This is a genomic window from Chitinimonas naiadis (assembly GCF_054780835.1).
In genome coordinates this window covers 226,843-340,224 of record NZ_BAAGVO010000002.1, presented here as the reverse complement: position 1 = coordinate 340,224, position 113,382 = coordinate 226,843, and the positions used below count along the sequence as shown (strand labels likewise).

Genomic DNA, 113,382 nt, shown 5'->3' with positions numbered 1-113,382 from the left:
GTCGTCAACATGGCCAGCCACATGACCGGTGCCTGCTCGCGCAACATGGCCCAGCGCTCACCGGGTTCACGCCCGAGCCGGCTGCTGAAGTAGTTGGTGCCGTAGTTTTCGGCCACGCCGACCAGGCTGGCGCCGAATACGATCGTGATCAGGTGCAGCCGCCCGAACAGCAGCACGCAGACCGATACCGCCGCCAGGAGGCCGATGGCAATGGACAGGGTCACCAGAATGCGCGGCCGGATGGCGCTGAAGGCAAACAGGGTCAGTACGATGATGCCCAGCAGCGAGCCCGCGCCGATGGTATGGACTTCGCGCTCGGCCTGGCTTGCTGCTGCGGCGGCATGCAGCGGTACACCCACGCTCAGTACAACGGCGCCGGGCACCGCCGATTGTGCCGCCCGCCTCGCAGCATCCAGCAGGGGAATCAGCGCCTGCTGGCTGGCGATGGAGAAGGCGGAGCCCTGCGGCTCCAGCATCAGCATGGCGTACTGCTGCTCCGGCGTGGACAGGGACAGGCGCCCCTCGGTCACCCGGACGCGGCTATCGGCAGCGCGGCTGGTCAGCCAGGTGCCATAGAGGTTGAGCGGGTCATCGCGCCATTCACCGAGGCGCGGCATGCCCATGGGGCGATACAGGGCTTCGACCGCCCTGGCAGCCAGTTGCGCCGGCGGCTGATCCTGCAGTTGCTGTCGCTGCTCGCGGGTCAGCAACTGCGTGCGGAAAGGTGCGAAAAAGCTCAGCCATTGATCGGCCATCGCATCGCCCACTTCGTAGCGCACGGTCACCGCCTGCTTGCCGGCTGCCAAGGTGGCGGCGTAGCTGTCGGCCGCCTTGCGAGCCCGTGGCCAATCCTGCGCGCCGATCATCACCACGATACGGCGTGAGGCGGAATCCGCCATCTGCCGGGTTGCATTCTGGACGGCAGGGTCGCGCTCATCCTGCGGCAGCATGGCCAGGATGTCAGTATCGAGCTGCAGGCGTCCGCCGGTCCACAGGTACAGATTGTGGCCGGTGATCGCCAGCACCAGCAGCAGCCAGAGCAAGGCCAGCCAGCGGGCAGCGCGGGATGGGCGCGACAGTTCAGTCAAAGCGGGCAGCCTCTTCCGTGCTCAACCGGGCAGGGTCGCTATCCTGGGCCGAGAACTTGATGGCGGTCTTATCACCATTGGTTTCATCGATCTGGATGGCACGCACATACTGGTCGCCCGCCAGCTCGACCCGCGCCATCATCTTGGCCAGCGCCGCCTGCCTGGGCAGCAGTACCAGCTTCCAGCTCTTGCCGCTGATCTCGCCATCGATCCTGAAGTGTTCGGCCAATCCGCTTACGTCGCCGTTGAGCAGGGAGAACAGCAGGCCGTTGATCACCCGGACCGAGGGCTCCTTGCTGGCGTCCAGCCGGAAGGCGACCTGGCCGCCCTGGGTCGCGACGATCTCGTCCCGTGTCAGCTTCAGTACGCCGGCGAAGGGCTGCTGGGTACGCCAAACCACGCCACGTTCGCGTGCCACCAGGAAATCCCCGTGCGAGACCAAGGGCTTCTTGAAGCCCGCCACCTGCTTGGTCTGCTCGAATGCCCCGCGCAGCACGGCCGGTTGCGCCAGCCGTTCCTTCACGCTGGCAGCAAGATCGGCCGCTTCGGCGGCCACCAGACCCAGACTCAGGCAGACAAGGGCGATCCAGCGGCTCATGCTGGCTCCAGACCGAGTTTTTCCCACAGTACCGGTGGGCAGACGTACAGCATCTCGCGGCTGGCGATCTCCACCGCCACCTGGATGGTGTAGGCCTTGTTGAGTCGTAGGCCGGTCTCGGCATCGGTGATCAGGTAGTCGATGCGCAGCCGGTTTTCCCATTCGGTGATCTCGGCCCGGATCTTCACCTTCTGGCCAAAGCTGATGGTGCGCACATACTTCAGGCGCATGTCGACGATGGGCCAGGCATAGCCCGAATCGCGCATCTGCGGGTAGTCGTAGTCGAACCGGCCGAGCAGCGCACTGCGCGCGATCTCGAGGTACTTCACATAGTTGCCATGCCAGACGATGTCCATCGGGTCCAGGTCATGGAACGCCGGGGTCAGCTCGATCTCATGGGACAGGTCAATCGGCATAGAGCCCCCAGGCTTCGGCACGGATCGCGGTCAGCAGGGTTTGCAGCTCGCCATCGAGCGCGCGGTCCTCGACGATCAGCGCAATGCGGTCTTCCAGATCGGCCTGCAGGGCCGCCAGGGGTTCGGTCAGCGTCAGTGTTTCTTCCTGCCGGCGGCGCAACGCCACACCTTGGCGCGCCGCGATCAGCATGGCCGCCACGACCTGTTCGCTCAGTTCCAGCACCCGCAGGCAATCGCGGGCGGCGATGGTACCCATGCTGACCTTGTCCTGGTTATGGCACTCGGTGGAGCGGCTGAACACGGAGGCCGGCATGGTCTGCTTGAGCGCCTCGGCGGTCCAGGCGGAAACGCTGATCTGCACGGCCTTGAGGCCATGGTTGATCGCCGCGCGCGGCCCCACCGCTGCCGACAGGTTGCTCGGCAGGCCATGGTTGAAGCGGGTGTCCACCAGCAGGGCCAACTGTCGGTCCAGCAGGTCGGCCACATTGGCGACGGCGTTCTTCAGGCCATCCATGGCAAAGGCGATATGGCCACCATAGAAGTGGCCACCGTGCAGCACGCGCTCGTTTTCCGCATCGATGATGGGATTGTCGTTGGCGCTATTGAGTTCGTTCTCGATCAGGGTGCGGAAGAACGGCAGGGTGTCTTCCAGCACGCCGATCACGTGCGGCGCACAACGCAGGGAGTAGCGATCCTGCAAGCGTTGCTCGTTGCGGCTCGGCCGGTCGCTGGCCAGGTCGGCACGGATACGTGCCGCTACCTTTTGCTGGCCGGCATGCGGCTTCACCGCGAACAGGGCCTCGTCGTAATGGTGGGCATTGCCCGCGCTCGCCAGCACGTTCATGGCGGTCAAGCGGGTCGCCAGCTTGCACAGGTAGTCGGCTCGCTGCCAGGCGAGGCAGGCGAGCGCAGTCATGACGGCCGTGCCGTTCATGATCGCCAGGCCCTCCTTGGGACGCAGCCGCAGCGGCGCGATCCCCAGCTCGGCCAGTACCTCGGCGGCAGGACGACGCACGCCGTGATGGAGCACTTCGCGCTCACCGCATAGCACGGCGGCGAGGTAGGACAAGGGTGTCAGGTCACCACTGGCACCGACCGAACCTTCGGCGGGGATCAGCGGCAGGATGTCATGCTTGAGCAGCGTCTCGATCTGCTGCAACAAGGCCACGCTGACGCCGGACATGCCCTGCGACAGCGATGCCAGTCGCGTCGCGAGGACGGCACGGGTTTCTTCCGGCGTCAGGAAACGCCCGGCACCAATGCCGTGGTAGGTGTAGAGATGGTGCGGCAGTTCGGCGACCAGTTCCGGCGGAATGGTGACCGTGCAGGAATCACCATAGCCGGTCGTCACCCCGTAGATGACGCCATCTTCCGCCAGCAGGCGGTCGAGGAAATCGGCACCACGGGCGATACGGCTACGGAAGCCGGTATCGGCCGACAGCAGCGCGGTACGGTCCTGGCGCGCAACGGCGACCACGTCTTCAATGGTCAGTCGGCTGCCGTCAAAGCAGACGGGATCAGTGTTTCGGTTTTGCATAAGCTTGATCCCAGAAGGGGAAAAAATTGAACCAGTCGTAAGGAGAACGCTTGAGCAGCACGGTCAGCGTCTCGGCATAACGGGCAGCGTAGTCCGCCATTGCCGCCTCGCGCCGGCCACGCGGTAGCACCACCTGCTCGGCAAGACGGCTGAAATGAATGGTGTAGCCGTCACCTTCGTGGATGCAGCCCAGCAGATAAAGCGGGCATTTGAGCAGGCTGGCCAAGACATACGGCCCGACGGGAAACTGCGCCGGGTGACCCAGGAAATCGGCATGGACGGTCTGGCTGGCAAACACCGGCACCCTGTCACCGGCGATCGCCACGAACTCGCCGGCCGCGACCTTCTCGGACAGCAGCACGGCGGTGGCCGGGTTCACTTCGGTCACCTCGATCAGGTTCAGGTCATTGTCGGGGTTGAGTCGTTTCAACACCCGGTTGAACTGCTCTGCGTGACGGGTATGGACCAGTACATTGAGCTTGATCGCGCGCTTCTGCTCAGCCAGCGCGCGGCATAGCTCGAGGCAACCGACGTGGGCAGTCACGATGACACCGCCCTGCCCCATGCTGGCTGCCGCATAGATCTGTTCGCGCCCTTCGCTGCGCACGCGTTCCAGCGGGAAAGCGCCGGATACCGCCAGCAGCTTGTCGAGCAGGGTTTCTGCAAATAGGGCGATATGGCGGATGCTGTCCCGCGCCGAGGGCTCGCGCCCCAGCGCACCGGTCGCCAGCTCCAGCCGAGAAAGGTACTGCAGGGAGGCGCTCCGCAAGGCGGGCCGGCTCAACCAGTGCACCAGCACGACCGGGTAGAGGCAAAGCCGGAACGGCCAGCGCCCGAACAGGCGATGCACCCAGAACAGCAGCCAGATGCCGAACACGAAGGTGCTCTCGCCCATCTCGGCCCAATGTGGCGACCTCATGCCGCCACCTTGCGCCACAACAGCATGGGCAAGCGCAGCAGCATGCCGAAGAACAGCTTGGCATGCATGCGCGATATCAATACGTTGTCGAGCCAGACCTTGAAATGGGATACGCCGTCGCTCGGATAATGGACGCGGGTCGGCAGGTTCACGACCTGCATGCCGCGCCAGTAGAGCCGTACCAGGATCTCGGTATCGAAATCCATCCTGCTGCCCAGGTTCACGCTATCGATCAGCGCGACCGTCGGTGCCAGCGGATAGACCCGGAACCCGCACATCGAATCACGGATTTCCAGCGACAGGGTGTTGATCCAGACCCAGACATGCGTCGCATAGCGGCCATACAGACGTCCCTTGGGCACGCTGTCGTCGTAGACCGGGCAACCGCAGATCAGCGTGTCGGGCGCACCGGCAGACCGGGCCAGGAAGGCGGGGATATCCGCGCTGTCATGCTGGCCATCGGCATCGATCTGCAGCGCATGGCTGTAGCCCATCCGGAAGGCGGTACGCAGGCCGGCCATCATGGCGCCGCCCTTGCCCTGGTTCTGGGCAAGACGGATCAGCTTGATGGCTTCGGGCTCGCTGGCGGCCAGTGCCTGCAGCACCGCCGCGCAACCCGGTTCGCTGCCATCGTCAACCAGCAGGCAAGGCAGGCCGTGCTGGCGTATGGCCGCCACGACGGCACCAATCGCCTCGCCATGGTTGTAGACGGGGATCACTGCACAGGTCTTCATTGCGTCGCTCCAAACACCAGACGGCCGCTCGCATGCTGACCTGCCACAGAACTGAACTTGAAACTCAGGGATTGCTTCTCGGCGTTGAAGCCAAGCTCCAGCTCGACCGCCATGCCCGGCGTGATGACCTGCTGGAACTTGATCGCCTCCATGCGCAGGAATACCGGCGCCACCGGGAACAACTCCCGGCCGAACAGCAGCGCGATCTCCAGCTGGGCCACCCCGGGCAGGATAGGCGCCACCGGAAAGTGGCCATCGAAATAAGGCAGGCTGGCCGCCACCTCGACCCGCAGCAGCGCCTGTGCCTCGGTATGCGACAGCAGGCGGGCAGCCGGACGGCGCACGTCAAACAAGGCCAGCAGCGCTGCCTCGGTCGTCTTGCCCTGCGGATTGACCGGCAGCGCCCAGATATAACGCCAGTGACGCGGCAAGACACTCGTCTCCACCACGGTGGCAAGCACCGTCCGCAGGCGCTGGTTGAGCGCCCGCTTGCCCGATTGTTCCAGCAGTGCCCAGCCGGCCTCGTTCGGCACACCCACGACCGCCAGCAGGCTGCGCGCACCGGCCTGTACCACCACGCGTGCATCCTGCAGCAGGCCACTGTCACGCAGGGCTGCCTCCATCGCGCTCAGGGATACCCGCTTTTCCTCGATCTTGACGATACGGTCAGCCCGACCCAGCAATTCGAAGCCAGCCTCGGTCAGACGGACGCGATCCGCCGTGGCATGCCAACCGGCATCCACCAGATGGGGCGAACGCACCTGCAAGGTATCGTCCCGTACCTGGGCCTCGACACCCGGCAGCAAGGCCCAGCCCAGCGCGGTATCAAGCGTGCGTTGACGCCAGGCGATACCGCCGGTTTCAGAGCTGCCATAGACCTCGACCGGTGCCTGCCCCAGCAAGGTGCGGCAATCCGGCAAGGCTTCCTGCGGCAGCGGGCCACCCGAGGAGAACAGCACGCGCAAGGCTGCACGGCCAGCATCCCAGGGCAGATTGTCAGGCAGGCGCTTCAGGTGTGCGGGGCTCGCCACCAGCGCACAGGGGCCGACCTGGGCCAGCGCGGCGGCAATGTCCTCGGGAAAAGCCAGCCGTTGCGCGGCGAACGGCCGGCCGGCGGCCATCGGCCAGAGCACACGGAACAGCAGGCCGTAGATATGCTGATGAGACACGGTCGCGAGGACCGTCAGGTCCCCCATGCGCGCGTCAAAGCATTGCGCCAGTGCGGTCACTTCGTCGAACAGTTGCGCCAGGCGCTTCGGTATGGCGCTGGGCTCACCGGTCGAACCCGAGGTGTAGACCACGAGCGCGACAGCCTGGCGATCCAGCGGCTGCCAGGCCGGAGGCTGGGCACCAGCGGCCACGACCCGAGGCACGTCGGCTGGCACGTCACCCGCAAAGCCATCGACCTCGTGACGCAGGCGGGACAAGGTAGCGGGTAGCACGTCGGCCGGCAGGTAAACACACTTGCCGGCATGCCAGGCGCCAAACAGCGCGGCGGCAAAGCTCGCGCTGTCGTTGAAATAGAGTGCGAAACGATGGCCGGGCTCTGCCGCAAAGGCGGCGTACCAGGCGGCAGCATCGGCCACGAAGGCGGCATGATCCAGCAATTGGCCATGGCGCGTAGCGAAAGGCCGGCTCGATAAGCGGTCTGCGCACAACAGTTGATCCAGCGCGACGAGGTCAGCCATGGGCCAGCCTCGCTTTCACCCGACGCCGTACCAGCCACTCTCCGGCGAACAGCGCGCCCATCAGGCCGTAGCTGATCAGGCCGTTGTAGAGTGCCCATGCGGCATCCGAGGCCCACAGCGCGGTATACAGGGCAATGCTGCCGTTGATCACGAAGAACCCGCACCAGACCTGGGTCACCCGCCGGGTGTAAGCGACACCCTCGGGCGGCAGATCGGGCTCGCGCAGGCGTGCCAGGCGTTCGATCACGCTGGGTGGGTAGAACAGGCTGGTCGCGAATACGACCAACAGCACGGTACTGACCAGTACCGGATAAAGCTTGAGCGGCAGGGCCTGGTTCCCCAGTGCGCTGGCCGCCGCCAGCAGCAGCGCACCCGCCGCCGCCGCCAGCCAGACCCGTTCGCGCGTCGCGTAGGCGCGCGCGAGCGCCACGCCAGCGAGCATCAAGGCCAGCCAACGCGGTTCGAAGTGTCCCAGCCCCAGGTAGACGAGCAGCGGGTACGCCAGCGTCAGGACGCTGATGATGACGGCGCGCATGCGCCTACGCTGCGGCGCTGGTGTCGTTCAACAGGCCGTAGAGTGCGTCCACCACGTCCTGCAGGGTGCGTACCGACTTGAAGGCGTCGGGCTGCAGGCGTTTGCCGGCGATAGGCTTGAGTTTGACGATAAGATCGACCGCGTCGATGCTATCGATATCGAGATCTTCGTACAGACGCGACTCAGGCTTGATGCGCTCGACGTCAATATCGAAGGTTTCCTGGAGGATCGCGCTGAGGCGATCGAACATATCCTGCTTGGTCATGGTATTCCCCTGGCTGCATGTCGACGGCGATGACGCCAACGCAACCGTTTATTTCCCAACCACATCAATCAGCTGTGGCGGCCTTTGGCCTGTTCTATGGTGCTACGCCAATTGAGGCGACTACTTGGTGCGACTTGCCGACACGAACTCTGCGAGGGCACGGACACTGGCGAAGTGCTTGCGCGTCTCTTCGGAATCCGCCGACATGCTGATGCCGTACTTCTTCTGCAGCGCCAGGCCCAGTTCCAGTGCATCGATGGAATCGAGGCCCAGGCCGTCCACGAACAGCGCGGCAGCCGGATCGATATCGTCCGGGCCAATGTCTTCCAGATTCAGTGACTCGATGACGAGCACCTTGATTTCCTGTTCAAGCACCTGCATGGGCTTGGTTCTCCCTCGAAAAATAATGATGTAGGTATTCAGTCAACTGCCGCGCGGCCAGCGCTGGCTCGTTGCCTGCCCGTTCCAAGAACGGCTGCACGGCGATATCGTCGTGCACTTCAATCGTAAAGACCGACGCCTGCGCCGGCACCCGCCACCAGGGCCGGCCCTTGTTCAGGCTGAGCGGCTCGCAGCGTATGGTCACCGGCGTGATGTCGCATGCGCCACGGATCGCGATGTTGGCGGCGCCGCGTTGCAGCTTCATCTGTCCATTCACCGGGGTACGGGTACCCTCGGGAAAGATGATCAGGTTGTGACCCGCCCGCACAGACCGTATGCAGTCCTCGACCAGGCCGGCGCCGGAGTCGTTGCAGATATAGTCCGTCGCCCGGACCGGTCCACGCGTGAACGGGTTGCGGGCCAAACTGGCCTTCACGACGCAATCGGCATCCGGCACGCGCGAGATCAGGAACACCACGTCGATCAGCGTGGGATGGTTGGCCAGTATCAGCAAACCTTTGCGGTGCAGGCGCTCGACGCCCTCGATCCGGTATTTCACCAAGCCCAGTACCCGCATCAGCTCGATGAACAGGCGAAACGCGTGATGCACCGCCAGCCGGGCCAGGCGAGCCTGACGGGCGCGGTGTCTGACCAGCAGCTGCAGCAGCGGGAAGTACACCAGCCGCAGCACCAAGCCACCGATACCGAAGGTGCTGAACGCGATAGCGGTGGCCAGCACCCGCCAGCCGCGATCCAGTCGTTCAAACATGACGCTGCCAATGCCACTGGCGCGCACCGGCCGTGTGCGTATGTGCATGGGCATCGGACAACAGAAATTGCAGTGCCGCGAGGTCTGCCGGCAAGACGACAGGCCGGACGTCAGAGGTTACCGAACCCGCAGACAGGCTTATCCCGCCCTGCGACACCCGCCGCAAACGGCAAGCCCAGGCACGTGGAAAGCTCAGCGACTCGGAAAAGGCCTCGAATAGCTCGGGGAGCGGCTCGTCGTAGTATACCAATAGCACGGTGTCGGCCCCATCAGCGAGCAAGCCCAGCGCCTCGGTAAATGCCGCTTCCACCGTCTCCGCACCGGCAGCCAGCGCGCTATAGCTGGTGGTATCGGCACGGGCGATGGAAAAGAGCGCACCGATCGCATTGTGTACCGACATGCTGAACGCCGTGGGTGACAGCCCTTCAGCCTGCGCGAGCTGGCGCAGCAGCTCGACCGAGCGGGTCACATCCCCATAGCGCGACGCAAACACCACGGGGCATGCCGGTTCGTCACCCAGCCCCCAGTAGGCAGCCTGCAGGGCAACCCGGCCCAGGCGTTCAACGCGGCGACGCATCATGGCCGGCATTTCGCCCAAGGCAGGCACGCCCTCCGCATCGATCGGGCAGGGAGCAGCGAGCCAGGCAAGCCAGGCTTCGGAGTCAGTGAGCCCGGGCGCCCAGGCGGCCCAGCGGTCTATGGAAAATTGAATATTCATGGTCGCGCATTAAACAAGTGTTGATTTCAGCGCGAAGTACGGGAACTTTTTGAATTACAAAGCGCATACGCCGATCAAGAGGCCGGCATTTCAGCAAAATGACAGACGATTGGCAAGCAAAGATGGCATGCAAGCGACGAAATACCAATTTCCAAGACTTGTTTTGCTTTTCAATAGCTTGGCAGCGCCTACCTCCCCCCGCCCAGCACCCCGAAACGTCCGTTTCGGAGAAAAAGGCCTCGGCAATTCCAGTCATTTGCACAAACTATGCCAACAAGCCTGTCGATAGCCAAAACGCTGATGGCGCATCATGCCCGGCTGCCATCGAGGAGCGGAATCCGTCCGCCAAACAAGATCAGCGGGGGATTCTGCTAAGCTCCGGCTCAACGCGGATTCCATCCATCATCCAGGCCGGCACCCCAGCGGATGCAGGCAGCAAGGAGGCTACATGACCAGGATTACTGTAAAACGCGCCCTGCTGGGCGCAACGCTTGCCCTGTCGCTGCTACCCACCCTGAGCCATGCCGATCAGGCGGTACGCGTCGGCTCCAAGATCGACACCGAGGGCTCGCTGCTGGGCAATATCATCGTGCAGGTCCTGGAGGCCAACCAGATCAAGACCGAGAACAAGCTGCAGCTCGGTGCGACGAAGATTGTCCGCAGCGCCATCATCGCCGGCAGCATCGATATCTACCCGGAATACACCGGTAATGGCGCGTTCTTCTTCTCAGACGAGAAGAACCCCGCCTGGAAGGACGCCAAGGCCGGCTACGCCAAGGTCAAGGCACTGGATCTGGCAAAAAACAAGCTGGTCTGGCTGAGCCCCGCTCCGGCCAACAATACCTGGGCCATCGCGATCCGCAAGGATGTCGCCGCCAGCAACAAGCTCAAGACCCTTTCGGACCTGGGTAAATGGCTGACTGCCGGGGGCAAGTTCAAGATCGCCGCCGCAGCGGAGTTCATCGAACGGCCCGACGCCCTGCCCGCCTTCGAGGCCGCCTACGGCTTCAAGCTCAAGCAGGAGCAGATCTTGACCCTGGCCGGCGGCGATACCGCCGTGACCATCAAGACGGCCGCCGAACAGACTTCCGGCGTCAACGCCGCCATGGCTTATGGCACGGACGGCCCCCTGGCCGCCCTGGGGCTGCAGGTGCTGGAAGACACCAAGGCGGTGCAGCCCATCTACGCCCCGACGCCAGTGATCCGCGCCGACGTATTGGCCAAGCACCCCAAGATCAAGGATTTGCTGACGCCGGTATTCAGCAGCCTCGATACCACCACGTTGCAGACCCTCAATGCCCGCATCGCACTCGAAGGGCAGGATGCGAAGCAGGTCGCCGCCAGCTATCTCAAGTCCAAGGGCTTTATCAAATAGGCGCCGCGTGGTCATGAGCCCTACGCGGGACCCGCTCCCTTGAGCGTCCGGATACAGAACCGGGTGTTGCTGGTATTGCTGCTGGCCGGCGCCCTGGCGACGGCCAGCATGGCTTTCCTGCTCCACGCCCCCAACCGCCTGGTCGGCGGCACGCCCCATAGCCTGCTGCACTACCTGGCAGGCTTGCGCTACGGCCTGCTGCTGCCTGTGCTTGGCCTGGCTTATGCCGTGCTGGCCCGGCAGACGGCTGCCATCCACTGCCTGGTCATTGCCTGCAGCGCACTCTGGATTGCCGCCCTGCTCTGGCTTGCCGGGGAGGCGGCCAGTGCGGCTGCGCTGGCCGGCAATGGCATCAACCGGACCGCCTTTGGTGGCGCGCTCTGGAGCAGCTTGCTGCTGAGCTGGCTGGCCGTGGGCGACGCCCTGCTGCGCCTGCGAGCCCTGGGGTGGCCGGCCGGCATGCGACGCTTGCTGGCCACGATGCCGCTGCTCGCGATACTCATTCCGCTGCAGAGCGGTCATCTGAACGATACTTCCCTGCTCAAGGAGTACCTGAACCGGCAGGATGTGTTCCAGGCTGCGCTGTGGCAACACTTGAACCTGGTGTTCATCACCTTGCTACCCAGTCTGTTGATCGGCCTGTCGCTGGGCGTGCTGCTGGCCCGGCGGCCACGCTGGCAACCGCCCACGCTGGCCGTACTGAACATCATCCAGACCATCCCGGCCATCGCCTTGTTCGGCCTGCTGATCGGCCCGCTCGCCGCCGCAGCCAATGCCTGGCCCTGGCTCGCAGCGTTGGGCCTGGCCGGCATCGGCACCGTACCGGCGGTGATCGCCCTGACGCTGTACGCCTTATTGCCAGTGACACAGGGCATCATCGCGGGGCTTGCCCAGGTACCGCCGCAGGCTGTCGATGCGGCGCGCGGCATGGGGCTGACACCGCGGCAGCTGCTCTGGCAGGTGCAACTGCCACTGGCCTTGCCGGTCTTTCTGGCCGCCCTGCGGTTGACCACCATCCAGCTGATCGGCCTGGCCATGCTGGCCGCGCTGATCGGGGCCGGCGGCTTTGGCGCCATCCTGTTCCAGGGCTTGCTGAGCAGCGCATTGGACCTGGTCCTGCTTGGCACCCTGCCGGTCATCGCCCTCACGCTGCTGGTCGACGCCCTGTTCAAATCCCTGCCCTCCCCGATGGCGAGTACCCGCGCATGATCGAATTCGACCAGGTAGGCAAATCCTTCGGTTCACGCATTGCGATCGACCATGTCTCCCTCTGCGTGAAGCAAGGCGAGTTTGTGGTCCTGCTGGGCCGCTCCGGCAGCGGCAAGTCCACCACGCTACGGCTGATCAACCGTCTGCTGGAAGCGGATACCGGCCAGATACGCCTTGCCGGTCAGGATATCCGCGAGCTCGACCCTCACGCGCTACGCCGCCGCATGGGCTACGCCATCCAGTCCGTGGGGCTGTTTCCACACTGGAGCGTGGCGCGCAATGTCGCCACCGTGCCGCAGCTGCTGGGCTGGCCCCAGGCCAGGATCGCGCAGCGGGTCGATGAGCTGCTCCACCTGCTGCATCTCGATCCCGCCATCTTCCGGGACCGCCTCCCCCACCAGTTGTCCGGCGGACAGCAGCAACGGGTCGGCGTCGCCCGGGCCTTGGCGGCGGACCCGGAAGTCCTGCTGATGGACGAGCCCTTCGGTGCACTGGACCCGCAGACACGGACCGCCTTGCAGGACGAGGTCGCACGTATCCATCGACAGGCGCGCACCACCATCATCATGGTGACCCACGATATCGACGAAGCCTTGCGGCTGGCTGACCGGATCATCCTGCTGGAACAGGGGCGCATCGCCCAGCAAGGCACCCCACGCGAACTGCTGACATCACCCGTCAGTGCGCCGGTGCTGGCCTTCCTGGGTGATGCAGACCTCGGCATCCAGCGACTGGCGCTGCATGGCGTGCTCGACTGCATGCGCCAGGGCGGGGCACCCAAAGGCCCGGTCATTGCCAGCACCGCGACCTTGCGCGAGGCCCTGTCGCTCATGCTCCATCATGGCGTGGACCAGTTGGCGGTACAGGGAAGCGGCGAGGTGCCGCTAGGCAGCCTGCATCTGGCCGACCTGGTCGGCTCGGGCAGGCAATGAGTACGGCCCTCACCCGCCACCTGCGTGATCCGCTGGCCTGGGCCTGTACGGCCTTGCTGCTGTTGATCTTTGGCATGGCGCACGCCAAGGGCGTATTCAGTGTGCTATTTCCCGAGCTCGACCGCCCGCTCTATGAGCAGGACAGTTTCGCCAGCCTCGCGCTTGCGCACCTGGGTCTGGTCGCACTGGCCAGCGCGCTGGCAACAGGCCTCGGCGTGCTGGCCGGCGTGTTCGCTACCCGCCCGGCCGGGCGTGAATTCCGGCCGATGCTGGAAAGCGTCGCCAGCATCGGCCAGACCATCCCGCCGGTCGCGGTACTGGCCATTGCCGCGCCCATCGTCGGCTTTGGCGAGGCACCCGCCCTGATTGCCCTGGCCCTCTACGGCCTGCTACCGATCCTGCACGCCACGCTCGCGGGGCTGGAATCCGTCCCGGCAGCGGAGCGGGAAGCCGCCATCGGTCTGGGCATGACGCGCGGGCAGGTGCTCTGGCGCCTGGAACTACCCCTGGCAGCCACGGTGATCATGGCGGGCGTCCGCACCTCGGTGGTGATCAATATCGGCACGGCGGCGATTGCCTCGACCGTGGGGGCGCGCAGCCTGGGCTCGCCGATCATCATCGGCCTCAGCGGCTACAACACCGCCTATATCATCCAGGGGGCGCTGATACTGGGTACGCTGGCGGTCGTGGTCGACCTCGCGCTGGCCCGTCTGGCGCAGCGCTGGGATCGCTGGCGACCGGCCGTTGCCACAAGCTAGTCCTTGATCTCTACACCCTTCCAGAAGGCCACGCGGCCGCGCACCTGCTGCGCAGCGTCCTTCGGATCGGGGTAGTACCAGACGGCATCCGGGTTCAGTTGGCCATGTACCTGCAATGTGTAATAGCTGGCCTCGCCCTTCCAGCTGCAGACGGTATGGGTATCGCTGGGCTGGATATAGCTGCGGTTGAGCGCAGTGATGGGAAAGTAGTGATTCCCCTCCACCACGACCGTATCGTCACTCTCGGCGATCACCTCGCCATTCCAGATAGCTCGCATCACAATCTCCCCGGCACGCTCAGCCAATGGACTGAAAACCCGTGCGCCGCATCGGTCCAGACCGCCTCCGGCTGGAAGCCGGCGTTGCGGGCCAGGGCCTGAAAGCCTGCCACGGTGTATTTGTAGGAATTCTCGGTATGCAGGCTATCGCCCTCGGCAAAGGGAATGCGCTCGCCGCAGATCCGTACCGACTGCCTGGCCGCACTGACCAGATGCATCTCGATCCGCTGCAACAAGGGGTTGTAGCAGGCGTAGTGATGGAAGGCATCCAGATCGAAATCCGCACCGAGCTCCCGGTTGGCACGTGCCAGCAGGTTCTTGTTGAACCGGGCCGTTACGCCGGCCGCATCGTTGTAGGCTGCATGCAGGATGGCCGGCGCCTTGACCAGGTCCACACCGATCAGCAAGCCGCCGCCCACCAGCTCCGCCGCCATGTATTGCAGTAATTGCAGTGCCTCGCGCGGTTCGAAGTTGCCAATCGAAGAACCGGGAAAGAAGCCGACCCGCCGACCGACTGCCGGCGGCAGATCCACGCCTTGGGTAAAATCCCCGACCAGGGGCTGCACCGTCAGCCCCGGGTAGTCACCCCGCAGGCGCTGCGCAGCTTCTTGCAGATGCTCACCGGAAATATCGACCGGCAGGAAGCGTTGTGGGTGGTCCAGGGCGTCGAGCAGCAGGCGTATTTTGCGGCTTGCCCCCGCACCAAACTCGACGATGTCGGCATTCGGCCCTATATGCTGGGCCATCTCCGCAGCATGCCGGGTCAGGATGGCCAGTTCGGTCCGGGTCGGATAGTACTCGGGCAGCTCGCAGATCAGCTCGAACAGGCCGGAACCGGCGGCATCGTAGAAATACTTGGGCGAGATGCGCCGGGGCCTCGCCTGCAGGCCTTGCAACAGATCGGCAGCGAATCCGCTGGTCACGTCCGGTGGCGCTGGGGTCCACGCAGTCGACTGGGGATGTGTCATACGCAGGTACTCCGAGGGGTGGAATCGCGTAGCAAGACAGCAAGCGGCGTTCCCGCCGACCATCCGGCCACGTCTGGCTTACAGGTCACGTGCGAGGCGAACCCCGCTGAACTGCCAGCGGGCAGCGGGCGGGAAGAAATTGCGGTAGCTGGCGCGGCCATGGCCGGCCGGCGTCGCACAACTGCCACCACGCAATACCAGCTGACCCACCATGAACTTGCCGTTGTATTCGCTGACGGCGCCGCTCAGGGGCCTGAAACGCGGGTACGGGTCATAGGACGAGCGCGTCCACTGCCAGACGGCGCCAAACAGCTGGGACAAGGGCTCGGACCCTACTGACGCCACTGCAACTCTGGGATGCGGGTCCAGCAGTACCTCGCTCAGCCCCCCAGGCTCAGCCACCTGCATGGCCGCAGCCGCCTCCCATTCGAATTCCGTCGGCAGGCGCGCACCTGCCCAGGTGGCGTAGGCGGCCGCCTCGTAGAAGCTCAGGTGGCAAACCGGCTCATGCGGGTCGAGTGGCTGCTCGCCGTAGAGGGTGAAGACACTGGGTGAGGCTTGATCGAGATACCAGTAGGCCGGCGCCTGCCAGCCCTGAGCCTGTACCGTGGCCCAACCTTCGCTCAGCCAGAGCTCGGGCCGGCGATAGCCACCGTCCTCGACAAAGGCCAGGTAGTCGGCATTGCTGACCAGTTGCCGCGCCAGGGCATAGGGTTGCAGATAGACACGATGGCGGGGCGTTTCGTTGTCGAAACTGAAGCCGGCCCCCTCATGCCCGACGGCCAGCTCCCCCCCTGTGTAGGCTTGCCAACCTGCCGGTGGTGCCATCGAGGCCGACGGCGACGGCGACGGTCGCCAGGCGGGCAGCAAGGGATTGAGCGAGAACGCATGCTTGATGTCGGTAAGCAGCAGCTCCTGGTGCTGCTGCTCATGGTTGAGACCCAGTTCGATCAGGCGCAGGCAAGGTGCCCAGCCGCCCTCGGGCGCCGCTCCCGCCAGCAGGGCCAGCATTGCCGTATCGACATGACGCCGGTAGCTGATGACCTCCTCCACCGAGGGTCGGGTCAGCATGCCGCGCTGCGGACGCGGATGCCGGGAGCCCAGGCTCTCGTAGTAGGAATTGAACAGATGGAAATAGCGATCGTCGCAGGGCCGGTAGTCCCGCGCATGGGCACGCAGCACGACCGCCTCGAAGAACCAGCTGGTATGGGCCAGATGCCATTTGCTGGGGCTGGCATCGGGCATGGACTGTATGCACTGGTCCTCAGGCGAGAGCGAGGCAGTCAATGCCAGGCTCAACGCCCGGACTTCTCGATAACGGCTGGCAAGCGCAGGGGGATCAGTGGGGAGTACTGATGCAGAACTGGGCACGGGGAGCCTTTGCGCGGTCTGATTCGAACTGACTAGACAGATTAGTCGTACAACGCTTCGGTTCCCTTACATTGGACGAAGATCGTCCGGATCGCCAGCCCGGAAGCACATAAAAAACGGGACGCCTGAGCGTCCCGTTCTTCCTGACTTGCCGGCATGGGGCAAAGCCCCCGACCGCCTGAATCAGGCAACCTGAGGAGGATTCCGCAGTTTGATGTGCAGATCGCGCAGCTGGCGCTCGTCCACCACGTTCGGCGCCTGGGTCAACAGACACTGCGCGCGCTGGGTCTTCGGGAAGGCGATCACGTCACGGATGGACTCGGCACCGGTCATCAGCGTGACCAGGCGATCCAGGCCGAAGGCCAGGCCGCCGTGCGGAGGCGCACCGTACTGCAGGTTTTCCAGCAGGAAGCCGAACTTGTTCTGGGCTTCTTCCGGGCCGATGTTCAGGGCTTCGAATACCGTCGACTGCATGTCGGCACGGTGGATACGCACCGAACCACCGCCCAGCTCCCAGCCGTTCAGCACCATGTCGTAGGCACGGGCCTTGCACTTGCTCGGGTCGGTCTTCAGGAACTCGATGTGCTCGACCTTCGGGCTGGTGAACGGGTGATGGCAAGCAACGTAGCGCTTGTTCTCGTCGTCGTATTCGAACATCGGGAAGTCCACGACCCACAGCGGCTTCCATTCACGGGTGAAGTAACCGCCCGCTTCGCCTTTCTCGTGGCCGATCTTCAGGCGCAGGGCACCGATGGCTTCGTTCACGATCTTGGCCTTGTCGGCACCGAAGAACACGATGTCACCGTTCTGGGCACCGGTACGCTCGATCACGGCAGCCAGGGATTCCGGAGTCAGGTTCTTGACGATGGGCGACTGCAGACCAGTCTCGTTCAACTGGGTCACATCGTTGACCTTGATGTAGGCCAGGCCACGCGCACCGTAGATGCCGACGAACTGGGTCCAGGCATCGATCTCCGAACGGGTGAAGGCTGCGCCGCCAGGAATACGCAGGCCGACGACACGGCCGCCTTCCATGTTGGCCGCACCGCTGAACACCTTGAACGGGACATCCTTCATCACGTCGGTCAGTTCGGTGAACTTCAGGGTCACGCGCATATCCGGCTTGTCGGAGCCGTAGTTGAACATGGCATCGTCGTACTGCATGCGCGGGAACTTGCCCAGGTCGACGCCGATGGCTTCCTGGAAGACATGGCGGGCCATTTCTTCGGTCACGTCCATGATCTCGTCCTCGGACAGGAACGAGGTCTCGATATCGATCTGGGTGAATTCCGGCTGGCGGTCAGCACGCAGGTCTTCGTCGCGGAAGCACTTGGTGATCTGGTAGTAGCGGTCGAAGCCCGCCACCATCAGAAGCTGCTTGAACAGCTGGGGCGATTGCGGCAGGGCAAAGAACTGGCCGTCGTGCACGCGGCTCGGCACCAGGTAGTCGCGGGCGCCTTCCGGGGTCGAACGGGTCAGCATCGGGGTTTCAACGTCGATGAAGCCGCGTGAATCGAGGAAGTTACGCACCAGCAGGGCCACCTTGTAGCGCAGGCGCAGGTTCTTCTGCATCTGCGGACGACGCAGGTCGATCACGCGGTGCTGCAGGCGGGTCAGCTCGCTCAGGTTTTCGTCGTCGATCTGGAACGGCGGGGTCACCGCGGCGTTCAGGATCACCAGCTGCTTGGCCAGAATTTCGATCTCGCCCGACACCAGGTTGGCGTTGGCGGTACCGGCGGGGCGCTCACGCACGATGCCGGTGATCTCGATCACGAACTCGGAACGGACGCTGTCGGCCAGGGCGAATGCTTCAGGGGTATCCGGATCGATCACGACCTGGACCAGGCCCTCGCGGTCACGCAGGTCGATGAAGATCACGCCGCCATGGTCGCGGCGGCGGTGTGCCCAACCCTTGACGGTAACGGTCTGGGTAAGAAAACGCTTGTCGATCAAACCACAATAGTCGGTGCGCATGGTACTGAATCCTGTACTAGCCCTCTTGGGGCATTTGAATAGCGGGGAGAGTGTGTATTGCTGAAAGATTTGACGGGTTAAGCAGGGTGGCTGCTTAACCCGGTAGATTCAAGTCGGTGCTGGCGACGGAGGCAGAACCGCAGGGGCCCTCGCCTTCGGCCAGTTTGGCGGACGGGGCGACGACGCCCATCGAGATCACGTATTTCAGCGCCTCATCCACGCTCATGTCGAGCTCGCGGGTCTCGGACTTCTTGACCACCATGAAATAACCCGAGGTCGGGTTGGGGGTGGTCGGCACGTAGACGGAGACGTGCTCACCCTCGAGCTGGCAGGCCAGCTCGGCCGCCGGCGCGCCGGTCAGGAAGGCCACCGTCCAGGCATCGGTATGCGGAAAGCGCACCAGCAGCGCCTTGCGAAAAGCGTTGCCAGAATCAGACAGTACGGTATCGGACACCTGCTTCACGCTGCCGTAGATGGATTTCACCACCGGGATGCGATTGAGGATGTCTTCCCAGAACCTGACCAGGCGCTGGCCAAGGATATTGGCGGTCAAGAGACCGGTACCCAGCAGGATGACCAGGACCAGGATCACGCCCAAACCAGGCACATGCACGCCCATCCAGTCACGCGGGCGGCTACCCTCGGGCAGCAGCAGCAACACGCTGTCCATCATGCCGACGAGGGTACTGATCACCCAGAGGGTGATGCCCAGTGGCACCCAGATCAGCAGGCCGGTGACGAAATAGCGCTTCATGCTTGGTTCTCGTGCTCTCTTGGTACAGGGTCAGTGACTGCAACCGGAACCGCAGGTATGCCCTGCTTCCGGCGCGGCCGCTTCGGTCTTGGCTGCGGGCTTGCCGCCACCCTTGAAATCGGTCGCATACCAGCCGGAACCATTGAGCTGGAAGCCCGGTGCCGACAGTTGCTTGGCGAAGGCCTCCTTGCCGCAGGCTGGACACTGGGTCAGCGCGGGGTCGGACAGCTTGCGCAGTACATCGGCACGGTGGCCGCATTCGGTGCATTGGTAATCGTAGATAGGCACGGTTGATTCTCCGTTACAAACTGGAAAAGCCCAATCAAAGCCGGGCATTATAACGCAGCGCAGCATCCGCTGTATGGTGGAAATGTGGGCAAGATAGGAGCGCTTCAAGACGACAATCCAGGCCATGCCAATGGCAATCCGGCGTCTGGCCCCCCCAGAAAATACGTAGTACGCTTGCCCCACCCTACAGAACCCATGCGCCAAGCACGCAGCCACGGAGACATTACATGAACCTTACCCGCCTTTTGTTACCGAGTCTGTTTGCCATTGCCGTGAACATGGCCCAGGCCGATACCAATAGCCCGGTAGGCAGTTGGAAGAACATCAGCGACAAGACCAAGAAGGTCGAGGCCGTCATCCAGATCTGGGAAGAAGGCGGTGAGCTCAAGGGCAAGCTGGTCAAGCTCTTCGACCCCAAGGAAAACATCTGCAGCGCCTGCAAGGGCGAGAAGAAGAACAAGCCGCTGGTCGGCCTCGAGATCATCTGGGGCGTGAAGAAGGACGGCGACGAATGGAATGGCGGCAAGATACTCGACCCGGACAGCGGGGATGTCTATAGCGTCAAGATGCAGATGGCGGAAGGCGGCCAGCAGTTGAAGGTACGCGGCTTCATGGGCTTTGCCCTGCTGGGCCGCACCCAGACCTGGTTGCGCGATCAATAGCAATACCGGCAACACCCCGGGTGGACCCGCCTGGCCTTAAGCCGGGCGACTACCCAGGGCGCACCTCAACACCAACCGTGCGCCCTTGTCCAGCGACTGACTACCATACCGCTATCGCGGTGGACGGATGAGGGCATCCGGTAGAATCGATACCATGACTGATACAAATACCGAACAGCCCAGGACCACTGGGCGCAAACTGCAGCGACGTGGGGAGGAATCCCGCCGCAAGATCCTGGACGCAACCCTGATACTGATTGCCAAGCGCGGCCTGCATGGCGTGACGCACCGCGCGATCGCGGCCGAAGCAGGCGTACCGCTGTCCCTGACCACCTATTTCTTCAGCGGCCTGAGCGATCTGATCGGCCAGGCCTTCGATCATTTCGTGGTCGTGGCGGCCAACGACAATATCGAGATCATGCACCAGCTGGCTGCCTATCTTGATACCTTCCCTTCCGAATCCATACAGAAGGACACCGTGCTGCGCGAGCAGGTGCACGCCATCGTGACCCGCAAGCTGGCGGAGTTCATCCGCCACCAGGCGACGACCCATTCGGTGGGTCTCGCGGTGGAACTGAACTTCCTCTACCTGTATCGTCTCGATCCGCCGATCCGCACCAAGGCACAGGCCTATCGCGCCCGACTCGTCGCCGGCATTGCCGAGCTGGCCGCCAAGGTCGGTTCGCGCCAACCGGAAACCGATGCTTCCCTGGTGCTGAGCGTGATCCACCGCCTGCAGTTCGAATGCATGAACCTGCCACCACCGTGGCCGGAAAGTCTGCTCGAGGGCGAGATTGGCCGCATGCTGGAGCTGGTGTTCCGCATGCCGGAAGATGAAATACCCATCAGTTCCTGATCCCTCACCTTCGTATCCTCCCTAGCGGTCCTCATGCTTGAAATCCTGTCCCTGGTACTCCTCTCCTTCACCGCCGGCCTGATCGACGCTGCTGTGGGGGGAGGCGGCCTGGTACAGGTACCCGGGCTGTTCGCCACCTTGCCGAACCACTCGCCGGCGACGCTGTTCGGCACCAACAAGTTCAGCTCGGTGTTCGGCACCGCGACCGCCGCCTGGCGCTATGCGCGCAAGATCGACATCGCCTGGAAGCTGGTGATCCCGGCGGCGTTGACGGCGTTCGTGTTCTCCTTCCTCGGGGCCATGGCGGTCGACGCCATTCCCAAGGACCTGATGCGACCGCTGGTGCTCGCGCTGCTGGTCTTCATGCTGGGCTACACGCTCAAGAAGAAGGACTTTGGCGCGCTGCACCGCCCCAGCCATATCGGCCGGCGGGAACTGCTGGTGGCGCTGGCGATCGGCGGGGCGATCGGCTTCTACGACGGTCTGTTCGGCCCGGGGACCGGCAGCTTCCTGATCTTCCTGTTCATCCGCTTCTTCGGCTTCGACTTCCTCAGCGCATCCAGCGCCGCCAAGGTGGTGAACGTGGCGACCAACCTGGCCGCACTCACCTTCTTCATCCCCACCGGCCATGTGCTCTATCAGTACGCGGTGCCGATGGCCGTGGCCAATATCGCCGGCGCGGTATTTGGCGCGCGCCTCGCCATGAAGGGCGGCACCAGCCTAATCCGCAAGCTGTTCATTGCCCTTGTCTCGGTGCTGATCGCCAAGCTGGCCTGGGATACGTTCCGCTGACACCACGCCGTCCGCACTGAGTCGCGTTGATTCCGGACAGTCGGCGCTTGACAAATGACCACCAGTCATCTCAAATACGACTCACAAATGACCGATGGTCATTTATTTTCAATCACGAAATGACCAGCGGTCACCTAACAAGGAATCACGACGATGCAAGACCTCAAGAACAAGTGGGCGCTGGTGACCGGCGCTTCCAGCGGCTTCGGCATGGATTTCGCCACTGCACTGGCCGAACGCGGCGCCAACCTCGTGCTGGCAGCGCGCCGGACCGAACCAATGGAAGCGCTGGCGCAAACGCTGCGCCAGCAACATGGCATCGAGGTCAAGGTCGAGGGTATCGACCTGGCGCATAGCGGCGTGGGTCAGGCACTGAAGCAGCGCCTGGACCAGCAGGGGGTGGCGATCGACATCCTGATCAACAACGCGGGCTACGGGGTGTACGGCGCCTTTGTCGAGCAACCGCTGGCCAAAACCCTCGATATGCTGCAGCTCAATATGCTGAGCCTGACCGAGCTGACCCATGTCTTCGCCAGCGATATGGTGCAACGTGGGGGCGGGCATATCCTGCTGGTTGCCAGCATCGGCGGCTACCAGGCTACGCCGACCTATGCCGCGTATTCGGCCAGCAAGGCCTACGTGCTGCTGTTTGGCGAGGCATTGAACACCGAGCTTGCGCCCCACAACGTCAAGGTAAGCGTGTTGTCGCCCGGCATCACCGCCACCAGCTTCCTCGCCGTATCCGGCCAGCGCACCACGCCATACCAGAAGCTCTTGATGATGCAATCGCGCCCCGTAGTGGATACCGGCCTCGCCGCCCTGTTCCGGGGCCAGCCCAGCGTGGTGCCGGGGATAGCGAACAAGCTCACCATCCTGAGCAACCGCCTGGCGCCGCGCAGCCTGCAGAGCAAGGTGGCTTATCAGTTGATGAAGAACTGAGATGGCTCACAGGCTTGGCGCCGTCGAGACATGCCGTGTGAATGTCAGTCGGGTATGTCTCGCGCTGGCAAGGCTCCCTCTCGGCGGCGACGGCCAGCGTGCTGGGTGGGCCTGTGAACATGGAACCTGTGCGTGCCGCGCTGGCGGGCTGTGGAATCAATCGACGGGGCATGCTGAAGATGGAACGACGGGTTAGCACCCGACCGTGCCGGGTGATGCTCAGGCATGTGGGCGTTACCTGCTCCGTTAAGCCAGCTTACAATCAGGGTCTATGACGCAAAGAGCCATCGCCGCCGCCGACAAGGCCGAGCGCCGCAACGATATATTGGCGGCCGCCCGCGCCTTGTTCCTGCAAGACACCCACCGCCTGCCCTCGGCCGCTCAGATCGCCGAGGCCTCAGGCCTGGCAAAGGGCACGGTCTATCTGTACTTCCGCACCAAGGAGGAGATCTTCATCGGCCTGTTGGCCGAGGATTTCCATGGCTTGTTCGATGTCGTGACCGCCGCCTTCGAGGGTGAAGCGGGCGACACCGCCAGCCGGCTGACCGCCTTCCTGGAACAGTACCTGGCCTATCTTGATCGCCACCCTGAGCTGTTACGGCTCGATGCCATGGCCTACAGCGTGCTGGAGCAGAACCTCAGCGACGAGCAGTTGCGCGCCTTCAAGCTCGAGCTCACGCTCAAGCTGGTGAAGGTTGGCGAGGTCGTGGACCGGGCCCTGCAACTGCCGGCGGGCCGCGGTACGACACTGCTGATGCGCACCTATGCGCTGACACGCGGCCTGTGGCAGTCGCTCGACCATTCCCAGTGCCTGCGCGTCCTGCTCGACGATCCGGTATTTGCGCCGATACGGCCGGATTTCCGGCCCGAACTGGCCGCCGCGCTGGGCGAATACTGGCGAGGGGCGCTCAGCAGCTAGGCCGGGATGGAGAACGTCCGTCATTTGAAACCCCAGCACCGTGATGCAACGAAGCCTCAGCCTTGCCAGAAATTGGGGTTTTCCGCGCCAAAGGCAGAGGTAGAATGACGGCCTTGTCTTCTTTCAACTCACTGCGCCCATGCTGAACAAACTGCTCGCCGGCCTTGCACTGGCTACCGCCCTGCTCACCCCGCTTGCCACCCAGGCCGCAGCAGCGTCCGCTGCCGAGCCCGGCAAGGGCGTGCTGGTGGTCTACCTCGGGGCGGAAGACTGCCGCTGGTGTACCTACTGGGAAAGCCGGCTGTCTGGCCAGGAGCGCAAGTTCAAGGCCACGCCGGAATTCAAGAAACTGCAGTACCGCGTGGTCAAGAACAACTATCTGGCCGAACCCTACCTCGCCCGCGACTTCCCCGACGACCTGAAGTGGGTCTATGAAGGTCTGGCCGAGCGCGACCGTCGTCCCCCACGCCCCACCTTCCTCGTTTACAACGATGGCAAGCTGGTCGGCAAGTATGCCGGCAGCGAGGGCTGGGACGAGAAGGGCTTCCCGGCTTTGAAGAAGCTGCTGGACAGTAGCAAGGACTAAGACCATGCCCCAGTACAAACGCCCCGAATCCGTGCTGGTGGTGGTCTACACCCCCGAGCTGAAAGCCCTGATCATCGAACGGACCGACTTCAAGGATGCCTGGCAGTCCGTCACCGGCAGCCTGGAAGAAGACGAGACCCCGCGCGAGACCGCCGTGCGCGAGCTGCGCGAAGAATTGGGCATCGACGCCGGCAAGTACGAGCTGCAGGACTGGGGCATCGTGAACGTGTGGGAGATCTTCGATATCTGGCGTCATCGCTATGCGCCGGACGTGACCGAGAACACCGAACATGTGTTCGGTCTTCTTGTACCGGAAATCTTCGAGCCCACCCTCGCCCCACGCGAGCATGTGGGCTGGCTATGGCGCGATTGCCATGTGGCGGCCGAGGCTGTGTTCTCGCCATCGAATGCCGAGGCCTTGCGACAGTTGCCGGAAATGGCGATCAAGTTTGGCGCGACGATGATTACGCAGGGTAATGCTTGATTCGAGACCGTTGAGTCAAGCGGCTGAGCAATCAGCCCGTGCCTTTGCCAAACCACCCTACTTGCCGGGCAGGGTCGCCGAGTTCAACGTAGCCAGCTACGTCGGCCCTGCCTTCTCAAGGCCGACGCATCAGCGCCAGGGTCTATACTTCTTTCGTCCATTCCGTATCTGCCTGCAACTATTTGCGTAGGCTGAGTCAGACCAGAACAGCCACAGCCGCTTTGAATCTCCCTGAGAACATGCAAGGCACTGATAGCAAAGAAAAATCGCTACGCATAGCGACCTACAACATCCACAAGGGCATGTCGGCCTTCAATCGCCGCCATGTCCTGCCGGCGCTCAAGCATGCGCTGGGTGGCCTAACAGCCGATCTGGTGTTCCTGCAGGAAGTGCAAGGAGAACACCGCGCACGGTCGCAACGGCATGCGGACTGGCCGCAGGCTTCGCAGCAGGCCTTCCTGGCTGACGAGCAGTTGCACCATGTCTACGGCCCGAATGCGGAGTACCACGCCGGCCACCATGGCAATGCGCTGCTGTCGCGCTTCCCTATCCTGGACTGGCACAACCAGGACGTAAGCCTGAGCCGCTTTGAGCGGCGCGGCCTGTTGCACAGCCGGGTGGACATACCGGAGTGGGACAAGCCGCTGCATGCGCTGTGCGTGCACCTGAACCTGCGGGCGTCCGACCGGCGCAAGCAGCTGGCGGCATTGGCCAACTATGCGCAGGCGCATATTCCGGCCAACGAACCCCTGATCGTCGCCGGCGACTTCAATGACTGGCAGCAGGATGCCTGCGGCTATCTGCGCGATGCACTGGATCTGCATGAGGCCTTCCACAGCCTGCATGGCCGTGTGGCGGCGAGCTTTCCGGCCCGGCTGCCGCTGCTGACGCTGGACCGCATCTACCTGCGTGGCCTGGTGGTGGAGCATGCACAGGCCCACGGTGGGCGTGACTGGGGCAAGCTCAGCGACCATGCGCCGCTGACCGCCACGGTGCGGAGAGCCTGATGCAGGACCAGCGTGGCCGGTTGGCGGAAACGCCGTTCGACTATGTCGCCTGCAAGAATGGCAGCGTACAACTGCGTTGCCGCCGACGTGTGGTCAAGACACTGGCAGGTGCCAGTGCCAGCCGCTTCCTGATCAAGGCGCAGGCACTCGACACACAGGGACTGCAGCATCTGCTGGCGAGAGAGACCGGGCAGTTCAAGATGGGCAACGAGAAAGCGGCCGATGAGCTGGCGCGACGGTAACCAGATCGAGCTATTGCGCAGCGGCGCGGACTACTTCCCTGCCCTGCTGGCGGCGATATCGGCAGCCCAGCATGAAATCTTCCTTGAGAGCTATCTGTACGAGATCGACGCCACCGGCCGGCAGGTATCGGCACGACTGATGCGCGCGGCACGGCGCGGCGTGAGGGTGCAGTTGCTGATCGATGGCTTCGGGGCACGACTGTTCCCTGATGCCCTGAAGGAGACGATGCTGCGTGCGGGTGTGCGATTGCTGTTCTTCCGGCCCGAGGTATCGAGCTATTCGCTGAACCGGCAGCGGCTGCGCCGAATGCATCGCAAGATGGCGGTGTTCGATGGCCAGTTGGGCTTTGTCGGCGGCATCAATATCCTCGACGATCTCGATGCACCCGATCTGCTACCTCGCTATGACTACGCCTTGCGCATCCACGGCCCGCTGGTGATCGATCTGCATCAGGCCGTGGCCGGGCAATGGGGACATACCTGCTGGTCGCAACTGAAGCACGAGTGGCGCAAATTGCCGCGACTGCCGCAGCCGCTCGCCTGCACCGAAGGCGTGACCGCCCAACTGGTGCGCCGGGACAATCTGCGACACCGGCGGGCGATCGAGACGGCCTATCTGGAGGCGATCGAATCCGCCCAGCAGGAGGTGGTGATCGCCAATGCCTACTTCCTGCCGGGGCTGAGCCTGCGGCATGCGATCCTGGCGGCGGCCAGACGCGGGGTGCGAGTGGTGATCCTGCTGCAGGGCCGTATCGACCATGCCCTGCTGCATTACGCTACCCGTGTGCTGTACCGACCGCTACTGTTGGCGGGTGTGGAAATACACGAATACACGGCGGGCTTCATGCACGCCAAGGTGGCGGTGGTGGACAAGAAATGGCTGACGGTGGGGTCGTCGAACATCGATCCCTTGAGCCTGTTGACCGCGCGCGAAGCCAATGTACTGGTGCGTGACATGACACTGGCGCAGACCTTGCGCGAGGATATCCAGCGGCATATCGAACGGGATGCGATTCAGATCACGACCAGCCACACCATGGCAGCGCCATGGTGGCGGCGCGCCCTGCCCTGGCTGGCCTACCAGCTGGTACGGGGCCTGCTGGGCCTGACCGGTTACGGCCGACGCGAATACCGCGAGTAGCCCCCCGCTCAGTCCTGTTGCGCCAGTACCGAGCTTGCCGCCTCGATGACCTCGGGCGGTCGCTGCACGATGGCGATGCCATTTCTGACCGCGACGATCTCCGCCAGGATGGCGATCGCGATTTCGCCCGGCGTACGGCTACCCAGATAGAGGCCGACCGGGCCATGCAGGCGGGCGATTTCATCAGCCGACAGATCGAACAGTGCCAGCCGTTCGCGGCGCTTGATCGTGTTGCGGCGTGAACCGAGCGCGCCTACATAGAACGCCGGCGACTTCAGCGCCTCCAGCAGGGCCATGTCGTCGAGCTTGGGGTCGTGCGTCAGCGCCACGATGGCGGTGTGGGCATCAGGCTCCATCGCCAGGACGACATCGTCCGGCATGCCTTCCTCGAACTGTACGCCCGCGACATCCCAATCTACCCGATACTCGGTGCGCGGGTCGCAGACGTGCACGGCAAAGCCCACGGCCTGGGCCATCTGCGCGGTGATGCGCGAGAGCTGGCCGGCGCCAATCAGCAACATGCGCCATTGCGGGCCGAAGATGCCGACAAAGCGCTCCCCCTGCAGACCGGGTTGATCACGACGTTGGGCCGATGCCAGACTGACTTCGCCGCTGGCAAGATCGACCGTTCGACTGACCAGCTCGTGCCGGCGGGTACGTAGCAGCAAGTCGTCCAGCCAGTCCAGCCGTATCAGCGGCTCCACCAGGAGGCGCAGGGTACCGCCGCAGGGCAGGCCGAAGCGGCTGGCTTCTTCCTTGCTCACGCCGTAGTTCACGATGCCGGCCTGGGTCGGCCGCTCGCCCTGGCTGACGCGGCGGACCAGATCGTCCTCCACGCAGCCGCCAGAGACCGAGCCTTCGACCGCGCCGTCGTCGCGCACCGCCAGCAGGGCGCCGACCGGCCTGGGGGCGGAGCCCCAGGTCTCGACGACGCTGACCAGCCATACCGCATGGCCAGCCAGTCGCCATTCGCGCGAGCGCGCCAGGACCTGCAGATCGAGCGCGTCCATCAGGCCAGCTTCAATGGCAGGGTGGAGAGGCGCTTGCCGGTCGCGGCGGCGATGGCGTTGGCCACCGCAGGGGCCAGCGGCGGCACACCGGGCTCGCCGACGCCGGTCGGCGCCTCGCCACTGCTGACGATATGCACTTCGACCTTGGGCATCTCGGGCAGGCGCAGCACCGGGTAATCGTGGAAGTTCGATTGTTCGGTCGCACCAGCCTTGAGCGTGATCGAACCATGCAGTGCGGCAGAGAGGCCGAAGCCGATGCCACCCTCCATCTGCGCCCGGATCACGTCCGGATTGATGGCGATGCCGCAATCGACCGCGCAGACGACCCGATCGACACTGAAGCTGCCGTCCTCGCGCACGGTGACTTCGGCGACTTCCGCGACATAGGAGTTGAAGGATTCCACCACGGCGATGCCGCGGCCGCGCTTCTCGCCCGCCTGACCCTTGGCCAGCGGCGTCCCCCAGCCGGCTTTCTCGGCAGCGAGCTTGAGCACGCCGGCATGGCGTGGGTGCGATTTCAGCAGATCAAGCCGGAAGGTCAGCGGATCAACCCGGGCGGACTCGGCCACCTGATCGATCATGGTCTCGACCGCGAAGCCGGTATGGGTGTGGCCGACCGAACGCCACCACAGCACCGGGACCGCCTTGCGCGGCGAGTGCAGGTCCACCAGCAGGTTGGGCACATGGTAAGGCAGGTTGGCGGCCCCCTCGACCGAGGTTGCATCCACGCCGTTCTTGACCATGAAGCCTTCGAAGGCCGTACCGGTGATGATGCTCTGGCCGACAATACGCTGACGCCATGCCACCAGCTCACCCTTGCCGTCCAGCGCGGCTTCGACCCGGTGCAGGTAGAGCGGCCGGTAGTAACCGCCCTTCATGTCATCCTCGCGCGTCCAGACCAGCTTGACCGGGTACTTGCCGTTAGTGGCCTTGACGATGCGCGCGCATTCGACCGGGAAATCTGCCGCCGGATTGGCGCGGCGGCCGAAGCTACCGCCGGCGTAGAGGGTGTTGATGCGGACCTGTTCGGCTTTTAGTCCCAGTACGCCGGCGACCGCCGCCTGGTCGATGGTATGGAACTGCTCGCCGTTCCACATTTCCGCGCCGTCCTTGTCCTTGCGAATGACGCAGTTCAGGGGTTCCATGGCGGCGTGCGCCAGGTAGGGGAACTGGTAGTCGGCGCGCAGCACGCTGCCGGCGGTGCGGAAGGCCTTGTCCACATCGCCATTGTTGCTGGCGACGGCACCGGGCTCATCAAGCAAGCGGCGATATTCAGCCACCAGTTCCTCGCTGCCTTGCGCCATGGCGGCCGATTCATCCCACTCCAACTTGAGCGCATCCCGGCCCTTCTTGGCGGCCCAGAAACCCTTGGCCAGCACCGCGACGCCAGTGTCGATGGTCACGACGTCCACGACACCACGGACCTTCTTGGCATCGCTCGCATCTACGGATTTCAGCTTGGCGCCGAAGCGTGGTGGATGCGCGACCACGGCGGTCAGCATGCCGGGCAGGCGCACATCCTGGGTGAAGATGGCGCGGCCGTTGGTCTTGTCGCTCGAATCCTTACGCGGCAGCTTCTGCTTACCGACCAGGGTGAAGGTCTTGGGGTCCTTGAGCTTGGCTTCCTTCGGTGCTTCGAGCGTGACTGCGGTAGCAACCAGCTCGCCAAAGCGGGCCTTCTTGCCGCTGGCGGCGTGGCTCACCACGCCTTGCTTGACGGTGATCTCGCCGGCCGGGACGTTCCACTGGCTGGCTGCAGCGGCGACCAGTTGGGCACGAGCGGTGGCGCCGGCCTGACGCAGCTGCATCCAGGAGTTGGCGATGGCGCTACTGCCCCCAGTGCCCTGCATGGGGCCAAAGGAGAGGTTGTTGTAGCGCGCGGCATCGGCCGGCGCGCCTTCGACCTTGACGGTGGTCCAGTCGGCGTCCAGCTCCTCCGCCAGGATGGTGGCGAGGCCGGTATAGGTACCCTGCCCCATCTCCAGGTGCTTGGACAGGACGGTCACGCTGTCGTCCGCCCCGATGCGGACAAAGGCATTCGGTATGACGGTACTGGCTGCGGCGGCTTCCGCCGCGTGGGCTCGGCCTGCGGGCGTGAAATGAAAGCCGACCAGCAAGGCGCCGGCGGCGCTGGCCTTGAGCATGTCGCGGCGGGAGAGTTCCACGGTGTCCATGGTCAGGCCTCCAGCTTTTCGGACGCCTTGCCGGCCATGATGGCGGAGGCCTCATGGATGGCCGCGCGGATGCGGTGATAGGTGGCGCAGCGGCAAACGTTACCCGCCATGGCGGCGTCGATATCGGCATCGGTCGGCTTGGCGTTCTGCGACAGCAGTGCCGTGGCCGACATGATCTGGCCGGACTGGCAGTAGCCGCACTGCACGACGTCCAGTTTGCGCCAGGCCGCCTGCACTGCGCGGGCCGGCGCACCCTTGACCCCTTCTATTGTCACCACCTTGCCCTTGCCGACCGCCGAGACCGGCAGGCTGCAGGAGCGGGTGGGCTGGCCGTTGAACCAGACGGTGCAGGCGCCGCATAGGGCCATGCCGCAGCCGTACTTGGTGCCGGTGTAGCCCAGTTCATCGCGCAGGACCCAGAGCAGGGGCGTGTCGGGATCGGCATCGACCTTGACGGTCTTGCCATTGATGTTCAATGTGGTCATGTACGGACTCCATGAGGCCATCTGACGTGGCTAGGTTGGGATCGGGGACCCATGGAGTATAGGAAACGGAAATCGCCAACGAGGCGTTAAAGACGGACGGCAGCGATATATTCCTCGGCCCTTGCCGGGGAGGTTGGCTATTCGCCGCGACCGGTCAGACCGTACTTCTTGACCTTGTCGTACAGGGTCTTGCGAGGCAGGCCCAGCGCCTCGCTGGCGGCGCTGACCTGACCGGCAGCGCGATCTAGGGCGTCGACGATCAGGCTTTTCTCGAACCGGTCCATCAGCGCCGGCAGGTTCAGCGGCGTCTGGCTGGCGGCGGGTTCCAAAAGACCCAGGACAAAGCGGTCTGCCACGTTGCGCAGTTCCCGGACATTGCCGGGCCAGGGCTGGGCCATGAGTTCGCGCAGGCGGCCCGCATCGAGCATGGGTGCGGGCCGGTTGTAGCGCAGCGCGGCCTGCAGCACGAAATGCTCGAACAGCAGCGGGATGTCCTCCCTGCGCTCGCGCAGCGGTGGCAGGGTCAGCGTGACGACATTGAGCCGATAGTAGAGGTCGGCCCGGAATTTCTGCTGATCGGCCAGGAGGCGCAGGTCTTCCTTGGTGGCGGCGACCACGCGGCAATCGACGGCGATGCTCTCGTTGCCGCCCAGGCGCTCCACCGTGCGCTCCTGCAGTACACGCAGCAGCTTGACCTGCAAGGTCAGCGGCATGCTTTCAAGCTCGTCGAGGAACAGTGTGCCGCCATGCGCGTGCTCGATCTTGCCGATACGGCGCTTGACCGCCCCGCTGAAGGCGCCGGCCTCGTGGCCGAAGATCTCGCTCTCGAACAGCTGTTCCGGCAAGGCACCGCAGTTGAGCGCGACAAAGGGTTTGCTGGCGCGACCGCTGTACTGGTGCAGGCAGCGGGCGACCAGCTCCTTGCCGGTACCGGTCTCGCCGAGGATCAGCACGTCGGCGCCGGCATCGGCCACGTTCTGGATCATGCGGCGCACGTTCTCCATGGCGTCGCTCTTGCCCAGCAAGGTGGCGCCGATGCCATCGCGTCGTTCCAGCTCACGCCGTAGCTGGCGGTTTTCCAGCACCAGTTGGCGTTTCTCCTGGGCGCGGCGGACTACCTCGACTAGTTGCTCGGACGAGAAGGGTTTCTCGATGAAGTCATAGGCGCCATCGCGGATGGCCTGCACCGCCATCGCCACATCGCCGTGGCCGGTGACGAGAACAATGGGCAGCTCGGGATCGAGCGTGACGATCTTGTCGAGGAGTTTCAGACCGTCGATGCCGGGCAGCTTGACGTCGCTGACCACGACACCGGCAAAATCCCGGTGCAGTAGCTTGAGCGCGGCTTCGGCCGTCTCGAAGGTGCTGACCTGGAGATCGGCCAGTTCCAGCGTCTGCTGGCTGGCGTGGCGGATCATGGCGTCGTCGTCGATGAACAGGACTTGCATGGGACTCTCTGAGGGTGCTGGCATGGCCCGGCTAGGCTTTCGGGAGTTCAATGGTAAAGCAGGCGCCGCCATCCGGGCGATTGGCTGCACTCAGGTTGCCGTGGCAATCCTTCAGTATGGAGAGCGAGATGGCCAACCCCAGGCCCAGGCCCTCCCCACCCTTGGTGGAGAAGAAGGGATCGAACAGGTGGTCCAGGGCTTCCGGTGCGATGCCGGGGCCGTTGTCGAGGACCGCGATCCAGACCCGCTCGGCATTGTCGCTCACCTGTACCTCGATGCGCGGTACGGCTTGTTTGCTGACGGCATCAAGCGCGTTGCGCAGCAGGTTGATCAGTACCTGTTCCAGCCGTACCTGATCGCCCAGCACCTGTATTTCCGGCTCGGACAGATCCCACACCAGCATGACCTGCTCTCGCCGCAGCCGGTCTTCCAGCAGCAGCCTGGCATTGGCGAGGGCCGTTGCCACGCTGACCGGCACGGCTGGCTGGCCGGCACTGCGCTTGCGGGCGAAGTTGCGCAGCTGGCTGGTGATCTTGCCCATGCGCTCCACCAGGCCGGCGATCATGCCCAGATTGCTGCGTACCTGCTCGGGCTTGTCCCTGTCCATGAAGGTCAGGGCGTTGTCGGCCAGGGTGCGCATGGCGGCCAGCGGCTGGTTCAGCTCATGGGTGACGCCCGCCGCCATCTGACCCAGCACGGCCAGCTTGCCGGCCTGTACCAGTTCTTCCTGTGCGTCGCGCAATTCGGTCTCGGTCCGCTTGCGCTCCTGTACCTCGCGTTGCAGTGCCTCGTTGGTCTCGATCAGGTCGCGGGTACGCTCGGCGACTTTGATCTCGAGCTGGTCGTAGGCGCTCTGCAACGCTTCGCGGGCAGCGAGGTTGTCGCGGATGCGGCGCTGCCGCTGGCGCCAGTAGAGCAGCAACAGCCAGAGCGCGATCAGGCCGAAGCCGGCGGCGACCAGGGTGTTGCGCACCACCTGGCGGACGGAAGCCAGATCGGACATCAGCATCACGCGCCAGCCCAGGTCGTCGAGCATCACCGTCTGGGCCAGCCAGGCGGCGCGGCTGCGGCCGCTGGGCAGGGCCACCACCTGGGTGCCGGTATCGAGCCGCGACATTTCCTGCAGGCCCAGGTCGGGAAAGCCGCTGCGATCGTACTGGAAGGTATGGCGGATATAGTTGAGCGCGTCAGGTGAGAGCGGGTCGAGCGTCTTGAGCTTCCAGGCGGGCTCGGCCGACAGGAAGACGATGCCGGCCTGGTCGGCCACCAGCACATGGTCCCCGGCGCGTTGCCAGCTGGTTTCGAGCGCGTCGAGGCTGACCTTGGCAATCACCGCGCCAACGACCTTCTGTCGTTCGAACACCGGCTGGGACAGGAAGTAGCCGGGCTGGCGCGTCGTGGCGCCGACACCGTAGAAGCGGCCCGGACGACCGGCATGGGCCTGCTGGTAGTAGGGCCGGAAGGCGTAGTTGTAGCCGACGTAGGTCTGAGGGGTGTTCCAGTTGCTGGCGGCGATGGCGGTGCCTGCTTCGTTCAGCAGATAGAGCGTGGAAGATTGCGCCTCGCGATTGATGGTCTCGAGGTAGCGGTTGACCCGATCACGGCGGACAGGATCGTCCGGATGGGCCAGGAGGCCGGCAATCTCGTTGTTGATCGAGAGCACGTAGGGCAGATAGGCGTATTTGTCGATCGCATTGCGCAGGCTGCCGACATAGACGTCCAGCCGGTGCGCGCCGGCCTGCCGGATACGGGTGAGCTCGCGTTCCTCGGCAATGCGGCCGGCCAGCCATAGCCCCGCCACGCTGATCAGCAGGGCCAGCAGCCACCAGGGCATCCAGCGGGAGTAACGACGAGCTTGCATGGGAGACCGTAGCTTGCGACACGACTGCGACAAAGTGCAAGCGCGGCGGGGTGGCGAATGTCCCGGATTCGCCACCCCGCCGCGCCCGCTATCCCGCTTGCCGATCAGGCCGGCGTACGGTATGACTTGCGGTCTGCCTGTTGACCTAGTCGGTCGTCAGGCCGGCCATTTCGACGGCTTCATGGCGTTGCTGTTCTTCCATCACGAGCAGGGAGAGCTCACGCTTGAGGGCGTTGAACTCGGCCGAGCTTGGATCACGCGGCCGCGGCATATCGACGATGACGTCGCGCTTGATGGTACCTGGCCGGTAGGTCAGCACCACGATGCGGTCGGCAAGGTAGATCGATTCCTCGATGGAGTGGGTCACGAACAGGATGGTCTTGCCGAACTCGTCCCAGATACGCAGCAGCTCGTCCTGCAGGCTGCGACGGGTCAGGGCATCGAGCGCGCCGAAGGGTTCGTCCATCAGCATGATGGGCGAATCCAGTGCCAGCACCCGGGCGATGGCAACGCGTTGGCGCATGCCGCCGGACAGGTCCTTGGGGAAACGGTCGCGGAATTCCTTCAGCTTGAGTTTCTCCAGCAGCACGCTGACCTTGGCTTCGATCTCTGCCGGGCTGACCTTCTTGACCTTGAGGCCGAAGGCGATGTTCTCGGCCACGGTCATCCAGGGGAACAACGCGTACTCCTGGAACACCATGCCGCGATCGGGACCGGGCTCGGTGATCAGCTTGTTCTCTACCGTGATCTGTCCGGCTGTCGGCAGCGAGAAGCCGGCGACGGCGTTGAGCAGCGTGGATTTGCCGCAACCGGACGGACCCAGCAGGCAGACGAACTGGCCGGCCGAAATCTCCAGGTTGATGTCGCGCAGGGCGATCACGTCGTCCCCGGGCGTCTTGAATACCTTCTGCACATTCTGAATGCTGATCTGGCTCATGACGGCCTCCTTATTGCTCAAGGCCGCGGTGCCAGCGCAGCAGGTGGTTGTTCAGGCGACTCATGGCGGTATCGATGGCGAGGCCGATGATGCCGATGCTGAACATGCCGGCGATGATCTTGTCGGACCAGAAATACTCGCGTGCTTCGAGGATGCGGAAGCCCAGGCCGTTGTTGACCGCGATCATCTCGGACACGATCACCACGATGAAGGCGGTGCCCATGCCGATGCGCGCACCCGACAGGATGTAGGGCGTGGCGGCCGGCAGCATGACGCGGGTGAACATGGTGAACTGGTCCACGCCAAGGTTGCGGGCCGCGCGGACGTAGATGGAATCCACCTGCCGCACACCTGCGATGGTGTTCATCAGGACCGGGAAGAAGGCACCGATGGCGATCAGGAAGATGGCCGGCGGGTTGCCCAGACCGAACCACAGGATGGACAGCGGGATGTAGGCGATCGGTGGGATGGGCCGCAGTACCTGCACCAGCGGGTTGAAGATGGCGTTGACCTTGTTGCTGGCTCCCATCAAAAGGCCCAAGGGCAGTGCAAGGCCGGCACCGATGGCGAAGCCGACCAGCACGCGGTACAGGCTGCCAATGGAGTCGGCAATCAGCTCGCCGGAGAACATCCACTTCACGTAGCTGGTCTGTGCCGGGTCGTAGGGCATCAGGGGGGTGGCGTACTCATACCACTTCTTCAGCACCGCCCAGGGGGATGGCAGGATCTGCGGGTTGATCCACTCGAGGTGGGCTGCCAGTTGCCATAGCAGCACAGCGACGAGCGGAACCACGGTGCCGACGAGGCCGGCACCCAGTTTCTTGAGGTTCATGATGGTGTGGTTCCGCTTGTGTTACTTCACGCCCAGCGACTGCTTGGCGGCATTCAACAGGTCCAGTTTGACCCAGTCCTTGGCGACGGGTGGCTTGGCCATCTTGCCCACGCCGTACTTCACCATCAGGTCAGTGGTGATCTGCATGTGCTCGGTGCTCAGCTCATAGGCGTAGGGGCTGTTGCCGATGGCGTCCTGGAAATCGTCCGCGGTGATCTGGTTCTTGAACATGGTGAAGCGGACGTAGTCTTCGGCCTTCTTCGGGTCATCCATGAAGGTCTTGGTAGCTTGCACGAAGCACTTCATGAATTTCTCGGCCAGCGGCTTGTTGGCGTACAGCTTCTCGGTCATCACCAGGGTGCGGATAGGCTCGCCCATCGGGGTGTCGTAGGGCTTTAGCAGCTCGATGCCCCAGTTCTTGTTGATGGCTTGCGAGGCTTGCGGCTCGGACTGGGCCATGGCGTCGATCTGCTTTTGCATCAGGGCCTGGTTCAGGTCGGCGAACGGCATGTAGACGATCTGCACGTCCTTGCCGGGCTGGTCCGACCAGGTCAGGTTGAACTTGGCGAGTTCCGCCATCAACAGCAGTTCCTGCGCACCACCACGAGCGACGCCGACCTTCTTGCCCTTGAACTGGGCGACCGACTTGATGCCGGAATCCTTGCCGATCACGATGCGGGCACCGCCCTTGGCAAAACCGGCTACGGCGTAGACCGGCACACCGGCGGCGCGGCCGGCGATGGCGGCATCGGCCGCGCTGGCTGCGACGTCGATCTCACCTGCAATGATGGCCGGCATGATGTCCAGGCCCTTGGCGAACATCCGTTCCTCCACCTTGATACCGCACTTGGGACCGAGTTCCTTGAGATAGGACACCGCACCGTAGTGAGCAAAGCGCAGGTTACCGAGACGAATGACATCGTCGGCAGCATGAACGGCGGTAAACGACATGGCGGCGGCGGCCGCCGTAAGAATGGCGAATAGTTTCATTGCAGCACTGTCTCCAGTTTTGGTTTTCGTTTGACCAGACAAGCAGGTGGATTCTGGTCGCAGCCTGTTTGTTAATGCAAGCAGCTTGCCAGCTCGCAGCCGGAATCAAAAAAAAGCCAAGGCAATGATTTACCTGGGGAAAAACTGAATACTTACTCTACACCCCAGCACCATTCGGCGGAATCTCGCACATCACCCCCATTTACTCGGCGGAAATCCGCGCAACTTATTCGCTATCGGGCTGCCGGGCGGGGTGGGTGGCGGCAAAGGCGGGTAGCTCGGCCAGGTGCGCGTCGATCGCCACAATGTGGGGGAAAGGCGTGAGATCGAGCTGGAAGCGCCGGGCGTTGAATACCTGCGGCACGAGGCAGAGATCCGCCAGGGATAGCTCACCTCCGTGGCAATAGTGCTTGCTGCCTGCGCGTGCCAGTTCGGTTTCCAGCGCGGTGAAGCCGATCCCCACCCAGTGTCGTATCCATTCGTCGACCACCTCCTGGGATTGGCCCAGCGTGCCTTTGAGGTATTTCAGTATCCGCAGGTTGTTGATGGGATGGATATCACTGCAGATGGCGTAGGCCAATGACCTGACCTGCGCGCGTGCCAGGGCATCGGCCGGCAGCAAGGGCGGCTCGGGGTAGCGCTCGTCCAGGTATTCGCAGATCGCCAGCGACTGGGTCAGGGCCGTGCCGTCGGTCACAAAGGTCGGAACCAGGCCATAGGGGTTCACGGACAGGTAGTCGGACTTGCGTTGCTCGCCCCCGTCGCGCAGTAGATGGACCGGCACGGCCTGGTAGTCGAGGCCTTTCCAGTGCAGGGCGATACGTACCCGCCAGGCGGCGGAGGAGCGGAAGTAGGTATAAAGCTTACGTTCGGACATGGCTTATCGCGTCAGGTAGCGGTTGTAGATACGGTCCAGCTCGCCGCTTTGCCGAAGTGAGAGGACGACGGCCGAGAGCCGCGCCAGCATGGCGGGATCGACCTGCTTGGCGACCACCAGTTGCTGCGCCTCCTCGCCAAAGACCGTCGGCAGCAGACGGACCTGCGACGCCACTTTCTGCTCCCGGATCAGCGTATTGAGTACCAGCTCATTGTGATAGAAGAAGCGTCCCCTGCCACCGATCAATTTGCGCAGGTTGACGCGGTTGTCGCTGGCGCCGTCGTCAACGGCGACACCATGCTGCCGAAGCATCTCGACAAATGAGATGCCTGCCGTGGCGATGACGGCCCCCTGCTGGGACTGCTGGGCCAGCGCGTCGAGATCGGCCACCTGCACGGTATCGTCGGCCCGCACGGCAACGCGGTGCCGTATGGTGTAGAGCGGTGTTTCGATGAAGGTCGCGAAACGCTCCCGGCGCGGTAGCTTCACCAGGCCGCAAAACACGTCGAAGCGGCCATTCTCCAGGCCGTGTTCGATCTGCGGTAGCGACCAGACAGTCCCCTCCCCCGCGAAGCGCAGACCAGGGTCCGCCTTCGTGATGGCGGCGAGAATATCGGGGCACAGACCGGTCGCCTTGCCATTGACCAGCTGATACTTGGGCACGGTGCTCTCCTGCCCTGCCGTCCGCAGGACGCGCAACTCCTCCGCCCAGGCCGTACCGAACAGCACGGTGAGAACCAGCCCACATACCGCCATGATGCGCATCATGCCGCCTCCTTGTTATGACCTCATTCTAACGAGGGCAAGGGAAAAGCGGACGACTCAATTTGGGTGCGGACCAACAGCCTGTGACCAGCGACCGTCACAGGCTGAATGGCCGCACCTGTTTGCGCTTTACCGAAGCACGACCGTCTGTTCGATGCTGCCGAAGATGGACTGGCCCTTGCTGTCCCACATGTCGATCTTGACGGTGTCGCCCTGCTTGAGGAAAGGCGTCTTGGCTGCGCCCTGCTCGATGGTCTCGATCATGCGTACCTCGGCCAGGCAGCAGGAGCCGCGGCTGCGATCCTTGTTCGAGATCGTGCCCGAACCCACGATGGAACCAGCACCCAGCTTGCGGGTGCGGGCCAGGTGGGCGATCAGGTCGGCGTGGCTGAAGGTCATTTCCTCGCCGGCGTTGGGCTCGCCAAACCATTCGCCATTGAGCCAGACCCGCAGCGGCAGGTGCAGGCGGTTGTCGTACCAATGGCCTTCCAGCTCGTCCGGCGTCACCGCCACCGGGCTGAAAGCGCTGGCCGGCTTGGACAGCACGAAGCCGAAACCCTTACCCAGCTCGTTGGGGATCAGGTTGCGCAGGCTGACGTCGTTGACCAGCATCACCAGCCGCACATGCTTGGCGGCGGCTTCGGCACTGGTGCCGACGGCGACGTCGTCGGTAATGACCGCGACCTCGGCTTCCAGATCGGTACCCCAGGCTTCGTCACTGATGGTGATGGGATCGCGGGCGCCCAGCATGTCGTCCGAGCCACCCTGGTACATCAGGGGATCGGTATAGAACGATGGCGGCATCTCGGCATTGCGGGCCTTGCGGACCAGCTCGACGTGATTGAGATAGGCCGAACCATCCACCCACTGGTAGGCGCGTGGCAGCGGCGCGGCGCAATCAGCCGGGTTGAACGGCAGGGCATCGCTGCGACGGCCGGCATTGAGGTCATCGCTGACCGCACGCAGGTGCAGGGCGGTATTGGCCCAGTCGTCGAGCGCGGCCTGCAGGGTTGCGGCAATCTGCGGTACGGCGACGTACTGGCTCAGGTCGCGGCTGACCACGACCAGGCGGCCATCGCGGCCATGTTTAAGGCTGGCAAGCTTCATAGTCGATCAGTCTTTCTTTACTTTCCAGCTATCGGCGTAGCCGGTCCACTCCACCCTGAAGGCGGCATCGGTCAGGTCCAGCGGATCGCGGGCGTCGATCATGACGGCGACTTCGTCGGTTTCCTTCTTGGCGTGCGTCGCACCGGCGGCGAAAGCCTTGGGGTGCGGACCATGCGTGAAACCACTGGGGTGGAAGCTAACCATGCCGGGATGGATGTTGTCGCGGCTGAAGAAGTTACCCTTGTGATAGAAGATGACTTCGTCGTAATCGTCGTTGTTATGGAAGAACGGCACCTTGAGCGCACCGGGATCGGACTCGATCGGGCGCGGGCAGAAAGTGGTAACGATGAAGCGGTCGGTCTGGAAGGTCGTATGGACCGACGGCGGCAGGTGGTAGCGATGCGACATCACCGGCCGGATATCGCGCCAGTTCAGTTTCACCGGCGTCAGGTCGCCATGCCAGCCCACCGCATCCAGCGGATTGAACGGATAGGTGATGGTGGTCAGCGCGCCGCGGCGCTTCACGATCACGCGGGTCTCGGTCTCGCCCTGCTGGGCGCGGAAGGCGTCGTCCATCAGGGGACGCGCCAGTACGGCCGGGTCGAAGATCGCGTGCGGTCCGAGCATGCCCTTTTCCGGCAGGCGGTAGGCCGCTTCGGTCGCCTCGATCATCAGGATCGCCAGCGGGGCGGTGACGTCGATACGCCACATGCAGCCACGCGGCAGCACCACGTAGTCACCCTCGCCGATGCTCAGGTGGCCCCAGTCGCAGAACAGCTCGCCCTCGCCATCGTGCACGAACAGCAGTTGGTCGCCATCGGAATTGCGGGCCAGGGCCGGCATGGATTCCGCCAGGCGCCACCAACGCACTTCGCAATGGGGGTTGTGCATCATCAGGCTGGCTTGCCAGGGGCTGCTCGCCTGCTGTTTGGCCTCGACAAAATCCAGCGCGCGCGGCTTGACCGGGCCGTCGAAGCTCGACCAGCCGGTAGGGGGATGCTTGTGGTGGAAGTGGGCGGCCGGGCCACCGAAGCCCTCCTTGCCGACTTCACGCTCGAAGGTGCCTTCCGGCAGGTCGGCGTGCGCCTGCTTCGAATGGAGGCCATCAGCCAGCGGCAGACGTATCCAATGCATTGCTTGTCTCTCCAGTACGGTTCTGCATGGCGGCGGGGCCCTGCCCCGCCGTCCTCAGTCGGTCTTAAGCCGAAACTTTTTCGTCGGCCTGGATCACGCCACGACGGACCTGATCCAGCTCGATCGATTCGAACAGGGCGCGGAAGTTACCCTCGCCAAAGCCTTCGTCACCCTTGCGCTGGATGATTTCGAAGAAGATCGGGCCGATGCAGGTCTCGGTGAAGATCTGCAGCAGCAGGCCGCCGCCAGGGGCACCGTCGAGCAGGATCTTGTTGGCCTTCAGACGCTCGATATCCTCGCCATGACCTGGCAGGCGCTTGTCCAGCAGTTCGTAGTAGGTATCCGGCGTGGTCAGGAAGTTCACGCCGCGCGCCTTGAGCTTCTCGATGGTTTCGTAGATGTTCTCGGTGGTCAGCGCGATGTGCTGGATGCCCTCGCCCTTGTACTCGCGCAGGTATTCCTCGATCTGGCTCTTGTCGTCGGACGACTCGTTGATCGGGATGCGGATCTTGGCGCAGGGGCTGGTCAGTGCGCGGCTCTTGAGGCCGGTCAGCTTGCCTTCGATATCGAAGTAGCGAATCTCGCGGAAGTTGAACAGGGTCTCGTAGAACGAGGCCCACTTGTCCATGGCGCCGCGATGCACGTTGTGGGTCAGATGGTCGATGACTTTCAGGCCACAGTCGTTCTTGGCCGGATCCGCCCCTTCGATGGGGATGAAGTCCATGTCATAGATCGAGGCCTTGCTGTTGCCTTCGTAACGGTCGACGAGATACAGCAGCGAATCGCCAATACCCTTGATCGCCGGAATATTCAGTTCCATGGCGTTCGGGCGGCTTTCCACACCCCAGGCACCCAGTTGCAGTGCGCGCTCATAGGCCTTGGCGGCGTCCTTGACGCGGAAGGCCATGGCACAGGCGGACTCGCCATGCTGCGAGGCAAAGCGCGAAGCAAAGCTGTGCGGTTGGGCGTTGACGATCAGGTTGATATCGCCCTGACGGTACAGGATGCAATCCTTGGAACGGTGACGGGCGATGGCGGTGAAGCCCATCAGCTCGAACAATTCGCCCAGGGCCTTGGTATCGGGACCGGTGAACTCGACGAACTCGAAGCCGTCGGTGCCCATGGGGTTGATAGGATCAATCATTGTTTATCTCCGGTTGGCCGTACGGCGATTTGCAAGCAAGCCATGGCTATACGCCCAGGCATAAAAGCTGTTTTCAAGTTGATCGAAGCTGTCGATCACGAAGAGTTCTTCCTGCATGTGCCAGATGTCGTAGGTCTTGTTGGCAATCACATCCAGGTCGAACGCGAGTTTCTTGGGGCCATCGGACAGGCTGTAGAGCACTTCCTTGGGCGAGGACAGGATGCCGGCGCCGTAGATGCGCAGGCCGGCCGGGTTGTGGATCAGGCCGTATTCGACCGTGTACCAGTAGATGCGCGGCAGCCAGTCGCGGGCAGCCGGATCGACCTGCGGGTTCTCGAAGGCGGCAACGCCGGCCTTGCCGAATTCCTCGAAGAAGGTGCAGAAGCGCGGATTGACCAGCAGGGGCGCATGGCCCAGCAGGTCATGGAACATGTCCGGACTGGGGGTGTATTCGATCTCGTCCGGCCGACGGATGAAGTCGGTCGACGGGAAGATGCGCTGGCTCAGGAGCTTGAAGAACTCGTAGTTCGGCACCAGGCCATCGACCCGGGTCAGGGTCCAGCCACTGTGCTGCTCGATATGGTCGCTGATCTCGGCGAGCGTCGGAATCCGCTTGGAAGGAAAGCCCACGGTCTCGAGCCCGGCCAGGAACTCATCGCAAGCCCGGCCTGGCAGCACCTTGTGCTGATTGGCGTACAGCTGCGCCCAGGTGTCGTGCTCGATGTCGGTATAGCTCGGTACTTCCACGATGTGGATGTCCCGATAGTCGGGGATGCAATCGTGCATGCCGCGCGGAGTGAGCACTGTATCCATGATGTAGCTCCAGACCCGTTTTGCCAGGTTCGTTTGATGGCGGAAGGATACGGAAGCCCATGCGCAATGTGCTTGCTTTATGTCGCGCAAAGCAGCGCAGCATTGGCATAAAATGCTAAAACCACCGCATCTAGAGCACAGAAATGATCGAACTCGACAAGATCGACCTGAAAATCCTGGCGGCCCTGCAGGAAAATGGCCGGCTCAGCAACCTGGAGCTGGCCGACGCCATCAACCTGTCCCCCTCCCCTACCCTGCGCCGGCTCAAGCGGCTGGAGCAGGAAGGTGTGGTGGCCCGCTACGTCGCCCTACTCGATCCATCCAAGGTTGGACTGGGTCTGGAGGCCTTCGTTCGGGTCATGCTGGACAAGCGGGAACGGCAATTCGCCGCCTTTGCCCAGGCAGTGCAAACCTGGCCGGAAGTCGTGGCCTGCCACGCGATGGCGGGGGAGATGGACTACCTGCTGCGCGTGGTATTCGAGGACTTGAGCCATTTCTCACGCTTCGTGATGGATACCTTGCTGCAGCATCCCGGCGTGGTAGATGTGAAGTCTAGCTTCGTACTGCAGGCAATCAAGCAGACGACGGCCCTGCCGCTAGAGCATCTGAACCGACGTGGAGGATAGACGGGAACCGGGACGGCATCTGCCCGGCACAAAGATTGGTGCCTGCGACCGATCGGAAATCGGTAGCGGTCAGTCAGCGCGGTAGCGCGGTACGGGTCGCCTGGGCGTGTCGCGCCAGTGCCAGTTGGCAAATGCACTCGCACAGGGCGGGGAAGTCGATGCCCACGGCGGCGGCCGACTGTGGCAGCAGGCTGGTTGCCGTCATGCCGGGCAGCGTGTTGACCTCCAGGCACCACAATTGTCCATCCGCATCCAGCCGGAAGTCGGCGCGGCTGTAGCCATCCAGTTTCAGTACGTGATGGGCCAGCACCGCCAGGCGCTGGGCTTCCTGTTCGATGGTGGGCGGGACATCGGCCGGGAAGACCTCGCGTACTGCACCGGCCTGATACTTGGTCCGGTAGTCGAATACCGGCTGCGTGCCGAGCAGGATTTCCCCCACCGCGAGCGCCTTGCCGTCCAGCACGCCGACCGTCAGCTCGCGGCCGGCGATGTAGCGTTCCAGCATGACCTCACCACCGTACTGGCCGGCAAGCCGGATCGCCGGCTCTAGCTCGGCCGGCTGGCGTACGATGGACAGCCCGACCGTCGATCCCTGGCTGTTGGGTTTGACGATCAGTGGAAAACCCAAGCCGCTGGCAACGGCGGCGGAACCGGCCGGTGCCATCATCCAGCTCGGCGTCGGAATATCGGCCGCGACAAATAGCCGCTTGGCCATGTCCTTGTCCATGGCGATCGCACTGCCAAGCTGGCCGCTACCGGTATACGCCACGCCGGCAAGATTCAGCATGGCCTGCAGGGTGCCGTCCTCTCCGGTGCCGCCATGCAGCGCCAGGAAGACCAGATCCACATCGGCCAGGTCCGCTGCCCGGAACAGCGCACCACCTTGCTGCCGCATCAGCGCAAGACTGTCGGCATCCGGCGGCAACACCGCCACCTTGCCGGACAGCAGCTGGGCCTCCCGCTCGCCGGTCAGAAGGCCTTGCGAGGTTTCCACCGTCAGGACTTCATGGCCTCGGCTGCGCAAGGCGGCGACAACCTGACCCCCGCTGGCGATCGACACGTCCCGCTCTTCGCTGGTGCCACCCATCAGCACCGCGATCTTCATTTTCGCTACGCTCATCGAACCGGTTCGCCTTGTGGATGTTCAAAGAACCGGGCTGCGACGCACCATGCCGGCACGACTTGGACGAGTGGCATGCTGGTAGGCGTTACCGGTGCGGGCTGCGGCAAGCTCCAGCTCGGTCGATTTCGCCAGGCAGTCTTCCAGCGTATGGCGGTAGACCTCGCTGGCGGGCAACCAGGGGAAATCACGCAACTGACCGTGGGCACGCATACCGAGCTTATCGAGCACCCGGCGGGAAGAAAGATTGTCGGGGCGTACCAGGGCATGGACCTCGCTGGCACCCAGTCGCTCACGCGCCACTTGCAGGGCAAAACGGCCAAGTTCGGTCGCGAGGCCCAAGCCCCAGGCCGAGGGCCGCAGGCGGTAGCCCAGATTGAGTCGCTGCTCGCCACCGTAGTCGCGCCAGGACAGCCCACCAACACCGATGACCTGCTCGGGGGCATCACGCAGCGCCACGATCCAGAGTCCGAAGCCATGCTGGGCCCAGTGAATATGCCAGCGCCAGACCAGATCGGCAGCGGCATCGCGGTCGCGCAGCGGGCCTGCGGGGTTGTGACGATTGGTCTCGGGATCGCCGAAGATCTCGTATACGGCATCGATATCGGCCTCGGTCGGCGCGCGCAGGAGCAGGCGGTCGGTCGTCAGTTCGGTCGGGATATCGATACGGCGCATCGTGGTCTCCGTGGCAGCGAGTTACTGCCCAATCAGCAATGACGCCATTCTGTAGCGCAACAGCACTAAGAGGAATACGATATCTCCTTATAGTTTTTATAAGTACGGCTTATGTCTCTGATGATCAGTGATCTGGAACTGCTGCTGGACGTGGCAGAGCGTGGCAGCTTCAGCCAGGCGGCGGCCGCCCGGGGCTGGTCACAGCCGCAGGTCAGCCAGCGCATTGCACAGCTGGAGGCCGGGCTTGGTACGCAGTTGTTCATGCGGCATCGGCGCGGCGCGGTGGCAACCGCCGCCTGCAACCGCTATCTCGAGTCCGTGCGGCGCGCGCTGGGAGAGCTCAATAGCGGCCGGCTGGCCATCCAGGGTGCACCCGCCCTGCCGGAGGCGCGGGTTGGCTGTCCGCCCTCGCTGGCCTCGCTCGTGTTCAGCCCGCTGGTGGCCGCGCTGGCGGAATCCGCCATTGAACTCTTTTGCCATACCGATCACTCCCCCGAATTGATGGAGCGGGTACTGAGCGGCCGCCTCAAGGTGGCCTTCGTCCTCAACCGTCCCACCATTACCGGCATCCAGCTCGAGATGCTCGCGCAGTCGCCCATCTTCGCCATGGTGGCGGCGGATCATCCGCTGGCCGACGCCGGACCACTGCCGCTGGCAGCCATCGCCGACGCGCGGATATCGCCACAATGGTGGGGACCGGATGCGGAGTCGCTGGTGCAGCTCTTGCGCCAGCACCGTCGCGCTCCCCTGCCCCTGCATACCAACCAGCCGGCGACGACCGCTTGCGAGCTGGCACTGGAACACGGCTTTATCGTGTTCATGCCGGCGATCGCCGCCCTGCGCGAACTGCAGTCAGGTCGCTTGCGTATCCTGGAGATTACCGACCTGCCGCGATGGGACTGGGAGGTCATGATGGCCTACCGGGCCGGTAAAAGACCGGACGAGAGCCGCGATACGGTGCTGGCTGCAGCACGCCAGCTGGGCACACGCTGGCGGCAGGCACTGGCTGAGCTGCAGGTCGCCACATGATGTCGGGTAAACCCGAGGCCTTGCTGGCCGGAGCAACAGGCAGGACCGGCGAAGCCTTGCTGAATGCCCTGCTGGCCTGCGGCCGCTACGACCGCATCCATCAGCTGACCAATCGCCCGCAGGGCAGCAGTACGCGGCACCTTACGTACTGGCAGCTGCCTGATCCGCTGACCGAGGATGCCTTGGCCCAGGCCACGGCGCCGGTAGTGCAGGATGTATTTGTGATGAGCTTTGCCGACAGGCTGCATTCGGTACGTGATCTGGCCATACACAGTGTGGCGTCGGAACTGGCCGAGACCGTGGCCATGACGGCCGCCAGGGCCGGTGCACAACGACTGTTCCTGGTCTGCCCGATTGCTGCGACCGAGCAGATGTCGGATTTCCGGCACTTCTACGCCGGCGCCGAGATGACCTTGCGACTGACCAGACTGCCTTACCGCAGTGTGGCAGTCCTACTGCCCACCGCCAATGAGCCATTGGCAGGCCCGGTCGGTTTCTGGCGCGGCCTGCTTCAGGGCTATTTGTCGCAATTTCGCCTCATGTTGCCGCAAGGTGTTGCCCCTTTCACACCGGGACGTTTTTGCGAAGCAGTGCTGCGCGTGGCCGCGCAGGACGAACAGGGTATACAGGTCTATGGTGCCCAGCAGTTGCATACGCTGCTGAAATCCCCCTCTCCGACCTGAATATCAACAGAGCAAGCGCTTGGTTTTTTGACGAAAACCCGTCTACTCCCGCATCATTAGACGGTTTTACTTCCCGCGGCGCACCCCGGCGCCGATAACAACAGCGAGGACACACCCCGTGGAACGCGAATTCATGGAATACGACGTGGTGATCGTCGGTGCAGGCCCCGCCGGGCTGAGCGCCGCGATTCGCCTCAAGCAACAGGCCGCCGAAAAGGGAACCGACATCAGCGTCTGTATCCTGGAGAAGGGCTCGGAAGTCGGTGCCCATATCCTGTCCGGTGCGGTGATCGACCCTATCGCCATGAACGAGCTGTTCCCGGACTGGAAGGAACGCGGTGCACCGCTCAACGTACCGGTGACCGAGGACAAGTTCCTGGTCCTGGAAGCGGACGAGAGCTATCGCATCCCGAACTTCCTGCTGCCGCCGCTGATGAACAACCACGGCAACTATATCGTCAGCCTGGGCAACGTCTGCCGCTGGCTGGCCACCCAGGCCGAAGCGCTGGGCGTGGAGATCTACCCCGGTTTTGCCGCCGCCGAAGTGCTCTACCATCCGGATGGCTCGGTCAAGGGCGTGGCAACCGGCGACATGGGTATTGCCAAGGATGGCAGCCACAAGCCGGAATACGCGCAAGGCATGGAGCTGCATGCCAAGTACACCTTGATCGCCGAAGGGGTGCGCGGCTCCCTGGCCAAGACACTGCAAGCCAAGTTTGACCTGCGCGACGGCGTGGACCCGCAGAAGTTCGGCATCGGCATCAAGGAGCTGTGGAAGGTTGACCCCAAGCAGCACAAACCCGGCCTTGTCATGCACTCGCAAGGCTGGCCGCTGGATGCCAACACCGGTGGCGGCTCCTTCCTGTACCACCTGGACGACAATCAGGTCGTGGTCGGTTTCGTGGTGCATCTCAACTACGAGAACCCCTACCTGAGCCCCTACGACGAATTCCAGCGCTTCAAGACCCACCCAGCCATTCGTGGCCTGTTCGAGGGTGGCAAGCGCATTGCCTACGGCGCACGGGCGATCAACGAAGGCGGCCTGCAGTCCATCCCCAAGCTGACCTTCCCCGGTGGCGCCCTGATCGGCTGTTCGGCCGGATTTGTGAACGTCCCGCGCATCAAGGGCAGCCACAACGCCATGAAGAGCGGCATGCTGGCCGCCGACGCCGCATTCGAGGCCATCAGCGCCGGCAGCCAGGGTCATGACGAGCTGGTCAGCTACCCGCAGAAGTTGCGCCAGTCCTGGGTCTGGGATGATCTGGACAAGGTCCGCAACGTCAAGCCGGCACTCAGCAAGTTCGGTCTGTGGGCCGGCACCGTCTACGGTGGCTTTGACATGTGGTGCCATTCGCTCGGCATCCGCCTGCCCTGGACCTTCCGTCACAAGAAGGGCGACCACGAATACCTCAAGCCGGCCGAGGAATGCACGCCCATCTCGTATCCCAAGCCGGATGGCAAGGTCAGCTTCGACAAGCTCAGCTCGGTGTTCATCTCGAGCACCAACCATGAGGAAGACCAGCCCAGCCACTTGAAGCTCAAGGATGCCAACGTACCGGTCAAGCTGAACTGGAACGTCTACGCAGGACCCGAGCAACGCTTCTGCCCGGCTGGCGTCTACGAGTTCGTCGGACAGGAAGAAAACCAGCCTCGTCTGCAGATCAACGCGCAGAACTGCGTGCACTGCAAGACCTGCGACATCAAGGACCCCAGCCAGAATATCAACTGGGTGGTGCCTGAAGGTGGCGGCGGTCCGAACTACCCCAATATGTAATAGCCCCTCCGGGTAAGGCCAAGGCCGCGATGCAGATCGCGGCCTTTGTTTTTTGGACTGGCGCGCTGCATTTTGGTTATGTTATAACATTATATGTTACGTTATATCGTAATAAACATACTGCAAACTGGGCTGACCTGAACAGGTGAGCCCGTCTTTCCTTATCCGGAGCCTTCCGATGTCCTCTCGCCATTCCCGCCACCCAGGCCTACGCCTGGGTACCCTCAGCGTTGCCGTCCTGCTGGCCCTGCCCGCGTTCGCCGACGACACTCCCGACCTGCAAGCCATCGTAGTCACTGCCAATCCACTGCGCAGCAGCGAGATCAGCACGCCGAGCAGCGTACTGACCGGCGACGCCCTGCTGCTACGCCAGGCCGGGAGCCTGGGGGCTGTCCTGGACGGGCTGCCTGGCGTGAGCGCCAGCGCGTTTGGCCCTGGTGCCAGCCGACCGATCATTCGCGGGCTGGATGGCGACCGTATACGCATACTGCAAAACGGTGTGACGGCACTGGACGCCTCCGCGCTCTCCTTCGATCACGCGGTGCCGCAGGACCCGTTTGCCGCCGAGCGCATTGAGGTGGTGCGTGGCCCGGCCGCCCTGCTCTATGGCGGCAGCGCCATTGGTGGTGTGATCAATACCCTGGACCAGCGCATACGGCGCAACCCGACTGAGGGTATCAGCGGCCAGGTGGATCTGAATGCCGGTGGTGCCGGTCATGAGCGAAATGCAGCGGTAGCGGTGGATGCGGGCAACGGCCAGTTTGCCCTCCATGCCGACGCTGCCTCCCGCGATGTCGGCCAGCTGCGCATACCTGGCTATGCCTGGACGCCGGCGCGACGCGCCTTGGCGGAAGGCGAGGAAGAACAAGCAGCCGCTGCCGCCCGCGACAGGCTGCCCAATAGCAATGGCCGCTCGGTCAGCGGCGCGGTAGGCACCAGCTGGACCTGGGCGGATGGTTACCTGGGGCTCTCCTATGCTGACTACCAGGCCAACTACGGCTCAGTGGCCGAAGCTGGCGTGCGCCTGGACATGCACCAGCAACACCTTGCTGTTGCCGGTGAGGTGCGCGCCCTGCCCGGGCTGTTCCAGTCCTTGAAGTTTGATTTCAGCGACACCGACTACGAGCACAAGGAGATTGAGGACGGCGAGGTAGGCACCCGCTTTACCCACAAGGGCTACGAAGCACGGCTGGATGGCCGCCACCGCAAGCTGGGTAGTTTTGATGGCGTGGTGGGTTGGCACGGCAGTGCCACCCGTTTTGCTGCCTTGGGGGAAGAAGCTTTTGTGCCACAGACCGACAGCGACAGTAATGCGCTCTTTGTGCTGGAAGAGACGCCACTGGCAAGCGGCCTGAAGCTGAGCCTGGGTGGACGACTTGAGCGCACCCGCCATACCCCGGATGGTCAGGGCAATGCGCGCTTTGATGGTGATCACGGACGCAGTTTCAATGCCGACAGCTTCTCCGCCGGCCTGCTGGCGAAACTGGGCAGCGGCTGGTCGCTGGCCGCGAATGCCGCCAGTACCGAGCGCGCTCCGACCTTCTACGAGCTGTATGCCAACGGCGAGCATGTGGCGACCGGCATTGTGGAGCGTGGCGACAACGCCGCCAGCAAGGAAAAGGCCCGCTCGCTGGACCTGGCTTTGCGGTACGCCAGCGCGACGACCCACGCCAGTATCGGCACCTACTACAGCCGCTTTGACAACTTCATCACCCTGATGCCGACCGGCCAGTTCTGCGCAGAAGATGCCTGCTCCACCGACGAAGCGGGTGGCATAGCGGAATACCGCTACCAGGGCGTACCCGCCAATCTGCACGGCGTGGAGTTCGAAGGTAATACCAAGCTGCTCAGGATCAGTGCCACTGGCGACTGGACGCTGGACTGGCGCGGCGACTATACCCGCGCCACTAACCGGTCGAGCGGCGAGCCCCTGCCCCGTATTACCCCGCTACGCGTGGCGCTGGGCCTGGGCTACGGCGCCGGCCCCTGGAGCGCTCACCTGGGCGTACAGCACGCTGCCTCGCAGAACCGCGTGCCCGTGGGGGAAAGCACGACGGAAGGCTATACCACGGTGGACCTGAGCCTGAGCTACCGCTTCAAGCTGGCCGCCAGCGAATGGCTGGCCTATGCGCGCGGTGACAATCTGGGCAACCAGGAGGTGCGCTACGCCAGCTCGCTGCTGCGCGACATAGCACCACAGGGTAGCCGGGCGTTGAAGGTGGGCTTGCGCGGCACATTCTGATCACCGATCAATGCCTGTGAATTGAAAAACAAAAGGCCCCACGGTGTGGGGCCTTTTGCATCGGCGCTATGCCTGATGATCAGTACGAACGAGCCGTGCTACCACCCGTCCCCACCGCCACGTAGACACCACCACCAGTGATCATGTCCTTGGGGTTGCCGGTCATGCCGGTGCTGCCCAGGGTCCAGGTACCGTCGCCCTTGCCGGTCAGCAAGGTGCCATTGTCGCCTACGATGACGAACTGGCCGACAGCAGAGACCGCCGTCAGGTTCTGGGTGGTGCCCGAGGCATTGGCGGTCCAGGTCATGGGACCATAAACGCTGGTATCCGTCGCGTCGCCCGGTTTGACACGGACACCAGTAATGCCACTAGTACTGGAGAGTACCGTGCCGTTATTGCCCACGGCGACAAAAGTGCTGCCGTTGTAATAGATACCGCGCAAATCGGCGGTCGTATTGCTGGTCTGAGCCGTCCAGGTCTTCGCGTCAAGACTGGTCAGGATCGTGCCGCCGGCGCCGACAGTAATAAAGCCGCCGGCCGTAAACAGACCACGATACAGATTCTTGGTAGTACCCGAGGTCTGTGCGGTCCAGGCCGAAATATCCGGTGGGCTGGTCAGGATCGTGCCGCCATCACCCACCGCCAGATAGACACCGGCACCAGCGGCGCTATTCAGATGGTTGATACGCTGGGTAGCGTTGGTAGGCACCGTCGAGGCTGTCCAAGTGTTGGCATCAGTGCTGGTCAGCAGCTTGCCATCCGTACCCAGCACCATGAACCTGACATTGTCGAAAAAGATCGTGGTCAGGTCGGCCGTGGTACCGGAAGTCAATGCGGTCCAGTCCTTGCCATTGGTGCTGCGCTGAATCGAACCACCGTTACCGACCGCCATGTAGTAACCACTGTAAGCAAGGCCGTTCAAGGTTGCAGTTCCGGCGTTGCTGCCAAGGGTCCACACACCACCAGCAGGGCGCGGCACAGCCGACAGGGAAGCGGTTGCCGGGCCGGCACCGCTGCCATTCTGGGTGGAGTTCATGATGAAGGAATAGGTCTTGCCGTTGGTCAAGCCACTGATCACCAGCGGTGAACGGGCCGGCCACAAAACACGTGCTTCCGGGAATTTCGCATAGTTCTCGGTCGTGACCGACGGGGCGGCGGCACCGAATACCCAATAGGTAATGGCTGGATCATCATCCCAGGTGATGGTTACCTGGCCTTCTCCGGCCTGGACGGCGAAATTCTTGGGGGCCTCGCCTGGCTTGGATTCGGAACCACAGGCGCCCAGCGCCAGCAGGGAAGCCAGCAGCGCAAGACGCCACCAGGACTTAAGTATGTTCAGGACCACTGCAATTATTCCTTTCAGGTGAAACAGCCGAATCCGGCACCAGCGCTAAGCCAGGCCTTGTGGCTACGGGCGATCCGCCTTGGTCAGGCGGCACGGCGACCAATGTAACGGTCGCCATGATAAGCAATTGGAGTGTTGCAAGATATTGCCAATGGTATCGAATGTCGACGATTCAGCGGGAGTTTCCCGCATGAAATTGGCGGGACAGGCTCCGAAAGCCACGACCGGCCCGGAGAAACACCGCGAATGTAGGCTCGGCGCCGCATACTACGTAGTAACCGCAGTTGAGTAATTGCTCAGATGAATCAGACACTTGTCGATATCGGCTTGCTTGCGATGCGACATATCGTTACGAGATCGGGATTTCCCGCTCGGCCGCGCCGCGCAGCCGGCCTATAATTGTCAGCTAACCTACCAAAGACGATGTCGGAGTTTGAGATGGATGAAGAACTGCGCAAGAGCGCACTCGAATATCACCAGTTTCCGAAACCGGGCAAGATTCAGGTCGCCCCGACCAAGCCGCTGGCCAGCCAGCGTGACCTTGCCCTGGCCTATTCCCCTGGTGTTGCCGCTGCCTGCGACGCCATCGTTGAAGACCCACTGAACGCCTTCAAGTACACCGCCCGTGGCAATCTGGTCGCGGTGATTTCCAACGGCACCGCCGTGCTGGGCCTCGGCGACATCGGCCCACTGGCCGGCAAGCCGGTGATGGAAGGCAAGGGCGTCCTGTTCAAGAAGTTCGCCGGCATCGACGTGTTCGACATCGAAGTCGACGAGAAAGACCCGGACAAGCTGGTCGATATCATCTGCGCGCTGGAGCCAACCTTCGGCGGCATCAACCTGGAAGACATCAAGGCGCCCGAGTGCTTCTACGTGGAGCAGAAGTGCCGCGAACGGATGAAGATTCCGGTCTTCCACGATGACCAGCACGGCACCGCCATCATCACCGCCGCCGCCGTACTGAACGGCCTGCGCGTGGTGGACAAGGACATCGGCCGGGTTCGCCTCGTGGTTTCGGGCGCCGGCGCTGCCGCCATCGCCTGTCTGAATCTGCTGGTCCAGCTGGGCGTCAATCCAGCCAATATCATCGCCTGCGATTCCAAGGGCGTGGTCCACACCGACCGCGAAGACTGGGACCGTCTCGATGAATCCAAGAAGCGCTACGCGCAGAAGACCGATTTCCGCACCCTCAAGGATGCGATGGTCGGCGCGGATATCTTCCTCGGCCTGTCCGGTCCCAAGCTGGTGAGCCAGGACATGGTACGCAGCATGGCCAGCCACCCGCTGATCCTGGCCCTGGCCAACCCGGAACCGGAAATCCTGCCACCGCTGGCGAAGGAAGCCCGCCCGGACGCCATCATCTGTACCGGTCGTTCGGACTTCCCAAACCAGGTCAACAACGTCCTGTGCTTCCCCTTCATTTTCCGTGGCGCACTCGATGTGGGCGCGACCACCATCAATGACGACATGAAGCTCGCTTGCGTACGCGCCATTGCTGATCTGGCGCTGGCCGAGCAAAGCGACGTGGTCGCCGACGCCTACACTGGCCAGTCGCTGACCTTCGGTCCAGACTACATCATTCCGAAGCCGTTCGACCCACGCCTGATCGTGAAGATCGCCCCGGCCGTGGCACAAGCCGCCATGGATTCCGGCGTCGCTACGCGCCCGATCGAGGACATGGTCGCCTACCACGAATCGCTGCTGCAGTTCGTGTACAAGTCCAACCTGTTCATGAAGCCGGTGTTCACCGCCGCCAAGAAGGCCAAGACCCGCGTGGTCTACGCCGAAGGCGAGGATGAGCGCGTGCTGCATGCGGTACAGGAGATCGTCGACCAGGGCCTGGCCCAACCTATCCTGATCGGCCGTCCGAGCGTGATCGACATGCGGATCGAGAAACTCGGCCTGCGTATCCGCCCGGGTGTCGATTTCGAACTCGTCAACAACGAGAATGACCCGCGCTACCGCGAGTACTGGAACGAGTACTACCAGCTGCGCAAGCGCAATGGCGTGAGCCAGGAATTCGCCAAACGCGAGGTGCGCCGCAAGACCACGCTGATCGGTGCGCTGATGATGCGCCGTGGCGAAGCCGACGCGATGATCTGCGGCACTTATGGCCACTATCAGGACCACCTCGACTTCGTCTGCCAGACCATAGGCCGCAAGCCCGATACGCATACCTATGCCGCCATGAACGCGCTGATCCTGCCACGCGGCAACGTGTTCATTACCGACACCTATGTGAACCGGGACCCGAACGCCGAGCAGATCGCCGAAATCGCGCTGATGGCCGCTCAGGCCGTGCGCAACTTCGGTATCGCGCCGAAGGTCGCCCTGCTCAGCCATTCCAGCTTTGGCTCCGTCGATTCGCCCACCTCGCTCAAGATGCGCGATGCGCTGGCCCTGATCCGGGAACGCGCGCCGGACCTGGAAGTCGACGGCGAAATGCATGGCGATGCCGCGCTCTCCAGCCTGATCCGCAATATGGTGATGCCGGATTCGACGCTCAAGGGTGAAGCGAACGTGCTGGTGATGCCAACGCTGGACGCCGCCAATATCTCCTTCAACCTGTTGAAGGTCAGTGCGGCAGACGGCGTGACCATCGGCCCTATCCTGCTCGGCGTGAACAAGCCAGTGCATATCCTGACCCCGACTGCCTCGGTACGCCGTATCGTCAACATGACGGCCCTGGCTGCAGTGGAAGCCGCCCAGCAGGCCTGATTTTCCGGCCTGCAGAAAAACGCCCCGCCAATGCGGGGCGTTTTTGCTTAGAATCTTCATCGCTTGCCCTGCCCTGTCACGGCCCGACCTCGCCCCTGTGGTCCCGGCGCCTAAGCCTTCAGCCCTACCGGCCCCCTTGCGCATGTCCACCCCGAAAATAGACCTACGTCGCCTGATCCTCCTGCTGGCCTTTGGCTCGGTGCTGCTGACACTGGCCAATACCTTCTACGCCAGCTATCGGGTACAGCGCGACCTGCTGATCAGCAACGCGCTGGAAGCCAACCGGGTCTATGCGGCTAAGCTGTCCGAATCCACCGAGAATTATCTGGCGGCGACCATCCAGCAGCTGGAATACAGCGCTCGGCTGCTTCCTGGCCTGCTCGACAAACCGGCGCAACTCTTGGCCGAGGCAGACCGGTTGCGACAGCAGACCCAGAGCTTCAATTCCGTCGCGGTCATCAATACCGAAGGCAGGGTCTTGGCCACCTCGCCCGGCACACTCAACCTCGTGGGTACCGTCGTTAGCACCAGTGGTGCACAGGCGGCGCTGAAGGCACGCCAACCTCTCATCAGCTCGCCCTATCGCTCGGCAACCGGCAGGCTGATCATTTTCATTTCCCACCCTGTCTTTGCCGACAATGGCGACTACCTGGGCTATGTCGGCGGCTCCATCTACCTGCATGAAAAGAACATCCTGCACACGCTGCTGGGTGAACATTTCTATCGCGATGGCTCCTACGTCTACGTGGTAGATCACGGTGGCAAGCTGATCTATCACAAGACAGCAGTAAGGATAGGCGAGCAGGTCAGTGACAACACGGTCGTCCAGGCGCTGATGCGCGGCGAGGCCGGTAGCCAGCGCGTGGTCAACACGCAAAAGCAGGACATGCTGGCGGGCTATGCCTATATGAAATCAACCGGCTGGGGCATCGTGGCGCAGCGGCCCACCGAAGTGACACTTGCCGACCTGCAGCACCTGATGTGGATCACCCTGCGCAACACCCTGCCCCTGTTGTGCCTGTCGCTGTTGTTCATCTGGTGGCTGTCGAAATTGATTGCGCGTCCACTCTGGCAACTGGCGCACAGCGCGCGACAAATGGATGAGCACGACACGGCGACCGAGATTGCCAATGTGCGATCCTGGTACTTTGAAGCCAGTCAGCTCAAGCGCGCCATGCTGCTTGGGCTGGCACTGATCAACCGCAAGATCCACCGCCTGAACCAGGAATCCCTGACCGACGCCCTGACCGGTCTGGCCAACCGTCGCGGCATGGATGCAGCGTTGGCCGACCTGCAGGCCAACGCTCAGGCCTTCGCCGTGATTGCTATCGATATCGACCATTTCAAGCGCGTCAACGACAAGTACGGTCATGATGTCGGTGACCAGGTGCTGCAGCAGTTGGCTGAGCTGATGCGCAAGGGATCTCGTGGTGGGGACGTACTGGCCCGACCAGGCGGCGAGGAGTTCATGATGCTGCTACCTCAGGCGAGCCAGGATGCCGCGTGCCAGGTGGCCGAACGGCTTCGGCAAGCCATGATGGCGAGTCCCAATGCGAGTAAGGAGACCATTACGATCTCGCTGGGCATCGCCCACTGGCCCGAGACCGATGCAGACCTGGCGACGGTGATCCGACGGGCAGATGCCGCCCTCTATACGGCAAAGCACAAAGGACGGAACTGCGTGGTGCGATCGGACGCAAACGATACCTGAAGCCTTGGCCGGAACACTTCAGGCGGCCAGCCGGAAACGCATTCGGTGCGGCAAGCAGCTTCTGCCAGCGTTGCCGGAGCCAGCGTGCCGACAGCAAGGTACAGACCAGCCAGACCAAGGTAACCGGTATGGGCACCAGCATCTGATCCACCAGCGCCCAGATGACGAAAAACAAGCCGGCCGCCGCCATCAGCCAGGCACAGGTAAACACCCCGCACTGGCGGGGCGTTTGAAAAGAGGCAACAGCAAAGGATCAGGCTTTGAACTGGACGTCCGGATCGTAGATACGTGCGTCGTCGCTCCAGTTACGCAAGCCCAGGATACGCTCCCCCAGTGCACTCAAGTCCGCACGGGGGTAACGGGTCTGCTCCCATTCGCGCGGGTCGCCAGGGAAGGCAAAGCCCTTGGCCGGTTCACGCCGGTACCAGGAGGCCACGCGCTCATCCCGCAGCGGGACATTGGTCTCGTCTGCCGGGGTAAAGCTGATGTACTGGGCCAGCCGGACGCCGTCGACCGACGTATTGGGCCGGATACCATGGGCCAGCAGGCTGTTGAAGATCAGGAAATCGCCTGCCTGCATAGGAATGAAGCGCAAGGGCCAGGGTACTTCCCCCGGGGTTTCGAGATTGGGTCGCCAGGGGTTGCGGTCCTTGGGAGCGGTACGTCGCCACTCGGCAAAATGCTCGAACAACTCGGGAATGCACTGAAACCCGCCTGACTCTTCACGGGTATCCGACAGGGCGAGCACCCCTTGCACATTGACCGGCAGCGGGTCCAGCGTGGTATCGGCATCCCAGTGGATAAAGCCACCGAATCGACGCGCGCCGCGGTTGGGCGTGTTAAGGTTGGCCCGATCTATGGTGACCCACAGCGACTCGGTGTCCCAGATATCGACGAATGCATCGTAGATACGCTGGGTCTGCCGGTTGTCCCAGAGCGTCTGGTTCTGGTAGGCCTCGACCATGCCCGAGCCGTTGAGCTCCTGCATTTCATGGCTACGCAGCTCCCGCTGATCCCAGGTCTCCGGCTTCTCCGGGTTGAGTTCCTGGAAGGCCCACAGGAAATCGGTCGTCCGTTTGACTTGTTCCACCGGCACGGCCTGCTTGACGATCACATAACCGTAGGTCTGCCAGTGCAGGAAATCCGCGTCGCTCAGCACTCGTAGCGGCAACTGCTTCTTGATGTCGCGCAGCTGCGGCCGCTCAGCATAGGCCACGGTAGGATTACCGGGGCGTTGGTCACCATAGCGATAGCGGTCATTCATGTCAGCCTCCATGTAGTTGGAATGTGCTGCCATTGTGCCCAGCCACCCGGCGCGCAATTACACGCAAGCTGCCGCTTATTGATACGATAGTGACGTTTTTAATCTGACATATCGTCGCCATGCGCCCCCAGTTCGAGCATGTCACCCTCCCCCCAGGCGCCTCCTGGGCGCTGCTGTGGCGGGAATTGCCGGAGATTCCATTTATCTGGCACTACCATCCCGAATTCGAACTGACCCTGACGCTCAATGCACGGGGACAGCGCTATGTCGGTGACCATCTGGCGGATTTCGAGCCGGGCGACCTGGTCCTGGTCGGCCCCAACCAACCTCATACCTGGGCGGCAACAGAGCGGGCCGATGCCGAGCAGCCCATGCTCGCGGTCGTGGTCTGGTTCAGTCAGGAGTGGCTGGAGCGGCTAGTCGGCGATCTGCCGGAACTGGCACCGCTACGGCGGCTGGCACAAGCAGCGGGCCGTAGCCTGGCCTTCTCCGGCGCGACGGCCCAGCTCGCCCAGGCTCTGCTGCTCGCACTGAAAACGCAAGACCCCGCCGCCAGGGTGCCCACGCTGCTGCAGGTGTTGCTTCTGTTGGCAAACGACGAAGCGGCCCAGGCGCTGGCCAGCACGCAACTCAGCGCGAGCCGGGATGTGGGCAAGGAGCGGCTCAACCGCATACTGGACCGCCTGCACCGGGACTTTACCGATCCGCCCTCCATCGCCATATTGGCCGAGCAGGCGGCCTTGTCGGTCGGTGCCTTTCACCGCTTCTTCAAGCGCCATACCGGCCAGACCGTGCTGAGCTACCTGACCCAGTTACGGATCGGCCACGCCTGCCAGTTGCTGATTGCTACCGACAAGCCCATTGGGGTGATCGCCAGCGAATCGGGCTATCAGAACCTGGCCCATTTCAATCGCCAGTTCCTTGCCAGCCGCCAACTGACACCGCGCGCGCTGCGAGCCCGCTACCGTTCTGCGGAAGCCCCCAGCTCGGCAGCGGGCCTGCCATAATGAGGGCTTGAACAGGAGCCACCATGAGCGACGCCAACAACCCTTTTGCCTTCTTCCAGCAGTTCTTCAAGCCCATGGAAGGGATGCAGCCTTTCATGCCCCCCATGACCGAAGAGGAGTGCGCCCGCAAGATCGCCGAGCTGCGCACGGTGGAGCAATGGCTGGGCATGCAGGTCGGTATGCTGCAGATGAGCATTCGGGCGCTGGAATTGCAGCAGGCCAGCCTCGCGGCACTCAAGCCACGTGAAAAGCCATCCGCAGACAGTGGCGGCTAGCTTCCCTCTTACGCTGACTTCATAAGGGGAATGCAGATCTCAGTCAGCAGGTCTTCCGGCGCGACCTCTCCCGGCATATTCAGATACTCCTCCCAGTCCGCCGTATGGCGCAGCTGCAAGCCGCAGGACGGTACCCAATCGCGGTAGATGGCCTGCCAGGTCTGCCAAAGCGTGTCGTAAGGCCCGCGGTGCAGGAAAACGGCGGCCGGCCCACCCTCGAAGAGATGGAAATCCAGATCGCAGTCCGGTGGCAGAACGATAGGTTCACGCAGGACCAAGGCAGCATGAAACGGTAGTTCGGGATCATTCGGGCCGATCGGTGCGCGACCACAAAAATCCAGGCTGCCGCAAACCAGCGCACGCCATTGCGCATTGGCCGCCACGGCAGCCTCAAGCCGTCCAAAGGCCTTGCGGGCGGCGATACCGGCATTGTTGTTGATCATGCCGTATTCGGTCGCGATCAATAGCGGACGATTGGGGAAATCTCGGAATTCTGGCTGCAGCATGGTCTTTCCTTTATCGGAATGCACAGGAGGGAAAGTCCGGAACGGATGGGGCAAGCCGCGGGCCATGGCCCGGCGCAAGGCCGTGGCGCTGAGGCCGGTACTGCGCCGCAGAGCCTTGCCCAGCGTATGCACACTCTCGAAACCACAATCCACGGCGATCGCCGTCACGCTGGCATCAGTCGCGAGCAGCTTGTCCACCGCGGTATGTAGCCGCCTGCGCTGCAGATACTCGACCGGAGACTCACCCTGCATCGCGACGAACATGCGCTGGAAGTGGTAACGCGACATCAGCGCCACCTCCGCCAGTTGTTCACCGTCGATGGATTCCGCCAGGTGAGTCTCGATATAGACGATCACCCGGTTGATCCGATCACGATAGGTCAGTTCGGTTTGTCTACGCATGGCGCTTCCGTTCCAGGACGGTCAGAGACTATTGCAAGCGAGTAAGGGCAGCTCTCCCGAAATTGCGCATTTCCCGGCCAACCGGGTCATTAACTAGTGCGCTACATCCGTCTTCAGACCCGTGCGGCCGACCATCCACCAGGACAACAGGCCCAGCACAGAGCAGGACAAGGCCCCCAGTGCCAGCATCCAAGGCGTCGGTGCCAGCCAGGGCGAGACCACGCCGGCCACCACCGAGCTGAACATCAATTGGATAAAGGCCTGCATGGACGAGGCCGTACCCCGCTCATGCGGGTACAGGTCCAGCACCAGCAGGGTCAGCGTCGGGAAGGCCAGCGAGATGCCAATACCGGTCAACATGACGGGTATCACCGCCCATGGCCAACTGATGCCAGGTGCCGCAAGGCAGTAGAGCACATTGCCGACACCGGCGAGCAACATGATGGTATAGGCCAGGCGGACATTGGATGCCGGCGTATGGCGGCCCGCACGGCGGCCCGACAGGTAGGCACCCGTCATCATGCCCAGGATGGTGGGCACGAAGAAGTAACCGAACTGCGTTGCCGTCAGCTTGAGGTGCGTCAGGACGAACACCGGCGCGGAGGCAATGAAGATGAACAAGGCCGAGAAGTTGAACGAGCCGGACAGGCACAGCCAGACATAAGCCGGGTTGCGCAGCATGTCGAGATAGCGACCAAACAGGGGGACCGGTGCCAGCGGTGAACGAGCAGACTTGGGATGGGTCTCCGGCAACCAGCGCCAGCAAGCGGCAAGCAGCAACACCGAGAACAGCGCCAGAAACCAGAAGATGGCCTCCCAGCCAAACTGGGTGCCGATCAGGCCACCGATGATGGGTGCGATGGCCGGCGCAACGCCAAATACCATCGTGATGCGCGACATGACCCGCTGTGCCTCGGCGCCATGGAAGCGATCACGAATGATGGCACGGCCGACTATCAGCCCGGAGCCTGCCGAAAAACCCTGAATAGCCCGAAAAACCAGCAACTGCCACAGGCTGGTAGAGAAAGCGCAGCCCACCGAGGCCAAGGCAAACACCACGACACCCGCCAGGATGACCACGCGCCGCCCGAGCGCATCGGACAAGGGGCCATGCAACAGTGACATCAGGCCATAGGCGAGCAGGTAGACGCTGATGGTCTGCTGCATTTCGACCGGGCCAATACCCAGCGCACGTTCCATCTGCGGGAACATGGGGAAGATGGTATCGATGGAGAATGGCCCGAACATGGCGAGACCCGCCAGCAGGAGAACAAAACCGGCGCGAGAAGGTTCGGTGTGGGTAGCAGACATGTAGAGGGGGGTGCCGCCGAACAGGGAAGCCCGTGAGTTTAGGCCAAGCCTGCCCGCTTGAACCGGCACAGTTTGCATCGCTTGTCCGGTGCGGTTCGACAAACCCCGTCACGCCACGATGGCACAACGGGGTTGGCGACGATCACCCCTTGATGCGTACGTTCCGGCCGCTGATATTGCGTTGGGCGGGGTTACCATAGACCGTGATATCACCCGAGCCCTGGGTACGGGCGGTGACCGACTGGCTGACGGCGACCGTGACATCACCCGAGCCGTAGCTGGCGAGTTCGGCGATCTCGGCATTCAGGCCGCCAAGGTTGGCATTACCCGAGCCATAGACATTGGCGCTGACGCTACGGACCGAGCCGGCAGCACGCAGGTTGCCGGAACCGCGTACATCAGCTTCCAGGCTCTCACCTTGCAACTGACCCAGCGACAGGCTGCCCGAACCGTTGAGGCTGGCCTTGGCACGGCTGATCTTCAGGTTGCCGGCTTCAATGCTGCCCGAGCCATTGGCGCGTGCTTCCAGCGTATTTACCTGACCGGAGAGCTGGATGGTACCCGAGCCATTGCTGTTCACGGCCAGCGTGTCGGCGCCGATACCCATTGCGCTGATACGGCCTGAGCCCGAAAGGCTGAGCTTGCCGATCTGGGGACCGGTGTAGCGGACGCGCAAGGGGCTGCTGCTCTTGATGCTGCCTTCCACCCAGACCCGCAAGGTGCCATTGCTGACTTCGGTATGCAGCAGCGGCAGCAGGTTGCTGTCCGCCTCGACCTCGAGCGCAACGACCGGACCCTGGCGCACGTCAGCGTAGATCGGGCCGTTGACTTCGAGTGTCTCCGCTTTTGCGATTGCACGGGTCTCGGTACGGATCTGGCCATCGCCCACCGTTTGCGAGCTACCGCTGGTATAGGAGTACACCTCTCCGTCACCGGGAACGACGACGATGGCGCAACCGCCAAGTGCAAACAGACAGGCTAGGGTAAGCAGGGAGCGGGTCATGATGATTTCCTCGATAGTGGGCGTGCCGACCGGCACCGCATGAAACATAGCATACCATTAAGTATGTTATATTCCACAAGCCTCCTTACACACCGTCGCGCCCTTACCACAGGCCGCTAGGGAACCAGGATGGTCGACCCGACAGTCTTCCTTGCGGCGAGGTCGACATGCGCACGGGCCGCCTCGGCGAGCGGATATCGCTGCGCGACACTGATGCGCACCGAACCCTCGGACACCACGGCAAACAGCGCAGCGGCGGCGGCTTCGAGTTCGGCGCGGGTCGCGATATAGCTGCCGAGGGTCGGTCGGGTCAGGAACAGGGAGCCCTTTTGTGACAACAGCAGGGGCGAGAACTCGGGCACCGGCCCCGAGGCATTGCCGTAGGTCACCATCAGCCCGCGTGGCGCCAGGCAGTCCAGCGAGCCAGCAAATGTATCCTTGCCCACACCGTCGTAGACGACCCTCACCCCCTGCCCGGACGTCGCTTCCCGGGTCGCTGCCACGAAATCCTCGTTGCGATAGTCGATCACCCTGTCAGCACCGAGCTGTCGAACCAGAGCGACCTTGTCCGGCCCACCGGCCGTCGCAATAACCACCGCACCTAGCGCCTTGGCCCATTGCACCGCAATCTGCCCTACCCCGCCTGCCGCGGCATGGATCAGGATGGTGTCCCCCGGCTGGACCGCATAGGTGCGCCGCAACAGGTATTCGGCCGTCAAGCCCTGCAGCATCATGGCGGCAGCCGTTTCGAAACTGATGCTGTCCGGCAGCTTGAGCAGCTTGTCGGCGAGGATCAGTCGTTCGCTCGCATAGGCGCCGAGCGGACCGCTGGCATAGGCGACACGATCACCGACTGCCAGGCCGGCCACACCCGACCCGATCGCTTCCACGACGCCGGCCGCCTCCGAGCCCAGGCCAGAGGGTAAAGGCTGCTTGTAGAGGCCGCTGCGGTAGTAGGTATCGATGAAGTTGACGCCTATGGCGTGGTGGCGAACCCGTACCTCCCCCGGTCCGGGGGCGCCAACCTCGGCCGACTCCAGTTGCAGGACCTCAGGACCACCGGTCTGGTGGAAGCGGACAATCTGGCTCATGGCTTTGCTCCATCAATGACAAAGGCCCGCCCCTACCGGGGCGGGCCCTGGTTGAAACAGGGAATCAGGTCTTGAAGTACGCGACCATCTCACGCAGATCGGCCGCCTGATCCGTCATGGCGGTCGCCGTGGCCGACAGCTCTTCTGCCGCGGCAGCATTGGATTGCATGGACAGGCTGATCTGGCTGACACCGGAATGGATCTGCTCGATCCCGCTGGTCTGGTCGGACGAAGCAGCGGAGATTTCCTGCACCAGGGAGGCCGTACGGCGGATGCTCGGTACCATGACATCGAACAGCTGGCCGGCCTGGTTGGCAAGACCGACGCTGGTACCCGCCAGTTCACCGATCTCACGCGCGGCGTTCTGGCTGCGCTCGGCCAGCTTGCGTACTTCCTGGGCCACCACAGCAAAGCCCTTGCCGTGAGGCCCAGCCCGAGCGGCTTCGATGGCGGCATTGAGCGCCAGCATATTGGTCTGGTAGGCGATCTCGTCGATCACGCCGATCTTCTGCGCGATCTGGTTCATGGCGATCACCGTCTGCCGGACGGCGTCGCCGCCCGCCTCGGCCTGCTCGACGTTCTGCATGGCGATCGCATCGGTGGCGCGCGCATTCTCGGTGTTTTGCGCGACCGAGGCCGTCACCTGCTCCATCGAGGCACTGGTTTCCTCCACGCTGGCAGCCTGGCTACTGCTGGAGGCCGACAGGGACATGGCAGCACCACTGATCTGCGCCGCCGCATCGCTCACCAGTTCAGTGGAATTACGCACCTTGCCGATCACGGCCGCCAGGGTCTCACTCATCAGATGGACGGCGACCGCCAGTTGGCCAATTTCATCCCTACAGGCCACGCCTGAATTTGTCTTGAGCCGCCCCTGGGCAATCTCGGCCAACGCACCGTTGACCTTGCGCAAGGGCAGGATCACAAAGCTGCGCATCGCCAGCGACAGCGCCAGGACGATGACGGCATCCAGGACCAGTATCTGGCCCAGGATGAAGATCAACCGGGACCGCAATTGCTCTTCGATGTCGGCATTGCTGGTGATGAGTTCGATCCGCCCCACCGTCCGCGCCGTGCCGTTGGCGGAATACCGCAGCTCGCGTGAGCGGCGTTCATCGCTCTCGGCCAACTGGGCCTGTCCCTGTACCACCTTGCCGGCAGCATCGCGCTGTATGGACAGGAAGACCTTGTCCTCGGCACTGACGGTAATGCCGCGCACAAAGCTGCGATTGATCTCGGAACGGACAATGCTTTCGACCTGGGTTGCGTCGAAATTCCAGACGGCGACCGGTAACGAGAGGGAAAGTCGATCCAGTATGCCCGCCAGGGTTGCCTGGCGCTGCAGCTGCAGATCTGCCTGGGTGCGGTAGTAGTTGTAGGCACCCGACGCCGCCAGCACCAGGGTGACCACGGCGACGAACAAAAGATTGAGCTTGAGGCTGATACTTTTGAAATTGAACACAATCCGCCCTTATCGGAACCGCGTAATCGCTTCATCCTAGCCTAACTGGCTAATGTGTCCCAAAAACAAAAAGGCCCGCCAATATGGCGGGCCCTTTACGCTACTTATCTATCAAGCACTTAAGCAGAAAATTCTGGTCGCTAACGAGCATCAGCGAGGCGCCCTCGCGGCGGCGAGGGCGGGGGGTGCGGGTTATAAAAAGCAAAAGACCCGTCGACACCCCACCACCGGTTAGCGCCCGGCTTTGCCGGGCGAATGATCTGCAGATCCAGTCAGAAGCCTCTGGCAGAGCCTCATCAAGCGTGTTCACCTTCGCCGCCGGCCATCAGCTTGACGTTACCGCCGACCGCTGCAGTATTGACCGTCACGGTGCGTTCGCAGGCAAACCGCAGCAGGTAGTGCGGGCCACCGGCCTTGAAGCCGGTACCGGACAGGCCTTCGCCGCCGAAAGGCTGCGAGCCGACCACGGCGCCGATCTGGTTACGGTTGATGTAGAGATTGCCTACCTTCGCGAGCTTGCGCACGGTGGCAACCGTGCTGTCCAGGCGGGTATGCACGCCCATGGTCAGGCCAAAGCCGAGCTTGTTGACTCGGTGCACCGCATCGGCCAACTGTTCGCCCTGGAAGCGTGCCACATGCAGCACCGGACCGAAGGTCTCGACCGTAGGCAACTGATCCAAGGAAACCTCGAACGCATGCGGCGCAAAGTAGCAACCGTCCGCCAGTTCAGCCGGTACCGGCGTCGTGGCGATCAGCTTCGCACCTGCCTTGAGCTTGTCGCAATAGGCCGCGAGATCGCGTTGCGACAGGGTGTCAATCGTAGGACCGACATCGGTCGACAGTTGCAGCGGATCGCCCAGACGCAGTTCCTGCATAGCCTGGCCAAGACGGGTGATCACGGCATCGGCAATGTCGTCCTGCACCAGCAGGATGCGCAGCGCAGAGCAACGCTGGCCCGCCGAGTTGAAGGCGCTCATCAGTACATCGATGATCAGTTGCTCCACATGGGCGGAGCTGTCGGCGATCATGGCGTTCAGGCCACCGGTCTCGGCGATCAGGCTGGCAATGGAGGAGTCGCGCGCCGCCAGGGTACGGTTGATCTTCCAGGCGGCACCGGTCGAACCGGTGAAGGCCACGCCGGCCACCCGGGCATCACCCAGCAGCTTGTCGGACAAGCCACCCGACTCACCCGGCAGGTAGTGCAGCACATCGCCGGGCACACCGGCATCCAGCAGCGCCTCGATAGCGCGCATGCCGATCAATGGCGTGCGGCGCGAAGGCTTGGCAACGACGGTATTACCGGCAGCAAGCGCCGCGGTGACCTGGCCCAGGAAGATGGCCAGCGGGAAGTTCCACGGTGCAATGGCGATGAAGGGACCACGGCCGGTCAGGCGCAGTTCGTTGGATTCACCGGTCACGCCTGGCAGGGGGATCGCGGAACCCATCAAGCGACGTGCCTCGTGGGCATAGAAGCGGCAATAATCGACTGCCTCGCGCAGCTCGCCCAGCGCATCCGGCAGGGTCTTGCCGGCTTCGCGGCTCAACAGCCAGAGGAATTCATCCTGGCGTGCTTCCAACAGGTCAGCTGCCTTGTCGAGCAGGGCGGCGCGATCCGCAGCGGGCTTGTCGGCCCAATCGTCCTGCGCTGCGTCGGCCAGGTTCAGGGCGCGCTCGACATTGGCGGCGTCGCTGGCGATCAAGGTGCCGATCTGGCGGCGCTGATCGATAGGACTGAAACGCGGCTGGGCATTTCCCGCCGGGCGTTCACCACCCACGATGGGGCTGGCGCTGAAGGTCTGGGTTTCGAGTGCGGCAAGGCGCTGGCGCAGGGGTTCCAGCGTAACGATATCGGTCATGGCAAATCCTTGGCTGTTGCGGCGGGGCGCGAAGACTTCGCTGGGGGCTTTGACGCCGGGCGTAACAGCCTGGCGGGCGACGGTCTGCGCCGGATTGTCGGCAATGCTTTCCAGCGGCACGCTGGTATCGGCCAACTGGTGGACAAAGGAGGAGTTGGCACCGTTTTCCAGCAGACGGCGCACCAGGTAAGGCAGCAAGGCATGGAAACGTCCCACCGGTGCATAGACACGGCTGGCAACGCCTTCGCGCTCATTGAGCTGGCTGTGCAGCGCCTCACCCATGCCGTGCAGGCGCTGGATTTCCAGCTGGCGTGGCGTGTTGCGGGTGGCCTCCATGATCCAGCTCAGGGTCTGGGCGTTGTGGCTGGCAAACTGCGGATAGAAGCGCTCCGGCCCATGATTGAGCAGCTTACGTGCACAGGCCAGGTAAGCCACATCGGTATGGTGCTTGCGGGTGTAGACCGGGTAACCGTCCAGGCCGTTTTGCTGGGCGCGCTTGATCTCGCTATCCCAGTAGGCGCCCTTGACGAGGCGGATGGGCAGCACGCGGCCGGTATCGGCGGCGAGGTCGGCCAGCCAGTCGATCACGAAAGGCGCACGCTTCTGGTAGGCCTGGACGACCAGCCCCAGACCACGCCAGTCCTTGAGACTGGGCTCGCGTACCAGGCGTTCGTACAGCCACAGCGAGGTCTCCAGGCGTTCGCTCTCCTCGGCATCGATGCTGAACACCAGATCGGCCTTGGCGGCAGCCTGGGCCAGGTCCAGCAGGCGGCCATACAGCTCGGTCTGCACCCGGTCCAACTGGGCGAACTCATAACGGGGATGGATGGCCGAAAGCTTGACCGAGATCGATTGACGGGCAAAGCCCTGGTTAGCATCGGGGCGTTTCCCGAGGGCGGCGATCGCCTCGTGGTAGGCCACGAAGTAGGCTTCGGCATCCGCCTCGGTCAGCGCGGCCTCACCCAGCATGTCGTAGGAGTAGCGCCAGCGCGGATCGGCATTGTTCAGCGCCTCCTCGATCGTCTCGCCTACCACGAAGTTGTTGGCCATGACCTTCATGCCCGCTTTCATGGCATTGCGCAGCACCGGCTCACCAAGCTTGCGCAACAGGCGGTCGAACCAGTGGCGTCCTTCGCTGGCGTCGATCCAGGTGTCGGTAAACAGCAAAGCGCGGCTGGCGGCGCTGACCAGCCAGGTCGCGGTCTGCGAGCGGCGCCAGTCACGGTTCTCCAGCAGGTCGCGGATCAGGATGTCCTGGGTGGGTACGTCCGGCACCCGCAGCAGCGCCTCAGCCAGCGCCATCAGCGCCACGCCCTCTTCACTACCCAGGCCATAGCTTTGCAGGAAGGCTTCGAAATGGTTCTTGCTGGCCGCGTGACGGACGCCTTGCGCCAGTGACAGGGTCCGGACATGGACCGCCTTTTCGGCATGCTCGTCCAGGCGCGCCAGGGGCAGGAGGCTGGCGATCGCCTCGGCCTCGTCGCGGAACAGGTTGTTACGGATACCGTCAAAGCTGGGCAAGCTCTGCGGTAGATCGGCATAGAGAGGAATCATGTGCATGGCCTAGAGGCTGTGATGCTCGTTAAAAACCCGCGCATCGGGATCTCGATGCGCGGGTCGATGCGGGCACGGGCCGGGGCGGGTAGCCCCGCGTTCTTGTGGATACGCTGCCTGTTCCCTGCCGCCACCCGCAGTGCTGGCGAATGGCAAGATGAACGGGGCGCATGCTACTGGGGCTCGCACCAAATGTGCCGCTATATTCACCGACCAAAACCGCATAAAATCCGGTCATATCCAAATTCACCGAATTAAAATCTAGTGAACACCCATATAGACCGGATAGACCGAAAAATCCTCAGGGAGCTGCAAGAGGACGGCCGTATAGCCAATGTAGACCTGGCCAAGCGAATTGGCCTGTCTGCCACCGCCTGCCTGGAACGCGTAAAGCGGCTGACGCGCGATGGCTATATCCTCGGCTATGGCGCACGCCTGAACCCCGAGCTGCTGGACGCGGGCCTGCTGGTCTTCGTGGAAGTCCTGCTGGACCGCACCACCCCCGAAGTCTTCGAGCGCTTCAAGCTCGCTGTCACCGACCGCCCCGAAGTCCAGGAATGCCACCTGGTCGCCGGCGGCTTCGACTACCTCGTCAAGGCTCGGGTCCGCGATATGAAGGCCTACCGCGACTTCCTCGGCAACACCCTGCTCTCCCTCCCCGGCGTACGCGAAACCCATACCTACGCTGTGATGGAAGAGGTCAAGCACGCTACCAGCATCCACATCCCCAACTGATCGCTCCAGGCCTGTTCAACGCTTAGATAGAAAAACGGCGGGTACCAACCGGTACCCGCCGTTTTTTGTGGCTGCACTCAACCAATGGGGCTTTACTCACTTCACTACGAAGCACGCTGCCCACGAGCACAGCGAGGTTCCCCCGCGGCGGCTGGGGCGGAGGGGGTGGGCGAGATAACACAAAGGCTCGCTCCCCCTCGACTGCCCCCAAAACACCCGGCTATGCCGGGTGCTTAGCTGCAGGTAGCACCACTGCTTTGCTAATTAAAACTCCGCCGAGAACTGAACACTGGCAAAGCGCGGCGCGCCAATGTCGTAGTTCGGCGCCGAACCGGTCACGCTCGGGTTCACCTGCGTACCAGGATCAATGATACGGATGTCGCTGGTGTTCAGCTTCTGCGCATTGATCTGGGTGCTAGGAATACCGGCCAGGTAGTTCTTGTTGAACAGGTTGGACACCGCCAGACGCAGGGTCGGGCGCTTCATGAATGAGGCGTTGTTGAAGCGATAGGCCGCGTTCAGATCCCACACCGTCACCGCAGCGACCTGCTCCTGGTTCATCAGGTCACCGTAGCGCTTGCCGGTGTACTTGGCGCCCAGACCGGTCGTAAACGGACCGTACTGGTAGTTCACGCCCGCACCCAGCAGGATCTTCGGGGTGTCGGTCATGGTCTTGCCCGTGGTCGGCAAGGCCACCAAAGCAGCACGCTCACCGGTGGTGGTATTGTTCTTCCCAACGTATTGCAGGAAGTCATCCTTCAGCTTTTCGCGAATGTAGCTGGCCGAACCGTACAAGGAGAAACCGGCGCGCTGGCTGGTACCGAACTCCAGTTCGAAACCACGCTTTTCGGTATCACCGACGTTGTAGTTTCGACGGGTGCCGTCAGCATCCAGTCGCTGGGCCTGACGGTCCTTGAAGTCCACAAAGAACACCGAACCGTTGAAGTTGAAGCTATCGCCTTGGTAGCGGTAGCCCACATCGACGTTGTTCGACTGCTCAGGCGCCAAGTCGCGGCTGTTGTACTGAGTATTAGTTTGATCCTGGATCAGCTCATAGAGGATGAAGTTGGCCGGGGTGCGGAAGTTCTTCGACAGCGCAACGAAAGCATGGCTGCGCTCATCGATGCTGTACTTGGCCTGCACGTTCGGCAAGACCTTGTTCCAGGTACGCGTCACCGTGACCGACTGAGCACCGGCGCCGCCACGTGTTTCCAGGAAGGCTTTTTGTGCATCTTCCGAACCAGCGCCGTAGGTCGTACCTTCGCGCTTGGTATGCGGCGTACGCACGCCGGCCAGAATGCTGATGCTGTCGCCGATCGGGAAGGCATCCTGCAGCGTGAACTGGGAGACCTTGGTGCGAGTTTCCCAGTTACGGTCCAGACCACCGGATTGGCCATTGTAGATGCTGCCGTCGTTACGCAGGATGACATCGTCAGCCCACATGTCGACCGGGTTGCCCTGATTATCAACGGCAACTTGCGGACGGGTCTGACGATGGCGGGCGTTTTCCAGCCAGACTGCGGCCATCAGCTTGTGATCGCCCAGTGTCCAGTTCAGGCGGGTGGTCACGCCAGGGCGATGAGTAACGGTCTTGGAAATGGCGTACACCAGCACTTTGTCCATTGCATCGCCGTCACCATTCAGATCGCGACCGTTCTTGGTGAAGGTCTTTTCGTCCAGCGTAGCACCACTGGAACCGCCGCCCTTGCCGTACCAGAAGTACGGCTCGACTTCGGCACTGACGCCCGGAGCCAGCTTGAAGCTGCCCTTGGCGCTGGCGACGTAGTTCTCGAACGGGTTCTGGGCGAGGGCGTAGTAGTTGGTCAGGCTGCTTTCGTCATCTGCCTTGCCTGCGGTGATCTTGCGGCCGGCAAAGACGGTGTCGTAGTCGTAGTAGCGGTTGGCTTGCCAGTCGCTCAGGCGGGCACGGCGCAGGAAGTTGATCTCGGCCTTGTTGTACATGATGCCGGCGCTGATCTGGTTGCCTTCGCCGAGGCTGAGGATGCTCTTGGCGTCGAAGTGCAGGCGATCGGCCTTGCCTTCGCCACGCCACTTGTCGGCTTCAGACTTGGAGACCGAGAAGTAGGATTTGAACGGGCCGGTGATGCCGGTATCTACACGGGCAAAGGTGCGGTACAGGTTGTTCTGGCCGAAGGTCTGGGCAAACTTGAAGCGGAACTTGTCGGTCGGCTTTTGCGAAACCAGACCCACGTTACCGCCGGTGGCGCCGATGTGCGGGGCGTCGTTGTCGGTGGTGCCCTGGGTGACGTAGATCTCTTCGAGGTTTTCTGCGTCAACGTATTCCTGCGGGTAGACGTCGTAACCACCCGAATCGTTGACCGGTGCACCGTCAACGGTGAAGCCCATCTGGCTGGAGGAGAAGCCGCGGATGGTCATGGTGCCGCCGAACAGGCCGGTGCCGTCTTGCGAGAAGGCGTTCACGCCGGGCAGCTTGTCGATCAGCTGGAAGGCGTTGGAGGTGGCGGTCTTTTCTTCGATGGCCTTCTTGGTGACGGTGGCGCGCGCACGGGCTGCCTCTTCGTACACCATCTTGCCGCCGGCAAAGACACCCTTGCCTTCGATCTTGATGTTCTGTTCTTCAGGCGCATCCGCACTGACGGGCTCTGCGGCCATCAGGCCGGCAGACAGGCTGGCCATGAGGATGGCCAGTGGGGTTTGTTTGAACTTCATGAGGAATACACTCCCTTTCGATATTCGTCCGCGCGACTGGCGTATGACCTTGGGCCGGCACCTCACAATGAGGACACGCGGCACACCACCCGGCATCGGTCCGTCTATTGATTGACGACTACGACACCCGGTAAAGGCGCGAAGACTAGAGAGGGAATGTGAAATCGCTGAAACCGTTTTGTTACGGTTACATAAAGACTTTGTTACAGACTGTGAATAACAGGCGATAGGCCCGTAGCTATTGGCCTATCGCCCATTCGGCATGGATCAGCCGACCTTTTTCGCCTTGACCTTTCTGTTGCGCAGGACACACAACATATCGGCCGCGATGTGCGCCGCCGCAAGCGCGGTAATCTCGCTCTGGTCAAACGGCGGCGACACCTCCACCACATCCATGCCGACCAGATTGACCGGCTCCAGCCCACGGACGATATGCAGGGCCTGGGCACTGCTGAGGCCTGCCGGCACCGGTGTGCCGGTACCCGGTGCAAAGGCCGGGTCCAGGCAATCGATATCGAAGGTCAGGTAGGTGGGATGATCCCCCACGATCTGCAGTATCTGGTCCAGCGTGGCCTGCGGCCCGTGGGCATGGACCCAGGGTGCATCCAGTATGTGCATGCCCATGAAATCATCGTTCCAGGTACGAATGCCGACCTGTACCGAACGCTTGGGATCGATCAGTCCTTCCTTGATGGCCTTGTAGAACATGGTGCCGTGGTTGAGGCTATCCGGACTGTCATCCGCCCAGGTATCGCAATGTGCATCGAAGTGGATCAGGCTTAGCGGCTGGCCAAAACGCTCGGCATGGGCCTTGAGCAAGGGATAGGTGACGTAATGGTCGCCACCGAAGGTCAGCATCGTGGCGCCGCCGGCCAGGATGGTCCTTGCATGCTCGATGATACTGGGCGTGATGCTCATGGGGTTGTGGGCATCGAACCAGCAATCGCCATAGTCGATGACGGCGAGGTCGTCGAAGGGATCGAATCCCCAGGGATAGGGCTTGAGTTCCGCTAGCTGCACGCTGGCGGCGCGGATGGCCGCGGGGCCAAGCCGGGCGCCGGGCCGGAAGGTGACGGCCAGATCCAGCGGGATACCGCTGATGACGACATCCGCACCGGTCAGATCGCGGCTGTACTTGCGGCGCATGAAGCTCAGGACGCCGGCGTAGGTATTTTCAATGCTGCTGCCGTACAGGCTGTCACGACGGATGGCACCGTCGCCGTAGAGGGTTTGGCTCATGTGGGACTGACTCCAGGAGGGGCAGGCAAGCCCGTGCGCTGGCGCTACAGGTGCCTTTGCTTGCCACCTTGCGCCCTGCCTTGCCGGCAGGACGGCTCCCGTCCATCTTTAGGCAGCCGACGCGTGGAGGCTGCTGCAGATCGGGAGGACATTGCCTCCCGAGAGTGCAGGGTGATCATACCTTGCCGGCGGGTGGTGTCGCTCGCGTGCTGCAAAGTCATACCCCCTTTGCAGCAAAGGCGCACCAGCAGCGCAAACGCCGGGCGTTGATACATAATGGGATGACACCACCTGACTATCCAAGTTGCATGCTCCGACGCGCATTGAATTACGGGTACCTGTACTGCCTGATCCTGGCTTCCTCGCTCGGATGGGGGGCAACCTGCCGCGCGTGGTGGTCATCGAGAGCTACCACGCCGGCTATATCTGGGATGCAGGCTATATCGCAGCCTTGCAGCAAGGGCTGGCGGGCAAGGTCAACCTCGATTTTTTCGAGATGGATACCAAGCGGCTACCGAAGGAAAAGCATGCGGAAATGGCCGATCGGGCCTGGACCTTCATCCAGGAGAAACAGGCCGATGCGGTCATACTGGGGGATGATGCCGCCTTGAAATTCCTGGGGCCTCGACTTGCCGGTACCGCAACCCCGGTAGTGTATCTCGGGATCAACGGCTCCCCCGCCACCTATCTGACCAAGCCCGCACCCAATATCACCGGCGTGCTCGAGCGCCCTTCGATCAGGCAGACGCTGCAACTGGCCAAGCAGTTGCAACCCGGGCTGAAGGAAGTCCTGGTCATGCTGGACAATGACCTTACCGGCCAGCAATTGCTGGACTACGCCTTTCAGGCCAAGCGACGACAGGTCGTGGCCGGCGTACAGATCGAGGTCGCGCTGATCGATACGCTGACGCAATGGCAGGACAAGGTCCGCGCCTTTGCCGGCCCGGACCGAGCGCTGCTGTTATTGGGCTATTTCTCGATCAAGCAGGACGGCAAGCCGGTAGACAATATCGCCGTGTTGCGCTGGACCGCCGAGCATGCCGACATGCCGATCTACTGCAACAACGACTACGCCATCGGCCTCGGCCTGGCGCTGGCCGGTTACATCAACATGGCGCGAACCCAGGGTGCCGCCACGGCAGAACTGCTGCTGAAGAAGCTGGCCCATCCACAACAGGCAATACCCCCTGCCATTCCCTCCACCTACCATCTCCTGGGCAGCCGCAGCGGCCTGGCACGGTTCGGCATGAACCCACCCGTCAAACTTGCGGAACAGATCGAGTGGGTCGACTAGGCCGGCTGGTTCAACCGCCGCACGGGATACGGCCCATGGGGAAATCGATCGCCCTGGTCTTGCCGTTGCGCGTGCCCTCGATACGGGCCAGCAGGCTGCCATCGGCCTGCTGCCGATAGCTGATGCGCTGCGGGAAATCATGCTGGGGGTTCTCGAACTGCATTTGCCCCGGCTCGGAGGACACCAGCCTAAAGCTCGCTTCAGGCTGACCGGAGGGCTTGGCGGTGAAGTAGAGCTGGCCATCCTGTTCATGGATACGCAGGAACTCATACTCCGCCATCTTGCCCTTGCGCACGGAACGGCTGACGCCCAGCATGGCGCCGCCGGCCGGTGCGAGCCAGTGTTCTTCCGAGCCCGGCTCCGCCCCGCTGGCTTGCCAGCAACCGGCCAGCCATTGCAGGTTCGGCCAGGCCGGCAGATCCGCGGCGGCAGCCGAAACAGACAGTGCCAGTATCGGTATCAACCGCATCAATGAGCGCAATGACATGTGACCTCCTTTGCGGGTGGCATCACGGGGTCTTGCCCGGTTTGCAGTCGCAGACATCCTCGCCCTTGTCGAATATCACCCGCCAGGTGCCGGGCGATTCGAGACGCCAGATGGAGTTGAATGTCGCTACCCGCTTGCCGGCCGGGTCGCGGACCGGGCCGGAACTGAGCGCCAGCGTGCCGGAGGGCAGTACTTCGACCGTCTCCGGCTCCCACGAGAACGGTGCCTTGGGTTGATCATAGAAGCGCTTCCAGCCATCGACCACGGCCTGTCGGCCATGTAAGGGCTTGGGTCCGGAGAAGAAGATGGCTTCTTCCGAGACAAAGCCGGCGAACGCCACGAAATTGCGATCCGCCATGGTCTTGGCAAAGGCCCGCTCGGCAGCCATGACCTGCGCCTGAAGGGTTTGCGTATCGTCTGCCTGCGCTGTCGCAAACAGCGCCCCGCCGAATGCAATCACTGCGGCGAATTGTCCAAATCGTCCGAACACGTCGTGAGCTCCCTTGTTATTGCTGGCGCGATGAGGCCAGCATTGTTTCTGCAACGATCAGCCTTGCTCGGCCGACCATTTCTCCATCCGTGTCTGCATTTCTTCCGGGGGGACATCCTCGATATGGGTGGCGATATGCCAGCTATGGCCAAAGGGGTCGGTCACGCTGCCTACCCGGTCGCCGTAGAACTGGTCAGCCACCGGCCGATCCAGCTTGCCGCCCGCGGCGACGGCACGGGTGACTACGGCATCGACATCCTCGACATAGAACATGAGCGTGCTGGTGCGGCCTTTCAGTGTCTTGGGACTGATCGCCCCCCATTCCGGCGCCTCGTCGGACAGCATCACAAAGGAGTCGCCCAGCTTGATCTCGGCATGCGCCATGCGCCCCTTGTCGTCCGGCATGGTCAGCACCACCGTTGCGCCGAACGCACGCTGGTAATAGTCCAGCGCAGCCTTGCCGTCGTGGACCGTGATGTAGGGCGTAATGCTGTGATAACCCTCGGGTATCGCTTTCACTGGCTTGGACATGATGCACTCCTCGAATGGGGATTCCACAGTGTAGACAGGCAGCATGTACTTTGCCGAGGCGTGCGATCAATGCAACGCACTGTAAATAATATTCAACATATGCTAGCGTCCACCCGATCATTCAGGGAGATCGTGCATGCTCAACTATCGCGACCAGGCTCATATCGAATCCTATTACGTGGCCAGTACGGGGAACATTCCCGACCACCCACGGCTGGAGGGCGATCTGGACTGCGATGTCTGCATCGTCGGCGGTGGCCTGGCCGGTATCTCGAGTGCGCTGAACCTGGCTGAACGCGGTTATTCGGTCGTCTTGCTCGAGGGATCGAAACTCGGCCACGGGGCATCCGGTCGCAACGGCGGGCAGGTGATTAATGGCTATGCCTGTGATATGGATACGATCCACAAGGCGGTGGGCGATACGGCGGCAAAGGCCATCTGGGATATGTCGCTGGAAGCGATCGATATCATCGACGAGCGGATCAAACGTCATCATATCGATTGCGACTGGCAACGCGGACACACGATGGCGGCAGTCAAGCCGGCCAAGTTCAAGGAACTGGCAGACTGGCAGGAAACGGCGGCCAAGCGATACGGTTATCAGCACTACAGCCTGTGGGACCAGCAGGCCCTGCGCGGCCACCTCGACAGCCCCCGCTACGCCGGGGGTCTCTACGATGCCCAGGGTGGGCATCTGCACCCACTGAAGTATGCACTCGGCCTCGCCCGCGCGGCCCAGGCGGCAGGGGCGCGATTGTTTGAGCACAGCCCGGTAGACCACATAGAACAAGGCAGCCATCCCAAGGTAACTACCGCGACCGGCAGCGTTCGCTGCCGGCAATTGATCCTGGCGACCAATGTGTCGGGCGGGGAGCTCGTTCCCGCGCTGGGCAAGCGCATCATGCCGGTAGGCACCTATGTGATCACCACCGAACCCTTGGGCAAGGTGCGTGCGGAAGCACTGATCAACCCCAATTTCGCGGTAGCCGATACGCAGTTCGTACTCGACTACTATCGACTGACGGCCGACCATCGCCTGCTGTTCGGCGGCAAGGTCAGCTACTCGGGCCTGCCACCACCCAATCTGGCCGGCGCCATGCGCAGCGACATGCTGCGCGTCTTCCCGCAACTGGCCGATGTACGTATCGACCATGCCTGGGGCGGCTTTGTGGATATCACCATGAACCGGGCGCCGGACTGGGGCCGCCTCAGTGACAACATCTATTTCTGCCAGGGCTTCTCGGGCCACGGCGTGGCGGTGACGGGCCTTGCTGGCAAGCTGATTGCCGAGGCCATTGCCGGCCAGAACGAGCGGCTCGACCTGTTCAGCCGCATCAAGCATCTGCCCTTCCCCGGCGGCAAGCTGTTCCGCACGCCCAGCCTAGTGTTAGGCATGGCCTGGTATCGCCTGCGCGACTATCTGTAGCCTCCCTGCCCCACCCGGGCATGCCCTAAGCAGGCTTGATTCGCCGGCGGCCGGCGCGACGGCTATCATCGGCCGCTTTGCCCGATACTGTGCGGAGATCGCCATGAAGTTGATCCGGATCCTGTTGGCTGCCTCGCTGGCGGCCGGCACGTTTGCCGAACCCATTACCGTGGCCAGCTGGAATTTTGGCTGGCTGCGCAACGAGCCGGTGCCCGAGGCCCTGTGGCCGACCTGCCAGGCGCTGCCGCAAGGCCGCGATGAACGGGAGCAGGCCATGGCCTCGCTCTGTGACAAGACCTATCCCTCGGACAAGACCGCGCGCGAGCAGTGCATGACCCAGCACCCCTGCCGCTGGACGCCACGACGGGCAGAGGCCTACAAGATACTTGGCGAGATCAGTGGCGTGATCAATGCCGATGTGATCGCGGTGCAGGAAGTGGAAGGTACGGCCGCGCTGGAGAAGGTCTTCCCTGGCTACAAGGTGTTCGTGGCGGGTGACGACTGGTTGCAGAAGGTCGGCTTCGCGGTGCGCGCGGACAAGTTCAAGGAAGTGAGCTTCAAGGATTACGAGGGCCTCGCCAAGGCCATGGGGGACCGTCGGGGTCGCGGTGGCGAACTGACGGTGGTGGACAAGGCCGGCAAGACCATCAAGTTCTTCAACGTCCATTTGAAATCCGGCTGCTTCGACAAACCGCTGGGCCGCGATGAAGAGGTCAGCACGGACATCGCCAAGGGCATCAGCAAGGAGCGGTTCAACGACGATGGCAGCATGAAGGCCAAGCCGCGCAGTGAGGATACGGCCAGTTGCAATATCCTGGCCCGTCAGGTCAAGCCACTGGAGCAGTGGATCGATGGTGCGGCCGCATCGGGGATACCCTACGTGCTGCTCGGTGACTTCAATCGCCGATTTGACAGCGCACTGGAAGTCAACGCGCCGGCGCGGACCGAGCAGGGCAACCAATTGACGATCTGGAAGGAGATCAATGACAGCGAGCCGCCGGAATCCACGCTGACCCGGATCAACGAGCGGCGCCGTACGGTCGATGCCTGTTCGCACAAGGGCCGTTACCCGGTCATGATCGACCACATTATCGTCAGCAAGTCGCTGGCGGCGGGGGTACAGGCCAATAGCTTCCGCCAGTGGCCGGTGAATATCGAGGACCCGGAACTCAGCGATCACTGCCCGATTTCGGCCGTACTGGACTGGAACCGTCCAAACCCCTAGAAGCCTTTGCTTATAAGGGTTTGCGGGGTGTGCTTATTACCGACGCCGCGACTGACCATAAGGCTGGCGCAGCGTTTTCCATGCTTGTAGCATGCCAGCCATCAGTCACCCTTTGGGCACACGCAATGAAAACGACCCTCTCTACCCTTCCCCTGCTAGCGCTGTTGGCACTGGCGGGGTGTAACAAGCAAAGCGGGATCGAGACGGGTAATGCCGGCGGGATCGTCACCGGGGCGGCCGGACAGAACGGCAGCCAGGGCGAGACACGCAAGATCGAGAAGTGTGCCAAGCCGATCGCGACGCTGGGCGTGATCGAGAACCCCAATGGCTATACCTATGCCAACGCCCGCGGGTTGCCGGAATCGCCCGTGCCACTGGTGCGGATGATGCTGCAGCAAAGTGGTTGCTTCCGCATCGTCGACCGCAACCTGGGGCTCAAGGGTAGCAAGCAGGAGCTGGAACTGCAGGAGAGCGGCCTGACCCGCAAGGACAGCACGGTCAACGTGCGCGGCAACGTGCTGGAGGCGCAGTATGTGCTGACGCCCACGCTGGTGTTCTCCGAACATAATGCAGGCGGTGGCCTGGAAGGCATCCTCGCCCGGATTCCGGTCATCGGCCAGTATGCGGGCCTGGCCGACAAGGTGACGTTCAAGGAGGCGCAGGTCGTGCTGATGCTGACCGATGCGCAGACCACCGAGCAGCTGGTATCAGCCGAAGGATCGGCCAAGGCGACCGACCTTGGCGCCGCCGGACTGATCATCGGTGTCGCCGGCGGTGGTGGCATGGCAGGCTGGACCAATACCAACGAAGGCAAGGTCATCTCGGCGGCCTTCCTGGATTCGGTCAACAAGCTGATCCCAAATGTGCGCGAGCTAGAAGCGAAGGACATGCCGGAGCGGGTGGCGACCAAGAAAGCAAGTTGAGTTACCTTACTCAACCATGAAAAAAGGCGAGCCCCATGGCTCGCCTTTTTTCATGGGTTCCCGATCAACTCCGTGACTTCGCCCAGGCGACACGCGCCTCGCTGGCCCGGTTAAAGCGACCGGCCAGGCCTTCTGCATCCTGTGCTTCCAGCAAGGCGATGGTGTCGTCCAGCTGTGCACGGTAGGCCTGTAGATCACGTAGCAAGCCATCGCGGTTGGCGAGCGCAATATCGCGCCACATCTCCGGGTGGCTGCCGGCGATACGGGTGAAATCCCGGAAGCCGCTGGCGGCCAAGGCCAGGCAGGTCTTGGCATCCGGCCGCTCCAGCACCGCATTCATATAAGCAAAGGCCAACAGATGCGGCAGGTGGCTAACCGCTGCGAATACGGCGTCGTGCTCTTCGGGCGAGAGCGCCAGCACATTGGCGCCGCATTGCTGCCACAGCCGAGTAATATGTTCGGCCGCGTCCGGGTCGGTTTCCGGCAGGGGGCAAAGCACCACATTGCGCTGTTCGAACAGGCTGTAGCGGGCGGCAGCGGCACCGGACAGATCCGAGCCAGCAATGGGGTGAGCCGGTACGCAGCGATCCAGGCTCTCACCCAGGTACTGACGATACAAGGCCGCCACGTCACGCTTGGTACTACCGCCATCGCTTACCAGGGCATGCCGCGGCAAGGTGGCGACGATGCTGGCAAGCACCGGCCCCATCTGCCCGACCGGTGTGGCCAGCAGGACCAGATCGGCATCCTTTACCGCATCGGCCGCGTCTTGGCTGATCTGATCCACCACCCCCAGTTGCAGGGCGCGTTCGAGATTCTCGAGCGAGCGCCCTACCCCGACGACCTGGCGCACCAGCCCTGCGCGCTTGAGATCGAGCGCGAAGGAGCCGCCGATCAGGCCCACGCCAATTACCACCAGTTTGTTCAACATCCCTGCCTTCTCCTCGCGGAAGCCGCCCTGCTACTGGTCTCTGATTTGCGGTTCCAGGTGATATTCGGCCACATAACGGTACTGCAAGGCTACCGTCCGCTTGCCGACGTTGCGCCAGGAGAGGCAATAGTCGCGCTGTTTTTCTGCCACAAAGCGCTGTGGCAGCAAGGACTTGAGGCTGACTTCGGGCACAGGTGACAAGACCTTATCCCCCTCCCGATAGTAAAGCCTGAAAGTCAGCGGCGCGCTCGACTCATAGGCGTAACGCAAACCTTCGCCCGCCTGGAAGGCAAAACATTCCTCGTAACCGGCTCCCGGCTTGATGCTGGTCTGCTTCGGAACGAAGTCTGCATGCTGGTACTTGGCCATGCAGGTTGCGCAAGCGAGGGCAAGCAGCGCGCTCATTACAGGGTCCGGCCGATAGCTTGGGCGATCAGGCGCAACGAGGCCATCAGGTCGATCAGTTCCTGTGGGGTAAGGGCCTGGTCGGCATCACACCAGGCATCGCACGGGTTGGGGTGCATCTCGACCAGCAAGCCGTCGGCACCGGCTGCGATGGCGGCACGGGCGAGTGCCGGCACCATCCAGGCCTTGCCGCCGGCATGGCTCGGGTCGATCAGCACCGGCAGGTGGGTCTCTTTCTTGAGCACCGGCACGGCAGTGACGTCCAGCACGTTGCGGTAGGCGGTCTCGAAGGTGCGGATGCCGCGCTCGCACAGGATGATGTTGTTGTTACCGCCAGCGGCGATGTATTCGGCCGCCATCAGCCATTCGGAGATAGTGGCGGAGAGGCCGCGCTTGAGGATGACGGGCTTGTTGACGCGACCGACTTCCTTGAGCAGATCGAAGTTCTGCATGTTGCGGGCGCCGATCTGGATCACGTCCACATCGTGCTTGAGGAAGGTTTCCAGCATGCGTACGTCCATCAGCTCGGTGACGATGGGCATCTGGTATTCCCGTGCGGCCTCCTGGAAGAATTCCAGGCCCTGCACGCCCAGACCCTGGAAGGCGTAGGGGCTGGTACGCGGCTTGAACGCGCCACCACGCATCATGCGGCAACCGGCGGCGTGTACACCGGCGGCGGCCTGGTGCATCTGTTCCTGGGTCTCTACCGAGCATGGGCCGGAGATGACCTGGATCTGGTTGCCGCCAAGCTTGATACCGCGGATGTCGATCACGCTGCCGGAAGGACGGGCTTCACGCGAGACCAGCTTGTAGGGCTTGACGATATGGATGGCCCGTTCCACTCCGTGCATCTGCTCGATGCTCTGGGCATTGAGCGGGCGTTCGTCGCCGATGGCGCCGACCAGGGTACGCTCGCTGCCGCGGGAGACGTGCTCGGTCAGGCCGGCATCGCGGATACGGGCGATAACCTGATCAAGATCGGCCTGGGAGGACTCGGGGGACATAACGATGATCATGGTGTTTTCCTTGCTGTGCATTTTGAAAAAGACAAAGAAAAAGGCGGGCCTGTTTAGGCCCGCCTTTTTGAATTCGTTGGTTTCTTAAGGGTGAAACCGGCTAGCCCGCGTCAACTTGTGGTCGGGAAGTAATAAAACGAAAAAAAGTTGACGGTCTGGCGCATGGTGGTTTGCTTTGGTGCGGTAATTTCTGTGAAGTTGACTCAGCTTAACCGAAAAAATTGCTGCGTGTATAGCCGTTTGGTAGAAAAGTTACGTAGTTGTTTTCCCTAGTCCACGGACTTGTCAGGCATCTCCCCGAGCCGGCATTGCAAAGGCATATTCAGCGCTTGCGTCGAGCGGCCAGGTACTTGCGCCAGCGTTGCAGGCGGCGGGTAAATCCGCCGCCACCAGCCCGCCAGGCGGCAAAGCGCGCCCGTATTGCCACCATGCCCTGATGGGCTGTCTGCCACCACCACATGGCATGCAGGCGGGTAAATATCCGCTCCCGCCAGTAGAGGAAAAACGCGTAGCCGCGTGCAAACCAAGGCACGGTCAGCAGCGTGGGCTTGAGCAGCATGAACAGCCGGGCGGCGATAGCGGTGCCGCCGATCTTGGCGGCAAGGATGACCTGTAACCCCAGCACCACGTGGTGATGCCCGATCAACCAGAGCGCAGCGAGCTTGATCGGAAATAGCAGCACCATGGGGACCAGAAACATTGGCAAGGCTGCCCAGGCCGGCAAGCCGGCCACCCAGCGTTCCAGCCTGGCCCAGAATGGCAGCCGGGCCAGCAGGCCGAACAGATTGGCCAGTTGATCCCAGAGAAACTCCTCCAGGAAGATCAGCAGCGCCGCGAGCAGGACCAGCGGTGCAGTCGCCCAGCGTTTCAGGCGCTGCCCGGACCGCACCGGTTGGGTCATGCCTTACGCTCGACAATCACATAATGCTTGGTCATCGCCTCGATGACTTCAAACGTGCCCCGAAAGCCCGCCGGTATCACCAGTGATTCGCCCGGTCCGGCTTCGGCAGCCTTGCCAGTCTCGTCCGTGATGCGACAGCGGCCTGCCGTGACGAAGAAGAACTCGTCTTCCTTCTCGCCAAATTCAATACGCCAGCTACCGACCTCACACGACCAGACGCCGGCATGGACTTCGCCGGTCGGGTTGCTGAAATGGTTCCAGGTGGTGCGCAGCGGATTACCGACCAGACGCCGGCTTTCGCGCGGATGGTCATGCTCGGGGGCGGTGGTCTGCTGGCTGAAGGCGATGATGGCGGGCACGGTAGGGTCCTGGTCGATAACGTTGCGAGCCATTGTAACCAGCCCGCAGCTCGCAACAAGTACCTCGCCGCCGTTATTCGGGCAGGCTGGCGATATCGGGCGCCAGGAATTGACGCCGGGCGGCGTCGGTCTCGATCAGGGCGACGCTGTAATACGGCGCCAGCGCGGTCTTGCTCGATGTCAGCAGGTGGCCGGCGCGCTGTTCAAAACGGCGCCATTGCGCCTGCCAATGCGTATTGGGGGGGATGTCATCCGGTAGTTGCAGCGCCACCAGCCTGATCAGCGCCTCGGTGATGGTGACGTGGTATTTGTCAGCCGCATTCAGGTGCTCGCAATAGCGACGCAGCGCTTGCCGGAAACGCGCTGCGCCATGCTCAACACCATGGCGCTGCATGGCCGACCAGGCGGCGAACACATGGCCGCGATGATCGAAGGCATAGGCCGGCAGCTCACCGCTCTCTAACTCGGCCAGGATGTCGGGCAGTGCTTTGGGTTCGGCCGGCCGCAACTGGATCGCGGTTTCGTAGGGAATGGTCATCGTGTCAGAACGCCTGTACTGCGGCGGGACTACGTCCCTTGGCAACCGCCTCCAGGAATTCGTCCCCCAGCCTGGCTGTCTCGGCGGTTACCTGGCGCCAGTATTTCTGGCGGGTCGCGTCGTCAAAGCGGGTGAAGTCGCTCCGGTCCGGAATCTTGCCGTAGGGCAGGCGGGATACCCACTCCGGCGAGGGAGAGACCAGCAGGACGTTATCCAGGCGGGCCGGCTTGGGGCGACGCCAGGGCAGACGCTTGTCGAACCAGCCCGGCACGATGTGCGGGTAGAAATGCGGGTACAGGACCAGGCCCGACTGCTGCGGATACGGGAGGTCCAGGTGATAGTCGATAAGCCCACCGTCGCGATAGCGGCCCAGCGGTGCGTGCAAGGGATTGCTGACCCCCTCCACTACCAACGGGATGGCCGCGGTGGCGTGCAGGGCGGACATCAGGTTGTCGGCCCGCAAGGGTGCGATGTGGGTGGGGAAATCCCCGGCCAGGGGCGGTGCCGGATGGCGGGGATCGGCAAACCAGACCCGCCGCCAGCTTTGCGTATAGAGCCGCCGGGACAGGACATTGGCGGAAGCTGCCGCCAGCACGCCGGCCAGCTGCGCCATGGGGCGTTCCGACGCCAGCCAGCCACGGGCACGCACGGTGGTCAGCGTCAGGGCATAGTCAGGATGCTGCAGCAGGCTGGCGGGATCAGCCTGGAACAGGTCGTTCAGCATCAGCTTGAGCGCCTGGGCGACCTCGGCCGGGGTCACGCCCTTGGCGTAGCGCTCCGCCGTATAGCGCTCGGCCAGGTTGGCCAGGGCGCGGGCAGGATCGGCCTGCATGGCGCAGACAAAGCGCCAGCCACCGATGGAACTGCCGATCAGGTGCCGCAAACGCGGTGCGCGCGACAGCCAATCGGCAAAGATGGCCTGGTCGAGCCCAGTCAGCGCCAGCGCCTTGGGGCCGCCGGCCGCACCGGGGATCAAGGCGATGTCGGCAGGATCCAGCCCTTGCTGCGCCAGATGGCCAAGCGCGCGCCGGCCTGCACGCCAGACCAGTGCAGGGCCATGGGAAACCTTAATCGCGGGAGCTTGGGACATGATGTTTTGCGGCGTTGCAGCAATGGCCCATTCTACTGGTAGCACAGTGCCGCAAGCGGCAATTCACTGCTTGAAACAGGATATATTATCCAGCTAGGCTGGCGCAGGCCTGGCTACAGAAAGCGCGAGCGCATATCGACAAATAGCCGGCGCTTGCGCCTGGCGGCGCGAATATGGCGTACCAGCAACAGTACGAGGGGTAGCAGCAGGAGCAGGAGCCAGTAGGCGGACATCAGCTACGGTCAGGAATGATCGGGCGCCTATGCTAGCGAAATACGCGACTTCTCTCATCCTCCAAACGGAGGATGTCTCGCAACGCGGTAAAATGGCGACATATTTCCACCGGAATCCACCATGCAGCCCGAACTCTCGCCGCTGGGCAAGACCAGCGCCTATATCGAGCAATACGACCCCAGCCTGCTCTTCCCCATCCCCCGGCTCGTCAAGCGGGAGGAAATCGGCGTGCCGGCCAGGCTGCCGTTCCTGGGCGCCGATATCTGGAACGCCTATGAGCTGTCGTGGCTCAATGCCCGTGGCAAACCGCAGATTGCGCTGGCCAACTTCAATGTGCCGGCAGACAGCCCCAATATCATCGAATCCAAGAGCTTCAAGCTCTACCTCAATAGCTATAACCAGACCCGGCTGGAAAGTGCCGACGAACTGAAGCAGCGGCTGGTCGCCGATCTCAGTGCCGCAGCCGGCGGCAACGTCAGCGTCCGCCTGATCCTGCCGGACGCCTTCGGCAGCGAGCGGGTTTCTGAGCTCGAAGGCTATTGCATCGACAACCTCGATATAGAAGTCGACCAGTACCAGCCGACCCCCGGTCTGCTGCGTACGCTGGACGAGCCGGAGGTCGAAGAGATCCTGGTCTCCAACCTGCTGAAATCCAATTGTCTGGTGACCGGCCAGCCTGACTGGGGCAGCGTGCAGATCCGCTATCGTGGCGCGCCGATCGATCGCGAGAGCCTGTTGAAGTACCTGATCTCGTTCCGGCAGCACAACGAGTTCCATGAGCAATGCGTGGAACGCATCTTCATGGACATCAGCCGCCAGTGCCGACCGGCCGCGCTCGCCGTCTATGCCCGCTACACGCGGCGCGGTGGACTGGACATCAATCCGTTCCGCACCAGCTATACCCTGCCCGCCCCCGGCAATCTGCGTACCGCCCGGCAATGATCCCGGCAACGCTGGCGATCATCGCTGGCTTGGCAATCCCGGGGGGGATGCATCTAGACTGAGAGTTGCACCCACCCGTGGAGTCGTCATGGCTGTCCAGCTGACCGAGGTAGAAGCCGCCAAACTGCTGAAGAGCCTGACGCTGCCTCCATTACCGCAGGTGATGGTGGAGATGCGGGCAGCGCAGGAACGGGGCGAGGATCATGAAACCCTGGCCGGTATCGTCGGCCAGGACCTCAGCCTCTCGGCCGCCGTACTGAAGACCGCCAATTCGCCGGCCTTTGCCGGACGGCAGCTCGATAGCCTGCAGGATGCCATCCTGTTCCTGGGCGTGAGCAATCTGGAGGCGGTCGTCACCAGCGTCGCCCTCAAGCGCAGCATTCCGCTTCCGCCGATACTCGGCATGTTCTGGGATGAGGCCACCCGTATCGCCGCCATCGCCAGCATGCTGGCGCGACACTGGAAGCTCGCACGGCCGGAGCAGGCCTACCTGTTCTGCCTGTTTCGCGATAGTGGCATCCCGGTGCTGGCGCAACGCTTCCCCAGCTATATCAGCACCCTGGCCCGCGCCATGGCCCACGCCGCCCAGTTCGTGGAGATCGAGCTAAAAAGCCGCACCTGCTCGCACGTGGTCGTGGGCTATCTGCTGGCGCGCAGCTGGTACCTGCCGGATGCACTGAATCTCGCCATCCTGCACCATCACGACTTTGCCGATCTGCAGGACACGACGCTGATCAGCCCCGAGTCTGCCCGCCTCGTCGCCCTGGCACGCATGGCCGAATACCTGCTACATACCCACCAGACCGGCGAGCGGGATGAGCACTGGCACGAGATCGAAGGCGGCATCCTTGCGACCCTCGGCCTCAATGCGAGCGCCCTGCAGGAAGTCGAGGCGTTGATCGACGCCATGCCCTAGGGCGCCCTGCCCTTGACTGAGGCGGGCCTTTCCGAGTTTGCTTTGGGAAAAAAACGGCGACCTTACGGTCGCCGCTTTCCTGCCTGCCCTGCCGGAGCGCAAGGCCCGGCTTTACTTGCCCAGTTCAGTCGGCGCGGGCGGTGCGGCCTTGAGCTCGACCGGCTTATAGCTTTGCAGGCGCTGCATCACCGAGGTGATGGCCGCATCAAGCTGGCTATCGCGCCCCTGGTTCACACCGACCGGTTCCAGTTCGACATCGATATCCGGCGCCACGCCTTCGTTCTCGACGCGCCACTCATTGTCCGGCGTGAAGAAGCGGAAGTACGGCACGACCAGATTACCGCCGTCGATCAGGTTGGGGTTGGTGGAGATGCCAATCAGGCCACCCCAGGTCCGCTTGCCGACCAGTGGTCCCAGGCCCAGCCGCTTGAAGGCGTAGGGCAGGAAGTCGCCGCCCGAGCCTGCGTCCTGGTCGATCAGCATGGCCTTGGGGCCGTAGATAGCGCCGCCGGGCGTGCTGAAGATCAGGCCATCGCGGTCCTTCCAGCCGGCCAGGTATTTGCGGCTCAGCACGTCGGTGACATAGTTGGCCGCCTGACCACCACCATTGCGGCGGTCGTCGATGATGACCCCCGCCTTGTCGGTCTGGGCGAAGAACATGCGGTTGAAGTACTGGAAGCCTTCATCCGCCGTGTTCGGAAGGTAGACATAGGCCACCTTGCCACCGCTTTGCTTATCGACATACTGGCGGTTCGCCTCGATCCAGTGCCACTGCCGCAAACCCGCTTCGTTGGCGATCGGTTCCACCACGATATTGCGGCGCTCCTTGGCTGTGGGTTCGCTGGCAACGGTCAACGTCACCTGTTTGCCGACGGTGTTTTCCAGCAAGGCGTACAGGTTCTGCCTGGCATCCAGCGCGCGACCATTGACCGCCAGCAGGTAGTCACCTTCCTTCACACCCAGTCCGGGTACCGCCAGCGGTGCCGGCAGGAAGGGATTCCAGCGATCGCCACGGTAGATCGTCTTGATCCGGTAGTGACCCTTGTCGACCACATAATCGGCCCCCAGCAGGCCCACGCCGGCAGGACGTTCCTGGTAGACATCGCCACCACCCACGCGGTTGTGGCCTACTTGCAGCTCGCCGATCATTTCGACCAGCAGGTCGTTCAGGTCCTCGCGTCGCTGCACTTGCTGCAGCAGCGGCTGGTAGCGGGCATGGATGGCGTTCCAGTCGATGCCGTGCAGCTTGGCGTCATAGAAGTACTCCTTCTCCATCCACCAGGTCTCGTCGAAGATCTGCTGCCATTCCTGGCGCGGGTCCACCAGCATGCGCACCTGGCTCAGGTCGACCGATTTGCTGTCCAGCTTCTCACCGGCATCGGCCACTTCCAGCCGACCCTTGGCGTACTGCAGCAGCAGTTTCTTGCCATCGGCACTCAGGCTGTAGCCGGCAATACCCTGGCGGAGCGACTTGGCTTTGCGGTCTTCGAAATTGAACCGGTACAGCTCGGCGTTGTTGGCTTCCTCTACGTCCGGCGGCTCGGTGCTGCTGCCTGCCTGCTTGCGCTCCAGGTAGAACAGGGCACCATCGGACGCAACGGTCAGGTTATCGTAGTTACGCTCAGCCACCGGCAGCGCGATGATGCGGTTCTGCAGGCCATCGAAATCAATCCGGGTCGGCTTGATCGCCTTGTCGGCCTTGTCCTTGTCCGACTTGTCGCCCTCCTTGCCGTCCTTCTCCTTGTCCCCGTCCTTGCCCTCGGCCGGCTTGGCCTTGGCGTCGTCCTTCTTGCCCTCCTCATCACCGCTCTTGGGGGCGAGTGGCGACTTGCCATCGGCTGCCAATATGGCCACATACAGACCCCGACGTACGGCCCGCTCTTGGGTGGACATATCCAGCCCGACCTGAGCCGGCCCGGTGTTGATGGAAGCCGTAAAGTACAGATAGCCATTGGCCGAGAACACCGGGTCGGTGGCGTGACTCATGCCATCGGTCAGCGTGGCGTTCTTGCCGGTGCTGAAGTCGTGCAGCCTGATCTGGCTGAAATGGTTCTCACCGGCAACCGTATAGGCGAGCCAGCGGCTGTCGGTCGAGAACGAGACATTGAAGGGATCGCGACGCTGCGTGCTGTCGATGCGGCTGATGGTGCTCTTGTCCAGGCTGATCGCATACAGGTTGAGGTGGTTGTCCTGATAGACAACTATCTTGCTGTTGGGGGACCAGGCCAGCAACGTGAAGTAGCCCTCCTTGCCCAGGGGGAAGCGCTGCGCGGCTTCCATGCCGGCCTGGTCGCGAAGCACCAGTTCGTGCTGAGGCTGAGTAGCACTGCCCGCGCCCGCGATATAGGCAATGCGCTTGCCGTCGGGACTCCAAAGCGCATCCTTCTCCCTGACGCCCGAGGTCTGGGTCAGGTTACGGGTCGAACCGTCCTTGACCGGTACGGTGAACACATCACCCCGTGCGCTGACCACGATACGCTTGCCACTCGGCGAGAGCTGGGCGGAGGTGATGGTCTTGCTGGCGTCCTTCCACTGTGGCCGCAGTTGCATGGCCTGCGCATTGATGCTGATGGGAATGGCCTTGCTGGCGCCGGTACTGGTATCCAGCTCCTTCAACTGCCCGCCCACCTCGTAGACCACGCTATTGCCGTAGGCGCTGGCATTGCGGACATCCCAGACCTTCTCGCGCGTCAGTTGCCGCAGCTGCTTGCTCTGGGTGTCGTAGGCGTAGAGGTTGGCCGCGCCGTCATTGCGATCGGAGATGAACACCACCTCCTTGCCGACCCACAGCGGGTTGATATCACTCGCGTTCACATGCGGTATCTTTTCCAGCTGATTCTTTGCCGGGTCGATGATCCAGATAGGCGGGGTGGTGCCGCCACGATGCTGGCGCCAGCCGGAGGTGCCAAAGTAGGCGGCACGGAACGGCCGGTAGGCCAGACGCTGGCCACTCTGGTCCCAGGTGCCTTCATAGGCGATGGCTTCCATCACCTTCTGCTCGAAACCGCCTTCAACGGCGACTTCATACAGCTGGTTGCTGCGGCTGTTGGCCACCTCGCGCGACGAGGAGAACAGCACGCGCTTGCCATCGGCACTCCAGCCGTTGACCACGTCAAAGCCCGGGTGCCAGGTAAGCCGGCGCGGCTGGCCGCCTTCGACCGGGATGACGTAGACATCGGTGTTGTTGTCGTAGCTGGCCGAGAAGGCGATCCATTTGCCGTCGGGCGAGAAATGCGGAGCCGATTCGGCCGCCGGGTGCGAGGTCAACCGGACGGGATTGCGGCCCGCGCGATCGCTGACCCAGATATCGCCCGCGTAGACGAAGGCGATATGGTCACGCGATACGCTGGGTTGCCGCAGCAATAGCGTCTGCGGGCCCTCCGCCGCCTGGGTGAACAATCCCGTGGCCATCAGGGCCGCGCTCAATGCCAAGGTCGACAGTACCTTGTTGCTCATGCCTTGCTCCTTTGTAAGGGGCAGAACCGGGCCGCGAATCGGTTGTTCGCCTAGCCGTTTTGCCAAACCGCATACAAGAGCACAGGCCCGTCTATATATCCACTTCCGACGCCGAATTGCAGCGGCTGGCGAGGTGAAAACAACAAGCCCGTCACAAGGACGGGCGTGTCACGGGCCGTTGACGGTCAGGCTGCCAGCTTGGCGGCAGCGTCACGCAGGGCGGTACGCAACCCTTCTTCGATCACCGGGTGGTAGAACGGCATATCCAGCATCTGGTTGATCGTCATGCCCTGCTGATGGCTCCAGGCAAGCAGATGGGCAATGTGTTCGGCACTCGGCCCCATCCATTCGGCGCCAAGGAAGCGACCCGTCGCGCGATCGGCATAGACATGCATCAGCCCTTTGTTGCGCAGCATGACGCGGCTACGACCCTGGTCCTCGAAGCTGACTTCACCGGTGACAAAACTACCGGGGGCGATATCAGCATGGCGCTGGCCGACCATGGCCAGTTGCGGATCGCTGAAGACCACGGCCAGGGTGGAGCGACGCAGACCCGGTGCGACGTGCGGGTAGCTCGCGGCGTTCTGGCCCGCCGTTTTGCCTTCATCCGCCGCCTCGTGCAGTAGCGGCAGGATATTGTTGGCGTCACCGGCGATGAAGATCGGCGACTTGCCACACTGCAGGGTTTGCGGGTCGAACAGCGGCACCCCCTGGGCATCGAGTTCGAGGCCAGTGTTCTGCAGGTCGAGGTTGGCGACATTGGGTCTGCGACCGGTCGCGGCCAGCACGTAGTCAACGCGTTCGGTCACTGTCTCGCCGGCCAGGTTGCGGTAGCGGAGTACTACCTCGTCGCCGTCGCGCTCCATGCTCTCGATGGTGGCGTCGGGATCAAGATAGAACTCTTCCTGGAAGGCGGTACGGGCGTAGTCCCGGATAACCGGATCGCTGAACGGCCCCACGCTCTTGCCTTTGCCAAAGACCCGGGTGATCACACCCAGACGCGAGAGGGCCTGACCGAGTTCGAGGCCGATGACCCCGGGACCGAACACCGCCACACGACGCGGCAGGGCCTCCCAGTTGAAGACATCGTCGTTGACGATCAAGCGGTCGCCGAGACCCTTGAATGGGGCGGGAATGGCCGGACTGGAACCGGTCGCAATCACGATGCTATGGGCTTGCACGGTGGTGTGACCGTCGACGCTCAAGAGGTTGTTGTCGATAAAGCGGGCAAAACCACGCAAGCGATCTTCTGCCGGGATGCCCTCGACACTCTTGACCACGAAGCCGACAAAGCGGTCCCGCTCACGGCGAACACGGCTCATGACCTCCCGGCCATCGATGCGCAGCGTGCCTTCGACATGCACGCCGAAACCGGCAGCATGGCGCAGACCGTGGGCGGCTTCTGCTGCAGCGATCAGCAGCTTGGACGGCATGCAGCCGACACGGGCGCAGGTGGTGCCGTAAGGGCCGCCTTCGATCAGCACGGCACGCTGGCCGGCAGCGCGGGCAGCACGGTAGGCGGCGAGGCCGGCGGTACCGGCGCCGATCACGGCAACATCAGTCTGGATGAGCTGGCTCATGGGTTTTCCTTGTGAGAGAGGCACTGCGGATACAATCGGCGTGCCCGGCCGCACTGCCGGATGACAGTGCGGTCGGACCCGGCGACTGATGGGCAGTGGTTAACTGCCCGACAAGACGATCAGGCTGCGGCGAAGTGGGCTTCGAGCGCTTCGGCACCGCCAATGAGGCGGCCGTTGATGAAGACCTGCGGGGCGGTCATGCTGCCGCTGATGGCTCCGAGCACCTTGCCGCGCACGCGGTGGTCCAACGGCAGGTCGATGTAGTCCAGACCCTTGTCGCTCAGCAGTTGCTTGGCCTTGGCGCAGAAGGAGCAGCCTTCCTTGGAGAACACCACGATCTGGTCGGGCGCCTTCGCGGTCGGGGCGAGGTAGTTCAGCATGGTGTCGGCGTCCGATACTTCAAACGGATCGCCTTCTTTTTCCGGCTCGATGAACATCTTGTCGACCACGCCATCCTTGACCAGCATGGAGTAGCGCCAGCTGCGCTTGCCAAAGCCCAGGTCAGCCTTGTCGACCAGCATGCCCATGCCTTCGGTGAACTCGCCGTTACCATCGGGGATCATGACGATGTTGGCGGATTCCTGATCCTTGGCCCATTCGTTCATCACGAAGGTGTCGTTGACCGATACACACAGGATGGCATCGACGCCATGCTTGGCGAATACGGGTGCCAGTTCGTTGTAGCGTGGCAGGTGGGTGCTGGAGCAGGTGGGGGTAAACGCACCAGGCAGGGAGAACAGGGCGATGGTCTTGCCCTTGAACAGTTCGTCGGTGGTCACGCTCTTCCACTCGTTGTTCTGGCGGATGCGGAAAGTTACCTGGGGAACGGCCTGGCCTTCACGATTCTGCAGCATGGGATGATTCCTTCTTCGCGGATAAGGCTGCTGGTGCAGCGACGAAGCGAAGTATCCCGGCCAGGTGAGGATCAATCCAATTTATTGTTATTAACTTACCGATATGAAATTACTATCAACGAAATAAAGCACCTTCCAAATGCGACAACGCCGCCCCAAGGACGGCGTTGCCGATCATGCCGTACAAGGTGGGCTTAACCTTTCTTGCCGCCCGCCACCAGCAGCACCACGCCAACCACGATGGCACCGATGCCCGCCCACTTGGGGATGTCGACCTGCTCCTTTTCCTTGTACGACAGCTCAATGGGACCCAGCTTGGCGGCCTGGCTCTCCTTGGTATAGCTGAAGCCGCCCAGGCTCAGGGCCAGGGTCCCGGCGATGATCAGTACGATGGCGATGATGCGCAGTGCATTCATTTTTGTCTCTCCTCAGTGATGGTTCAGGTCCGCCTGCTGCGGGCGGCCGACGGGTTGATGGATCGTACGGTTACTGACCATAGCCCGCGATCGGCAAGGCGGGCAGGCTGCTGCCGGCAACGGCCAGGGCAAGTGCGGTATCGGCTTCTACCGTATCCATGCCCTGCTCCTCATACCAGGCTGGGTTGTAATAGCTATGGGCATAACGCTCGCCGCTGTCGCACAGGATGGTGACAATGGCCCCCTGCTCCCCACCGGCCCGCATGGCTTGCGCCGCCTGCAGCACACCGATGAAATTGGTCCCGGTGGAACCGCCTACCCGCCTGCCCAGCCGCGCGCTGACATAGCGCATGGCCGCCAGGCTCAGGGCATCCGGCACCTTGAGCATGCTGTCCACGCAGGTGGGGATAAAGCTCGCTTCCACCCGGGGCCGACCTATGCCCTCGATGCCGGAACCGCGTGGCAAGGTCAGATCAGCACGCGGCGTGCCTGCGAGGGCACTCACGTAGTAATCGAAGAACACCGAGTGCTCAGGATCGGCGCAGAGAATCCGCGTCGGATGCTGGCGATAGCGTACATAGCGTCCCAGGGTGGCGCTGGTGCCGCCGGTGCCGGGGCCGCAGACGATCCAGCTCGGGATGGGATGCGGCTCGGCGGCCATCTGCTTGAAGATGGATTCGGCAATATTGTTGTTGGCGCGCCAGTCGGTAGCCCGTTCGGCATAGGTGAACTGGTCCATGAAATGACCGCCGGTCTCCCGCGCCAGCCGTGCCGATTCGGTATTGATTGCACTCGGGTCAGCCACCAGATGGCATCGGCCACCGTAGAACTCGATGGCCGCGATCTTGTCCGGCGAGGTTGACTCCGGCATTACCGCGATAAAGGGCACGCCCAGCAGCCGCGCGAAGTAGGCTTCGGACACCGCCGTCGAGCCGCTCGACGCCTCGATGACGGTACCGCCCTCTCTGAGCCAGCCGTTGGCCAGCGCATACAGGAACAGGGAGCGCGCCAGCCGGTGCTTGAGGCTGCCGGTCGGATGGCTGGACTCATCCTTGAAGTAAAGATCAATGCCCGGATAGCCCGGCAGATCAAGCGGGATCAGATGGGTATCGGCCGAGCGATTGAAGTCGGCCTCGATCTTGTGGATGGCACTGGCCACCCAGTCACGTTGGGGCATGGCGGTCTGTCTGGAAAAGCATAAAGACTGATCTTAGCATCGCCAGGCTGAACGGCAGCCAGACCAGCCCCTCGTGCTATCGAAGTGACAGGGCCCAGTCACGGGTGCGCGCCACAACCCAATGTGCGGCACGGGCCTGCGCCTTGCCCACATCAACACCGGCGCCCACCAGGGTCAGACAGTGGGTGAATCGCCGTGCCAGTTGGGGCCGCACGGCGTCAGCAATATCGCCGGACAAGAGCACCGCCGGCACTTGCTGCTCGGCCGCCAACCCGGCCAGTTGCCAGGGCAGCTTGCCCAGCGGAGTTTGCAGGTCCGACCGGCCTTCCCCGGTGATCAGGTAATCGGCGTTGATCAGCGAGTTTTCCAGCCCCTGCAGGTTCGCAATCACCCCGGCTCCCGGCTCACAACGTGCCCCCAGGAGCCGCAGCGCCCAGCCCAGGCCCCCGGCGGCGCCGCTACCCGGCAGGTCGCGCAGCGGCTTGCCATGCGCAGCATCGCCCAGTGCCCCCAGGCGCGCCAGCCAGGCATCGAAACGTGCCATATCCTCGGCCTGCACGCCCTTTTGCGGTCCGAAGGTAAACGTCGCGCCAGCGGGGCCGGCCAGCGGGCTGGCGACATCGGCCAGGATCAGCAATTCGGTATTGGCCAGGCGCGGGTCCAACCCCGCAAGAGAAAGGCTGGCCAGTTGCGCCAGGCCGGCAAGGTCGGGCGAGATGGCGTCACTTTGATGATCCAGCAGGCGCGCGCCGAGCGCAGCCAGCAGGCCGGCGCCACCGTCGTTGCTACCGGTGCCGCCCAGGCCTATCAGGATGCGTCGGCACCCCGCGGCCAGCGCCGCCTGCAATAGCACCCCAAGCCCATGGGAACTTCGCTGCGCTATCCGGCTATCACCCACCAGGCCCAGACCGACGACGGTGGCGGACTCCAGCACGGCGGTGCCGTCCGCCAGCAGCAACCACGGCACCGTACGGGCCATGCCGGCCAGATCTTGTACCTGCGCCTGCTGCCAGGTCGCCGGCACCGCAGCGGCCATGGCATCCAGCGTGCCTTCGCCACCATCCGCCATCGGGTGTAGTGCGAGTTCGACGTCAGGCCATACCTGTCGCAAGCCCGTAGCCATAGCCTCTGCCACCCCGATCGCGCTCAGGGTGCCCTTGAATGAATCCGGTGCGATAACGATCTTCATGCCAGCAAGGATAAAGCCAACCGGCCGGTCTTGCCGACCTCGATGCGCATCGCCGCCGGATGCGATCCCGACCGACGGTGCTTGACACTCACATCACTCATTTATATCTTACGATATGTTTTAAGATGTATTTTACGATACAAGGAGTTCACCATGCGCCATCATCACCGCGGTAACCACGATCAGCATGAGCATGGCCGCCCATTGCTGAAGCGACTCTCCGAGCACTTTGTCCGGCACGCCATGGGCCGGCACGGGCATGGCCATGGGGGACACGGCGGACACGGCGGACCGGGTGGCTTCGACGGCGACGGCGAAGGCCTGACCCGCGGCCGCAAGTTCAGCTCGGACGATCTGCAACTGTTGCTGCTTGCCCTGCTCGCCGACAAACCCAGCCATGGCTATGAACTGATCAAGGCGCTGGAAACCCAATCGAAGGGCGTCTACAGCCCCAGCCCCGGCATGGTCTACCCGGCCCTCACCTACCTGGAAGAACTGGGCTACGCCACCGTGGAAGTTGTCAGCAACAAGAAGTGCTACCAGCTGGCAGACGCCGGCCGGGAATACCTGGATGCGCAACGGGAACGGCTGGCGCTGATCCAGGACAAACTCAAGCACCTGGCCCACAAGATGGAATGGCTGCGGCGCGCCATGTCAGGCGAGGAAGATGGCGAGAGCGGTAGCAGCTGGCTACCGGAATTTGTGGAAGCACGCCGTGCGCTCAAGCGCGCGCTGATGCAGCGCAGCGACGTCTCCGCCGACGAACAACGCCGTATCGCCGCCATCCTGGCTCGCGCCACCCAGGACATCATCAACCCCGGGAGCAGCCAAGGCTGAACCGGGATCGGACAAGGACACCCCATGACTGCAACCGACCTGACCGTACAACGCGTACGTCACCCTCTGACGTTCCGCCTGCTGCAGGTAAGCCGTACCCGGCAGATCAGCCCGCAACTGGTGCGCATCACCTTTACCGGCGAGGACCTGCAGGATTTTGTCTCCGCCTCTTTCGACGACCATGTGAAGCTGTTCTTCCCCGCACCCGGCGCCGACAAGCCGCTGTTGCCCGAAGCCGGCCCGACCGGCCCGGTCTTTCCCGAAGGCCAGCCCCGCCCTACCGCGCGCGACTACACCCCGCGCAGCTACGACCCGGTCGCACAGGAGCTGGATATCGAGTTCGTATTGCACGGCGACGGCCCTGCCACCACCTGGGCCGCACAGGCAAAGGTCGGCCAGTACCTGGGCATCGGCGGCCCGCGCGGCTCCTTCGTCATCCCCACCGGTTTTGACTGGCATGTGCTGATCGGCGACGAAAGCGCCCTGCCCGCCATCGCCCGCCGGCTGGAAGAGTTGCCGACCGAGGCCATGGCGCTGGTCGTGGTGGAAGTTGAGAACGAGGCCGCACGCCTGGAGTTCCACAGCGCAGCCCGGCAGGAAGTGCACTGGGTCTACCGCCAGGACCGCTACCCCGGCGACCCGGCCAGCCTGGAAGAGGCCGTACGCGACCTGATCTTGCCTGCCGGTGAAGGTTATATCTGGGCCGCCGGCGAATTGACCGCCATCCAGGCCGTTCGCAAGCACTTGGTGGAAGACCGCGCGATTGCCAAGTCGCGCATCCGGGCATCCAGCTACTGGAAGCATGGCGCCATTGCGACGCATGAGACGCTGGATGATTGAGCTTGCTGTGCAGTGAGGACCCCAGGCAACGCTGCGTTCCGTAGCGTTGCTCCTTACGTTCTCGAACAGCCTGGCCTGGCAAGCTTCGATCCAAGCCAGAAAATCAGCAGCATGCCACTTATGAATTTTGGTGAACGAACGTTCTCCAAAGAGATAGAATGGGGACATGAGTGACGCCATCCATGGCCGCGGTACCGGCCTTAATCCCAACAACCGCTATGCGAGCCAGGCTCGGGTCGCGGTCGATGATGGCTGGCAGGAAGGACGGGAGGAAGCCGATCGGCCCAAGACGGTTATCACGCTGCACCAGGCCAAGTCCATCATCAGCCGCAACCAGTCGCCCGACCTGCGTTTCTCGCAATCCATCAATCCTTATCAGGGCTGCGAGCATGGTTGCATTTACTGCTTTGCGCGGCCCAGCCATGCCTATCTGGGCTTCTCACCGGGGCTGGATTTCGAGACGCAGATTGTGGCCAAGCCCAACGCGCCTGAACTGTTGCGCAGGGAGTTGAGCAAGCCTGGCTATACGGTGGCGCCGATCTGTATTGGCAGCAATACCGATTGCTACCAGCCCATAGAACGAGACCTGAAGCTGACCCGCGGCATACTGGAAGTGCTGCTGGAAACCCGCCATCCCACCATGCTGCTAACCAAGAATGCCTTGATCGAGCGGGATATCGACCTGCTGGGCGAGATGGCCAGCAAGCGGCTGGTGCAGGTGATGGTCAGCGTCACGACATTGGACCGGGAGCTGGCGCGCAAGATGGAGCCGCGGGCCAGCCAGCCTTTGCGCAGGCTGCAGACTATCGAAAAACTGGCCAAGGCCGGCATACCGGTCGGCGTGCTGGCGGCGCCGATGATCCCGGCGCTCAACGACCATGAGCTGGAAAGGATACTGACCCAGAGCCGGGAGGCCGGCGCGATCATGGCCGGCTATGTACTGCTGCGCCTGCCGCTGGAGTTGGCTCAGCTGTTCGAGGATTGGCTGCAGGCGCACTACCCGCTCAAGCGCGACCATGTCTTGAGCGTGCTGAAGCAAACCCGTAACGGCAAGCACTACGATGCCACCTTCGGCCAGCGCATGCGCGGCGTGGGTGTGTTTGCCGAACTCCTGTCCAAACGCTACCGGCTGGCGACACAACGCCTGGGGCTCAACGGCCGCTGGGAAGGGCTGGACTGCTCGCAGTTCAGGCCACCTTCCAGCAATGGTCAACTGGATCTGTTTGGCGATTAGCCTGCAAGCCCACCGTCACGAGCGAGCGGGGCATGATTACTCCCATTTTTTCTCGCGAATATTAGCCATTTAGCTCACCGCTCATCGGCAAATATACAAAGCCTGTCCTAAACGCACCTATCATTTGGCAGCCGGTGAATTTCCCAATCCCGGCAGGTAGCACCATCAAAAGACAGGCAGCCCACGCAGGCTGCTAGCAGGGTTACGGGAGGAGACATCATGACCAAGGCTTGGTCCTTGCGCCGTTGCGGCGTGTCCTGTCACCAGCATCCTGCACCCCTGCCCTGCCTGCCCTCACCCGATCATGGCGGCGAGTTGCCAGCCTGCGCGTTTACAACTGAACGCAGGGGGGTGCGATGAGCGAGTTTTTCTTCAGCTATGCCCGCGATAACCACGACAATTACCTTGAGCGCTTTTTTGACGATCTGGACAAGGCGGTACGTGACCGTGGTGGCAACGGCGGTTTCCGCGATGTATCGGCCATCCAGCCTGGTGAAAACTGGGCGGATGAACTGGCCGACGAGCTGAGGACCGCGCCGGTATTCATTGCCATCCTCTCCCCGGCGTACACCAATAGCGAATACTGCGGCAAGGAATGGACCGCGTTCTCCCAACGTTGCAACGAATGGCTGGAGAGTAATCCAGGACAACCTCGCGCAGCGCTGATCCCCATCTTGTGGATACCACCGCGTGAAGACAGACCGCTGCCAGGGTTCGTGACGGCGCTGCAATATCCTGTCGACAGCCTGGGCAACGACCTGGCGCAGGAGGGCCTACAGTATGTCTGCAAGCGCCTGGGCAAATACCGTAACCGCTACACCGATTATGTGGACGATCTGGCCAAGGCCATCATCAGCAAGAGCCGGCAGTTACCGATACGTACCACCGCCCTTTCATCGCTGCATGACTTGCCGAGCGCCTGGGATATGGTCGCACCGCCTCCGGTGAACACGGCGAGCGGCCCCAATATGGTCCACCTGGTCTACGCTGCGGCCCACCCGGATGAGTTGGCCGCCAACAATCCCCAGTTGCATCGTGAACGCTACCTTGAAAAAGGCGGACGGGACTGGAAGCCGTACTTTCCCGTGACCAGCACCATACGCATGATCGCCCGTCAGACGGCCATCGCGGATGGCATCGAACTCGACAGCGACGAGCTGGCTTTCGGTGCCGAGTTGCTGGCGGACATGCGCAAGGCCCAGGCAGCCCGCCAACCGGTCGTCATGTTCGTCGACGGCTGGTCTGCCCAGTTGCCGACATTCAGGCAGAAGTTGCAGCAGATCGACGCCGAACAGTTCGATAACTGCTCGGTGATCGTACCCCGCAATGAAGAGGACAGCGAGGAGCTGGAGCAGACGGTTGCGCAGGTCTTTGCCAACCATATTGGTCATCGCAACGCGGTGTTCTTTCGCAACCGGGTCGGCAGCGAAGCGGAGCTGCGCAAGCAACTGGGTGACGTACTGACCCGGCTGCGCGCCGAGATCATCAACAAGAGCGCCCCGACCTTACCCATCCCCGGCGGCGGCACCCGCCCGATTATCAGTGCGACGGGAGCCTGAGGTGATGAACTCGTCCAAGCTTGGGCACATCTACACCTATTACTCCTACAAGGGTGGCACGGGTCGCTCCATGGCCCTGGCCAACAGCGCCTGGCTGCTGGCCAGCTCGGGCTACGACGTGGCCATGTTGGACTGGGACCTGGAAGCACCTGGCCTGCATCGCTACTTTGCGCCCTTCCTGATTGATCCACAGCTGGCATCGTCGGACGGCATCATCGACTGCGTGGTGAACTATGCGGCTGCTGCCGTGCGCCCCAGCGAGCAGGGTAATGGCTCGGATAACACCACCCCTTCAACCGACTGGTACAAGGAATATGCCCGCCTGGCCGACTACGCGATCTCGATCGAGTGGGATTTTCCGGAAGTAGAGGGCCGCCAGGGCAGCCTGTCCCTGATTCCCTCCGGTCGACAAGGTGGCAGCTATTCCGCCAAGGTCAATTCCTTCAACTGGCAGAACCTGTATGACCGCCTGGGCGGCCATCCCTTTTTCGAGGCAGTAAAGGACAACCTGCGCCAGGAGTTCGATTTCATCCTGATCGACAGCCGTACCGGCGTGAGCGATACGGCCGGCATCTGCACCGTGCAGCTACCCGAGAGCATGGTGGTGTTCTTCACCCTCAACAACCAGAGTATCGAGGGCTCGGCCGGCGTTGCACGCTCCATCCTCACCCAGCGCAAGGACAGCGGATTTCGTGTGTTTCCGGTTGCAACGCGCATCGACAATAGCGAGAAGGACAAGCTCACTGCCCGCTGGCAATTGGCCAAGCAGCGCTACGAGGGCATCCCCGCGGGTCTGTCGGAACGCGAATCAGCCAGTTACTGGGACGAAGTTGCGCTGCCCTACGTGCCCAATTTCGCTTTCGAGGAGGTATTGGCCGCCTTTGCCAACCAGCCGGACGACCCGCTGGCGTTGAACCTGCAGCCACGGGTCGAAGCACTGGTGCGGCACCTGACAGGCATCGAAGCCTGCAGCGGCGTCATCAGCCCGGAATCACGCCGCCTGGTACTGGATGCCTACGCCGGCCGTGAAGTCTTGATGACCCCGGCGCAAAAGCAGCGGGCCGAGGCGGAAGCCCAAGCCCTCGCCATTGCCGAGGCGGCTTCTGCGCGTGAACGGGAGGCCGCATCGGCGCGGGACATTGAACAGCGCACGCGGCAGACGGTGGAGGAAGAATACGCAGCCACCCTCAAGAAGCTGCAAGAAGGCCGCGCTCGGCGCGTAAAAATGGCGTCTATCGCCCTGCTGCTGGTCATACTCGGCGCCTTTACCTATAACCGCTACCTCGCCAACACCGAAGCCCAGCGCCAGACGCTGGTGACGAACACGCTGGAGATTGCCAGCAGCTATATCAAGCAAGGTAGCTACCGAGAGGCGGATGCCTTGCTGGTCAAACTCCTCGTGACCGCACCCGACTCTGCCGAGGCCTACGCCCTGCTGGCCAAAACCAAGCTGGGACAGCAAAACCCCGCTGCTGCGTGGCAGGCGATCAACACCGCCGTCAGTATCAGCATGGCGCCCGACAAGACCGAGCTATGGTCGCAACGCGCCGATATTGCCAGCCAGACCCATCACTTTGATGTGGCGGTCGAGGATCTGACCAAGCTATCCGCCGCGCGTCCGCAGGAAACCGGCATCCTGCTGCGACTGGCCGACGCCCAGCAGCAGACTGGTCAGCAATCCGCCGCCGTGCAGACCCTGGGGCAGGCGCTGCAACTTGAGCCAGACAACGTGAAGGCGCTGGTACAGCGCGGGCAGCAGACTATCGACAGTTCACCAAAGGACGCGATCAAGGATTTCCAGAAGGTCATCGAGCTCAGCCCGGCGTCGACCGAGGCCACCTTTGCCCAGGCCAAGCTGACCGCACTGGGGGTCGCATCACCAACGACTCCGATCAACGCAGTGCCCAAGCAGGTGGTCTTCATCCAGTACGCCAGCAAGAACGACGATGCACTGGTTGAGTCGCTCAGGATAGCCCTGGCCAACGACGGCGTGAAGGTCCCGGCCGCGCAGATGATAGGGCCGCGATCCAGCGGGGACGTCCGCTACTTCTATCCGGAAGACCTGCCAACGGCTGCCAAGGTCAAGACCGATACCGAGCAACTGCTGGCCCGTAATGGCTATCTGCAGACGCTCAAGCTGCTGCAGATCAACCCCAGGGACCTGCCGAAAAATACCGATGCGGCAACGCTCCGGGGCCAGATCGAAGTATGGCTGCCGGTACTGGCGTCACCCAGTACTGCGGGCGGCGACTATCGCAAATATGCGGTCGATGTGTTTTATTGCGGCGGTGAGCAATCCCCCAACCGGCAATTGGCCGACAGTGCTGCTGCCCAGGCCGACTCACCGAACCGTTGGCGGGTAAGGCCGCTGCCGGATGCTACCAATGCCCAACCCGGCTACGGCATCAAGTCCGATCTCGTGCGCTTTAACCCCAGCGAGCGTGAGGCGGGGGAGCAGCTACGGCTGAGGGTGCAGCAAACGCTCGGCCAAGACATCGCTGCACAGGAAATCGCATACGACACACCGAACTATCTGAGCGTCTTCATCTGCAAGGAGCGTGGCCTGCGGCAAGCAAATACGCCGGCGGTCAACACGAAGCAAGTGACGCGTTTCCTTCCCCTGGAGAAAACGCCCGTGATGACGGAACAAGAGGCTGCGCTGATGAAGAAGATGCCCAACACGCAGAAAAACTAAGTACGAGGCAGTCACACCTGCACGGAAGACGGTAACGCTTCGGCCTCACCCTGGCGCTGCCATCGACTACGGCGATCAACCGTCTTTCCCCTGCTTTAAGCAGTGGCGTCAACCGACCGGGACAGGTCGGCATGCCGGAGAAGCTGCCCAGTCTCGGCCAACCACGGTACTGGCTTGACGCGCTCACGATGGGCAGTCCGGCCGCCACCTGACAAGGAGTACATCATGAGCAAACGTGCAATCTGCATCGGCATCAATGACTATCCCGGCACCCAGAATGACCTGTCCGGCTGTGTCAATGACGCCAACGACTGGGCAAGCGAACTGGGTACCAGAGGTTTTGGCGTGACCAAGCTGTTGGATAGCAATGCCAGCAAGGCCGCCTTGGTCGGCGCTATCGGTGATGTGATCGGCAACGCGGCACGCAACGATACGGTCGTCATCACCTACTCCGGCCACGGCACCTGGGTACCGGACCAGAATGGCGACGAGACCGATGGCAGGGATGAAGCCTTGTGCCCCTGGGATATCGGTTCGGGCCAGGTACTACTGGATGATGAAATCCAGCGACTTTTCTCCTTACGGGCACCCGGTGTGCGTGTACTGCTGATCTCCGACAGTTGCCACTCCGGTAGCGTAACGCGCGGTGATGATAGCGACCTTGCTCCAGGTCTGCCGCGCGCACGCTTCCTGCCGCCTCAAGTGTGGATGAAGTTGGCACCCTCTGCGCTGAAGCCCCATGCCGCGCTCCAGCCGCCGCCCCTGGCAGGTGGATTGACCCGTATCGGCGGTGATCTCCTGCTCGCAGGCTGTACGGATACCCAGTACAGCTGGGATACTCAGTTCGGCGGGAAGGCCAATGGCGCATTCACCTACTATGCGCTCAAGGCACTGAAGACCCTGCCCGCCGGTGCCAGCTATGAGGATTGGTTCAAGCAGATCTCGCCTCGCTACCTGCCAACCAACCGGCTACCGCAGAACCCGCAATTGTTCGGCACCAAAACCGCAAGACAATGGAAAGTACTCGCCTGATCCTGCGCCAGCCCTGAGCCCTTGCGCCTCCGCCCCAGGGGGAGGCGCAGCCTAGACCGCCACGCCATAGAGCCTGCCATGTCCAAGCCCGCCATCCGCCTCCCGCTCGCCAGCCCTGCACAGCAATCGGGCACCCTGCCCGCAGCACTGGGTACGACCAACCAGCGCTCCGCCACCACCACCGCTGCGAGCAAGTCCTTGCTCAGCGGCGTCAGGGCGGGGCGAAGCTGGACGCTGGCGTCGGCCAGCCGCAGTGATGCGGCGCCGCAGTCGGATACCCTGCCGACCGACCGCACTCTGCTGGCTTTGGAGGCCAGCGATGGCAGCACCGTTTACATACGTGCCGACGCGCTGGCCGAGCAACTGAGCCGCAGTCGCCCCGATCTGCTCGATGCGAATGGCAATATTGACCTGGCCGGCTTTCGTGAGCGCAGCGGAGATGGTGCCAGTCGCGGTGTCGGCGAGTGGATCTGGCAGAAGGTGACGGAGCTGGTCCTGGACAAGGACGATGTCACCGAGTTGATGCTGAAGGAAGCCAGGAAGGCGCTGGGTGACAAGGTGGAGGACCTGACGTTGGCGGGTGCCTCCTGGGTGGGCGCCCAAGCCCTGATGTGGGCGATCGAAAGCTGGAAGCGCAGCACGCCCTTTGGCCTCTACCAATGGGACGGCAGTGCCTTGCAGAACGACCGCTGGATCAACTCTGATCAGCACAGTCTGCTGGTGGGTCTCGGCGACAAACCGGGACTGCTGTTCATCCACGGTACGGCATCCCATACCCTCGGCGGCTTTGGCAACCTGCCGGGCAGCGAGGCCTGGCCGCAACTTCGCAAACAGTTTGAAGATCGCATATTCGGCTTTGAACACCCTACCTTCTCGCAAAGCCCGATCCAGAACGCCATCGACCTGGTAAGCGTGCTGCCCAAGGGGGCAAGGCTCTCACTGGTCAGCCATTCACGCGGCGGGCTGGTGGCCGACCTGCTGTGTCTGGATGTCCAGACCGCGACCAGCGCCAGCCTGGACGCCCTGATTTCGGACTACCGTCGCCAGCCTCGCCCCGATGAGATCGAGGCCGAGCAGGCCGACCCGAGCCTCAAGGCCGTGCGCGAACAGTTTGCCAACCAGGAGCAGGCGTTGCTGCGTGAACTGGTCAGACTGCTGCAGGACAAGTCCCTGAAAATCGAGCGCTATGTCCGGGTAGCCTGCCCGGCGCGGGGTACCGCCTTGCTGTCGGACAATCTGGATGTATTCCTGTCCGGCTTATTGACCGTGATACGCCGCTTTGGTGCATGGTCCGCCGGAGCGGCAGTCGGTGCCGCCTTCAGTCCCATAGCCGGCAAGGCCGCCCAGGCAGTGGCGGACGAGGCCTTGTCCCGCGCCAGCCGCCTTGTGCTGGAGATTGCCGACAAGCGATTGCAGCCGCAGGTCGTGCCCGGCATCGAAGCCATGCTGCCCGAGGCACCGATGAGTGCCTTCCTCGGCCGGGCCAACAGTCTGCCCAACCTCAAGATGGCGGTGATCGCCGGGGATATCGAGGGCGGCAATCTGCTGAAACGCATCGGCGTAATGTTTACCGACTGGATGTTCTTTGATCGGGCCGACAACGACCTGGTCGTCGATACCGACTCGATGTATGGCGGGTTGGCCTGGCAAGCAAAGGCCAGGGCCATCTTCGTGCAAGGCCCTAACGTCAATCACTTCCGCTACTTCACCGATAGCACGACGACCCAGGGCCGCCCCCTGCCGCTCGCCCTGAGTAACTGGCTGATCAGCACGGACACCGACAAGCTCATGGAATGGCCGAGCATGACGGAGCAGCCACTCATGCCCGTCGCCACGCGGGCAGCGACAGGTCCCGCACCGACCGAAGTCGTGGTCTACTTGCCCGGCATCATGGGGACGGCGCTGAAGTCCGATGGTGACACGATCTGGCTCAATCCCGTCAGGCTGGCCATGGGCGGACTGGGCAAGATCGGTTACGCCGAGCAGTCTGTCGACACGCTGGACCTGCTGGATCACTACTACGGCAAGCTGGCCCGGCACCTGGGGCGCTCGCATATCGTGGTACGACATGGCTATGACTGGCGCCAACCCATACAGGCGCTGGGCATACAGCTGGCAGACAAGCTACGGCAGGTGCTGGATGCACACCCTGGTCAGCCGGTTCGTATCCTCGCCCACAGCATGGGCGGCCTGGTCGTGCGGGCGGCGTTTGCCGCCCATCCCAAGCTGTGGGAAGAAATCGTGGCACGTGACGGACGCCTGGTCATGCTCGGGACCCCCAACCACGGTTCACACCTGTTCGTGCAGACCCTGCTGGGACTCTCAGACACCATACGCATGCTGGCGCGGCTGGATCTGCGCCACGACATGCAGGAGGTGCTCGACATCGTCGCCGGCTTCCCTGGCGCCCTCCACCTGCTGCCCGCTCCGGGTTTTGTCGATACCGGCGGCGTCGCCGAAGTCGACTATTACCAGGAGGAAGCCTGGCGCCAGCTCAAGGCCATCAATCACGATTTCTGGTTTGGCAAATCACTGTGCGGCGTGCCTGCCAAGGCGCTGCTGCAGCAGGCGCAGGATTTCTGGGCGGCCGTGGGCGATACCAGCTGGGTGCGCCAGCACCCAGAGCACATCGCCTATGTCTATGGCAAGGCGGAGAACACGCCCTGCGGCTTACGGCAATCGACCACTGGCGGCGGCAAGCCGCCACAGCTGGAACTCCTCGGCACGCCGGACGGCGATGGCTCCGTCAGCTGGGCATCCGGCAAGTTGCCAGACCTGCCGGCGGATCGCCAGTGGCTCATGCAGGCAGATCATTCGGGCCTGACAGGTACCGAGGCCCACTTCGACGACATTCTCCTGCTGCTGACACGCGGCGTACCCGCCAAGCTTGCCAGTTTGCCGCAGAGCCGAGGGGTGAGTGCCGGTACGGTGCACAGCTACCGGGCCGGACCACCGGAAGGCTACATGACAGAACCGGAGGTACTGGCCAAGCTGTTCGGCGCCAAACCGGCCGCCCGCAAGACGGCCCCCGCCAGCAACACCCTGCAGGTCTCGGTACTTGCCATGGATTTGCGCTTTACCCAGGTACCGATACTGTGCGGTCACTATCGTGGCGACCCGATCTCCGGTGCCGAGGCACTGATTGACCAATTCCTGGTGGATGGCGCATTGCGCAAGCGGCAGTTGCTGGGTATCCATGCCGGCCAGCAAGGCAGCGCGACCGTAGTGCTGATGCCGCGTAGCGCGCAGGAACGCAACAGGCAGGCCGGCAAGGGTGCCGTCGTGGTGGGGCTGGGCGAGATGGGCAATCTCTCGGCCGACGGCGTGACCGAATCGGTACGGGCCGGTGTTCTGCGCTATCTGATGCACGCTGCCGATCGCTACGGCGACGAACGAAAGCAGGATGCCGGTGCGCCGGGAGAAAGATCTCAAGCAACCTTGAAGTTAAGGCTTGCCAGCGTTCTGCTGGGATCCAACTCTGCGGCACAGCTCGATCCGGCGGACTCTGTCCGGGCCATCGTACTGGGGGTACTGAAGGCCAATCGGGAGTTCGCCAAGACTAACCTGAACCTGACCGAGGACGGACAAGTACGCGCCCAGGTCACCGAGCTGGAACTGGTCGAGGTCTACCGCGATGCCGCCATCAGCGCAGCCTATGCGGTTCGTGACCTGGGCAAGGTACTGGAACGGGAGCTGCAAGGGCTGGGGGCCGAGCTGCAGACGGCGAGCGAACTACGCTATGGCGACGGTTGCCGTGATCGGCTATGCACCAGCATGACCAGCAACAACTACTGGCCAAGGCTGATTGTCTGCGATGCGGACAGGCAGGAATCCCGCTGCGGGCCCGAGTGCTACAGCCTACGCGTCCAGAACCCCATACCTGCGGCCAACCTGAGACAGATCCTGACCATGTACGGTTGCGCCGACAAGGCATTGGGTAGCACGATGCCCATCGCCACCGGTCTCGATGCCGCACCGGTCGTCCAGTACGCAGAACGCTTCAAGTTCCTGTTCCTCGGTGAGAAAGCCCGCGCAGAAACCCTGGTGATGCAACGCCAGCCCGGCCTGGTGGAAAGCCTCGCCAGCACGGCCATCCACGGCCCCAGCCCGACCAGCTATACCCCGGGTGGATTTGGCAACACCCTGTTCCAGCTGCTGGTGCCGCAGGAATTCAAATCGGTGGCGCGCAAGACGGATAACCTGATCCTGGCGGTGGACGAAGCCACCGCCAACCTGCCCTGGGAGCTGATGGAAGCCGACGGCGAACCGCTGATCAGGCAGATGCGCATGGTCCGGCAGTTCATTACGCCGCGTTTCCGGCTTGATGTGATACGGACCGACCAGTTGTCAGCCTGTGTCATTGCCAACCCCAGCACCGAAGGCTTCTTCAACCAGTTTGGTGACGCCAGTTGGCACCAGCGCCAGGCTCAAGGGGAGAAGGACCTGCCCACTCGCCTCGTCAGCCTGCAAGGTGCGGAGCGTGAGGGGGACGCGGTCGCCAGCGCACTGGAATCCGGTGGCTACCAGGTCACGGTGGCGCCGGGGGATTCCAGCGCCGATGAAGTCTTCACCCGCTTGTTCGCCACGCCGTACAAGGTACTGGCCATTGCGGCCCACGGTATTTATGGATTGCGGGCCGCAGACGGCAGCTATCGCAGCGGCGTGGTGCTCTCCGATGGCCTGTTACTCTCGGCGGCAGAGATCGGCCTGCTGGAGAACGTACCGGACCTGGTCTTCCTGAGTTGCTGCAATCTGGGGCAGATTGGCGAGGAGTACGGCCGGGACAGCAATCGGCTCGCCTACAGCCTGGCCCGCGAACTGATCGAGATGGGTACCCGTTGCGTCGTGGCGGCGGGATGGGAGGTCGATGACAGTGCGGCGCAGACCTTTGCCAGCGCCTTCTTCGAGCTGATGGCCGTCAAGGGTGCCAGCTTTGGCGAGGCCATCACCGTGGCCCGCCGTACCACCTATGAACTACACCCGAGCTGCAATACCTGGGGTGCCTACCATGCCTATGGCGACCCCAACTTCCAGCTCAAGCGGGACATGCAGACCAGGGATGAACTGCCCGCCCTGGTCGCCCCAGAGGAGTTGCTCGACTGGATCAACCAGCAGCGGCTGCAAGCACTGAGCAAGGATGGCAAACCGGTCGCGACCGATTTCCACGCCATGAGCAAACGGATCACGCAGCGCAACCAGGCCGTGCCGGTGAGCTGGCTGGAGCGCGGCGACATCCAGCAGGCGCTGGGCCGGCTATATAGCGAATACGGCATGGCAGGGTTTGCCCAGGCACGGCTCGCCTACCTGCGTGCCATCGGCGTAGATGGCGGGGCCGGGCCGGCCAGCGCGCGTACCGTCGAGCAATTGGCCAATATCGAGGCACGCATGGCCGTCGCACTGATCGAGGCCGGATTGGCGGCGCCCGGCGAGCAAGCACCTGGCCAGACAGAACTGAAGCAGACCTACGCCGCCGCCAACAAACTGATCGACGACGCCATACGACGCCTCAGCGCCTTGCTGGAGATCAGCGAAACAGACGGCCGGGATGGCAGCCAGGAACGATTGGCCCTGCTCGGCAGCGCGTTCAAGCGCAAGGCAGCGATCCTGATGGCACAGAAGGCCGGCTGGCCCAAGGTACGGGCCGCCCTGATCAAGTCTCGTGATCGCTACGCCCAGGCAGAAGGCAAGCCAACGACGGCGAACTGGAACCCCTACCCCCGGTTGAACCGCTTGCAGCTCGACGCCCTGATCGGCGAGGCACCTGACGATGGCCCCGATGCCGCCGTCTGTGCCGAGGCAGCCGAAGCCCGGCTACTGCATAACAGTGATTTCTTTGATGCGGTGATGGTGGCGGACGCCGCCCTGGTGGATTGGCTCAATCATGCCGGCAAGCCGAGCAGCGATCTGCTGGGCTCCGCCGCCAAATTGCTCGGGCATTACCTTGAGGCCAGCAGGAAGGTATTGGGGACGCAGCGGCAACGCGAGTCGGTCGTGCAGCAGTTGCTTTTGCTGGCGCGGTTCATTGCGTATCGGGATGGCAGCAAGGCTAGCGCCATGGCAGGAATATTGAAGGATATGGCCGCCAGCTACGCCAGCATTACCGACCGGGCGGCTGGTGGCTGATGACCAGGACCGCCATCGTGGCGTCGGTCAGCCTGCGCGGGCCAAAGGTATAGGCCAGGACTCAGCTCGTGGTAAGCGGCCGGTCGTCCGTACGACGTGCCTCGCGCCATTCGCGCGGCCGCTGCTGCGGCTGGCTGGTTGCATCGCTACCGACGTGCGGCGGCAAAGCGCCGTCAAGACTCGCACCCGGTGTTTGCAGCACATTAGCCAGTGTCGCGCTGACACCCAGGATCAGTGCGCTACCGAGCACCGTCGCAGCACCAAGTTGAACCAGTGAAAACAGGGTGGGTGGCGCCGACGGATTGCTAGCCTGGCTCGGTTCCTGTCCCGACGGGACGGCGCGGCTCGAAGCAGAAGTGAACATGATCAGGCCTGCGCCATGACTGACTGGACCTGGGCCACCTGCCTAGCCGATGCAGCCCCGGTTTCAGTCTTGCCAGCGATGCCGATATCACTCAGCAGGGCCAGGCCAAACAGGGCGCCGGTGGCGAGGACCAGGACCGGCTCCAGCAGTGCATCAAATCGGGTGTTCATAATCGGGCTCCTTCTCGTTCCAGTACCTGGATGGGTCTGCGCCTTAGTGGCGGCTTTACATGACCTGCATCCTGCGCCCCCGCGGCGTCCAGTGCGATCAGCTTGCGATCAATTGCCGGTTTGGCGGCGCCAACTGCGCTGATCGACGACGAGTAACCGGGAGAGGAAGGCAACCGGTCGGTCGCGACGGGCCTGCACTTTGCGAGACTGAACAATCCGAACATGGTGATCCTCCATCTTCTCAACAATCGGCCGAGTTCAAAGCTCGCCCTTAACCACGCGGAAATTGAGACGGGCATAGCGGGCAAGGCCGATGGCCAGCCATTTACTGAGCCAGGCGTTGACCATCGTCCAGACCACACCGCAGCACAGCACACCCACGCCGGCCAGGGTCATGCCCAGGGGCTCGGTCATCTCAACCCCGGCGATATCCACCGTGACGAATTCGCCGATACCCATGCCGGGTATGCCGGCGAGCACCAGCCCGGCCCCCGCCACAATCAACAGGAAGGCCGCGATGAACAGGGCGATCACCGTCATGACCAGGCCAAACAGCAGTGGCAAGACCATCATGTTGATCAACCCCAGGCCGGCGACGGCCAGGAACATGCGGGCGAAGTTGCTGGGCGAGCGTTTTTCTTCCCAATCCTTGATACGGGCCTCGGCCCGGAGCTCACGCGCCAGTTGCCGAGGGGTCCCCAGCGAACGGGCGACATCTTCCTCGCTGCGGCCGTCCGCCAGGGCATCGCGGAAGTATTCGTCATAGTCGGCGACGATCTCGTCCCGCTCCGTAGGCGCCATATAGCGCAATTCATTGCGCAGCGTTTTCAGAAACTGTTCGCGGTTCATCATCGTCATCCCTGCAAGATCTTGTTCACTTCTTCGAGAAACCCACCCCACTCCTGCTTCATCTCGGCCAGGGCGCCTACACCCTTGGCCTCCAGCCGGTAGTACTTGCGGGGTGGCCCGGAGTCCGACTCGACCAGGTAGGTGCTGACCAGCCCTTCGTTCTGCAGCCGGCGCATCAACGGGTAGATCGTGCCTTCGCTCATCTCCACGCTATCGGCGAGGGTTGAGACAATTTCGTAGGCGTAGCTGTCATGCCGCTCGAGCTGTGCCAACACGCACATTTCCAGCACACCTTTTTTCAGTTGGGTCTTCATCGTTCCTACCCTCTGCCGGCACCCTGGGGTGCGTTTGTCCATTCCCAGATTCAATGTATAGCATGGTACCTTTTATTGCAAGGTACCTTGTTATGAATCACATAGATGCTATGCAAGATAGCAACAGACGCGGCAAGCGGATTTGCCACAAATTGTATAAATATCAATAATTTATAAAATATTACGGGGATAGCAGGGCGCATGCTGGCGACGGCCGGTCAGCTGTGCAGCGATCCTTGGTCATCTGAACGACCCAGAATCAAGCAAGCAATTGCTCGAATTTGTAAGATGGATTTATGATGCCCCATCCACACTTGAGGAGTCTGCGATGGAAACCTTCCGTCATGCGGTAGAAGTGCGCTGGGCCGATTGCGATGCCAACCAGCATGTGCGCCATAGCGCCTACGCCGATTTCTGTACCCATGGCCGCATCGAATGGTTGCGCGTGCATGGCTTCGGCTTTGACCAGTTCCAGCAGCACGCCTTCGGGCCAGTCATCTTCAAGGAGTGGACCGAGTACTTCAAGGAAGTGAAGATGAGCGAACGGCTGACCGTCGAGGTCAAGATCGCCGCGCTTTCAGCTGACGGCAGCCGCTTTGCCATCCGGCATGAGATCTTCAAGGAAGATGGTCGCCTAGCTGCCCGCCATGAGGTCAACGGTGCCTGGCTGGATTTGCGGCAGCGCAAGCTGACCCTGCCACCGGATGCGCTGCAAGCTATTTTCAATAATCTCGATCGTACCGACGACTTTGCCGAGATTCCGCTGAAATCCAGCTAGCCCGGAAGACGGCCCCGGTTATCCGGGACCGTCTTCCGCCCTGCCCTAGTGCATCAGCCAGCGCCACAGAAAGAACATCACCAGGGCCCCGCAGATGGCGGCCAGCAGGTGCTTGTAGCGCCAGGCGATCACCCCGCTGGTCAGCGCGCCGACCAGCCATTCGTTGCGCCAGTCCAGTTGCCAATGCTGGCCATCCGGCAGCAGGACCATGGGCACGGTGATCGCGGTCAGGACCGCCACCGGCACATAGTGCAGAGCCCGCTTGATCAGCGGAGGGAAGCGCACATGCTCCCCGAGCGCAAAGAAGGAATAGCGGATCAAGAAGGTGACGGCCGTCATCCCGAGGACGATGGCGATTTCATACTGGCTCATTCGTTTCCTCCGGTTGCAGCTCACGCTTCGCTTGCAGTCTTTCCAGGCAGACCCCTACCACCACCCCCGCCACCGCGGCTAGCATCAGGCCCAGCTTGTAGGGTAATCCCCGAGCAAGCAGCGCCACGGCGGCCGCTGCCAACGCCGCCGCCAATGTGGGACGGTTCTTCAGCATGGGAACGACAATGCCGGTGAAGGTCGCGGCCATCGCGAACTCCAGCCCCAGCTGATCCAGACCGTCGACCGAGCGGCCCAGCAGCACGCCCGCCAGCGTCCAGACAAACCAGTTGCCATACATGGCGATGCTCGAACCCAGGTGGTACCAGTGCTTGTTCGGCGAGGCATCGTCCTGCCCGTAGCGGTGCTGCACGACGGCAAAGGTCTCATCCGTCAGCCAGAACGCCAACGGGATGCGCCAGCGCTGGCCCAGCCGGGAAACATGCGGCAGCAGGGTGGCCGAGTACAGCGCATGGCGCAGGTTGACCACCAGCGTGGTCAATACGATGACGGCCAGCCCTGCACCGCTGGCCAGCAGCGTCAGGGCGATAAACTGGGATGAGCCGGCGAACACGAATAGCGACATGCCGAGCGTGCCTGGCAAGGATAAGCCGCTCGGTGCCGCCAGGGTGCCAAAGATCAGGCCGAACGGTGCGGCGCCCACCAGCATGGGCAGGGAATCCCGGGCGCCATGCCATAGCTCGGCGCGACGGGTGGGGTGGGACAGGGACATGCGTGCTACCTCCTGCCACTTACCTT

General features: G+C 62.9%; 104 protein-coding genes (1 of these 104 only partly in view). 38 read left to right on the top strand and 66 right to left on the bottom strand.

Translation table 11 applies throughout. The features are described 5' to 3' along the window. From ACYVHK_RS03900 to ACYVHK_RS03845, 12 genes are all read right to left on the bottom strand, one after another. Positions 1-1,088 carry the beginning of an MMPL family transporter gene (locus ACYVHK_RS03900; protein ID WP_460527802.1) on the bottom strand. 1,270 nt of this gene lie to the left of the window's left edge, so only the first 1,088 of its 2,358 coding nucleotides appear in the window; the start codon lies at positions 1,086-1,088; its stop codon lies beyond the left edge, outside the window. Further along, complete coding sequence (locus tag ACYVHK_RS03895; RefSeq protein ID WP_460527800.1) at positions 1,081-1,686, bottom strand: outer membrane lipoprotein carrier protein LolA; 606 nt, start codon at positions 1,684-1,686, stop codon at positions 1,081-1,083. The genes ACYVHK_RS03900 and ACYVHK_RS03895 overlap by 8 nt, the downstream gene beginning before the upstream one ends. Then, positions 1,683-2,102 carry an acyl-CoA thioesterase gene (locus ACYVHK_RS03890; RefSeq protein WP_460527798.1) on the bottom strand — a complete coding sequence of 140 codons (420 nt, stop codon included), beginning with the start codon at positions 2,100-2,102 and terminating at the stop codon, positions 1,683-1,685. The genes ACYVHK_RS03895 and ACYVHK_RS03890 overlap by 4 nt, the downstream gene beginning before the upstream one ends. Next, on the bottom strand, positions 2,092-3,639 hold the full coding sequence (locus ACYVHK_RS03885) for an HAL/PAL/TAL family ammonia-lyase (RefSeq protein ID WP_460527796.1): 1,548 nt from the start codon (positions 3,637-3,639) through the stop codon (positions 2,092-2,094). Before ACYVHK_RS03885 ends, ACYVHK_RS03890 begins: the two co-directional genes overlap by 11 nt. Beyond that, the gene (locus tag ACYVHK_RS03880; protein WP_460527794.1) at positions 3,620-4,558 is read right to left on the bottom strand and encodes an LpxL/LpxP family acyltransferase; all 939 of its coding nucleotides are present in this window, start codon (positions 4,556-4,558) and stop codon (positions 3,620-3,622) included. The genes ACYVHK_RS03885 and ACYVHK_RS03880 overlap by 20 nt, the downstream gene beginning before the upstream one ends. After that, positions 4,555-5,292, bottom strand: coding sequence for a glycosyltransferase family 2 protein (locus ACYVHK_RS03875; RefSeq protein WP_460527792.1), 738 nt, complete (start codon positions 5,290-5,292; stop codon positions 4,555-4,557). The genes ACYVHK_RS03880 and ACYVHK_RS03875 overlap by 4 nt, the downstream gene beginning before the upstream one ends. Further along, entirely contained in the window at positions 5,289-6,980 is a 1,692-nt protein-coding gene (locus tag ACYVHK_RS03870; RefSeq protein ID WP_460527790.1) for an AMP-binding protein, read from the bottom strand. The genes ACYVHK_RS03875 and ACYVHK_RS03870 overlap by 4 nt, the downstream gene beginning before the upstream one ends. Beyond that, entirely contained in the window at positions 6,973-7,515 is a 543-nt protein-coding gene (locus tag ACYVHK_RS03865; protein WP_460527788.1) for a COG4648 family protein, read from the bottom strand. The genes ACYVHK_RS03870 and ACYVHK_RS03865 overlap by 8 nt, the downstream gene beginning before the upstream one ends. Positions 7,516-7,519: 4 nt before the next feature. Beyond that, entirely contained in the window at positions 7,520-7,780 is a 261-nt protein-coding gene (locus tag ACYVHK_RS03860) for an acyl carrier protein (protein WP_460527786.1), read from the bottom strand. 120 nt (positions 7,781-7,900) lie between these two features. Continuing rightward, positions 7,901-8,161: an acyl carrier protein gene (locus ACYVHK_RS03855; RefSeq protein ID WP_460527784.1), complete on the bottom strand. Its 261-nt coding sequence runs from the start codon at positions 8,159-8,161 to the stop codon at positions 7,901-7,903. Beyond that, positions 8,148-8,930, bottom strand: a complete 783-nt coding sequence (locus ACYVHK_RS03850) for a lysophospholipid acyltransferase family protein (RefSeq protein WP_460527782.1) — start codon at positions 8,928-8,930, stop codon at positions 8,148-8,150. The genes ACYVHK_RS03855 and ACYVHK_RS03850 overlap by 14 nt, the downstream gene beginning before the upstream one ends. Further along, positions 8,923-9,648 carry a beta-ketoacyl synthase chain length factor gene (locus ACYVHK_RS03845; RefSeq protein WP_460527780.1) on the bottom strand — a complete coding sequence of 242 codons (726 nt, stop codon included), beginning with the start codon at positions 9,646-9,648 and terminating at the stop codon, positions 8,923-8,925. The genes ACYVHK_RS03850 and ACYVHK_RS03845 overlap by 8 nt, the downstream gene beginning before the upstream one ends. A gap of 448 nt (positions 9,649-10,096) precedes the next feature. On the opposite strand from ACYVHK_RS03845, the gene osmF reads away from it, so the two are divergent. The 4 genes from osmF to ACYVHK_RS03825 are packed head-to-tail and all read left to right on the top strand — an operon-like array spanning position 10,097 to position 13,922. After that, positions 10,097-11,023, top strand: coding sequence for an ABC transporter substrate-binding protein (gene osmF, locus ACYVHK_RS03840; protein ID WP_460527778.1), 927 nt, complete (start codon positions 10,097-10,099; stop codon positions 11,021-11,023). 39 nt (positions 11,024-11,062) lie between these two features. Continuing rightward, positions 11,063-12,232 carry an ABC transporter permease gene (locus tag ACYVHK_RS03835; protein ID WP_460527776.1) on the top strand — a complete coding sequence of 390 codons (1,170 nt, stop codon included), beginning with the start codon at positions 11,063-11,065 and terminating at the stop codon, positions 12,230-12,232. Continuing rightward, positions 12,229-13,164 (top strand): ABC transporter ATP-binding protein, encoded by a 936-nt coding sequence (locus ACYVHK_RS03830; RefSeq protein WP_460527774.1) that lies wholly within the window; start codon positions 12,229-12,231, stop codon positions 13,162-13,164. The genes ACYVHK_RS03835 and ACYVHK_RS03830 overlap by 4 nt, the downstream gene beginning before the upstream one ends. Beyond that, positions 13,161-13,922, top strand: coding sequence for an ABC transporter permease (locus ACYVHK_RS03825; protein ID WP_460527772.1), 762 nt, complete (start codon positions 13,161-13,163; stop codon positions 13,920-13,922). Before ACYVHK_RS03830 ends, ACYVHK_RS03825 begins: the two co-directional genes overlap by 4 nt. On the opposite strand, the gene ACYVHK_RS03820 is transcribed toward ACYVHK_RS03825, so the two are convergent. The 6 genes from ACYVHK_RS03820 to ACYVHK_RS03795 all read right to left on the bottom strand — a co-directional run bounded on the left by ACYVHK_RS03820 (position 13,919) and on the right by ACYVHK_RS03795 (position 19,555). Further along, a complete protein-coding gene (locus tag ACYVHK_RS03820; RefSeq protein WP_460527770.1) occupies positions 13,919-14,200 on the bottom strand; it encodes a DUF427 domain-containing protein in 282 nt (93 codons plus the stop codon). The two genes, ACYVHK_RS03825 and ACYVHK_RS03820, sit on opposite strands and share 4 nt — an antisense overlap. Further along, positions 14,200-15,168 (bottom strand): L-histidine N(alpha)-methyltransferase, encoded by a 969-nt coding sequence (egtD, locus tag ACYVHK_RS03815; protein ID WP_460527768.1) that lies wholly within the window; start codon positions 15,166-15,168, stop codon positions 14,200-14,202. Before egtD ends, ACYVHK_RS03820 begins: the two co-directional genes overlap by 1 nt. 78 nt (positions 15,169-15,246) lie before the next feature. Further along, on the bottom strand, positions 15,247-16,539 hold the full coding sequence (egtB, locus tag ACYVHK_RS03810) for an ergothioneine biosynthesis protein EgtB (protein WP_460527766.1): 1,293 nt from the start codon (positions 16,537-16,539) through the stop codon (positions 15,247-15,249). Between the two features lie 183 nt (positions 16,540-16,722). Next, entirely contained in the window at positions 16,723-18,513 is a 1,791-nt protein-coding gene (aspS, locus tag ACYVHK_RS03805) for an aspartate--tRNA ligase family protein (RefSeq protein ID WP_460527764.1), read from the bottom strand. A 94-nt stretch (positions 18,514-18,607) separates the two neighbouring features. Then, the gene (locus ACYVHK_RS03800) at positions 18,608-19,267 is read right to left on the bottom strand and encodes a DUF502 domain-containing protein (RefSeq protein WP_460527762.1); all 660 of its coding nucleotides are present in this window, start codon (positions 19,265-19,267) and stop codon (positions 18,608-18,610) included. 30 nt (positions 19,268-19,297) lie between these two features. Then, the gene (locus ACYVHK_RS03795; protein ID WP_460527760.1) at positions 19,298-19,555 is read right to left on the bottom strand and encodes an FmdB family zinc ribbon protein; all 258 of its coding nucleotides are present in this window, start codon (positions 19,553-19,555) and stop codon (positions 19,298-19,300) included. Positions 19,556-19,782: 227 nt separating this feature from the next. Between ACYVHK_RS03795 and ACYVHK_RS03790 the strand changes: the two genes are divergently transcribed. The 10 genes from ACYVHK_RS03790 (at position 19,783) to clsB (ending at position 27,183) form a co-directional block, all read left to right on the top strand. Beyond that, positions 19,783-20,217 (top strand): DUF2147 domain-containing protein, encoded by a 435-nt coding sequence (locus ACYVHK_RS03790; protein WP_460527758.1) that lies wholly within the window; start codon positions 19,783-19,785, stop codon positions 20,215-20,217. Positions 20,218-20,371: 154 nt separating this feature from the next. Then, positions 20,372-21,073 (top strand): TetR/AcrR family transcriptional regulator, encoded by a 702-nt coding sequence (locus ACYVHK_RS03785; protein ID WP_460527756.1) that lies wholly within the window; start codon positions 20,372-20,374, stop codon positions 21,071-21,073. Between the two features lie 33 nt (positions 21,074-21,106). Next, positions 21,107-21,865, top strand: coding sequence for a sulfite exporter TauE/SafE family protein (locus tag ACYVHK_RS03780; RefSeq protein WP_460527754.1), 759 nt, complete (start codon positions 21,107-21,109; stop codon positions 21,863-21,865). A gap of 153 nt (positions 21,866-22,018) precedes the next feature. Further along, on the top strand, positions 22,019-22,804 hold the full coding sequence (locus tag ACYVHK_RS03775) for an SDR family NAD(P)-dependent oxidoreductase (RefSeq protein WP_460527752.1): 786 nt from the start codon (positions 22,019-22,021) through the stop codon (positions 22,802-22,804). A gap of 271 nt (positions 22,805-23,075) precedes the next feature. Beyond that, positions 23,076-23,723 (top strand): TetR family transcriptional regulator, encoded by a 648-nt coding sequence (locus tag ACYVHK_RS03770; RefSeq protein ID WP_460527750.1) that lies wholly within the window; start codon positions 23,076-23,078, stop codon positions 23,721-23,723. 139 nt (positions 23,724-23,862) lie between these two features. Continuing rightward, the gene (locus ACYVHK_RS03765; protein WP_460527748.1) at positions 23,863-24,309 is read left to right on the top strand and encodes a hypothetical protein; all 447 of its coding nucleotides are present in this window, start codon (positions 23,863-23,865) and stop codon (positions 24,307-24,309) included. Positions 24,310-24,313: 4 nt separating this feature from the next. After that, positions 24,314-24,793, top strand: coding sequence for a dihydroneopterin triphosphate diphosphatase (nudB, locus tag ACYVHK_RS03760; RefSeq protein WP_460527746.1), 480 nt, complete (start codon positions 24,314-24,316; stop codon positions 24,791-24,793). Between the two features lie 239 nt (positions 24,794-25,032). Further along, positions 25,033-25,800, top strand: coding sequence for an endonuclease/exonuclease/phosphatase family protein (locus ACYVHK_RS03755; protein WP_460527744.1), 768 nt, complete (start codon positions 25,033-25,035; stop codon positions 25,798-25,800). Further along, a complete protein-coding gene (locus ACYVHK_RS03750) occupies positions 25,800-26,042 on the top strand; it encodes a hypothetical protein (RefSeq protein WP_460527742.1) in 243 nt (80 codons plus the stop codon). The genes ACYVHK_RS03755 and ACYVHK_RS03750 overlap by 1 nt, the downstream gene beginning before the upstream one ends. Further along, on the top strand, positions 26,023-27,183 hold the full coding sequence (gene clsB, locus ACYVHK_RS03745; RefSeq protein ID WP_460527740.1) for a cardiolipin synthase ClsB: 1,161 nt from the start codon (positions 26,023-26,025) through the stop codon (positions 27,181-27,183). Before ACYVHK_RS03750 ends, clsB begins: the two co-directional genes overlap by 20 nt. 8 nt (positions 27,184-27,191) lie before the next feature. Here clsB and ACYVHK_RS03740 read toward each other — a convergent pair whose 3' ends face one another. The 14 genes from ACYVHK_RS03740 to ACYVHK_RS03675 all read right to left on the bottom strand — a co-directional run bounded on the left by ACYVHK_RS03740 (position 27,192) and on the right by ACYVHK_RS03675 (position 42,760). Continuing rightward, a complete protein-coding gene (locus ACYVHK_RS03740) occupies positions 27,192-28,193 on the bottom strand; it encodes an XdhC family protein (protein WP_460527738.1) in 1,002 nt (333 codons plus the stop codon). Next, positions 28,193-30,367 (bottom strand): xanthine dehydrogenase family protein molybdopterin-binding subunit, encoded by a 2,175-nt coding sequence (locus ACYVHK_RS03735; RefSeq protein ID WP_460527736.1) that lies wholly within the window; start codon positions 30,365-30,367, stop codon positions 28,193-28,195. The genes ACYVHK_RS03740 and ACYVHK_RS03735 overlap by 1 nt, the downstream gene beginning before the upstream one ends. 2 nt (positions 30,368-30,369) lie before the next feature. After that, complete coding sequence (locus ACYVHK_RS03730) at positions 30,370-30,852, bottom strand: (2Fe-2S)-binding protein (protein ID WP_460527734.1); 483 nt, start codon at positions 30,850-30,852, stop codon at positions 30,370-30,372. Between the two features lie 137 nt (positions 30,853-30,989). Then, positions 30,990-32,300, bottom strand: coding sequence for a sigma-54-dependent transcriptional regulator (locus ACYVHK_RS03725; RefSeq protein WP_460527732.1), 1,311 nt, complete (start codon positions 32,298-32,300; stop codon positions 30,990-30,992). Positions 32,301-32,331: 31 nt separating this feature from the next. Beyond that, positions 32,332-34,161: an ATP-binding protein gene (locus ACYVHK_RS03720; protein WP_460527730.1), complete on the bottom strand. Its 1,830-nt coding sequence runs from the start codon at positions 34,159-34,161 to the stop codon at positions 32,332-32,334. A gap of 145 nt (positions 34,162-34,306) precedes the next feature. Then, on the bottom strand, positions 34,307-35,098 hold the full coding sequence (locus tag ACYVHK_RS03715) for an ABC transporter ATP-binding protein (RefSeq protein WP_460527728.1): 792 nt from the start codon (positions 35,096-35,098) through the stop codon (positions 34,307-34,309). Positions 35,099-35,108: 10 nt separating this feature from the next. Then, on the bottom strand, positions 35,109-35,930 hold the full coding sequence (locus ACYVHK_RS03710) for an ABC transporter permease (protein ID WP_460527726.1): 822 nt from the start codon (positions 35,928-35,930) through the stop codon (positions 35,109-35,111). Between the two features lie 21 nt (positions 35,931-35,951). Next, positions 35,952-36,920: an ABC transporter substrate-binding protein gene (locus ACYVHK_RS03705; protein ID WP_460527724.1), complete on the bottom strand. Its 969-nt coding sequence runs from the start codon at positions 36,918-36,920 to the stop codon at positions 35,952-35,954. 226 nt (positions 36,921-37,146) lie between these two features. Next, complete coding sequence (gene maiA / locus ACYVHK_RS03700; protein ID WP_460527722.1) at positions 37,147-37,797, bottom strand: maleylacetoacetate isomerase family protein; 651 nt, start codon at positions 37,795-37,797, stop codon at positions 37,147-37,149. A 3-nt stretch (positions 37,798-37,800) separates the two neighbouring features. Continuing rightward, positions 37,801-38,565 (bottom strand): substrate-binding periplasmic protein, encoded by a 765-nt coding sequence (locus ACYVHK_RS03695; RefSeq protein WP_460527720.1) that lies wholly within the window; start codon positions 38,563-38,565, stop codon positions 37,801-37,803. Between the two features lie 126 nt (positions 38,566-38,691). Continuing rightward, positions 38,692-39,669 carry a fumarylacetoacetate hydrolase family protein gene (locus ACYVHK_RS03690; protein ID WP_460527718.1) on the bottom strand — a complete coding sequence of 326 codons (978 nt, stop codon included), beginning with the start codon at positions 39,667-39,669 and terminating at the stop codon, positions 38,692-38,694. Positions 39,670-39,675: 6 nt separating this feature from the next. Continuing rightward, on the bottom strand, positions 39,676-40,803 hold the full coding sequence (locus tag ACYVHK_RS03685) for a homogentisate 1,2-dioxygenase (protein WP_460527716.1): 1,128 nt from the start codon (positions 40,801-40,803) through the stop codon (positions 39,676-39,678). Between the two features lie 64 nt (positions 40,804-40,867). Then, entirely contained in the window at positions 40,868-41,947 is a 1,080-nt protein-coding gene (gene hppD / locus ACYVHK_RS03680; RefSeq protein WP_460527714.1) for a 4-hydroxyphenylpyruvate dioxygenase family protein, read from the bottom strand. Positions 41,948-41,950: 3 nt separating this feature from the next. Beyond that, positions 41,951-42,760 (bottom strand): phenylalanine 4-monooxygenase, encoded by an 810-nt coding sequence (locus tag ACYVHK_RS03675; protein ID WP_460527712.1) that lies wholly within the window; start codon positions 42,758-42,760, stop codon positions 41,951-41,953. Between the two features lie 143 nt (positions 42,761-42,903). On the opposite strand from ACYVHK_RS03675, the gene ACYVHK_RS03670 reads away from it, so the two are divergent. Next, positions 42,904-43,386 carry an Lrp/AsnC family transcriptional regulator gene (locus ACYVHK_RS03670; RefSeq protein ID WP_460527710.1) on the top strand — a complete coding sequence of 161 codons (483 nt, stop codon included), beginning with the start codon at positions 42,904-42,906 and terminating at the stop codon, positions 43,384-43,386. A gap of 73 nt (positions 43,387-43,459) precedes the next feature. Here the strand turns inward: ACYVHK_RS03670 and ACYVHK_RS03665 are convergent, their stop codons facing one another. Both ACYVHK_RS03665 and ACYVHK_RS03660 read right to left on the bottom strand, forming a co-directional pair. Further along, positions 43,460-44,506, bottom strand: coding sequence for a D-alanine--D-alanine ligase (locus ACYVHK_RS03665; RefSeq protein ID WP_460527708.1), 1,047 nt, complete (start codon positions 44,504-44,506; stop codon positions 43,460-43,462). Positions 44,507-44,530: 24 nt separating this feature from the next. Continuing rightward, positions 44,531-45,181: a GNAT family N-acetyltransferase gene (locus ACYVHK_RS03660; RefSeq protein ID WP_460527706.1), complete on the bottom strand. Its 651-nt coding sequence runs from the start codon at positions 45,179-45,181 to the stop codon at positions 44,531-44,533. A 111-nt stretch (positions 45,182-45,292) separates the two neighbouring features. Between ACYVHK_RS03660 and ACYVHK_RS03655 the strand changes: the two genes are divergently transcribed. The 4 genes from ACYVHK_RS03655 to ACYVHK_RS03640 all read left to right on the top strand — a co-directional run bounded on the left by ACYVHK_RS03655 (position 45,293) and on the right by ACYVHK_RS03640 (position 50,909). Next, positions 45,293-46,210, top strand: a complete 918-nt coding sequence (locus ACYVHK_RS03655; protein ID WP_460527704.1) for a LysR family transcriptional regulator — start codon at positions 45,293-45,295, stop codon at positions 46,208-46,210. Next, positions 46,207-46,893, top strand: coding sequence for a Rossmann-fold NAD(P)-binding domain-containing protein (locus ACYVHK_RS03650; RefSeq protein ID WP_460527702.1), 687 nt, complete (start codon positions 46,207-46,209; stop codon positions 46,891-46,893). Before ACYVHK_RS03655 ends, ACYVHK_RS03650 begins: the two co-directional genes overlap by 4 nt. 133 nt (positions 46,894-47,026) lie before the next feature. Further along, positions 47,027-48,667, top strand: a complete 1,641-nt coding sequence (locus tag ACYVHK_RS03645) for an electron transfer flavoprotein-ubiquinone oxidoreductase (RefSeq protein WP_460528349.1) — start codon at positions 47,027-47,029, stop codon at positions 48,665-48,667. A gap of 178 nt (positions 48,668-48,845) precedes the next feature. After that, positions 48,846-50,909 carry a TonB-dependent receptor gene (locus ACYVHK_RS03640; protein ID WP_460527700.1) on the top strand — a complete coding sequence of 688 codons (2,064 nt, stop codon included), beginning with the start codon at positions 48,846-48,848 and terminating at the stop codon, positions 50,907-50,909. A 79-nt stretch (positions 50,910-50,988) separates the two neighbouring features. Here the strand turns inward: ACYVHK_RS03640 and ACYVHK_RS03635 are convergent, their stop codons facing one another. Next, the gene (locus ACYVHK_RS03635; protein ID WP_460527698.1) at positions 50,989-52,254 is read right to left on the bottom strand and encodes a WD40/YVTN/BNR-like repeat-containing protein; all 1,266 of its coding nucleotides are present in this window, start codon (positions 52,252-52,254) and stop codon (positions 50,989-50,991) included. Positions 52,255-52,692: 438 nt separating this feature from the next. Between ACYVHK_RS03635 and ACYVHK_RS03630 the strand changes: the two genes are divergently transcribed. Next, positions 52,693-54,972 carry an NADP-dependent malic enzyme gene (locus tag ACYVHK_RS03630; RefSeq protein ID WP_460527696.1) on the top strand — a complete coding sequence of 760 codons (2,280 nt, stop codon included), beginning with the start codon at positions 52,693-52,695 and terminating at the stop codon, positions 54,970-54,972. 142 nt (positions 54,973-55,114) lie between these two features. Continuing rightward, entirely contained in the window at positions 55,115-56,683 is a 1,569-nt protein-coding gene (locus ACYVHK_RS03625; protein WP_460527694.1) for a sensor domain-containing diguanylate cyclase, read from the top strand. Between the two features lie 253 nt (positions 56,684-56,936). Here the strand turns inward: ACYVHK_RS03625 and ACYVHK_RS03620 are convergent, their stop codons facing one another. Then, complete coding sequence (locus ACYVHK_RS03620) at positions 56,937-57,947, bottom strand: phytanoyl-CoA dioxygenase family protein (protein WP_460527692.1); 1,011 nt, start codon at positions 57,945-57,947, stop codon at positions 56,937-56,939. A 119-nt stretch (positions 57,948-58,066) separates the two neighbouring features. Here ACYVHK_RS03620 and ACYVHK_RS03615 point away from each other — a divergent pair, with 119 nt between their 5' ends. Together ACYVHK_RS03615 and ACYVHK_RS03610 are read left to right on the top strand one after the other, a co-directional pair. Next, positions 58,067-58,954 (top strand): AraC family transcriptional regulator, encoded by an 888-nt coding sequence (locus ACYVHK_RS03615; RefSeq protein WP_460527690.1) that lies wholly within the window; start codon positions 58,067-58,069, stop codon positions 58,952-58,954. 23 nt (positions 58,955-58,977) lie between these two features. Continuing rightward, a complete protein-coding gene (locus ACYVHK_RS03610; protein WP_460527688.1) occupies positions 58,978-59,229 on the top strand; it encodes a PhaM family polyhydroxyalkanoate granule multifunctional regulatory protein in 252 nt (83 codons plus the stop codon). An 8-nt stretch (positions 59,230-59,237) separates the two neighbouring features. On the opposite strand, the gene ACYVHK_RS03605 is transcribed toward ACYVHK_RS03610, so the two are convergent. From ACYVHK_RS03605 to putA, 6 genes are all read right to left on the bottom strand, one after another. Further along, positions 59,238-60,137, bottom strand: a complete 900-nt coding sequence (locus ACYVHK_RS03605; RefSeq protein WP_460527686.1) for an AraC family transcriptional regulator — start codon at positions 60,135-60,137, stop codon at positions 59,238-59,240. 93 nt (positions 60,138-60,230) lie between these two features. Beyond that, a complete protein-coding gene (locus ACYVHK_RS03600; RefSeq protein ID WP_460527684.1) occupies positions 60,231-61,448 on the bottom strand; it encodes a multidrug effflux MFS transporter in 1,218 nt (405 codons plus the stop codon). Between the two features lie 142 nt (positions 61,449-61,590). Beyond that, a complete protein-coding gene (locus tag ACYVHK_RS03595) occupies positions 61,591-62,451 on the bottom strand; it encodes a head GIN domain-containing protein (protein ID WP_460527682.1) in 861 nt (286 codons plus the stop codon). Between the two features lie 116 nt (positions 62,452-62,567). Continuing rightward, positions 62,568-63,542, bottom strand: coding sequence for a quinone oxidoreductase family protein (locus tag ACYVHK_RS03590; RefSeq protein ID WP_460527680.1), 975 nt, complete (start codon positions 63,540-63,542; stop codon positions 62,568-62,570). A gap of 64 nt (positions 63,543-63,606) precedes the next feature. Then, positions 63,607-65,004: a methyl-accepting chemotaxis protein gene (locus ACYVHK_RS03585; RefSeq protein WP_460527678.1), complete on the bottom strand. Its 1,398-nt coding sequence runs from the start codon at positions 65,002-65,004 to the stop codon at positions 63,607-63,609. Positions 65,005-65,300: 296 nt separating this feature from the next. Then, positions 65,301-68,414 (bottom strand): bifunctional proline dehydrogenase/L-glutamate gamma-semialdehyde dehydrogenase PutA, encoded by a 3,114-nt coding sequence (gene putA, locus ACYVHK_RS03580; protein ID WP_460527676.1) that lies wholly within the window; start codon positions 68,412-68,414, stop codon positions 65,301-65,303. 264 nt (positions 68,415-68,678) lie between these two features. Here putA and lrp point away from each other — a divergent pair, with 264 nt between their 5' ends. Continuing rightward, a complete protein-coding gene (gene lrp, locus ACYVHK_RS03575) occupies positions 68,679-69,149 on the top strand; it encodes a leucine-responsive transcriptional regulator Lrp (protein WP_460527674.1) in 471 nt (156 codons plus the stop codon). 264 nt (positions 69,150-69,413) lie between these two features. Here lrp and ACYVHK_RS03570 read toward each other — a convergent pair whose 3' ends face one another. Both ACYVHK_RS03570 and speB read right to left on the bottom strand, forming a co-directional pair. Continuing rightward, positions 69,414-71,840, bottom strand: coding sequence for a TonB-dependent receptor (locus ACYVHK_RS03570; RefSeq protein WP_460527669.1), 2,427 nt, complete (start codon positions 71,838-71,840; stop codon positions 69,414-69,416). Positions 71,841-72,107: 267 nt separating this feature from the next. After that, on the bottom strand, positions 72,108-73,079 hold the full coding sequence (gene speB, locus ACYVHK_RS03565; RefSeq protein WP_460527667.1) for an agmatinase: 972 nt from the start codon (positions 73,077-73,079) through the stop codon (positions 72,108-72,110). Between the two features lie 370 nt (positions 73,080-73,449). On the opposite strand from speB, the gene ACYVHK_RS03560 reads away from it, so the two are divergent. Then, positions 73,450-74,373: an ABC transporter substrate-binding protein gene (locus ACYVHK_RS03560; protein ID WP_460527665.1), complete on the top strand. Its 924-nt coding sequence runs from the start codon at positions 73,450-73,452 to the stop codon at positions 74,371-74,373. A gap of 10 nt (positions 74,374-74,383) precedes the next feature. On the opposite strand, the gene ACYVHK_RS03555 is transcribed toward ACYVHK_RS03560, so the two are convergent. From ACYVHK_RS03555 to ACYVHK_RS03545, 3 genes are read right to left on the bottom strand one after another with little or no spacing between them, the layout of a single operon-like run. Further along, positions 74,384-74,860 (bottom strand): DUF6265 family protein, encoded by a 477-nt coding sequence (locus ACYVHK_RS03555; protein ID WP_460527663.1) that lies wholly within the window; start codon positions 74,858-74,860, stop codon positions 74,384-74,386. Between the two features lie 22 nt (positions 74,861-74,882). Next, the gene (locus ACYVHK_RS03550; RefSeq protein ID WP_460527660.1) at positions 74,883-75,350 is read right to left on the bottom strand and encodes a YybH family protein; all 468 of its coding nucleotides are present in this window, start codon (positions 75,348-75,350) and stop codon (positions 74,883-74,885) included. Between the two features lie 57 nt (positions 75,351-75,407). After that, positions 75,408-75,881, bottom strand: a complete 474-nt coding sequence (locus tag ACYVHK_RS03545; protein WP_460527658.1) for a VOC family protein — start codon at positions 75,879-75,881, stop codon at positions 75,408-75,410. Between the two features lie 136 nt (positions 75,882-76,017). On the opposite strand from ACYVHK_RS03545, the gene ACYVHK_RS03540 reads away from it, so the two are divergent. The 3 genes from ACYVHK_RS03540 (at position 76,018) to ACYVHK_RS03530 (ending at position 79,455) form a co-directional block, all read left to right on the top strand. Continuing rightward, on the top strand, positions 76,018-77,307 hold the full coding sequence (locus ACYVHK_RS03540) for an NAD(P)/FAD-dependent oxidoreductase (protein ID WP_460527656.1): 1,290 nt from the start codon (positions 76,018-76,020) through the stop codon (positions 77,305-77,307). Between the two features lie 103 nt (positions 77,308-77,410). Continuing rightward, positions 77,411-78,532: an endonuclease/exonuclease/phosphatase family protein gene (locus ACYVHK_RS03535; RefSeq protein ID WP_460527654.1), complete on the top strand. Its 1,122-nt coding sequence runs from the start codon at positions 77,411-77,413 to the stop codon at positions 78,530-78,532. A 125-nt stretch (positions 78,533-78,657) separates the two neighbouring features. Next, the gene (locus tag ACYVHK_RS03530; protein WP_460527652.1) at positions 78,658-79,455 is read left to right on the top strand and encodes a CsgG/HfaB family protein; all 798 of its coding nucleotides are present in this window, start codon (positions 78,658-78,660) and stop codon (positions 79,453-79,455) included. A 64-nt stretch (positions 79,456-79,519) separates the two neighbouring features. Here the strand turns inward: ACYVHK_RS03530 and ACYVHK_RS03525 are convergent, their stop codons facing one another. The 7 genes from ACYVHK_RS03525 to ACYVHK_RS03495 all read right to left on the bottom strand — a co-directional run bounded on the left by ACYVHK_RS03525 (position 79,520) and on the right by ACYVHK_RS03495 (position 84,695). Next, positions 79,520-80,386: a prephenate dehydrogenase gene (locus tag ACYVHK_RS03525; RefSeq protein WP_460527650.1), complete on the bottom strand. Its 867-nt coding sequence runs from the start codon at positions 80,384-80,386 to the stop codon at positions 79,520-79,522. 30 nt (positions 80,387-80,416) lie between these two features. Further along, on the bottom strand, positions 80,417-80,791 hold the full coding sequence (locus tag ACYVHK_RS03520; RefSeq protein ID WP_460527648.1) for a hypothetical protein: 375 nt from the start codon (positions 80,789-80,791) through the stop codon (positions 80,417-80,419). After that, entirely contained in the window at positions 80,791-81,807 is a 1,017-nt protein-coding gene (aroF, locus tag ACYVHK_RS03515) for a 3-deoxy-7-phosphoheptulonate synthase (protein ID WP_460527646.1), read from the bottom strand. The genes ACYVHK_RS03520 and aroF overlap by 1 nt, the downstream gene beginning before the upstream one ends. 322 nt (positions 81,808-82,129) lie before the next feature. Next, entirely contained in the window at positions 82,130-82,708 is a 579-nt protein-coding gene (locus tag ACYVHK_RS03510; RefSeq protein ID WP_460527644.1) for a hypothetical protein, read from the bottom strand. Then, positions 82,705-83,100, bottom strand: coding sequence for a cupin domain-containing protein (locus ACYVHK_RS03505; RefSeq protein WP_460527643.1), 396 nt, complete (start codon positions 83,098-83,100; stop codon positions 82,705-82,707). Before ACYVHK_RS03505 ends, ACYVHK_RS03510 begins: the two co-directional genes overlap by 4 nt. Before the next feature lie 40 nt (positions 83,101-83,140). Then, positions 83,141-83,605 carry a hypothetical protein gene (locus tag ACYVHK_RS03500; RefSeq protein ID WP_460527641.1) on the bottom strand — a complete coding sequence of 155 codons (465 nt, stop codon included), beginning with the start codon at positions 83,603-83,605 and terminating at the stop codon, positions 83,141-83,143. A 4-nt stretch (positions 83,606-83,609) separates the two neighbouring features. Next, positions 83,610-84,695: a hypothetical protein gene (locus tag ACYVHK_RS03495; protein ID WP_460527639.1), complete on the bottom strand. Its 1,086-nt coding sequence runs from the start codon at positions 84,693-84,695 to the stop codon at positions 83,610-83,612. A gap of 354 nt (positions 84,696-85,049) precedes the next feature. Here ACYVHK_RS03495 and queF point away from each other — a divergent pair, with 354 nt between their 5' ends. Both queF and ACYVHK_RS03485 read left to right on the top strand, forming a co-directional pair. Beyond that, entirely contained in the window at positions 85,050-85,871 is an 822-nt protein-coding gene (gene queF, locus ACYVHK_RS03490; RefSeq protein WP_460527636.1) for an NADPH-dependent 7-cyano-7-deazaguanine reductase, read from the top strand. Positions 85,872-85,959: 88 nt separating this feature from the next. Further along, on the top strand, positions 85,960-86,787 hold the full coding sequence (locus tag ACYVHK_RS03485) for an HDOD domain-containing protein (protein WP_460527634.1): 828 nt from the start codon (positions 85,960-85,962) through the stop codon (positions 86,785-86,787). A 111-nt stretch (positions 86,788-86,898) separates the two neighbouring features. Here ACYVHK_RS03485 and ACYVHK_RS03480 read toward each other — a convergent pair whose 3' ends face one another. From ACYVHK_RS03480 to ACYVHK_RS03455, 6 genes are all read right to left on the bottom strand, one after another. Next, positions 86,899-90,243: a S41 family peptidase gene (locus ACYVHK_RS03480; RefSeq protein ID WP_460527632.1), complete on the bottom strand. Its 3,345-nt coding sequence runs from the start codon at positions 90,241-90,243 to the stop codon at positions 86,899-86,901. Positions 90,244-90,428: 185 nt separating this feature from the next. Then, positions 90,429-91,823, bottom strand: coding sequence for a dihydrolipoyl dehydrogenase (locus ACYVHK_RS03475; RefSeq protein ID WP_460527630.1), 1,395 nt, complete (start codon positions 91,821-91,823; stop codon positions 90,429-90,431). A 119-nt stretch (positions 91,824-91,942) separates the two neighbouring features. Next, on the bottom strand, positions 91,943-92,677 hold the full coding sequence (locus ACYVHK_RS03470) for a glutathione peroxidase (RefSeq protein WP_460527628.1): 735 nt from the start codon (positions 92,675-92,677) through the stop codon (positions 91,943-91,945). A 194-nt stretch (positions 92,678-92,871) separates the two neighbouring features. Further along, positions 92,872-93,093 carry a hypothetical protein gene (locus tag ACYVHK_RS03465; protein WP_460527626.1) on the bottom strand — a complete coding sequence of 74 codons (222 nt, stop codon included), beginning with the start codon at positions 93,091-93,093 and terminating at the stop codon, positions 92,872-92,874. 70 nt (positions 93,094-93,163) lie between these two features. Next, positions 93,164-94,270, bottom strand: coding sequence for a PLP-dependent cysteine synthase family protein (locus ACYVHK_RS03460; protein WP_460527624.1), 1,107 nt, complete (start codon positions 94,268-94,270; stop codon positions 93,164-93,166). A 76-nt stretch (positions 94,271-94,346) separates the two neighbouring features. Continuing rightward, a complete protein-coding gene (locus tag ACYVHK_RS03455; protein ID WP_460527622.1) occupies positions 94,347-95,459 on the bottom strand; it encodes a glycerate kinase in 1,113 nt (370 codons plus the stop codon). Positions 95,460-95,612: 153 nt separating this feature from the next. On the opposite strand from ACYVHK_RS03455, the gene ACYVHK_RS03450 reads away from it, so the two are divergent. From ACYVHK_RS03450 to ACYVHK_RS03420, 7 genes are all read left to right on the top strand, one after another. Next, the gene (locus ACYVHK_RS03450; protein ID WP_460527620.1) at positions 95,613-96,296 is read left to right on the top strand and encodes a PadR family transcriptional regulator; all 684 of its coding nucleotides are present in this window, start codon (positions 95,613-95,615) and stop codon (positions 96,294-96,296) included. Between the two features lie 24 nt (positions 96,297-96,320). Next, positions 96,321-97,136 carry a siderophore-interacting protein gene (locus tag ACYVHK_RS03445; protein ID WP_460527618.1) on the top strand — a complete coding sequence of 272 codons (816 nt, stop codon included), beginning with the start codon at positions 96,321-96,323 and terminating at the stop codon, positions 97,134-97,136. Positions 97,137-97,302: 166 nt separating this feature from the next. Then, positions 97,303-98,370, top strand: a complete 1,068-nt coding sequence (locus ACYVHK_RS03440; RefSeq protein WP_460527616.1) for a radical SAM family protein — start codon at positions 97,303-97,305, stop codon at positions 98,368-98,370. Between the two features lie 356 nt (positions 98,371-98,726). Beyond that, the gene (locus ACYVHK_RS03435) at positions 98,727-99,929 is read left to right on the top strand and encodes a TIR domain-containing protein (RefSeq protein ID WP_460527614.1); all 1,203 of its coding nucleotides are present in this window, start codon (positions 98,727-98,729) and stop codon (positions 99,927-99,929) included. A gap of 4 nt (positions 99,930-99,933) precedes the next feature. Then, on the top strand, positions 99,934-102,624 hold the full coding sequence (locus ACYVHK_RS03430) for a KGGVGR-motif variant AAA ATPase (RefSeq protein WP_460527612.1): 2,691 nt from the start codon (positions 99,934-99,936) through the stop codon (positions 102,622-102,624). A 225-nt stretch (positions 102,625-102,849) separates the two neighbouring features. Further along, positions 102,850-103,656, top strand: a complete 807-nt coding sequence (locus tag ACYVHK_RS03425) for a caspase family protein (protein WP_460527610.1) — start codon at positions 102,850-102,852, stop codon at positions 103,654-103,656. A 78-nt stretch (positions 103,657-103,734) separates the two neighbouring features. Next, positions 103,735-109,779: a DUF7379 domain-containing protein gene (locus ACYVHK_RS03420; RefSeq protein WP_460527608.1), complete on the top strand. Its 6,045-nt coding sequence runs from the start codon at positions 103,735-103,737 to the stop codon at positions 109,777-109,779. Positions 109,780-109,840: 61 nt separating this feature from the next. On the opposite strand, the gene ACYVHK_RS03415 is transcribed toward ACYVHK_RS03420, so the two are convergent. The 4 genes from ACYVHK_RS03415 to ACYVHK_RS03400 all read right to left on the bottom strand — a co-directional run bounded on the left by ACYVHK_RS03415 (position 109,841) and on the right by ACYVHK_RS03400 (position 111,476). Next, on the bottom strand, positions 109,841-110,143 hold the full coding sequence (locus tag ACYVHK_RS03415; protein WP_460527605.1) for a hypothetical protein: 303 nt from the start codon (positions 110,141-110,143) through the stop codon (positions 109,841-109,843). Positions 110,144-110,145: 2 nt separating this feature from the next. Continuing rightward, positions 110,146-110,313 (bottom strand): hypothetical protein, encoded by a 168-nt coding sequence (locus tag ACYVHK_RS03410; RefSeq protein WP_460527603.1) that lies wholly within the window; start codon positions 110,311-110,313, stop codon positions 110,146-110,148. A gap of 258 nt (positions 110,314-110,571) precedes the next feature. Beyond that, positions 110,572-111,171 carry a DUF1700 domain-containing protein gene (locus ACYVHK_RS03405; protein WP_460527601.1) on the bottom strand — a complete coding sequence of 200 codons (600 nt, stop codon included), beginning with the start codon at positions 111,169-111,171 and terminating at the stop codon, positions 110,572-110,574. Continuing rightward, complete coding sequence (locus ACYVHK_RS03400) at positions 111,168-111,476, bottom strand: PadR family transcriptional regulator (RefSeq protein WP_460527599.1); 309 nt, start codon at positions 111,474-111,476, stop codon at positions 111,168-111,170. The genes ACYVHK_RS03405 and ACYVHK_RS03400 overlap by 4 nt, the downstream gene beginning before the upstream one ends. 328 nt (positions 111,477-111,804) lie before the next feature. Between ACYVHK_RS03400 and ACYVHK_RS03395 the strand changes: the two genes are divergently transcribed. Then, complete coding sequence (locus ACYVHK_RS03395; protein ID WP_460527597.1) at positions 111,805-112,254, top strand: acyl-CoA thioesterase; 450 nt, start codon at positions 111,805-111,807, stop codon at positions 112,252-112,254. Between the two features lie 45 nt (positions 112,255-112,299). Here the strand turns inward: ACYVHK_RS03395 and ACYVHK_RS03390 are convergent, their stop codons facing one another. Continuing rightward, a complete protein-coding gene (locus ACYVHK_RS03390) occupies positions 112,300-112,626 on the bottom strand; it encodes an AzlD domain-containing protein (RefSeq protein WP_460527595.1) in 327 nt (108 codons plus the stop codon). Next, entirely contained in the window at positions 112,613-113,356 is a 744-nt protein-coding gene (locus ACYVHK_RS03385) for an AzlC family ABC transporter permease (RefSeq protein ID WP_460527593.1), read from the bottom strand. The genes ACYVHK_RS03390 and ACYVHK_RS03385 overlap by 14 nt, the downstream gene beginning before the upstream one ends. Positions 113,357-113,382 lie beyond the last annotated feature (26 nt).

What these genes read in the sequence shown, in the direction of transcription:
- ACYVHK_RS03895 (WP_460527800.1), bottom strand. Translation starts at nt 1,686, where the DNA reads ATGAGCCGCTGGATCGCCCTTGTCTGCCTGAGTCTGGGTCTGGTGGCC.
- ACYVHK_RS03890 (WP_460527798.1), bottom strand. Translation starts at nt 2,102, where the DNA reads ATGCCGATTGACCTGTCCCATGAGATCGAGCTGACCCCGGCGTTCCAT.
- ACYVHK_RS03885 (WP_460527796.1), bottom strand. Translation starts at nt 3,639, where the DNA reads ATGCAAAACCGAAACACTGATCCCGTCTGCTTTGACGGCAGCCGACTG.
- ACYVHK_RS03880 (WP_460527794.1), bottom strand. Translation starts at nt 4,558, where the DNA reads ATGAGGTCGCCACATTGGGCCGAGATGGGCGAGAGCACCTTCGTGTTC.
- ACYVHK_RS03875 (WP_460527792.1), bottom strand. Translation starts at nt 5,292, where the DNA reads ATGAAGACCTGTGCAGTGATCCCCGTCTACAACCATGGCGAGGCGATT.
- ACYVHK_RS03870 (WP_460527790.1), bottom strand. Translation starts at nt 6,980, where the DNA reads ATGGCTGACCTCGTCGCGCTGGATCAACTGTTGTGCGCAGACCGCTTA.
- ACYVHK_RS03865 (WP_460527788.1), bottom strand. Translation starts at nt 7,515, where the DNA reads ATGCGCGCCGTCATCATCAGCGTCCTGACGCTGGCGTACCCGCTGCTC.
- ACYVHK_RS03860 (WP_460527786.1), bottom strand. Translation starts at nt 7,780, where the DNA reads ATGACCAAGCAGGATATGTTCGATCGCCTCAGCGCGATCCTCCAGGAA.
- ACYVHK_RS03855 (WP_460527784.1), bottom strand. Translation starts at nt 8,161, where the DNA reads ATGCAGGTGCTTGAACAGGAAATCAAGGTGCTCGTCATCGAGTCACTG.
- ACYVHK_RS03850 (WP_460527782.1), bottom strand. Translation starts at nt 8,930, where the DNA reads ATGTTTGAACGACTGGATCGCGGCTGGCGGGTGCTGGCCACCGCTATC.
- ACYVHK_RS03845 (WP_460527780.1), bottom strand. Translation starts at nt 9,648, where the DNA reads ATGAATATTCAATTTTCCATAGACCGCTGGGCCGCCTGGGCGCCCGGG.
- osmF (WP_460527778.1), top strand. Translation starts at nt 10,097, where the DNA reads ATGACCAGGATTACTGTAAAACGCGCCCTGCTGGGCGCAACGCTTGCC.
- ACYVHK_RS03830 (WP_460527774.1), top strand. Translation starts at nt 12,229, where the DNA reads ATGATCGAATTCGACCAGGTAGGCAAATCCTTCGGTTCACGCATTGCG.
- ACYVHK_RS03825 (WP_460527772.1), top strand. Translation starts at nt 13,161, where the DNA reads ATGAGTACGGCCCTCACCCGCCACCTGCGTGATCCGCTGGCCTGGGCC.
- ACYVHK_RS03820 (WP_460527770.1), bottom strand. Translation starts at nt 14,200, where the DNA reads ATGCGAGCTATCTGGAATGGCGAGGTGATCGCCGAGAGTGACGATACG.
- egtD (WP_460527768.1), bottom strand. Translation starts at nt 15,168, where the DNA reads ATGACACATCCCCAGTCGACTGCGTGGACCCCAGCGCCACCGGACGTG.
- aspS (WP_460527764.1), bottom strand. Translation starts at nt 18,513, where the DNA reads ATGCGCACCGACTATTGTGGTTTGATCGACAAGCGTTTTCTTACCCAG.
- ACYVHK_RS03800 (WP_460527762.1), bottom strand. Translation starts at nt 19,267, where the DNA reads ATGAAGCGCTATTTCGTCACCGGCCTGCTGATCTGGGTGCCACTGGGC.
- ACYVHK_RS03790 (WP_460527758.1), top strand. Translation starts at nt 19,783, where the DNA reads ATGAACCTTACCCGCCTTTTGTTACCGAGTCTGTTTGCCATTGCCGTG.
- ACYVHK_RS03785 (WP_460527756.1), top strand. Translation starts at nt 20,372, where the DNA reads ATGACTGATACAAATACCGAACAGCCCAGGACCACTGGGCGCAAACTG.
- ACYVHK_RS03780 (WP_460527754.1), top strand. Translation starts at nt 21,107, where the DNA reads ATGCTTGAAATCCTGTCCCTGGTACTCCTCTCCTTCACCGCCGGCCTG.
- ACYVHK_RS03775 (WP_460527752.1), top strand. Translation starts at nt 22,019, where the DNA reads ATGCAAGACCTCAAGAACAAGTGGGCGCTGGTGACCGGCGCTTCCAGC.
- ACYVHK_RS03770 (WP_460527750.1), top strand. Translation starts at nt 23,076, where the DNA reads ATGACGCAAAGAGCCATCGCCGCCGCCGACAAGGCCGAGCGCCGCAAC.
- ACYVHK_RS03765 (WP_460527748.1), top strand. Translation starts at nt 23,863, where the DNA reads ATGCTGAACAAACTGCTCGCCGGCCTTGCACTGGCTACCGCCCTGCTC.
- nudB (WP_460527746.1), top strand. Translation starts at nt 24,314, where the DNA reads ATGCCCCAGTACAAACGCCCCGAATCCGTGCTGGTGGTGGTCTACACC.
- ACYVHK_RS03755 (WP_460527744.1), top strand. Translation starts at nt 25,033, where the DNA reads ATGCAAGGCACTGATAGCAAAGAAAAATCGCTACGCATAGCGACCTAC.
- ACYVHK_RS03750 (WP_460527742.1), top strand. Translation starts at nt 25,800, where the DNA reads ATGCAGGACCAGCGTGGCCGGTTGGCGGAAACGCCGTTCGACTATGTC.
- clsB (WP_460527740.1), top strand. Translation starts at nt 26,023, where the DNA reads ATGAGCTGGCGCGACGGTAACCAGATCGAGCTATTGCGCAGCGGCGCG.
- ACYVHK_RS03740 (WP_460527738.1), bottom strand. Translation starts at nt 28,193, where the DNA reads ATGGACGCGCTCGATCTGCAGGTCCTGGCGCGCTCGCGCGAATGGCGA.
- ACYVHK_RS03735 (WP_460527736.1), bottom strand. Translation starts at nt 30,367, where the DNA reads ATGGACACCGTGGAACTCTCCCGCCGCGACATGCTCAAGGCCAGCGCC.
- ACYVHK_RS03730 (WP_460527734.1), bottom strand. Translation starts at nt 30,852, where the DNA reads ATGACCACATTGAACATCAATGGCAAGACCGTCAAGGTCGATGCCGAT.
- ACYVHK_RS03725 (WP_460527732.1), bottom strand. Translation starts at nt 32,300, where the DNA reads ATGCAAGTCCTGTTCATCGACGACGACGCCATGATCCGCCACGCCAGC.
- ACYVHK_RS03720 (WP_460527730.1), bottom strand. Translation starts at nt 34,161, where the DNA reads ATGCAAGCTCGTCGTTACTCCCGCTGGATGCCCTGGTGGCTGCTGGCC.
- ACYVHK_RS03715 (WP_460527728.1), bottom strand. Translation starts at nt 35,098, where the DNA reads ATGAGCCAGATCAGCATTCAGAATGTGCAGAAGGTATTCAAGACGCCC.
- ACYVHK_RS03710 (WP_460527726.1), bottom strand. Translation starts at nt 35,930, where the DNA reads ATGAACCTCAAGAAACTGGGTGCCGGCCTCGTCGGCACCGTGGTTCCG.
- ACYVHK_RS03705 (WP_460527724.1), bottom strand. Translation starts at nt 36,920, where the DNA reads ATGAAACTATTCGCCATTCTTACGGCGGCCGCCGCCGCCATGTCGTTT.
- maiA (WP_460527722.1), bottom strand. Translation starts at nt 37,797, where the DNA reads ATGTCCGAACGTAAGCTTTATACCTACTTCCGCTCCTCCGCCGCCTGG.
- ACYVHK_RS03695 (WP_460527720.1), bottom strand. Translation starts at nt 38,565, where the DNA reads ATGATGCGCATCATGGCGGTATGTGGGCTGGTTCTCACCGTGCTGTTC.
- ACYVHK_RS03690 (WP_460527718.1), bottom strand. Translation starts at nt 39,669, where the DNA reads ATGAAGCTTGCCAGCCTTAAACATGGCCGCGATGGCCGCCTGGTCGTG.
- ACYVHK_RS03685 (WP_460527716.1), bottom strand. Translation starts at nt 40,803, where the DNA reads ATGCATTGGATACGTCTGCCGCTGGCTGATGGCCTCCATTCGAAGCAG.
- hppD (WP_460527714.1), bottom strand. Translation starts at nt 41,947, where the DNA reads ATGATTGATCCTATCAACCCCATGGGCACCGACGGCTTCGAGTTCGTC.
- ACYVHK_RS03675 (WP_460527712.1), bottom strand. Translation starts at nt 42,760, where the DNA reads ATGGATACAGTGCTCACTCCGCGCGGCATGCACGATTGCATCCCCGAC.
- ACYVHK_RS03670 (WP_460527710.1), top strand. Translation starts at nt 42,904, where the DNA reads ATGATCGAACTCGACAAGATCGACCTGAAAATCCTGGCGGCCCTGCAG.
- ACYVHK_RS03665 (WP_460527708.1), bottom strand. Translation starts at nt 44,506, where the DNA reads ATGAGCGTAGCGAAAATGAAGATCGCGGTGCTGATGGGTGGCACCAGC.
- ACYVHK_RS03660 (WP_460527706.1), bottom strand. Translation starts at nt 45,181, where the DNA reads ATGCGCCGTATCGATATCCCGACCGAACTGACGACCGACCGCCTGCTC.
- ACYVHK_RS03655 (WP_460527704.1), top strand. Translation starts at nt 45,293, where the DNA reads ATGTCTCTGATGATCAGTGATCTGGAACTGCTGCTGGACGTGGCAGAG.
- ACYVHK_RS03650 (WP_460527702.1), top strand. Translation starts at nt 46,207, where the DNA reads ATGATGTCGGGTAAACCCGAGGCCTTGCTGGCCGGAGCAACAGGCAGG.
- ACYVHK_RS03645 (WP_460528349.1), top strand. Translation starts at nt 47,027, where the DNA reads ATGGAATACGACGTGGTGATCGTCGGTGCAGGCCCCGCCGGGCTGAGC.
- ACYVHK_RS03640 (WP_460527700.1), top strand. Translation starts at nt 48,846, where the DNA reads ATGTCCTCTCGCCATTCCCGCCACCCAGGCCTACGCCTGGGTACCCTC.
- ACYVHK_RS03630 (WP_460527696.1), top strand. Translation starts at nt 52,693, where the DNA reads ATGGATGAAGAACTGCGCAAGAGCGCACTCGAATATCACCAGTTTCCG.
- ACYVHK_RS03625 (WP_460527694.1), top strand. Translation starts at nt 55,115, where the DNA reads ATGTCCACCCCGAAAATAGACCTACGTCGCCTGATCCTCCTGCTGGCC.
- ACYVHK_RS03620 (WP_460527692.1), bottom strand. Translation starts at nt 57,947, where the DNA reads ATGAATGACCGCTATCGCTATGGTGACCAACGCCCCGGTAATCCTACC.
- ACYVHK_RS03615 (WP_460527690.1), top strand. Translation starts at nt 58,067, where the DNA reads ATGCGCCCCCAGTTCGAGCATGTCACCCTCCCCCCAGGCGCCTCCTGG.
- ACYVHK_RS03610 (WP_460527688.1), top strand. Translation starts at nt 58,978, where the DNA reads ATGAGCGACGCCAACAACCCTTTTGCCTTCTTCCAGCAGTTCTTCAAG.
- ACYVHK_RS03605 (WP_460527686.1), bottom strand. Translation starts at nt 60,137, where the DNA reads ATGCGTAGACAAACCGAACTGACCTATCGTGATCGGATCAACCGGGTG.
- ACYVHK_RS03600 (WP_460527684.1), bottom strand. Translation starts at nt 61,448, where the DNA reads ATGTCTGCTACCCACACCGAACCTTCTCGCGCCGGTTTTGTTCTCCTG.
- ACYVHK_RS03595 (WP_460527682.1), bottom strand. Translation starts at nt 62,451, where the DNA reads ATGACCCGCTCCCTGCTTACCCTAGCCTGTCTGTTTGCACTTGGCGGT.
- ACYVHK_RS03590 (WP_460527680.1), bottom strand. Translation starts at nt 63,542, where the DNA reads ATGAGCCAGATTGTCCGCTTCCACCAGACCGGTGGTCCTGAGGTCCTG.
- putA (WP_460527676.1), bottom strand. Translation starts at nt 68,414, where the DNA reads ATGATTCCTCTCTATGCCGATCTACCGCAGAGCTTGCCCAGCTTTGAC.
- ACYVHK_RS03570 (WP_460527669.1), bottom strand. Translation starts at nt 71,840, where the DNA reads ATGAAGTTCAAACAAACCCCACTGGCCATCCTCATGGCCAGCCTGTCT.
- speB (WP_460527667.1), bottom strand. Translation starts at nt 73,079, where the DNA reads ATGAGCCAAACCCTCTACGGCGACGGTGCCATCCGTCGTGACAGCCTG.
- ACYVHK_RS03560 (WP_460527665.1), top strand. Translation starts at nt 73,450, where the DNA reads ATGGGGGGCAACCTGCCGCGCGTGGTGGTCATCGAGAGCTACCACGCC.
- ACYVHK_RS03555 (WP_460527663.1), bottom strand. Translation starts at nt 74,860, where the DNA reads ATGTCATTGCGCTCATTGATGCGGTTGATACCGATACTGGCACTGTCT.
- ACYVHK_RS03545 (WP_460527658.1), bottom strand. Translation starts at nt 75,881, where the DNA reads ATGTCCAAGCCAGTGAAAGCGATACCCGAGGGTTATCACAGCATTACG.
- ACYVHK_RS03540 (WP_460527656.1), top strand. Translation starts at nt 76,018, where the DNA reads ATGCTCAACTATCGCGACCAGGCTCATATCGAATCCTATTACGTGGCC.
- ACYVHK_RS03535 (WP_460527654.1), top strand. Translation starts at nt 77,411, where the DNA reads ATGAAGTTGATCCGGATCCTGTTGGCTGCCTCGCTGGCGGCCGGCACG.
- ACYVHK_RS03530 (WP_460527652.1), top strand. Translation starts at nt 78,658, where the DNA reads ATGAAAACGACCCTCTCTACCCTTCCCCTGCTAGCGCTGTTGGCACTG.
- ACYVHK_RS03525 (WP_460527650.1), bottom strand. Translation starts at nt 80,386, where the DNA reads ATGTTGAACAAACTGGTGGTAATTGGCGTGGGCCTGATCGGCGGCTCC.
- ACYVHK_RS03520 (WP_460527648.1), bottom strand. Translation starts at nt 80,791, where the DNA reads ATGAGCGCGCTGCTTGCCCTCGCTTGCGCAACCTGCATGGCCAAGTAC.
- aroF (WP_460527646.1), bottom strand. Translation starts at nt 81,807, where the DNA reads ATGATCATCGTTATGTCCCCCGAGTCCTCCCAGGCCGATCTTGATCAG.
- ACYVHK_RS03510 (WP_460527644.1), bottom strand. Translation starts at nt 82,708, where the DNA reads ATGACCCAACCGGTGCGGTCCGGGCAGCGCCTGAAACGCTGGGCGACT.
- ACYVHK_RS03505 (WP_460527643.1), bottom strand. Translation starts at nt 83,100, where the DNA reads ATGGCTCGCAACGTTATCGACCAGGACCCTACCGTGCCCGCCATCATC.
- ACYVHK_RS03500 (WP_460527641.1), bottom strand. Translation starts at nt 83,605, where the DNA reads ATGACCATTCCCTACGAAACCGCGATCCAGTTGCGGCCGGCCGAACCC.
- ACYVHK_RS03495 (WP_460527639.1), bottom strand. Translation starts at nt 84,695, where the DNA reads ATGTCCCAAGCTCCCGCGATTAAGGTTTCCCATGGCCCTGCACTGGTC.
- queF (WP_460527636.1), top strand. Translation starts at nt 85,050, where the DNA reads ATGCAGCCCGAACTCTCGCCGCTGGGCAAGACCAGCGCCTATATCGAG.
- ACYVHK_RS03485 (WP_460527634.1), top strand. Translation starts at nt 85,960, where the DNA reads ATGGCTGTCCAGCTGACCGAGGTAGAAGCCGCCAAACTGCTGAAGAGC.
- ACYVHK_RS03480 (WP_460527632.1), bottom strand. Translation starts at nt 90,243, where the DNA reads ATGAGCAACAAGGTACTGTCGACCTTGGCATTGAGCGCGGCCCTGATG.
- ACYVHK_RS03475 (WP_460527630.1), bottom strand. Translation starts at nt 91,823, where the DNA reads ATGAGCCAGCTCATCCAGACTGATGTTGCCGTGATCGGCGCCGGTACC.
- ACYVHK_RS03470 (WP_460527628.1), bottom strand. Translation starts at nt 92,677, where the DNA reads ATGCTGCAGAATCGTGAAGGCCAGGCCGTTCCCCAGGTAACTTTCCGC.
- ACYVHK_RS03465 (WP_460527626.1), bottom strand. Translation starts at nt 93,093, where the DNA reads ATGAATGCACTGCGCATCATCGCCATCGTACTGATCATCGCCGGGACC.
- ACYVHK_RS03460 (WP_460527624.1), bottom strand. Translation starts at nt 94,270, where the DNA reads ATGCCCCAACGTGACTGGGTGGCCAGTGCCATCCACAAGATCGAGGCC.
- ACYVHK_RS03455 (WP_460527622.1), bottom strand. Translation starts at nt 95,459, where the DNA reads ATGAAGATCGTTATCGCACCGGATTCATTCAAGGGCACCCTGAGCGCG.
- ACYVHK_RS03450 (WP_460527620.1), top strand. Translation starts at nt 95,613, where the DNA reads ATGCGCCATCATCACCGCGGTAACCACGATCAGCATGAGCATGGCCGC.
- ACYVHK_RS03445 (WP_460527618.1), top strand. Translation starts at nt 96,321, where the DNA reads ATGACTGCAACCGACCTGACCGTACAACGCGTACGTCACCCTCTGACG.
- ACYVHK_RS03440 (WP_460527616.1), top strand. Translation starts at nt 97,303, where the DNA reads ATGAGTGACGCCATCCATGGCCGCGGTACCGGCCTTAATCCCAACAAC.
- ACYVHK_RS03435 (WP_460527614.1), top strand. Translation starts at nt 98,727, where the DNA reads ATGAGCGAGTTTTTCTTCAGCTATGCCCGCGATAACCACGACAATTAC.
- ACYVHK_RS03430 (WP_460527612.1), top strand. Translation starts at nt 99,934, where the DNA reads ATGAACTCGTCCAAGCTTGGGCACATCTACACCTATTACTCCTACAAG.
- ACYVHK_RS03425 (WP_460527610.1), top strand. Translation starts at nt 102,850, where the DNA reads ATGAGCAAACGTGCAATCTGCATCGGCATCAATGACTATCCCGGCACC.
- ACYVHK_RS03420 (WP_460527608.1), top strand. Translation starts at nt 103,735, where the DNA reads ATGTCCAAGCCCGCCATCCGCCTCCCGCTCGCCAGCCCTGCACAGCAA.
- ACYVHK_RS03415 (WP_460527605.1), bottom strand. Translation starts at nt 110,143, where the DNA reads ATGTTCACTTCTGCTTCGAGCCGCGCCGTCCCGTCGGGACAGGAACCG.
- ACYVHK_RS03410 (WP_460527603.1), bottom strand. Translation starts at nt 110,313, where the DNA reads ATGAACACCCGATTTGATGCACTGCTGGAGCCGGTCCTGGTCCTCGCC.
- ACYVHK_RS03405 (WP_460527601.1), bottom strand. Translation starts at nt 111,171, where the DNA reads ATGACGATGATGAACCGCGAACAGTTTCTGAAAACGCTGCGCAATGAA.
- ACYVHK_RS03400 (WP_460527599.1), bottom strand. Translation starts at nt 111,476, where the DNA reads ATGAAGACCCAACTGAAAAAAGGTGTGCTGGAAATGTGCGTGTTGGCA.
- ACYVHK_RS03395 (WP_460527597.1), top strand. Translation starts at nt 111,805, where the DNA reads ATGGAAACCTTCCGTCATGCGGTAGAAGTGCGCTGGGCCGATTGCGAT.
- ACYVHK_RS03390 (WP_460527595.1), bottom strand. Translation starts at nt 112,626, where the DNA reads ATGAGCCAGTATGAAATCGCCATCGTCCTCGGGATGACGGCCGTCACC.
- ACYVHK_RS03385 (WP_460527593.1), bottom strand. Translation starts at nt 113,356, where the DNA reads ATGTCCCTGTCCCACCCCACCCGTCGCGCCGAGCTATGGCATGGCGCC.